Genomic DNA, 93,431 nt, shown 5'->3' on the forward strand with positions numbered 1-93,431 from the left:
GAACCCTGAACAGCCAGAGCGTCGCTTCGCTCCGATCACGATGGCGCGAAACGGGTGGTCACGATGGCGCGAAACAGGTGGTCACGATGGCGCGTAACGAGCGGTCACGATGGGCGGGATGCGCACTCGCGTGTCTTCGACGACGCGATCCGACCCTGGATGGCGAAGCATCCCGGGGGCACCATTGTGGAGCTCGCCGCGGGGCTCGAGACGGAGTTCCAGCGGTGTGACGACGGCAAGGTGCGCTGGGTCTGCGTGGACGTGCCGGAGGCCATCGCGGTGCGCGAGCGGTTTCTGAAGGCGAACGAGCGTTGCAAGCACGTGTCGAAAAGCGCGCTCGACTTCTCCTGGATGGATGAAGTCGACGGTTCGCGCGGGGTTTTCGTGACCGCGCAGGGGCTCCTCATGTACTTCCACGAGAGGGACGTGCGGCGGCTGTTTCGAGCGATCGTGGAGCGGTTTCCCGGGGTCGAGCTGATGTTCGACGTCATTCCCCGGTGGTTCTCGAAAAAAACGCTCGCGGGGCTGCGCAAGACGAAGCATTACACGGCGCCGCCGATGCCCTGGGGCGTGAATCGGAGCGAGGTGAAGCGGCTGATCGGGAGCTGGAGCCCGCGGATCACGTCGGTGGAGCAAGTGTCGTTCGGTTATTTCCGTGGCGTGCCCGGCCTGCTGCTGCCGGTGTTCTCGAAGGTGCCGATGCTGCGCGACGTCATCCCGTCGATCGTGCGGGTTCAGACCTCGCGATGGACATCCTGACGAGCGACGCGGACAGGCGCCATGGACGAGGGGTCTCGCGTCGGTCGATTCGAACGAAGACCTACTGGGCGGACAGAAAGCGGGGGCTATAACCGGCGGGAGCTTATTCGAAGAAGCTCGTGTAGATGTCGGCGTTCGCGCCGTTCGTGCCGGCCGCCGTGCGGTTGTCGGTCCAGACCGTGATCGCCCGGGCACCGGCTGCGTTCGTTACGACAAACGGATTGCGAGATTCGGCCGCGCCCGCGGCCGAGGGGGCGCCTGCCATGCCGACATCCATGCGCAGGTCGAGCGGCTGGAAGGTCGCGCCGTTGTCGAAGGAGTGGTTCGCGAAGATGTCGCGTTGACCGCTCCGCGCGTCCTCCCAGGTGACGAATACGAGGCTCGCGCCGCCGAGCGCGAGGCGCGGGCGGGTCGAGGCGCTCGTTCCGGGGACGGTGGCGAGGTCCGCGCGCGCCGAGGTCGGCTGCCAGGTGAGGCCGCCGTTCGTCGAATGGTTCAGCCGAATGTCGGGCAAACCGCTCCGCGTGTCCTCCCACGCGATGACGACGCGCCCGCCGGCGGACACAATCGCCGGCGCGGAGGCGTCGGCGAACGTGGAATCGACGTTCACGACGGCCCCGTCGGGCTGGAACGTCACACCGGCGTCATTGCTGCGGTTCTGGCGGATGACCTTCTTCGCGCCGCGCAGATCGGTCCAGGCGACGTAGACGTTCGGCCCGCCCGCATCGGCGGCGACCGTGATCTGCTCGGCCGGATTGCCGCCCGAGAGCGCGACGTTCGCGCCGAGCGTGCCCGTCTCGGCGTTGTACACCGCGCCGTAGACCTCGGACTTGCCATTGCGCGCGTCGCGCCACGCGAGGAACACCTTGCCATTGTCGTCGGTGGCGATCGCGGGGAGCTCGGCCTTGCCCTGGACACCATTGACGCGGAGGTCCGCTGCGAGCCACGTCGTCCCGCCGTTCGTCGATCGCTGGAGAAAGACGTCCGTCGTGACGCTCGCGCCGGTGCCGCTCAGGCTCTGCCAGACCACGACGAGCGTGTCCTGCGCGCCCGCCTTGGCCACGACGCCACGCACGAAGAATGCGTCGGCCGTGCCCGCGTCCTTATCGACGCGCACGGGGACCGTGTACGTATTGTAAGGCGCAGGGGCCGAGGCAATGTACACGTCGCGGTGCGCGGCGCTCGGGAACTGCGCGAGCGCCACGTAGGCGCGCGTCGGCGAGAGGAACGCCCAGGGCTCGACCTGCGTGAGCGTGCCGCTCGCAACCCCGGCGTCGGTCGCGAGCCACGTGGAGCCGCCATTCGTCGAGACGTTCGCGCGGATGTCGGCATTGCCCGCGCGCCGATCGAGGTAGGCCGCGATCACGACGTCGCCGCGCGACGCGACGGAGAGCTGCGTGCTCGGCGCTTGTCCGACGGCCGAGTTCGCGCCGAGATCGAGGCGCGTGTCCGTCGCCTTCGCCACGGGGCAAGCCTCGTCCGCGCCGCCCGAGCAATCGTTGTCGAGGCCGTCGCAGAGCTCGGTGCCGGGGCCGATCGCCCCGACGCAGGCGAGCACGCCGCCCTGGCAAGCCTGGGTGCCGAGCGCGCATTCGCCCACGTCGGAGGTGCCGCACGAAGCCCCGACGCCCGGGAGCGCGCCGTCGTCGACGAGCCCGTTGCAATCGTTGTCGGCGCCGTCGCACGTCTCCGCGCCCGAGGGCGTGCAGGCGTACTCGCAGCCGTTCGCCTCGATACCGTCGAGATTGTAATGTCCGGGCAAACAAGGGCCGAACGCGCAGACGCCCGCTGTGCAGGTGCCGACGGAGTTCGGGTAGAGCGCGCTGCAGTTCGTGCCGCAGGTGCCGCAGTTCGCCGGGTCCGTCTGGACGTCGAACCCCTCGTCGACGGTCGCGTCGCAGTCGTTGTCCGCGTAATCGCAGAGCTCGACGCCGCCGTTCGTCTCGGTGCACGCGTACTCGCAGCCGTCGCCGAGCGTGCCATTGACGTCGTGGTACCCGACGAGGCACTCGGCGAGCTGGCACGTCCCCGCCAGGCACGAGGGCGAGGCGTTCGCGTACGCGCAGACCGCATTGCAAGCGCCGCAGTTGAAGGGATCCCCTTGCAGATCGGTGAGCTCGTCGATCGCGCCGTTGCAGTCGTTGTCGATCGTGTCGCAGATCTCGTCGCCGTTGTTCGAGACTGTGCACTTGTATTCGCAGCCGTTCGCAACCTGGTTGTCGAGGTCGACGAAGCCCGACGCGCACGTGTCGACCACGCAAAAGCCGACCTCGCACGTGGAGAACGCGTTCGGCAGGTTGCAGACGACGCCACAAGCGCCGCAGTTCTGCGGGTCGGTGAGGACGTCGGCATTGCAGCCTCCCGAGCCGCCCGAGCCGACGAGGATGAGCCCTCCCTCACCGCCGTCGCCGCCCATGCCGCCCGTGCCGCCCGTGCCGCTGCCCGAGCCGCTGCCCGAGGGCGTGGCGTTGCAATCCCAGCAAAAGGCGTCGGTCTTGCAACCGCTCGTAAACACGAGCGACGAGAGCGAGAGGCCTACGATGGATGCGCCGAAGACGACAGACCTTTTCACGCACTCCTCCGAGAGCCGCGTCGCCGCGCCACGAACGCGCTCGCCGCAAGAAGAAGAGTCATGGCCGCGCCGCCCGCGCGCCCGCCGAAATGCGAGGGAGACGCCGCGCAAAGCGCGCCGCCGCCGCCCGTCGCGAGCCCCCACGCGTTGGATTGTCCCGACGCGCCCGTGCCGGTCCCGGTCGCGCCGGCGCCGCCGTTTCCACCAGCGCCACCATTGCCGCCCACACCGCCGTCGCCGCCCGCGCCGCCCGATCCCATGGGGTTGTCAGGGACGCACACGCCCTGCGTACAGGAGTACCCGGGCTGGCACGTAACGTTGTCGCACGTCGCCGGGACGCAATAGCCCTCCTTGCAGACCTGGCCGCCGGGGCACGGGAACTCGCCGAACTTGCATTGTTCGGCGCAGGTGCCCTCGACGCACTTGGAATCGCCGGGGCACGCGGCGAGGTTGTCGGCCACGCCGTCACAATCGTTGTCGAGCCCGTCGCAGATCTCGGAGCCCGGGCCCACGGCGCCGACGCACACGAGCGAGCCGCCGACGCAGAACTCCGTGCCCGCCTCGCAGCTCCCCACGTCCGTGCCGCAGCTCGCGCCGCCGCCGGGGTTGCCGTCGTCGATCGCGCCGTTGCAATCGTCGTCGATCCCGTTGCACGTCTCCGGCGTTCCCGCCGTGCCCCCGACACACTCGATCGAGCCGGCCACACACGCGAGCGTGCCCGGGAGGCAGGCGCCGATGTTCGAGCCACAAGGCCCGCCCGAGTCCTTGGTTTCGTCGTCGTCGACGCCGTTGCAATCGTCGTCGAGTGTGTTGCAGACCTCGAGCGAGGGCCCCTTGCCGCCGAGGCAAACGATCACGCCGCCAATGCACTGCGAGGTGCCATAGGTACACTCACCGACGTCGGTGCCGCACGCGACACCCGCGCCCGCGGCGCCGTCGTCGACGACGCCGTTGCAATCGTCGTCGAGCTTGTTGCACTGCTCGGGCGAGGGCCCGACGGCCCCGACGCACACGAGCGCTCCGTTCTGGCAGGTGACGGTGCCGAACGCGCATGCCCCGACGTCGGTGGCGCCGCATTCGCCGCCCGCGTCGACGGGCGCGTTGTCGACGATGCCGTCGCAGTTGTTGTCCTTGTTGTCGCAGATCTCGGCGGAGGGCGTGCACGGCGCGAGCAGGCCCGTCACCTTGAGGAACATGTCCTCGAAATCGTTGTCGCCGCCGCGGTAAAGATCTTCGAACCCAAAGTAATACGCGAGCGGGTTCGCCTTGGACTGATAGAGCAGATAGTGAACGTAGTTGCCGTCGCCGTTGCGGGCCTGCTCGGTGTAATAGATGTGCCCGACGTTGCCGATGGAGCCGCAGTTGTTCCCGACCGGCGCGTTCTCCGGGGTGATCAGGAAGAAGCCGATGAACCCGCCGAGGTACCGGCCTGCCGTGAACTCCGTCTGAAAGTTGACGGTGCGGCTCGACCCGGGCTCGTCGGCGCAAGGCGTGATCGCGTAGAGCTTCGTCGGGTCGGAGGCGTTGTACCAGCCAAACGTGTTCTCGTACCCGGCGCCCTCGATGAAGTCCTGCACGGTGACGTTGCCGAAGTTGCCGTTCGTCTTGGGAATGGAGAAGAGCTCGGGGCTCGTGACGGCGTTGAAGATCGCGTTCAGCGGGTTGTTCGCCGCCGTGGCCGCGAGCCCCTCGCCGATGTTGAGGCCCACTTGGATGCAGCCCTCCGCGTTGCCGCTGCCGGGGCAGTTCGCGACCTGCACGGGGACCACGAGCCCATCGGTCTGCTCCACGACGGCGCGCGCGTCCCCGGGCGACAAGCATAGACCAAGAGCCACGAGCGCGGGCCATGCCGCCCGCGGAGGACCTGATCGAAGGATCTCCATGATGGCACGTTAAGCGATCGCCGGGTTCTGCCACAAGGGGCTTCAGGGCGCGCGGCGGCGAAGGTCGGCGCGTCGGTCCTGGAAGCGCCGCGGCAAAAGCGGGTTCGTCGCGATCGCCTTGTCGAGCCATTCCACCGCCAACCGAATGTCGTCCGCCCGGACGGCTTCCTTCCCGGCGCGGGCACGCTCAGCAAGGAGGACGCCCTTGGCGGCCAGGGCGAGGGCCCATTTCGGGTTGTGCTGGAGGGCCTCCTCGGCGACGGCGAGGCCCTCCGCGAGGAGTTTTTCGCGCGCCGCGTCACGCGTGGGCTGCTGCTCGGCCCGCAGCGCGAGCAGCTCGGCGAGCGCGGCGTGGAGCGGAGCGTGGCGGGTATTGATGCGCAATCCCTCCCGAAGCACACGCTCGGCCTCGTCGAGCAGGGCCACCGGCGCCTCGCCGCGAAGCGCCGCGCGTCGGGCCATGGTCATCGTGAGCAGGCCGAGCTCGAGGCGAATGAGGGGCTCCCGCGCGTCGAGCTGGGCGGCACGGCGCAGCTCGGCGTGCGCCACGTCGAGGGCGTTTTGCGAATCGGCGTTCGTGCGGAGGAGGTAGAGCGCGCGGACGTGCTTCGCGGCGCCCATGCCGAAATGGGTGTCGGCCTCGTCCTTGTTGAGGTCGAGCGAGGCCTGGAAGCTCGCCTCGACCCGATCGAGCGTCGCCGTGGGATCGGCGCCGGTGGCCTCCTCGTATTGCGCGGCGACGAGCTCGGCCCAGCCGCGGTTGTTCAGCATGGGGAGCCATTTCGGGTTGATCTCCGCGCCGCGCGCGCAAGCCTCGACGGCGCGCTGCACGGAGGGGCGCGGGTCCTGTCCGATCGAGAGCTCGTAGCCCGCGCGAATCGCGAGGACGAGCGCCATGTTCGAAAACGCCGAGTTGTAGGTGCGGTCCTCCTTCCCCGCCCGCTCGTACCGTGCGACGGATTCGTCGAGCGTCCTGCGAGGATCGAGCCCGTGGTCGGCCTCGTATTCCGCCCGGCTCTGGAGGGCGATGCCCGCGTCGTTCCAGGCCCACGCGAAGCTCGGCTGAATGCGGTTCGCTTCGTCGAAGCTCTTCATAGCGCGCTCGAGCGAGGGGACGGGATCGAGCCCGATTCTGCGCTCGTACTTCGCGATGTAGACGTGTGCGATCCCAACGCCGTCCATCGAAATCGCGTCGCCCGGCGCGATCTCGATGGCCGCGCGCCCGCTCTCGACCGCCTTTTCGAGCGTCGGGCGAGGGTCTCCCCCGCTGCGGAGCTGGTGATCGCCGAGGTGGTAATAGGCGCGGCCCTGCTTGCTGTACGTATTGGCGCTCCGCGGGTTCACCGCGAGCGCGTCGTTGCACGCGGCGAGCGCGGATTCGAACGCGACGCGGCCGTCGCGCCCCTCCCATTTGTCGAGCCCGAGGACCTGGATCCAGGATTCGGCCAGCGCTTCGTGGACGACCGCGTCGCTGCGCGCCATGGCCGCCGCCGCGCGATACGCCTCAATCGCCCTCATGAAAAGGCGACGCCCCTCCTCCTGACGCCCGCTCTCGCTCGCCGTGATTCCCGCCTCGAATCGCGCGTCCCCTTCGAGCTTCTTCGCCTCGTAGAGCCAGGGAGACTCTTCCGCCGCCAAAAGCGCCTTCGCCGCGGCGTCGTCGTAGCGTTTTTCGTAAAGCGCGACGAGCCCCTCGATGTACGCCCGCGACTCGACCGCGGTCCCGCCGCTCGCTTGGAGGTGTTGCAGCGCCGGGTCGCGGAAGCTCGCCTCGGCCTTCCGTATCGCAGCCTCGCGCGCCGCCCCGTCCTCGAGGCGACGCGCGCCGTCAAGCTCCTCCTGATACCGCCCGCCCAGCGCGAGCCCGAGCGCGTAATGCACCTCGGGCTTCGTGTACCCGGCCGCGAACGCCCGCGCGAGCTGCGTCCTCGCCGTCTCGTACTCGTGCAGCGCCAGGTGCCCGCGGCCAAGCGCATAATGACCGGGGCCCTCGCCGGCACGCCCAGCCGCCGCCATCCTGCGCTCGATTTCGGCGAGGCGGGCCCGCACGACGCGGCGCTCGCGCTCGATGTCGTGCGCGGGAAAACCGTATGCGCTCCGAAGAAAGAGCTCGACGTATTTCACGTCCTCGCCGAGCTCGCGCGCGAGCCTCGCCTGCTCGGAGGCGTGCCGCGCGGCGTTCACCCACATGCCCCCGAGGACGAGCGCGACGCAGAGGCCGATGCTCGCGACGAGGACCACGGCCCGGTTTTTCCGCGTCTTCGCCCACAGGACATAAGCGAGCGAGGCGCGCTTCGCCAGGATCGGCTCTCCGTCGAGGAAGCGCTGCAAATCCTCCCCGAACGCCCGCGCCGATTCGTACCGGCGCGAAGGATCTCGCTGCAGGCACTTCATCACGATGGTCTCGAGCTCGGTGGGCACGCCCCGCCGAATGCTCCCGAGCCCCGGCGCGTCCTCGAGGATCACCTGCGTCAGGATCGACATCGCGTTTGAACCGGCGAACGGCGGCCGGCCCGCGATGAGCTCGTAAAGCGTGGCGCCCAGGCTGTAGACGTCGGTGCGCCGGTCGAGAAGCGCCGTATTCCCCTCCGCCTGCTCGGGGGACATGTACGACGGCGTGCCCGCGATGGCGTTCTGGAGCGTCTCGCCGCTGCTCGCGACCTCGCGGGCCAGCCCGAAATCGACGACGTAGGGCTTGAGCGAGCCGTCCTCGGCCGTCATGACCATGATGTTGCCGGGCTTGACGTCGCGGTGGACGAGGCCGAGCCGATGCGCCTCGTGCAGCGCCGCGGCGGCCTCGCGGACGACCTTCACCTTTTGCTCGAGCGTCATCTTCTGGTGCGCGCGATCGAGGGGCACGCCGTCGATGAGCTCCATCGCGATGTAGGGCTGGCCGTCGGCCTCGCCGACCTCGTACACGCGACAAACGTTGTCGTGCTGCACGCGCGCCTGCGCCCGCGCCTCGGCGAGGAATCGCCGCGTGCCGTCGGGGTCGTCGCTCTTCAGGAGCTTCAGCGCGACCGCGCGGCCGAGGCGCGGATCCCAGCCGCGGAACACGCTCCCCATCGCGCCTTCGCCGATGAGGCGTAGCTCCTCGTATCGCTCCCGCAGCGCGTCAGGCGGGATGCGGCCCTCGCCGGTCCCCCCGGCGCCGAGGCGGGTGTGGCTCTTCGCCACACCCGCGTCGAGCGTCTCCGCCATATCGTCGCTGCGCGCCAAGGTCATCGGTCGCGAGGGTTCATCATGGCAGCTCGCAAGGCCGCCAGAAATGTTGGAGCAGCATTGCGCGCGCGAACACCCGTCCATCGCCGGGCGTTCGCCGCGAGAATGGAATCACTACCGATAGACGGTGAGCACGTTGTCGAACCCACCACAGGACGTCCACCCCGCCGAGGCGTACGGAGCGTCGAACGCGACGCAGTTGTCCGCGCAGGAGCCGTCCCCGCCAAAGGGATTGTTGTATTGTTTCTCCCCGGACGAACCGATGCGGCCCGGGACGGGCGAGGTCAAGGCGCCTTCGCCGTTGCAATAAAAGAACTCCGGCGGGCTCTTGAAGATGTTGCCGAAGAAGGCGCCCTCCTGCGTCGGATACGTCGGGCTCGTGTCCGGTCCGATGCTGGGGAACGCGGCCGCGTTCCCCACCAGGAAGATGGAAATGTGCTCGCCGGTCGTGTTGAGGTGCGCCCCGAGGCACGCGGTCATCCGCTCCTGGCAATCCTCTTGGCAAGCGCCGGTCTCCCATTCCGGGGCGACGCCGAGCAGGCCGCTGAACGTGTGATCCGTGAGCGTCTCGTCGTGCTTCGTGATCGTGTGCCCCGCCGGGAGCGCGCATTTCACGATGTACTCGACGGTCTTGCGACCCTCCGCCGACGCCATCAAGCCGTTGCCGCTGTTCAGGCCGTTGCCGCTGTTCAGGCCGTTACCGCTGTTCAGGCCGTTGCCGCTGTTCAGCCCATTGCCGCTGTTCAGGCCATTCACGGCCTCGAAGCCGTTCGTGCTCTCGATCTCCTGCTCCGCCGCTGCGACGTCCCCCTCGTCCCAGCCATCGCCCTCGCGCCCACCGCATCCTGCCAACGACACGAGGATCGCTGCGCACCCTGCGATATGACCAAGCTTCATGCGTATCTCCTGCGTGAGCGAGAAAAGATCGCCACCTTGATTCAGGATACCGAAACCCCGCAACACGGTCAATCGCTCATTCGCGCGTTCCGCGTTAAAACAGGACGGTGAAACGAATCCAGTCTCAGCGGTCCGTTTCGGTATGGAAAAGGACTGGAGCCGAGGTGCGGCCTCCGCCCCCAGGCATCACGCGAGGCGTGTTGTCTCTACGTCGCGCAGCTAACCGCTCGGCAGAATGACTTTGACCGTGGTGCCTTCGCCCTTTTTCGTATCGACGACGACACGGCCGCCGTGCTGATCGACGATTTTGCGCACAATGGCGAGGCCGAGCCCCGTGCCCGCGGCCTTCGTCGTGAAAAACGGGTCGAAGATCTCGGCGAGGATATGGGGATCGACGCCCGGCCCCGTGTCGCCGATGGAGAGCCACGCCTCGCGCTCGTCCGCACCCACCCGCGCCCGAAGGACGCCGCCCTGGGGCATGACGTCGAGCGCATTGACCACGAGGTTCAAGACGACCTGCTTGAGCTTCTCCACGTCGCCGAGCGCCACGACGCCCGCCGCGAGCTCACGCACGAGTTCGAGCCCATGCGCGGCGATGGCCTCGGCTTCGAGGTCGAGCACCTCGTCGACGACACGCCCGAGATCCAAGGGCTCGCGTTGCGGCGCCCGCGGTCGCGCGAGCTCCAGGAAGTCCGTGAGCAGCCGTTCGAGGCGCTTGATCTCGCTCTCCACGATGCGCACGCGCGCCCGCATCGGATCCCGCGCAGCCGGCGCTTCGAGCCGCTCGATGCCACGCGCGAGCAAGTGCAGCTCGAGCACGGCCGCGTTCAGCGGGTTTCGGATCTCGTGCGCGAGGCCGAGCGCGAGCGGCGCCATCGCGTTCAAGGCCTCCGCGTCGGCCGCGCGCCGTTCGAGGGCGCGGCGCTCGGTGACGTCGATCCCGATGCCGTAGACGAGCTCGATGCGCTTGCCCGAGCCACGCACGGGGCTCAGGTGCCAGCGGACGCGGCGGATCGCGCCCATGGCGTCCCGCACGCCGACCTCGATCTCGTTCGCCGCGCCGCCGTCGCGGACCGCGACGAACGCCTGGCAGACCTTCTTTCGGCTGTCGTCGTCGAGGATGTTGTCGGGCAGGGCGCCGCGGAGCGCGGCCTCGGTGGAGACGCCGGTCATGGCAGCGAGGCGCGGGTTCCAGAGCGTGACGTCGCCGAAGGCGTCGAGGCCGACGATGAGGACGTCCGCCGCGTCGACGATGGCGCGGTAGCGGCGCTCGAACTCCTCGCGCTCGCGCTTCAAGGCGATCTTTTCGAGGGCCTGGGCGACGGTGGAGATGAGCTCGGCGGGGCGGAAGTTCTTCAGGATGAACGCGAAGGCGCCGGCGCGGAGGGCAGCGATGGCCGTGTTGACCGTGGCGTTGCCCGTGACGAGGACGATCTCGCCGTGGGGGCAGGCCTCGCGCAGGGGGCCGATGAGGTCGACGCCGCTGCCGTCGGGCAACTTGACGTCGACGACCGCGACCTCGAAGCCGTCCTTCTGAGCCCGCTCGAGCGCCTCGGCGCCGGTCTCGGCGAGCGCGACCTCCACGTCGAGCTCGGGATCGCCCGAGAGGACGTCCCGGAGGTTCTTCGCGAGGCTCTGGTTGTCGTCGACGATCAGGATCCGTGCCGGCAATTTCGTCTCCTCCGCTGTCGTATCCGTATCATTGTGGTAGAAGCCGCGCCGCCATGCGGTTCGTCGACGAGTGTAAGGTCAAGGTGGTAGCAGGCAGCGGCGGCAACGGGTCCGTTGCCTTCCGCCGGGAAAAGTACGTGCCCTTCGGGGGCCCCTCGGGGGGCGACGGGGGCCGCGGCGGAGACGTCGTGCTCGTCGGCGACGAAGGGATGAGCACGCTGCTCGACTTCGTCTACGCGCGGACGATCGAGGCGGACCGAGGCGAGCACGGTCAAGGTTCGGACTGCCATGGGCGCGGGGGCGAAGACCGCGTGGAGCGCGTGCCGCTCGGTACGCAGATCTACGACGGCGAGACGGGCGAGCTCCTCGCGGACGTGACGGCGCACGAGCAGCGTGTGGTCGTGGCGCGCGGGGGCAAGGGGGGTCGAGGCAACATCCACTTCAAGAGCGCGGAGGAGCGGGCGCCGCGGCGGGCCGAGAAGGGAGACCCGGGCGAGGAGCGGGAGCTTCGGCTGGAGCTCAAGGTGCTCGCCGACGTGGGGCTCGTGGGCTTCCCGAACGCAGGCAAGAGCACGTTCGTCGCGGCGGTGTCGAAGGCGCGGCCGAAGATCGCGGACTACCCGTTCACGACGCTGACGCCGTCGCTCGGGGTCGTGGAGATCGGCGGCGGGAGGCGGGCGGGCGGCACGCATTTCGTGGTCGCCGACATCCCGGGCCTCGTGCCGGGCGCGAGCGAAGGCGTGGGCCTCGGGACACGATTCTTGAGGCACCTCGAACGCACGGGGGCGCTCTTGCACCTCGTGACGATCGATCCGGGCGAGGGTCGGGATCCGTTGAAGGATTATCGGGCGATCCGGAAAGAGATCACCAAATACAGCGAGGCGCTCGCGGGGCGGCCGGAGATCGTAGCGCTTTCGAAGGCGGACCTGCCCGAGGTGAAAGAGGCGTACCCGGCGATTCGAAAGCGCTTCAAGCGGGCGAAGATCGAGCTGCACCTCGTGAGCGCCGCGACGGGCGAGGGCGTGCCGGAGCTGATCGCCGCCTTGTGGCAGATGGTGACCGAGGGGCGTCGGTCCTGAACGAGCGGCGCGGTTGTCGCGCCACGACATTCCGCTGCTCGCTCAGCCGCCCACGACGCGCTTCCCCCGCACGTACGTCTCCCGCACGGGCGTCGTGTCGCTGCTGAACACGATCCGCGCGAGCACGTCGTTCGGCTCCTGTACGTAGGCCGCGAGCTCGATCACGCAGAAGTCCGCGTCCTTGCCCGCCTCCAGGCTGCCGGTCTCGCGCGCGATGCCGAGCGCCTCCGCGCCGCCGAGCGTGCCGAGCCGGAAGAGGTCCTCGGGGGTGATCGGATCGCCGAGGCACATCGCATTGTCGTACGTGGAGGACATCATGCGGCGCACGTCGAAGGTGCGGCCCGCGGCGACGTCGGTGCCGAGCGCGACGGGGATCGCACGGGCGCGGGCGTCGGCGAGCCGCATGCGGCCGCTGCCGAGGAAGAAGTTCGAATCGGCGCAATGCGCGATGCGCGCGCCGCGATCGCGGATCCGATCCCATTCGTCCGGCGACAAGTGAATGGCGTGCGCGAGGAGCGTGCGCTCGCCGAGCAGACCCGTGCGGTCGTAGATGTCGAGGTAATCCTTGGCGAACGGGTGCACGGCGAGCGCCGCGCGGCACTCGTCGGGGTTCTCCGAGACGTGCGTCTGGACGAACAGGCCGTGATCCTGGGCGAGCCGTCCCGCGCCTTCGAGCAAGGCGCGCGAGCAGGTGGGCGCAAAGCGCGGGGTGATCACGAAGGAGAGGCGGCCGCGATCATGGCCATGGTAGGCGCGGACGAGCTCGGCACACGCGGCGAGCGCGTGGTCCGCATCGACGCGGAGGGGGTCGGGGCAATGCTGATCCATGAGGGTCAGGCCCGCGAAGGCGCGATGGCCGCTCCGCGCGAGGGCCTCGAAGAGGACGCGCGTGGCCGTGGGGTTCGAGCTCGAATAAAGGACGGCGGTGGTGGTGCCGGCGGCCGCGAGCCGCTGCGTGAGCTCGGCGGCGACGGCCGAAGCGTGGCGCTCGTCGAGGAAGCGCGCTTCCTCGGGGAAGACGGTGCGTTCGAGCCACGGCAAGAGCGGGCCCGTGGCGCTGCCGATGACGCGGGTCTGCGGGTAATGCAGGTGCGCGTCGACGAACCCAGGCACGAGGAGCCACGGACGAACGTCGCGCACGAGGACGCTGTTCGGCGGGCCGGTCCAGGGCTCGACGGCCTCGATGCGGCCGTCTTCGCCGAGCACGAGGATGCCGTCGTCGAGGTAGCGGAGGCCCTCGCCGCCCGAAGACGCGGTCATGATCCTGCCGCGAAATGCTCGCTTCATGCTCGGGCCCCTCTCGCGCCGCGCGGGATGGAATCTTCAACGAATCGCAAGCTGGCTCCTCTGCGTCCATCCCATGAGCACACCCTCGGCGCCGGTTTGCAAGACGAGGACCCACTCGCCCTGCTCCCGGACGACGAAGACCGAATCCCCGACGTTGACCTCCCCCGTGGGATCGGCTTCTTCGGAGGCCGAGAGGCGCAAGGTCGCCTTGCGACGCACGATCGCAGGACGCATGCGCCCGCGAGGCGCGCCCTCGTCGGGTTCGGCCGTGTCCGCACTCGAGCCCGACGCGCGAGGGGTGTCGCGCAAGGGGTCGAAGCGCGGGCTGAGGAGGGGTTCGCTGCCATGATCGTCGTCCTCGTCGTCCTCGGCGAGCCCGGCCCCGATCGGGTGCGGCTCCCCGGGGCCTCGCAAGGGCGAGCGAAACGTGCCCGAAGGCCCGAACGGCGCGACGCCCGCGGCGCGGAGGAGCGCAGGCGCCGCGGAGACGGTGACGAAGCAAGCGGTCGCGACGAGGAGGAGCGTGGTGAGCGTGTCGATCCAGCGCCCCGGGCGCGGCGCGGGGCCTTGTTCCTCGGGAGCACGGCCTTCGGGGGAAGGAGGCGGGGGCGCAGAGGAGGTCGTCACGAGGTCGAGGATAAAGCAGCGCGGGCGGCGCGACAGGCCCCGCGGCTCACTTGAGCTCCCGCGGCAGGGGCGCGACGGCGGGATCCGCGTTGAAGCTCTTGGCTTCGAGGGTGGTCCCGACGCCTGCGCAGCAGCGGAAGCCCTGCTGGTAGAACGTGTGGTTCTCGTCGTGCGAGCGCGTGGAGGGCCGGCACCGCGTGCGCACCGGGCCCCAGTAGCCGCCCTTCAGGATGGAGGCGTGGGCCTCCCAGGCCCGGACGTTCTTGGTCCACTCGTCGACGTTGCCCGTCATGTCGTAGAGGCCGAACGGGCTCTTGCACCGCGGGCGCGAGCCCGAAGGGACGCCCTGCCAGAGGCGGTCGAGCTCGTTCATGGCGGCGAGGCCGTCGCGGGGCTGCATGGCACGCTCGTTGTAGGGGCGCCACTTGTTGTCGATGACGCACGCCTCGGTGTCGCGCACGTAGCCGTACGGGTAGGGCTGCGCCTCTTCGCCTTCACAGGCGAACGTCCATTCGTTCTCGTCGCAGAGGCGCTTGCCCTGCTCGGCGCAGAGCTCGGTCGCCTCGTGGAAGTTCACCATGATGACCGGATAGTCCCCCTTCCGGTTCGGGTACTCGAAGCGATCCATGCAGAAATGCATGGGCTTCGTGGGCAGCTCCTTCGAGAGCGTGAGCCACTGGTCCCGGTCGAACTCGGCGCAGCGCTCGGGGTAGTCGCGGTTGATCCACTTCGTGCAGGTCTTCTTCTGCAGCTCCTCGACCGATTTGCCGTCGTAGGCGGCCGTCGCCGAGGGGTCGACCTTCATCGTGCCCTTCACCTCGACCATGCCGCCCGGGCAAGCGCCGCGGTTCGCTTCGAGCATGTCCGTGGTCTCGGTCGGCTCGGTGGAGGGCGCGACGATCTGCCAGTGCTTGCCCCCGACAAGGCGCCACTCGTGCGTGGGCTTGCGCGGGACGATGCCGCGGATCGCGCCAAGCGCGAGCGAGAGCGGCAGGTCCTGCTTGGCGACGAACTTGACGACGCCCACGGCGGAAGCGACGACGCACGCGAGCACGCTCGCGCCCACGAGGGCATGAACCGTGCGTGATCCGCGCGGGGTCGGCTCCGGAGGAGGGGTGGCAAGCTGCGGGGACGAGGTGGCTGCGGGCATGACGGTTCGACGCGCCTCGCTAGGGGGATGGTGCAATCTCGGAGGCGAGCTTCACGAGCTTGGCGACATCGTCCGGACGTTCGGCCGAGAGGTCTTTCGTCTCGCGCGGGTCGGCTCCGAGATCGAAGAGGAAGTTTCGGTTCTGCTTCTTGCGCTCAATCACCATGAGCTTGAGGGGCCAATCGATCAAGGCGACCCGCTTCGAGGCATACGCGAGCACGGGAGGACGACGCGGCGTGTTCGCTTCGAGGCGCGCGTGAGGCAGGAGCGAGATGCCCGAAACGCCGTCCAGCGGGGCATTGCCCAGGGCGAGCACCGTGGGAGCGACGTCGAGCGTGCTGACCGCGCCTTCGGCAAATCGACCAGGACGTCCTCCGGGCAAGGCGACGACGAGAGGCACGCGGATCATCTCTTCGTAGAGCTCGGAGCCGTGCCCCTTCTCGCCGTGCTCGTCGAAGCCCTCGCCGTGGGAGCCGTGGACGACCCACGCGACGCGCGAGGCGCGGCTCCACTTCGAGACGAACGCCGCGATCTGCCCGATCTGCTTGTCGACGAAGGCGATCTCGCCGTCGTAGAGGCCCGGCTGGCCCCGGCCGAAGCGCAGGCCCGCGTGCTCGAGGTACCGCTCGTGCGCGTCGAAGAGGTGGATCCAGAGGAAGATCGGCGCGTCCTTCTTGCCGAGGTCTTCGAGGACGGAGAGGGCCGCGCGCGTGGCGAGCGCGCCGGTGACGCTGCGCTCGGGGTGCTCCTCGCGATAGACGGGCTCGAAGCGATCGAAGCCCTGCGCGAAGCCACGATCCTCGCTGAGCCACGTAAACGAGACGACCGCGGCCGTCGCGTACCCGGCCCGCTTCATGCGCTCGGCGACCGTGTCGATTTCATCGGCCAGCGTGGGCCACTCGCGGCGGTTGTGTGGGGTCTGCGAGAGAGGTTTGCCCGAGACGAGCGGCGCGAGCGCGCGCTGGGTGTCGCTGCCCGTGGCGTACGCATGATCGAAGACGACGCCCTTCGCGGCGAGCTCTTCGAGGTGCGGCGTGGTCTTCTGGTCGTAGCCGTACACGCTCGTATGATCGGCGCGCACGGTGTCGAGCGTGATGAGCAGGATGTCCGGGCGTGAAGGATCGAGCGCCTTGCCCGCAGGCGCAGGCGCAGGCGCGGGCGCGGCAGGCGCGGGCGAACCCGAGGACGGGGGCGGCGCAGCGCCCGGGGCAGCGGGGGCCTTCGGCGGCGGCTCGGCGCGCGGCGTGTCGGCGCCGCTGCAGTCCTGATCGATGCCGTCGCCGGGCACGTCCTCGGCGCCGGGGTGACGGCGAGGATCTCCTTCGTCGCAATCGCCGCCGCCGAAATGCGCGCCCATGCCGTCGCCGTCGCGATCGGTCCAGCGCTCGAGGGCCGAGAGCATCGTCGCCGCGAGGCCGCCGCCCGCCTGCACCGCGCGCCCGAGCGGCGGAGACGATTCGAGGCGCGCCGAGGCCGCGATCATGACGACCGCTGCGAACGGGACGCCGAACGCGGAGGCGAGCTTGAGGAGTTTGTCGCTCAGCTCGATCGAGGCGACGAGCGCGGTCGCGAGGACAGCGATCGCGAGGTCGACGAGCGCCGCGCTCACGGACGCCGCGCCCGCGCCGCCCGACGCGCGGTACAGCCAAGCCGCGACGACGAGCAGCGGCAGGACCGAGACGACGGCGCCGCCCGCCGCGACGTAGAGCGGGCGAACGCCGCGCGCGACGAGCCCCTGGCCGGCCTCGACCATGCGACGCGCGACGAGGGCGCAGGCGACCACGACGAACGCGCCGAGCATGCCGAACGTGGCGCCGCCGAGGCCACGATGGTGCGTGAGGGCCTTCAGCAGCCCCGCGAGGACCGCGAGCGCCGGGAGCGCGAGGCCGATCCAGAGCGCGATCCCGAGCGCCGCCGTGGGCCCGGCGCCCGCGCCGATCACGCCCCGCAGGCCACGCCCCGCAGCACGCAGAAGCACGATGGAGAGCGTGACGACGGGCAGGAGCGCTGCCGTTCCCACGAGCAAGCCGTCGAGGAGCGTCCCGCCCGCGCCGCTCGTCCGGAGCGCGGTGGGCACGGCCGAAAACGCCGCGACCGCGAGCGCGAGCACGCACGCCTCCCCGAGGCGCATCGTCCAGCCGGTTTTCGTCATGCGAGGCGGAGGTGGGTGCGGGTGGGGCCCATGACGCCGAGGGCGTAGCACCAGGCCACGGAGCCGAAAAGACGAAACCGGCGCGGCACGGGAAGGCCGAGATCCAGCGGGCGGCCGGAAAAACTCAAGGCCCCGCGGGGCACGAAAGACCACACACCGCGGCGACCTGCCCGACGCAGTTGTCGTCCCAGGTCGCGCAGCAGCAATACGGATCGTTCGCGCAGATCGCCCGGATGCACTGGATCTCGACCGCGCTCTCGTTGCAGCTCGTCGGGGTCAGCGCTTCGCCGGGCTGGCAGATGCTGTGGTTGCAGCCGGAGTTCTTGCAGCACGCGCCGGCGTTGCAGATGCCCGCGCAGCACTCCGAGGCCTTCGAGCAGGGGCTGCCCTCCTGCCTGCACTGCCCGCACTGGCCGTTGATGCAGACGCCGCTGCAGCAGGAGTAGCTCTCGTAGCAGCCCTCGCCGTCGTTCGCGCACTGGCACGTGCCCTGGCAGTGCAGGGTGCAGCACTCGTCGTCGAAGCCGCAGTTCTGGCCGGTCTCGGTGCACGACGAGGGCTCCACGCAGCGCTCGAGGCCGGGCTTGCAGAAGAGGTCGCCGCAGCACGGATCGGGCCCCGTCGGGGAGCAAGGCGCCGAGAGCGGGAGGCAGCCCGCGTCGCCGCAGATGCCGAGCGCCTCGTCGCAGCCGGCGGCGTTGCAGCACTCGCCGTCCGCGAGGCAAGGCGCGTCGTTCTGCGTGCAGGCGGGCTGGGTGCACGTGCCCTGGGTGCAGAGGCCCGAGCAGCAGTCGACGTCGGCCATGCAGCTAAACCCATCGGGGAAGCAGGTATCCTCGCTGCACACGCCCGAGGCGAGGCACACGCCGCTGCAGCACTCGAAGCTCTCGGCGCAGGGCTCTCCGGATACGACACACGGAGTGCCGCCGCAGGTCGGCGGATCGCCTTCGCACTTGCCAGTGCAGCAGTCGACGTCGGACGCGCAGGACGAGCCCGTGGTCTGGCAACAGCTCTGCCGGCTGCAGACGGCGAGGCCGCCCGAGAAGCCGCAGCACTGCTCGTTCGTCGTGCAGCTCTGCCGGGGGTCGCGGCAGATCGGGGGCATGTCGAGGCAACGGCGCGCGGACTTGCAGTCCACGAGGCATTTGGAGAGCCCATCGAGGAAGCTCTCCTTGCCCTCGGCCGTCGCCACCGCGAGCTGCGAGCTCACGTGGCCCTGGCACTTGGCGAAGCCCGCCTCGCCGTAACAACGCTCGAGCAGATCACAGAGCACCACGGGCGCGGAGGCGTACCCGTCGAGGTCGAGGACGCCGAGGCAGCTCGCGGCGCCGAACGAGAAGAGCGCGGCGAGGAGCACGCCGAGCACGCGGCGAGGCCGGATCATGGCGCTTCGAGAGGACGAAGGTTCGCGGCGAGGCGATCCGGCATGCACGTGCGGGTCCCCCTAAGGTTTGTCGCTGAAGCACGCGTCGAGCGATGGCTTGCAGCTCTTTTCGAGGCACGAGTGACACGTGTCCTGCGGATCGGCCGTGAGCAGCTCGATGTTCTGGCAAAACCCGGTGCAGTCGTCGGTGCACAGGGAGCACGCGCAGTCGCGCAGCTCCTTGAGGCGCCCCCGGCCGAGCGCGCACTCGTACGTCATGCCGTCGCCCTGCGCGGTGGCGAGCTCGAAGCACGTGCGGCACGTCTGGCAGGTGTCCGAGCTCGAGCACGCGAGCACCGAGTTGTTCCACGGGCAGCACTCGCACCCGGGCCTCTCGCCCTGGCAGCCGGGGATCGCGGCGTAGCACTCGGCCGCGTGCTCGCAGATCGTGCCGCACTGCTTCTTCTCGAACGTGTCGAGGAACGCCGTGCGCTCTCCCTCCGAAGCCGCCGAGATGCGCGCCTGCGCGTGCGTCGCACACGACGCGACCTGCTCGAAGCCGGGGCACGTGCAGAGCGAGGCCGCGGCGTCCTGGTAGCCCTCCAGATCGAGGACGGTCGCGCACCCGCCGATGAGGCCGAACACGACGAGGAGCGCGCCGATCCTCGCGCCGAGGGGCCGCTTCACAACGCGCCCCCCACGACGAGGCCGCCGCCGTTCGGCCCGGCCCAAGGGGCCACCCACATCGGGCGCGGGACGACGACGCCCGTCGCGGGGCGCGGCGACGGAGCCGCCGGGGGCGCCGTGATGAGGAGCGTGATGCCGACGGCCGCTGCGACGATGCCGCCAAGGCCGATCCACTGCCCTGCCTCGGCGAACGTCTGCGCCGAGGAAATCGCGGCGAGACCGTCGGGCGTGCAGAACTTGTTCACACAGGCCGACCTGTCGCTCGCGGCGCCGCGCTTGGCGAGCGCCACGCCTTCGAGTGCGCCGGCGGCGATGAGCGCCGCGGCGCCGAAGCCGCCGACGACGAGCCCCGCGACGCGCTGCTTGCTCGACCCCGGCGGCGGAGGCGGCGGCGCCTCGACGACCTTCACCTTGCGCGGGTTCGCCTTATCGAGCGCCTCGATGTCGAGCGTGAGCTCGGTGCGAGCGCCTTCTTGCGTGATGCGCACGCGCTCTTCCTTGAGCTTCATGCCGTCGTCACGCAGGACGAGGAGGTCGTGCTCGGCCGGATCCGCGGGCAGCTCCACGCCGAAGACCGCGGGCGCGAGCTTCACCTGGTCCCACAGGATGTCCACGCCCGGGACCTCGTTCTGCACGTTGATGACGACCTTCGGCAGCTTCGGGAAGAGCGCGTCGCGGCGGCTCCTGGCGAAGTCGGCGCGTTTGTCCCCGTCGCGCAGCGCCTTCTCCATGGCCTCGCCCCACGTCGACCACGCGGTCGCGGTGCGGCCGAACTTCTCGTAACAATCGGCGAGGTTGAGCAGCGTGCCGAGCGTCGGATCGAGCTTGTAGCTCGCGTCGAACTTGGGGCACGCCTCCGCGAAGTTCTTCTCGCTCATGAGCTTCTTCGCGGCCTGGAACAAGGCGTCGGCGGCGGCCGGATCGTTCGCCCGCGCGACGGACGAACCGAGCACGAGCACGAGGCCGAGGGCGGCGGCCGAACCCACGCGCAACGCGGCACCGCGCACTCGTGACGCGCGTGGCGTTGTCCGACCAGGCAGTGGGCCCTGCATGCGAGAGTGTTCCATCCGAGAAGACCGCCCCCGAGGGAGCAGGATCGTTCGCACTTCAGCGTACCCTATACCCCAGCTCCCCGGGGAAGCCGAAGAAACGGTAGGCGCGCCTCAGTGCCGCCCCGAGAGCGGATCGAACGGCTTGTTGTTGCGCGGACCCACGGTCCCCTTGAACGGGTAGGTCGTCGTCGCGGTCGGGTGGGGAAACGGCGGTCTCGTGGTCGCCGTGGGCGCAGCGTCTCCCACCCCCGCGTCCGCGATTTGCGGGTGTGCCGATGTGGACGAGGGCGGCGGCGTCGGGTTCATCACAGTGTGCTGCGCGTCGTTGAGCGGCACCACCGTGACCAGCAGCGGCGGCGCGGTCGACTTCACGTCGGGCGAGGCGGGCCGCATGCTCGGGTCCTCCGCGCTCATCAGCGGAGCACGCAGGAACCAGAGCACCGCGCCTCCGAGCGACGCGCCCACGAGGAGCGCGACGGCCGCGGCGCGCAGAACCCTGGTTTTGCGAGACGGCGCGGTGCCAAGCTTCATGCCCGTGAGCGTGAGCGGCCCGGCGGAGCTCTTGCGCTGCGTCTCCTGCGGCGTGAGCATGGGCGGCGCAGGATCGGTGGGCGGAGGCTCGCCGAGCAGGCTGAGCTGCGAGGCGCTGAGCGTCGAGGCCGCCGCCGTGGACGCGGGCGGGGTGAGGAGCTTCGAGTCGATGATGAAGCGCCCGGTGATCCGATCCGGTCCGCTGCCCGGGCCGGGGAACGTCTCGATCACGCCGAGCGACTTCGCGAGCGCGGTGACCGCCTCGCCGGCCGAGGCGTAGCGCTTCTTCACGTCGCGCGCGCAGCACACGGCGAACCAGTCGTCGTAGTCGTGGCCGAAGGGCGCGCCGTGTTCGCTCGGCACGGGCATGGGCTCGTACGCGATCTGCGCGATCAAGTGCGTGATCGTCTCGGCCGTCCAGATGTCGCGGGCCGTGAGGAGGCGGTGCGCGATGAGCCCGAGGGCCCAGACATCCGTTTGACCACAAATTTTGGACGACTCGCCTTTCGCCTGCTCGGGCGACATGAAGAGCGGCGTGCCGAAGATCTGGCCCGTCGTGGTCGCGGCCGCGCGGACGAGCTCGCGCGAGGCCTCGCCCGTGAGTTTGGCGATGCCGAAGTCGAGGATCTTGATGCAGGGCGTGCCGTCCTCGCGCGTCGTGAGAAACAGGTTCTCGGGCTTGAGATCGCGGTGGACGATGCCGAGAGCGTGGGCTTTGTCGAGCGCGCGGGCCGCCTGGCGCAGGTAGAGGACCACGTCGGTCGGCGGGATCGGTCCCACGCGCTCGATGCGCTGATCGAGGTCCTCGCCGCGCAGGTACTCCATCACGAGGAAGGGCGCGCCGTTCAGGTTCGCCGCGATGTCCGCGTCGGTCACGCGGACGACGTGATCGCTGTTGATCCGCGCCGGCGTGCGCGCCTCGCGACGGAAGCGCTCGAGCGCCACGGCGTCCGAGATCACGGCCGAGTGCAGGATCTTGAGGGCGAGCTGTTCGTCCGTGTGGACGTGCTCGACGAGGAACACCGAGCCCATGCCGCCGCGCCCGAGCTGGCGCACGACGCGGTACCGATCGGCGATGACGGTGCCGGGCTTGATGTTCTCGGCGGGGTTACTCACTTGGCCCTTGGTTCCTCCGCTCCCTGCCTCCCCTGAAATTACACGGATCGAAGGGCCACCGCTACCGCGCGGTGCGTGCCCCGCGGAGGAGCCTCCGTCCCGGGCTTAGGACACCCAAAAAAGTAGCGATCACTTGCACTTGGACGTCGCTTCGAGGGCCGCCCGCGCGAGCTCCCGCACGTTGCGCGGGACCTTCGGATCGAGGAGCGGCGCGAGCCTCGCGCGGAGATCCTGCGGTTTTATGTCCCCGAGCGCCGCGATCGCCGCCGCGCCGAGGGTGCGCTCCCTTTCGCTCATGGCGACCGGCGTGCCCCGCGCGAGCTTCGTCCACGCGTCCACTTGGGAACGATCACACATCGCCGCGAGCGCCAGCATCGCCCGCGCGCGCACGTCGACAAACTCCTCGTCGTTCGCGGCGAGCTCGCGGATCGGGCCGAGGTAAGCCGTCGCCTGGTGCGCGCCGAGGCCGTCGAGCGCGCGGCCGCGGACCTCCGGCGAGGCGTCGCCGAGCGCTGCGGCGAGCGCTGCGTCCCCGGCCTTCGTGCTCGGCATCTCGCCGAGGCCGCGCGCCGCGTTCGTCCGGACGAACGTGAACGGATCCTGCGCGAGCCGCTTGCCGAGCGTGGCCACGAGCGCCGCGGGCGGGGCCTCGTCCGATCGTCCACGCGCGCCGAGCGAAAGGACCACGGCGTCGCGCACGCGCACCTCCGGATCCTCGGACGCTTCGAGGAGCAAGGGCAAGATCTGCGGCGCGCGGTACGCGACCTCGGCGGCGCGCGTCCGCACGTGCCGATCGGGATCCTTGCGCAGCGCCGCCACGAGGAACGCCTCGGCGCCCTTGTCCCCGGCGTGCGCGAGATCGGCCGCGGGCCCGAGCAGGAGGTAGCGTGTGCGGAACGACGCGCCTTCCGTCGCCAGCGAGGCAAACGCTTCTCGCGCGCCCGGCACGAGGCCGATGCGCGCCCCGAGCGCGCGGAGCAGATCGATCCGCGCGACCTCGCTGCGCCCCGCGAACCGCTCCTTTTCGAGCTCCACGCCGAGCGCCGCGAGCGCCCGCTCACTCTTGGCCGCGTGCGCGAGCGAGCCGCGAAATTCGCGGCGGAGCGCATCGTCCGGGGTGGCGAGCGCATCCACGAGCAGGGGGATCGCCTCGGCCGGCGCGATGAGCGAGAGCTCGGACGCGGCCTCGATCCGGACCTTGCCTTCGCCCTTCGCCACGAGCTCCGCGAGCGATGCGGCCGACGCGCGCCCGCAGCGGCGCAGGCGATCCCGCGCGTGCACGAGCGCCGGCTCCTCGGGGGCGTGCTTCGGGCGCTTCTTTTCGAGCTCGGCTTGCATCACGCGTGTCCAGAACGGCGCCTGGTCGGCGCACGGGGCCGCGTCGATCACGCCCTCGGCGAGCTGCTTGCCGGCGTCGTCGAGCTTGTCGTAGCCCTGGATCGTCGCCTTCACCGCGACGCTGCCGCCCCGCGCGAGCAGCGCCGCCGCGCCCTTCGACCTTTCACTCCCGCCCGCGAGCGCGCCCACGAGCGCCTCGGGCGAACTCTCGTCGAACGCCGTGCGGGCCGTGATCTCGGCGATCGTCACGCGCGCGTCCGCCGCGCTCTCCGGCGCGTATGCCGCGTCGAGCACGATCGACAAGCACGTGGCCGCGATCGGCGCGGGGAGCTTCACCTCGTACCGCGCGCCTGCCTTCTTGAACGCGTCCTCCGGGAAGCTCACCTCGTAGAGTTTTTCCGGCGTGGCGAGATAGATCCTCTTCGGCGCGGCGCCGCCGGGCACCTCGGCCTTCGGCGGGCGCACGACGATGTCGAGCGACGTGATCGGCACCTCGCTCGCCGACGAGAACGTCACGAACTCGCCGCGCCCTGGCCCTGTTTTCGCCTCGGACCACGTCGTCTCTGGATCCCCGTCCGTCAGCGTCGCGAACGATTTTCCCACCGCGCTCGACGCCGTGCGCGCCACGAGGAGCGGCACGAGCGGCCGGGGTTTGTCCCCGGGCGCGGGGGTCGCCACGAGCTTCGTCGCCTCCGCGCGCTCCTTGCCGGAGAGGTTCTGCACGCTCGCGCCGCGCTTCAGCGTCATCGTCTGCGGATCGACCTCGCGCGCCGAGACGAGCGCGGGCCGGCCGCACACCGTGACGTCGTCGCGTTGCTCGCCCACCACGATCCGGACGCCTTTCTCCAGCGGCTCTTCGACGAGCACGGACACACGCTCCTCGCCGTGTTCGCCCTTCGCGAGGCCCGTGAAGCCGGTCCACAGCGTGATCGGCGCGTCACCTTTGCCCGCGAGCGGCGCGGCGAGCAGCGCCACGAAGCTCGCGCCGCCGGCGCCTCCGCCGGCGACGACACGCACGATCTGCCGCCCGCCCGCGAGCGTCCTCGTTTCGAGCTTCGCGCCCTTCGCGACGAGATCGAGGGCCCCGCCAGGAAGCTCGATCGTCGCGCCCGACGCCGCGTCGCAGTCGGTCTCCTTCGCGCAGACGCGCGCGACGATGCCCACCTTCGACGCGCGCACGGCGAGTGCTTGCTGCCCGGCCACAGCGGGGGCAACGATCGAATCCTTGGAGGTGCCCGGTTCGGGCGCGGCTTCGGACGTCGCGAGGACGAGCGTGCCTGTGGCGAGCGTGACGAGGGCGGGGAGCGCTGTGCGGAGCCGCATGCCCGCATCCTTGCCGCGGTGGGGCCAGCGCTGCAACGGCCGTGGTTATTTCGGGACTTCGCTCGATGGGATCCAGAAGCCGCCGTCGTCGGGCGGGACGATCCCGAGGTGCTTCGGCAGGACGTTCGTCCAGCCTGCGACGGTCTCGAGCACGTAGATCTCGGTATCCGCCTCGATCACGCCGATCGTCTTCGCCTTGTCGTCGCGCTTGGCGCGGATCGGGATCTCCTTGGAGGCGCGCACGAGGGGCGGGGGCTTGTCGAACGTGAGCTGCGCGCCGGCGATCTGCGTCGTGGGCGGGATGTACTGGTCCTGCATCTCGCCCTTCTTCAGCGGGTCGAGATCACGCAGGCGCGCCCACGCGTCGATGGTGAGATCGCTGCGCGACATCACGTGCACAAAGCCGAGCTTCATCTCCGTGCTCCAGAAGAGCTGCCCCGCGCCCTCCATCATGTCGAGCGAGAGGACGACGTCGCCGTTCGGCTTGTCGAAGAGCTCGATCTTCTGCTTCTTGGTCATGTACCCGCGGCCATTGCCGGGGACCTCGAACGGCGACACCGTGCCCTTCGCGAGGACGAACGCGTCGCAAGGCGCCGTCGCCCGCACGCTCTGGTTCAACGTGCCGCCGATCGGGATCTCCACGGTGAGCGAGTTGAGGCTGGCCTTGACGAGCTTCACCTTCTGCGCGCTCGCGATCCAGACGTGCCCGCCGTAGACCGAGATATCGCGCGTCGTAAAGAGCGAGATGTCCGCAGGCGCGACGTACCCTTCGAGCCGCATCGCGCCGCTGCCTGCGGAGGTCGCGAGCCGCGCTCGACCGGCCGCGGGGTCGAACGGGATCTCGCTCAGCGTCATCGGGATGTACGCGCCGGTCAGCGTGGCGATGAGGTTGCCGCCGCTCGACGCGTCGAAGAGCTTGGTGTTCTTGGAGGGAGGGTAGGTGCCTTTGATCGAGCAGGTGGGCGCTGTGACCGTGGGCTCCGCTGCTGCCGCAGCCTCGTCCGCGTGGGCCGCGGGCGCGCCGCCAGCTCCGGCGAGCAGCCAGAGACCGACGAGAGCCCCACCCCATGCTAAGAATCCACGTTTCATGTCCGTCTCCCCAGTGCGAGTTTCAGCCGAGTCGGATGCAGGGAAATGACACGAAGGACGCAACCGAGCGAAGGATGATGCAACCCGTCGAGCTTTCGTTTGCTTCCCCACGGAAGCTGCCCAAAGCCAAGGATCTCCGCGGAAATGTGGCGGTCCTGGACATCGCCTTCGCCTCGGAGGCGGGGGGCAAGAGCTTCGAGACGGTGACGTTGCCGTTCATCGAGGCGCTCGGATCGCGGCTTCGCGCCTGGGTCGATCACCACGATAGCCTGCACCACGCGCGGTACGTCGAGGACGCGCGATTCGTGCTTTCCACGAAGGCCGAGCACGGCGCCTGCCCGGAGATGATCACGCCCGAGGTCGTGGCGCGCGCCGGTCGCATCGACACGCTCGTCTGCCACGTGGATTTCGACGGCCTGGCGAGCGGGGCCAAGTGGCTGCGCGGCGGCGAGGAGCCGTATCCGGGCTGCGACGCGGACGCGCGGGCGATCGACACGCGGATCGGCACGCCAGGCCCGATCGCGCAGCGCATCGATCGGGCGCTCCGCGCGCGGCCGCGGGATCACGCGCTCTTCGGGCTCATCGTGCGGCACCTCGCAACGGGTCTCACCGACGCGTCGCTCTGGCAGCCGATCGACGCCGCCGGCGCAGAGCTCGCGCCGCTCGAAGCCGAATCGCGCAGGCTCGCGAAGTCGTTCGAGCGTGTCGAGCCCGGGATTGTGATCGTCGACGCGACGTCGCGGCGAGGCCCGTACGACAAGACGTTGCTGCTCCTCGTCGGGCAGGAGCGGGCGAGCGTGTCGGCCGTGATCGACGGGGACAACGTGACGTTCGCGGCCGCGTTCGACAGCGGGATCAACTTCCTGGAGAAGTTCGGGATCTCCGGCGGCATGCCGACCGTCGTGTCGATCCACCGATCGAAGCTCGGCTCGGCGCTCGAAGCGCTCGGCGTGAAGCCGGCGGAAGCGTCGCGCTTCGCCTAGATCGCCAGCAAGGCCGCGCCGATCACGCCTGCACTGTCGCCGAGCTCGTTCTTCAGGATCGGCGTGCGGAGCTCGTCATTGAACACGAGCGCGGCCACGCGATCGCGGCCCTCGTCGTAGAGAACGTTCAGGTTCGAAAGACCGCCGCCGAGCACGATCGCGCTCGGATCGACGATGTCGATCACGTTCGCGAGGCCGCGGGCAAACGCTTCGAGAAACCCCTCGATCACAGCCGCGGCGTGAGGATCTTCGGCGCGACGCGCGGCGATCTCGGAGGCCGAAAGGGAGCGGCCCGCGCGGCGCATGTAGTCCGCCTCGACGGCGGGCCCGCTCGCGAAGAGCTCGAGGCAGCCGCGATGCCCGCAGTAGCAGACAGGCCCGCGGTCAGGGAACACGGCGTGGTGGCCCCACTCGCCGGCGATGCCGTGTTCGCCCGGCCAAACCTGCCCGCGGAGGACGAGGGCGCCGCCCACGCCGGTCCCGAGGATCACGCCGAAGACGACGCCGCCCACGTGCGCAGAGGCCGCGCCGAGCCGCGCCTCGGCGAGCGCGAAACAGTTCGCGTCGTTGTCGAAGACGATCGATCGATCCAGGAAGCGCTCGAGATCCGCGCGAAAAGGGCGGCCGTTGAGGCAGGTCGTGTTCGAGTTCTTCACGAGGCCCGCGCCCGTCACACCGCCCGGCATGCCCACGCCGAGCGGGATCGTCTTCACGTCGACGTTCGCTTCCGCAGCGACGTCGTGCACGAGCGCCGCGACGGCTTCGAGGATGCCCTCGTAGCCACGCTCGCGCGGCGTCGGGACACGTCGGCGAAGGTCCACGGCCGGCCCGTCTTTCTCCGCCTCCCGGAGCACGACGGCCTCGATCTTCGTGCCGCCCAGATCCACCCCGATCGCGATCGGCTGGCGCATGCCGGGGGTGTACCCGCAGGGCCGCGCCGCGTCCATGATGCGCCCGAGAAGACCGGTTCCATGCGAGCATCCCGCCGCCCGTGACGAACGCGCACAGCCCCTTCGCCTCCCCTGCCCTTTCGCGACCCCACGCCTGGGCCCTCGCGCTCACCGCGACCCTGACGATGGCCGTCAGCTACGTCGATCGCCAGGCACTCGCCGCGCTCGCGCCGACCGTCTCGAAGGTCTTCGACCTCTCGGACGCGCAGTACGGCTGGCTCGTCTCGGCCTTCTCGGTCGCCTACCTCGCGGGCGCTCCGTTCGCAGGCTGGCTCGTCGATCACCTCGGCGCGCGTCGGGGCCTGCTTGGCGCCGTCGTCGCGTGGTCGCTCGTCGCCGCCGCGCACGCGCTCGTGCCGAGCTTCACGGGCCTGCTCGTGCTCCGCATCGCGCTCGGCCTCACCGAATCCCCTTCGTTCCCCGGCGCGGCGCAGACCATCCAGCGCGTGCTCCCGCCGGCCGATCGCGCCCGCGGCTTCGGGTTCCTGTTCACGGGCAGCTCCCTCGGCGCCATCGTCGCGCCGCAACTCGCGCCGTTCCTGGAGAAGAACTGGGGCCTTCGGATCGCGTTCCTCGGCACGGCGATCGTGGGGCTCGCGTGGGTGCCGCTCTGGCTCCTGCTCGCGTGGCGGAGCCCGGCGCGCGAGGTGCTCGACGCGGCGCCCACGGCCTCGGGAAAACGCCCGAGCGCGCGGTTGGTCGTGACGCACCCCGCGGTGCTGCGCGCTACGCTCGCGATCCTGGCATCGGCGCCCGCGATCGGGTTCCTGCTCAATTGGGGCTCCAAATATCTCGTGGCGTCGCACCACATCGCGCAGGCGAACGTGGGTCCGTACCTCGTGATCCCGCTCGTCCTCTTCGACGCCGGCTCGATCCTCTTCGGCCACTTCGCCAGCGTGCGCGCCCGATCCCGCGCGGACGGCGCGCCCGATCGTGTCCTCTTCGCCGTCGCGACGCTCTTCGCGCTCATCACGGCAGCGACGCCGTTCGGCCGCACCCCGGTCGAGTCGATGGTGCTCGGCGGCCTCGGCCTCGCCGGCGGCGGCGGGATCTTCGCGCTGCTCACGGCGGACATGCTCGCGCGTGTCTCGCCCTCGGTCGCCTCGGCGGCAAGCGGCGTCGCGGCGGCCGCGCAGTCGATCGCGTACATCGTCACGGCCCCGATCGTGGGCAAGCTGATCGACACGTCGGGCAGCTACACGCTGCCCTTTCTCGTGGTGGGTGTGTGGATCCTGCCGGGGTGCATCGCGTGGCTCGCGTGGTCGCCGCCCGCGGTGGAGGGCTCGGATCGGCCCTAGGAGCCTCAGAGACGGAGCGAGTAGAACTCGACGACCCGCTGCACGTCGACCGGGAACAACGCCGACGTGGAATCCGGCATCGCCGCGACCTTGGCGCTGAACGTGCCCTTGTCGACGTTCAACCACGACGCATGCAGGATCGTCTCGTCCGCGATCGCGGCGAGCACGTGCGGGTTTTTCCAGACCTTGGGCACGAGCGAAATCGTCTGCCCCTGGCTGACCCGGAACGAGGCGACGTCGACGCGTTGCCCGTTGACGTGCACGAAGCCATGGCAGACGAGCTGCCGCGCGGCGGGAATCGTGCGCGCGAAACCCGCGCGGAACACGACGTTGTCGAGGCGTCGCTCGAGCAACTCGATGAGTTTCTCGCCGGGCGCGGCCTTGCTTCGCCCGGCTTCGACCATGAGGCGCCGGAGCTGGACCTCGCTGACGCCGTAGCCAAACCGGAGCTTTTGCTTCTCGATCAGGCGGACCTTGTACTCGGAGAGCTTGTGCCGCGCCTGCCCGTGCTGGCCGGGCGGGTACGGACGTCGCTCGATCTTCTTGCGCGAAAATCCCGGCAGATCGCAGCCCAGGGCGCGCATCACGCGAACGCGGGGACCTGTGTAACGACTCATGGGGACGGAACCTACTGCGACGCCTTGAAAGCGACAATGAAAATCGTTTTCATTTAACGAACGCACCAACAGAGTGCGTCATGTCACACACCTTCCGACGACGCCTGGTTCAGAGGGGCAACGCGAGGTTCCGCCGGATCCGCGCGTGCGGGTCTTCGAGGTTCGGCACGAACACCTGCCCCGTGATCGCTTCGAACGCCTCGATGTACCGGCGCGCCGCCTCGACCCGCACATCGTCCGGGATCGTAGGAATCGGCCCGTCGCCCGTGAACCCCGTGCCCGCGAGCCAGCGGCGCACGTACTCCTTGTCGAACGACTCGGGCTCTTCGCCCCGCGCGCGGCGTTCGTCGTACGTCCGGGCAAACCAGAAGCGCGACGAGTCCGGCGTGTGGATCTCGTCGATGACCACGATCCGCCCGTCCTTCGTCTTGCCGAGCTCGTACTTCGTGTCGACGAGGATGAGCCCGCGCTCCTCGCAGCGCTTTTGCCCGAACGCGAAGAGCGCCATCACCATCTCGGCCGCTTCATCGAAGTCCCGCGCGCTGATCACGCCCTCGGCGAGGATCTCCTCCCGCGACGCGGAGACATCGTGCCCGCCCTTCGGCGCCTTCGTGCTCGGCGTCAGGATCGGCGCGGGCAAGCGGTCGTTCTTGCGCAAACCGTCCGGCAGGTGATGGCCGCAAAAGACACGCTCGCCGCGGGCGTAATGGGTCCAGATGCTCGTGGAGGTCACGCCTGTGACGTACGCGCGCACGACCATCTCGACGGGCAAGGGCGTGCACTCGACGGCCTCGACCACGTTCGGATCCGGCACCGAGATCACGTGGTTCGGCGCGATGTGCTTCGTCGCCTCGAACCAGTGCGCCGCGAGCAGGTTCAAGACCTGCCCCTTCAGCGGCAACGTGCCGAGCACACGATCGAAGGCGCTGATCCGATCGGTCGCCACGAGGAACCGCCGTCCATCGCCCGTGGTGTAATTGTCCCGGACTTTCCCTTCGTATTTCGCGCCGAGCGCCCCGAAATCCGTATGGTCGAGGGTCGTCCGGAGCGCTTCGCGGAGGGTGTCTGCGGAAACCATGGCGCCCGGACCTTAGCGCAAGATTTGCGCGGCGCAGCAAGCCGGTTCTTTTCAGCTCGGCGGGGTGCTAAAGGCCCGCGCATGAGCACTCGGAAGAAGATCGCACTCATCGGGGCCGGCAACATCGGCGGCGAGCTCGCGGCGCTCTGCGCCCGCAAGGAGCTCGGCGACATCGTCCTCTTCGACATCCCGGCGAAGGCCGACTTCGCCAAGGGCAAGGCCCTCGATCTCGAACAAAACTCGAGCGTCATCGGCTACGACGCGAAGATCACCGGCACGAGCGACTGGAAAGACTGCGCCGGCGCCGACGTCGTGATCATCACCGCGGGCATCCCGCGCAAGCCCGGCCAGAGCCGCGACGACCTCGTCGCGACGAACCTGCCCATCATCCGCAGCGTCGCGGCGGGCGTGAAGGAGCACTGTCCGGATGCGTTCGTGATCGTCATCTCGAACCCGCTCGACGCGATGGTCTACGAGCTCAAGCGCGCCACGGGCCTGCCCCGCGAGCGCGTCGTCGGCATGGCCGGCGTGCTCGACAGCGCGCGCTTCCAGCTCTTCCTCGCGCGGGAAGCCAACGTCAGCATCAAGGACGTCCGCGCCATGGTGCTCGGCGGCCACGGCGACGACATGGTCCCCGTGCTCAGCGCGACCACGATCAACGGCGTCGCGGTGACCGAGCTCGTCGCGCGCGAGAAGCTCGACGCGATCATCGCCCGCACCCGCACGGGCGGCGGCGAGATCGTGAAGCTCATGGGCACGAGCGCCTACTACGCCCCGGCTTCGGCCGCGGTCGCGATGGCCGAGGCGTTCCTCCTCGACCAGAAGCGCCTCCTGCCGAGCGCCGTCTACCTCGACGGCGAGTACGGCTACAAGGACCTCTTCATGGGCGTGCCCGTCATCATCGGCGGCCGCGGCGTCGAGAAGATCCTCGAGATCAAGCTGACGGACGACGAGAAGGCGATGCTCGCGAAGAGCGCGAAGAGCGTGCAGGGCATCACCGACGTCGTGAAGGCCACGCCGGCGACGTGAAGACGCAACAGCGGGACATCCTCGTCCCGCTCCTCGATTTGCGCGCGCTCCATCGCGCGATCCGCGAAGAGATCGATCAGGCCATCGCCCGCGTCGTCGAGGCGCAGGCGTTCGTCCTCGGAGAAGAGGTCCGCCTCTTCGAGGAGGCGATCGCCGCGCGCCTCGGCGCCGCACACGCGATCGGCGTGGCCTCGGGCAGCGACGCGCTCCTGCTCTCGCTCCTCGCTTCGGGCGTGGGCCCGGGCGACGAGGTCGTGACCACGCCGTTCACGTTCTTCGCGACCGCGGGCGCCATCGCGCGGCTCGGCGCGCGGCCCGTCTTCGTCGACATCGAGCCTGGATCGTGGAACCTCGATCCCGACCGCGTGCTCGCGGCGCTCGGCCCGCGCACGCGCGCAATCGTACCCGTACACCTCTACGGCCGCGTCGCGCGCATGGAAGCTTGGCTCGACGAGGCGCGCGCGCGTGGCGTCGCCGTCGTCGAGGACGCCGCGCAGGCGATCGACGCGCGGCGGGGCGGGCGCGCGGCCGGCACGATCGGCACGTTCGGCTGCCTCTCGTTTTTCCCGAGCAAAAACCTCGGGGCGTTCGGCGACGGCGGTCTCATCCTGACGAACGACCCCGACAAAGCCACGCGGGTGCGCCGGCTCCGCACGCACGGCGGCGAAAAGATGTACCGGCACGACGAGGTCGGCATGAACAGCCGCCTCGACGCGATCCAGGCCGCGGTTTTACGCGCCAAGCTCCCCTCCCTCGACGGCTGGACCGAGGCGCGGCGCGCGATCGCCGATCGATATCGCGCCCTCTTCGCCGAGGCGGGCCTCTCCGATGTCGTCCGCCCCGCCGAGGACGATCCCGAGGGACGCCACGTCTATCACCAATTCACGATTCGCGCCGCCCGGCGCGACGATCTCCGCGTGTTCCTCGAATCCGCCGGCGTCGGCACCGCCGTCTACTACCCGGTCCCGCTGCATTTGCAGCCTTGCTTCGGGCACCTCGGCCACCAAGCGGGGGATTTCCCGGAGGCCGAGCGCGCCTGCCGCGAGGTGCTCTCGCTCCCCATTTCGCCGACGTTGACGGCGGAGCAGCAGCACATCGTTGTCGATCGCATTCGCGCATTCTATTCCTGATCACTCTCCACAACGAAACGGCTGGGGGCATGTTCGAAGACGTCGACGTCGCGATCGTGGGGGCGGGTCCCGTGGGCACGCTGATGGCCAACCTGCTCGGCGGGCGCGGGCTCCGCGTGGTCGTGCTCGAACGCGAGAGCACGCCGCACGGCACCCCACGCGCCTTCTCCTGCGACGACGAGGCGATGCGCGTCTATCAGCAGGCCGGGCTCGACCACGAGCTCGCCGCGAACACCTATGCCTGCCCGGAGGCCGCGTTCACCGACGCGAACGGGCGTGCCTTCGCGACGCTCGTCTTCCGCGGGCTCGATTTCGGCAATGGGTTTCCCGCGCTGAACTTCTTTCATCAGCCCACGCTGGAGGCCATCCTGCGGCGCGGGCTCGAACGATTCGAAGGCGTGTCGTTGCGGCTCGGGCACGAAGTCCTCGCAATGGACGAGGATGCCGCGTGGGCGCGATTGACGGTGCGGGATCCGCATGGAGAGACGCGTGACTTGCGCGCGCGTTACGTGCTCGGGTGCGACGGCCGCAAGAGCACGCTCCGCAAGCTCGCGGGCATCGCCTACGAGGGTCGCCGGTACGAGGAGCCGTGGATCGCCATTTCCGGCGTGATGGACGAGATCCCGGAGACGATGCCGCTCGCGCGTTTCGTCTGTGATCCGGCGCGGCCCGGCTTCGTGGCGCGCGGGACGGAGAACCAGTGCCGCATGGAATTCATGCTGCAGCCGGACGAGACGCGCGAATCCATCGAGAGGCCGGAATCGATCGCGCGGCTGATCGCGCCGTACGTGGATCCCGACAAATTCCGCATTCAGCGAGCGAGCGTGTACACGTTCGAGGCGAAGACGGCCGCACAATGGCGCAAGGGCCGGTTTTTCCTGCTGGGCGACGCGGCGCACACGATGCCGCCGTTCATGGGACAAGGGCTCGTGTCGGGGCTCCGGGACGCGGCGAACCTCGCGTGGAAGCTCGCGCTTTGCATCACGGGGCGCGCGAGCGAGCGGCTGCTCGATACGTATGAACAGGAGCGCCGGCCGCACCTGCTCGCGATGACGGAGATCAGCATCCGGCTCGGGTATGTCTTTCTCGTGCGCGACGCGCGCGCGGCGGCGGTGCGCGACGTGGTCTTCCGCGGCCTCGACCGGGTGGGCCGTATCCGCAAATTCATTCGGAACATGGAGTTCAAGCCGAAGCCGACGTGCGATAAGGGAATGATGCGAGGCGGACGGCGTCGGCGCGGACGCTTCGACGGGGCGCCGGGCGTGGCCCCGCGGTACCCGGAAGGCACATATTTCCCGCAGCCTTTCGTGCGTGACGCATGGGGCGCGCGCGTACGGCTCGACGATGCGCTCGGGACAGGATTCGCCGTGCTCGGCTTCGGGATCGACCCACGCGAGGGGGTCCGGGACGAACCGTTCTGGAATGGCCTCGACACGCGGTGTTTCCAGGTGCTTCCGGCGGGGAGCGAGCCGCGGGAAGGCGCGCTCGTCGACGAGGACGGCGCGCTCGAACGGTGGTTTGTCCAGTATGGCGCGGCGCTCGTGATCGTGCGGCCGGATCGTTATGTATTCGGAGGATATTCCCGCGCAGAAACGACGCTGGCAGAGGGCGCGTTACGCCGAGCCCTCGGCTGACGCACTCGACGATCCCCAGCGGAATACCTGAATGGCACCGGTCGAGGACCCTCGACAAAAGGAAACCCCCTCCTCCGCTCCGGAAGAGGGGGCTTCCCTACGTCACGTAAAAACGCTTCAGCCCATGTGCGCGATGATCGCGTCACCGAACTCGGAGCACTTCACCTCTTTCGCGCCCTCCATGAGGCGCGCGAAGTCGTAGGTCACGGTCTTCGCGCCGATCGCGCCGTCCATGCCCTTGTTGATGAGGTCCGCGGCCTCGACCCAGCCCATGTGCCGCAGCATCATCTCGCCCGACAGGATGACCGAGCCGGGGTTCACCTTGTCGAGGTTCGCGTACTTCGGCGCCGTGCCGTGCGTGGCCTCGAAGACCGCGTGGCCCGTCACGTAGTTGATGTTGCCGCCCGGCGCGATGCCGATGCCGCCGATCTGCGCCGCCAGCGCGTCCGAGAGGTAATCGCCGTTGAGGTTCAACGTCGCGATCACGTCGAAATCACGCGGCCGCGTCAGCACCTGCTGGAGCGTGATGTCCGCGATCGAATCCTTGACGCGGAGCATCTTCTTCCACTTGCCGCCGCCGTGCGTGTCCCAGAGCTTGAGCGCCTCCTCGACCTCGGCGCGGAACTCCGCCTGCATGTCCGGCGGCGCCATGTCGTAGCCGGGCTCGATCTCCTTGGCGTTCTGCTCGACCGTGAGCTCCGGGTTCTTTTCCTTGTTCCCGAGGATCCACGTCTCGCGCTCCGTCACCACCTTGTCCCGGAAATCGTGCTGCGCGAGCGAATAACCCCACGCCTTGAACGCGCCTTCCGTGAACTTCATGATGTTGCCCTTGTGCACGAACGTGACGCTCTTCCGGTTGAACCGGAGGGCGTAGTCGATCGCGCCGCGCACCAGGCGCTCCGTGCCCTCGCGGCTCACCGGCTTGACGCCGATGCCGCTCGTGCCCGGGAAGCGGATGTTCTTCACTCCCATCTCGTTCTGGAGGAAGTCGATCACCTTCTTCGCCTGCGGGCTCTCCGCCTCCCACTCGATGCCGGCGTAGATGTCCTCCGTGTTCTCACGGAAGATCACCATGTCGACCGCGCCCGGATCCTTCACCGGCGAGGGAACGCCCTTGTACCAGCGCACCGGGCGCAGGCAGACGTAGAGGTCGAGCATCTGCCGCAGCGCCACGTTGAGCGAACGGATGCCCTTGCCGATCGGGGTCGTCAGCGGGCCCTTGATGCCCACGAGGAACTGGCGATACGCCTCCACCGTGCCCTGGGGCAGCCACTCGCCGAACGTGTTGAACGCCTTCTCGCCCGCGTACACCTCGTACCAGGCGATCTTCTTCTTGCCGCCGTACGCCTTCTCCACGGCCGCATCGAGCACGCGCTGGCTCGCCCGCCAGATGTCGGGCCCGGTGCCATCGCCTTCGATGAACGGGATGATGGGTTGGTCCGGCACCTGGAGCTGGCCGGACGAGGACATCGTGATCGCTTCGCCCGCAGTGGGCTTCGGGAACTCGCGCATGGCGGCGCAATAAACCAGGGCGACGGCTGCCGCAACGGGGACGGACGATCTCGGGTGATTCGCTCGCGGACCCCCGGCCGCAATTGTGCTACGTCGTGCCCGGCATGCGCTCTCGTCAAAGGCTCGTCGCTCTGGGTCTCGTCCTCGCCGCCGCGCTCGCCCAGCAGCCGGCCGAAGCCATCGTGGTCGAGCGGATCGTCGCCGTCGTGGGCGACGAACCCATCCTGCTCTCGGAGCTCCGCGCCCGCGCCAAGCCCTTCCTCCTGCAGGTCCAGCAACGCGTACGCCCCGGCGCCGAGCAGGCCGCCGCGGAGTCGCAGGTATTCAAGGACATGCTCGAGACGATGATCGATCAACGCCTCGAAGCGCAGGCCGCCGAGCGCGCAGGCATCACGGTCACGCCCGACGAGGTCGAAAACGCCTTCCGCAACATCGCGAACGCCCAGGGAATCTCGACGGCCGAGCTCTTCCGCGAGGCGAAGGCGCGCTCGGGCCTGACGGAGCAGGAATACCGCGACGAGATCCGGCGGCAGATCCTCGAAGGCAAGATGCTGCAGCTCCGCGTGAAGGGGCGCGTGCGCATCACCGAGGACGACGTGAAGGCGACGTACGAGCGCACGTTGCGCGACGAGCGCAAGCGCCGGGACTACCGCCCCTCGTGGATCGTGCTGCAGATCATGCCGGGATCGAGCCCCGAGGCGATCGCCGAGCGAAAGAAGCTCGCGGCCGAGATCGTGACCCGCGCGCGGGCAGGGGAAGACTTCGCGGCGCTCGCGCGCGCCTACTCGGACGAGGCGAACACGCGCGATGCGGGCGGCGACCTCGGGATCCGCGCCCCGATCGGCTCGCCCCAGACCCAGCAGGGCCAGCGCCCGGCGCTCTCGCCCGAGTTCGAGAACGCGGTGATGCCGCTCGAACCGGGGCAGGTCAGCGACGTGGTCGAGATGGAGAAGGGCCTCGTGATCATGAAGCTCGTCTCGCGCCAGCCCTCCCGGTACACGACGTACGAGGCGGCCAAGGGCGAGATGGTGCAGCGCCTTCAGACGGAGATCCTCGAGAAGGCGAAGCGCAAGTGGCTCGACGAGCTGAAGAAGCGCACGCACCTCGACGTGCGCTTGTGATCGACGCCCTCCCCCCCAACCCCTCTCCCTCGCGGGAGAGGGGAGGAGAGGCTCACTTCTTCGGTTGATCGGCGGGAGCCGCCGGCGCCGGGGGCGCCGCGCCATCGGGCGCCTTCGCCGGATCGGCCTTCTCGTCCTTCGCGTCCTTCGCGCGCTCGGCCTCCTTGCGCTCCATCTCCTCTTCCTGACCGAGCAGCTCGAGCAGCTTCTTCTCGTCGTCGTCGCCGCCCTTGCCGAGCTTCGAGGCGTCGAACGTGAGCATCGGCATCGCGCCGCCGCCGTTCATCACCGGCAGACGGCCGTTCCAGCGCTCGAGCGCGCGGTACTGAAGCACCGACGGCGTCATCGAGTACTTGAGGATCAGGTTCGACCTCGCCTCGGCCTTCGCCGTGATGAGCTTCGCGTCCGCCTCGCCCTGCGCGCGCGCCCGCGCCGCCTTCGCCTGCCCTTCGGCCTGCGTGACGGCCTGCTCCGCCTCCGCGCGCACCTGACGCACCCGGTTCTCCGCCTGGATCGCCTGCTGCGTCGCCTCCATCGCCCGGTTGATCGCGTTCGCTACGTTCTCCGGCAGACGAAGCGCGCCGTTGATCGTGAGCTGATCGATCACGAACCCGTCCTTGCCGAGCTGCTCCTGCATGCGCTGCGCGACGTTCTCCACGAGCTTGCCCTTGCCCGACCCGTAGATCTCCTGCACCGGCATCTGCGAGGCCTGCATGTTGAAGCTCTCGCGCATCGCGTTGCGCACGTAGCCGTTCGCGAGATCCATCAGGTCCGACTTGCGGAACCGACCGTAGAGCTTCGGCGCGAGCGTGGGCTCGATGTGGAACGAGAGCCCGACGTCGGCGTTGATGTTCACGCCCTCCTGCGAGGAGAACGTGATCGAGCTGTCCCGCGCGTTGCTCTCGTGCGGATCCTTCGTCCAGACGATGTTCTGCACGCTCGTCGGGAACAGGATGATCTGCTCGGTCAGCGGATTGAAGAAGACCCAGCCCTGCACCGTGGGGCTCTTGTCGACGCCACGCTCGTCCCCCGCGAGCTTGACCTTGATGCCGACGTGCCCCGCGTCGACACGCAGAACACACGACGAGAGGGCGATCGCCAGGATCGCGAGCCCGACGGCCACGAGGGCGATGCGTTTGATGAGGTTTGCAGGAGGCGGGGTCGAGAAGGGGCGGACGGTTGCCATGGCACTCTCGCGCCTAGCATATCGAAAAGGAGAAGGCTCAGACCCTCGTGGCGCCGAGCCGCCGGCGCGCCGCCACGGCGATCGCGGCGAGCGCCATGCCAAAGCCGACGACGAGCGGGCCGCGTCCGTCGCCGCTGGTCTTCTTGCCAGCGCCCGGGACCGGAGCGGCCGAGCCGTCGCCGCAGAAGGCGTCGACGTTCGTGCCGATGCGCGCCTGATGCATGTTGTCGACGGTCTCTTGCAAGGCCGCGGGCTCGAGGACGAGGTCATTGCCAAGCGCCGCGCGCGGCAGGTTCGCTTCGAGCCGCGTGAGCCACACGTCCTTCGGATGCAGGCCGTTCATCGCGACCGCGAGGTCGTCGAGCGGGCCACATGCGAGCGAGCGCGCGTCGATCTCGCCCGCTCCGACCTCGCCGCAGGAAGGATCGTCGAGCGGCACGCCCGCGGGGCACGGGTTCGAGACCATGACGCCGCTCTTGCTGACGTTCGCGAAGGACGCCGAACACGCGCCGTCCGTCGTCTCGGCGTTCGCGAGGCCCTGCTGCACGTACGCCCCCGCGATCGAGTCGGCGAAGGACCCGTTGCCGGCGGTCGTGTACGTGCGGAACCCCTGGAAGCTGAAGAGACCAGGGAGCTGCGAGAACAGGCCGCCCTGGAACGCGAACGCCGTGAGCCACGACGCGCCGCCGTTCTGTTCGAGCACCTTCGTGCGGAGCTCGCCGTAGTTCGACGCCTGCGTCTTGAAGTCCCACGAGAGCAGATCGACCGGCGCCACGACGTTGTTGAAGTTCTTCGCCTCCCAGCGGCCCTCGGTGATCATGAAGAGCGTGATCGCGACGTTCGCGCCGCTCCCGATCGCGACCATGCGCAAGGGCAGCGTGGGGCTCGCGCCGAGCTGCACGACGCGCACGGGCTTCATCGCCTTCACGTCCTTGCCCGGCAGGAGCTTGATCGCGATGAAGTCGAACTTCTCCGCGACGTAGGCGTCGATCACCGGCTGCGTCGAGGGATCGATCGCGTACCCTGCGCTGTCGAGCCATCCATTCAGCGCGCCGGGCGTGTCCGTGCTGAGCGTGACGGTCTGATACGGACCCGCGGTGCCGCGGTGGACGACCGTGACGCTCGGTCCGCCGCCGCCGTTGCTGCCATCCTCCGAGGCCGAGAACGCACGACCCGCGAGCGCATCGCCACAGCCGAAGCTGCCACCGCTGTTGCCGCAGTCGACACTCGCCTGAAAGATCTGCGTGGTCGTCGCGGCGTCGAGCGTGTCGAACCAGGCGTCGGTGGAGACCTCGATCACCGCGCCCGGCTTGACCGGCAAGACCCACGCGAAGCTCTCCGGATCGCCGTCGTACTGGATCTGATCCCAGAGCACCGTCTGCTTCGGCGAGATCGAGAGCGCCATGCGATGCGCCGAAACGACGGTGCTCTGGCTCGGCGGAACGAAACATCCCCCGCACGCCGCGGCCTCGTCGGTCGCAGTCAAAGAAGCGAGAAACGTGGCGGCGAGGACGGGGACGACAAAGCCGAGTCGCATGGGGAAGGTCTCCTCTCGGGCGAGAGCCTTAAGGAAGATAAGCCAAGGAGCGGGCGGAATCAGCAAAAGCGATGCCGACGCGAAGGCGCGTATTCACGGCGAAATGCTGCGCCAGAGTGGGCCATGCAGGGCGAAGGCGCCGCGGGGTCCGCTTCAGCGGGGAAGCGAGGCCACGTCGATGCGGCAGGAGACGGGGAGCGCGAGGCCGACCTGCTCCAGGGAGATGGGCGTCTGCGTGATGGCGTTCGGCGGCTCGCACGCGACGAGGTGGAGCGGCGCGGTCTGGGATTCGGCCACGCGGGCGAAGGCGCGCGCGCGCTCGACCCAGCGCTTGACGAGCTCGGCCCGGTGCGACTCGGGGTCGCGGAGCTTGACCTCGGGCGAGCCAAAGGCGACCTCGAGCTCGGGGGCGCCCTCGCCTCCGGAAGGCACGAGCGCGTCTTCTTTGCGTGAGGCCTCGACGAGCCCCGCGACGAGCTTCGCGCGCGCCCAGTAGCCCGCCTCCGCGGCGAGCGGGACCTCGACCGCGCCGTCCACGGTCACGACGAAGCTCGCCGGCGGCGGCTTGTCGTCCTTCACCTTCGTGTACGCCGGAGCCGCCGTGGTGTTCGCGCCGAGCATGGCGATCGTGGCCGCGCCGCCCGTGGACGCGCCGAAGCGCTCTTTGATGGCGAGCGTGGCCTTCTCCAGAAGGTCGAGCCCGGCCTTCGGATCCGCGAGCTCGACGCGCAGGACGAAAGGAACACACGCGAGGTCCGGGCGCACGACGAGCGCGCCGCGCGTGTCGCCGTGGCTCGGGATCGAGGGCCCGCTCGGCGCGGAGAACGCGGACGACGCGCCGCCGTACGACGAGCTCGCGAGGAGCGAGGGCGTGCTCGGCTCGGGGACGGCCGCGCCGCACGCGGTGGCGAGGAGACCGAGCAGAAGCGGGACAAGACGGACTTTCTCCATGGGGCGGCGAGTCTACCCGCAATCACGCCGGGATCGCTGGCGCGTCCGTCTGCCCCGTGCTCTAACCTCTCCCCTTCGAGAACCGCCGTGCCCTCCGACCGAACGCTTTTTCAAAAGCTCTTCTCCTCTCGGCCCGTGATCCTCGCGCCGATGGAGGACGTCTCCGACGCCGTCTTCCGCAAGCTCTGCCGCGAGCTCGACGCCGAGCTTTGCGTGACGGAGTTCGTGAACGTCGAGGGCCTCCTGCGCGGCTGCCGCAACGCGCGCCGGAAGATCACGCTCGCCCCCGACGATCAGCCGACCGCCATCCAGATCTACGGCTCGGATCCCGACCGCCTCGCCGAGGCCTCCGAGATCGCCGCGGCCGCGGGCCCCTCGTTCGTCGACATCAACTGCGGCTGCTGGGTGCCGAAGATCGCGGGCCGCGGCGCGGGCGCAGGCTGGCTCCGGAATCCGACCGCGATGGTCGAGATGGCCGCGATGGTCGTGCGCCGCGTGTCCATGCCGGTGACGGTGAAGACGCGGATCGGCTGGGGCCCCGAGTCGGAGATGCCGATCGTGGAGCTCGCGAAGCGGCTCGAAGGCGCGGGCGTCTCGGCGTTGACCATCCATTGCCGGACGGCGCAGATGGGCCACTCGGGGGCGGCGGACTGGACCTGGGCGGCGCGCGCGAAGAGCGTGGTCGGCATCCCGGTGATCGTGAACGGCGACATCAAGAGCGCGGAGGACGCGCAGCGCGCGCTCGCGGAGACGGGCTGCGACGGCGTGATGGTGGGCCGTCGGGCGATCGAGCACCCGTGGATCTTCCGCGAGGCGAAGGCGCTGCTCGAAGAGGGCCGGTTGATCGAGCCGCCGACGCCGGAGGAGCGAATCGCGCTCTGCAAGAAGCACCTCGTGATGAACACGGAGGAGCGCGGCGAGCCGCAAGGCGTGCGCGTGACCCGGCGGCACCTCGCGGGGTACCTGCACGGGCTGCCGGGCGCGGCCGCGCTCCGGCGCGCGCTGAATGCGTGTGACTCGCTGGAGGGGTGCCTCGCGATTCTGGACGAGGCGCTCTCGCGACGGGCGGCCTGACCGACCCGACGGGGTGGTGATGGCGCGCGTTCGGGTGGGATGAGTTACGAATAGGCGCGCCTCCAAGGCGCCTGTGCGCGTCTCCAAGACGCCTGCGCAAGTCTCCAAGACGCCTGCGCGCGTCTCCAAGTCGCCTGCGCGCGCCTCCAAGACGCGTCTGCGCTTCTCCAAGACGCCTGCGCACGTCTCCAAGACGCCTGCGCGCGTCTTCAAGTCGCCTGCGCGCGTCTTCAAGTCGCGTCTGCGCGTCCCCGGAGTCGGTTGAGGGCGTATCGAAGTCGCGTCCGCGCGTCTCCAAGTCGCCTACACGCGTCCTCCGGGTCGACGGAAGGCGCCTCCAAGGCACGCGCGCGCGTCTCCAAGTCGCGCGCACGCGTCTCCGACGTGCATCCTCTGGGGTGATCCGCCCAAGCACCATTTCCCCTCCTCGGGCTCGCCCCGACCTCGCATGACCGTGCCCCCCGATGGCAAGGAAGCCCGCAGCGTGGCGTACTCGGCCTCCGGCAAGCTCGCAGGGGGGGCCATGCGTTCTGCTTCTGGTATCCGACCGGGACTTTCCAAGAACCGCGAAGGCTCGACAAAGGACGGCCGGCGTATCCTCGTCGCTGACGACGACGCGACCCGCAGGCGCCTCATCGGCGCGCTCCTCGTCGAGAAATACGCGCCCGCGGTCGCCCTCGAAGCCGCCTGCGTGCCTACCGCGCTCGAAGCCCTCCTCGTGCGGCACCCCGATCTCGTCGTCGCCGACCTCGGTTTGTCTGGGCATTCCCAGGGCGGCTTTCGCCTGATCCTCGACGCGGCTTCGCTCGGCGTGCCGGCGGTGGTCACGAGCGGGCCCATTTCACGTGCCCTCGAAGAGCGGCTCGCCCAGCTCGGCGTGGGGTGGGTGCCCAAGGGTTCGTCGGAGCAAACGCTCCTGGCCGCGATCGACCGCGCCCTCGAAAAGCCGCGCGGGACCGAGCGCGGAGGTGAGCCCCGGAAGGTGCCCTCGGGGCCCAGGATGCATACAGCGTGAGCGGCGCGTCCGTGGCGAGCCGCGAGCGCTGAAAGCGGGATGTCGCGAGACAAACACCAGGCAGCCGGGCCCCCTTCGGAGACCGGCGAGCGAGGAGAGTTCGACGCCGCCCTGGCCGCCGAAGGCCTCGACGACGAGCTTTTGCGCCAGCTCGGCCACCTGCTCGAAATGGAGCTCGTGGATCCGCCGCGGCGCACACGCAAAGAGCCGCTGCGGCGTCGCGCCGAGGCGCATATCGTGGTGGCGCGCCTGTCCTTCGAGGCGCGGCTCTCGGATCGCGCCGAGGTGGAGGCGCACGCGGCGCTCGCGCTCGCGCCGGACGACGAGGCGGCCCTGGGGCTGCTCGCGGCGATTCACCACGCGCGCGGCGAGCTCGGCGCGGCCATCACGCTGCACAGCGAAATGGCGGCCCGCGCCGGCGGCGAGCCCTCGGCGCTGGCCACGCTCGGGCGGCTCTTCGAGGCGAGCATGCGCGAAGAATCGCCGTCGGCCCGCGCGCCGCACGTCGCGCCCGAGGCGGGGCCCTTCACGGGTTTGTCCGAACTCGAGCACGCGTTTCGCGTGGCCTTCGCGGGCAATTTGCAGGGGGCGCTGCGCATCGTGGATCGGGTGGCGGCGCGGGCGCGCACCGAGGCGCGGGGCGTGTACAAGCTCGCGATGCTGGAGCGCGCTTTTTTGCTGGAGCAAGCGCAGGACGTGCGGGGCGCGATCACCACGCTGGAGCGCCTCGCCGACGAGCCGGGGCTCGCGAGCGACGTGGAGCGATTGCTCTGCCTCTCGCTCCTCTATGAACGAGAGGGAACCCCCGAGCGGATCCGCCGCGCGCTCCGGGCCGTGCGATATGCCTACCTCGTCACGCGGCGCCCGACCTTGCTCCGGCGTATCGCGCGGCTCGTGGGCAAGCTCGGCCATACTCGCCTCGCCGAGCTGTTCGAGGCGCGTTACCTGGAAGTCTTTCGCCGCCGCATGCACGTGCTCTCGCTCCGGGAGGCCGCGCGCGCGCTGCCGACCGTGTACGTGCCGCCGGAGGGTTTGTCCGTCTTGCCGTTCGGGCATCGGGCCGTGCAACACCTCTTCGATCGGATCCGGGATCGCAAGCGCCCCGAGCACCGCAGGCGCGCCGCCGCGCTCGCGCTCTGGAGCGGCGATGCGGCGCGCGCAGAGGCGATGTACGCGGAGCTCGATAAAGAGGGACAAACCACCCCGGTGGATTTGCTTTATCTCGCCGATGCGCTCGAGGCGCTCGGGGAGCACGCGCGCGCGCGTTTGGCGCGGCGGCGCGGGGTCGCGGGGCTCGATCGGCCGGACGCCGCGGCGCTCGCGCGGCTGCTCGGGCACGACGATGCGAACGCAGAGGACGCGCGGGAGGCTTTGGGATCCCCGGAGCGGCTCGCGGAGGCGGCGTCCGTGCTGCGGGCGCGACGCAAGACGCACCCGGAGGATCGCGCGGCCGTGCTCTCGCTCGCGCGCCTGGCCGAGGCGCGAGACGAGGTCGACGTGAAAGCACGATATGAATCCCACGCGCGCGCCCTCGCGGACGCCGCGCGCACGCCGCGCCCGTACGTGCTCGCCGCCGCCGCATGGCGACGCGGCGGCGAGGTGCGCGGCGTGATTCACGAGCTCTGGGCCGATAGCCGCCGCACGAAGCGGGGCCGCGGCGGCCTCGACGAAAAGGACGTCCTCGGCTCGGTCGCGCCGGACCTCCGCGCCCGCGCGGTCTCCATCTTCCAGGCCGTGCGCGCCTTCGTCCGATCTCGATATCCCCACCGCGTCGATCCCGAGCTCGATGATCGCCGCTTTCTCCTCCGTTTCACGAAAGACGACGAGCCCTCGTCCGGCGACAGCGCCGGCCTGCCCATCGCCGTCGCTTTCGCGAGCGTGATGCTCGGGCTCTCCACGCCGAGCGACGTCGCCTTCTCCGGCGCCGTCATCTGCGACGCGCACGACGTCCTGTCGCTCGCCCGCATCGGCGACGTCGACGCGAAAATCGAGGGCGCCTACGAGCGTCGCCTCTCGCGCATCGTGCTCCCCGCGCAGAATCGGGACGACGTGACGCACGCCGAGCGAGTGCCGCGCAAGATCGCCGAGCACATGGTCGTCTTCGCGCGGACGCTCGACGAGGTCCTCGAAGCGATGTTCCCCGAGCTGGTTTGAAGGGTTTCGCCCCGCGGCGCGCAGCGACGCGAAGGGCGCGCTCGCGTCGACAAAACAAAAATGGGCGTCGGCCGCCGTCACGCGAACGGTGACGGCGGCCTAGACCCAACGGCGCGTGGAGGGCGCGCCGGGAGACCGGCCGGCGGGCGGCCCGTCTCCCGCTTCAATCGTTTCCGATCAGAAGCCGCACGCGCGGCACATCGCCTCGTACTGCTGACGAGCGATCTCGCGCTGACGCACGATCTCGGCCGTGAAGGGGGTCCACCCCGTCCACGGCGTGGCTGTCGTGTGGCTCAGGCCGCTGCGCTGCGCGAAGAACGGGTCGATGCTCGTCGGCAGGCCGCCGAGGTGCTGCGCGCCCGTCCACGCCGGGACCGACTGCATGGCGTAGTTGTACGGATACACGCCGTACGGCGAGTGTCCGAGGCCCGCCGTGTAATCCACGCGCGGATCGATGCCCTGCACGGGCACGCCGAACGGGGCGGCGGGGCCGAACTGGGTATGCGAAAGACCGGTCATGTCGCGGTTGATGTCGCGGTTCAGGCCGATCCGCTGCGTGCGCGCCAGCACCTCGATCGTCTGGGCGAGGTAATCGTTGAGGACGCGGAGGTTGTTGATCTCGAAGGTCTTGGGATCCATGTTCGTACCCCCCTGAATCAGGGCTCGTGCACTATCTCCGCCCCGGGGCCCTATGCCCCGGCGCGGCACTACCTTTCCAGCGCGGAGCGCCAGAAATCCTTGCCGGGTGCGGGAATCGCGCGTGCGCCGCACCCGAAAAACTCATTTCACGTCGATCGGGATCTCGGTCGCGTCGTTCCCCTGGCCGTCCGTGGGAATCGCGATCGTGAGGACGCCGTCGCGCAGCGTCGCCTCGATCCCCTCGCGCCGCGCCCGCGGCGGCAGCGCAATCGTCCGGAGGATCGGCCCCTTGCGCCGCTCTTCCAGCCGCATCATTCCCGCGAGCGATCGCGAAGCCCCGCGCTCGCCGCGAATCGTGAGCGCGTCGCCCGTCACCGACACGGCGAGCTGCTCGCGCGGGCATCCGGGGACGTCCACCATCACGCGCACCTCGCGCTCGAGCTCGACGACGTCGACCGGCGGCGGAAGCGGGGTCTCTCCCCCCTTGCCGCGCGGGTCCACCGCGACGCGCGCCTTCTGCTCGAGGAGCGCCTTGAATTGCCGGTAATGGCTCTCGGCATGGGAGGCGGGATCCACCTCCGGCGGAAGCTCGTAACGACCCGGCTTGATGGCACGTCCGGTGAGCGATTGGTACACGCTCGCGACCTCGGCGATCGCTTGCTCCACGTTCAACATCGAAGTCCCCTCCAGGAAAATGCCGCGATGGCCGTCCGGGGCGATTGAAAGCCCGCTGAGACGCGCCGAAGTGCGCAGAAACGCGCCACCTCGCGCATTTCCTGTTCGCCGCAACCGCGACGAGAAAGGACACTACGCGGCTCGTCGCCGCCTGTCTGTCGGTCGCGACAGTGTTATCGATTCAGGAGCTTCCGGATCGCCGGACGTAGAATGCCAGAGTCCCGACGGCATTTCCCGGATGAACCCGCAATGCCTCGGGAATTCCTTGGTTTTTCGGCTAGGGGATCGCGGCGAGGTTCGCCCACGTCGGAGCGCGCGAATATGCCCAGCCAAAACAGTGATATGCCCGGACGATACACGCATACGCCCGCGCCAAACGCGCGTATGCCCGGACGCGACGCGGGCGTGATCAGAGCGCCGAGTTTTTCCAGGGATCGAGATCGGCGAGCGCGCGCTCGGCCATCGCCTCGTACCGCGCGCGCTTCGTGAGCCTCGACTTCGTGCCTTCGAGCGGCGGCAGGTGCGCCCACGTGATGTTCGAAGGCTGATACGAGGGCTGTTCGCGGCCGAGGTGCGTGACGATGCCGCCGAGCGCCGTCGTCTTCGGCGGTGGCGCGAGAGGTTTGCCCGCGAGCCGCTGCGCGAGGAGCACCGCGCAGACAAACCCCGCCGCCGCGCTCTCCACGTAGCCCTCGACGCCCGCGACCTGCCCCGCGAGGAAGACGCCCGGCATCCGCAGCATCTCCATCCCAGGGCCGAGCACGCGCGGCGCGTCGACGAACGTGTTGCGATGCACCGAGCCGAAGCGCAGAAACTCCGCCTCTTCGAGGCCCGGGACCATCCGGAAGACGCGGAGCTGCTCGGGGTACTTCATGCGCGTCTGAAAACCCACCATGTTGTACGCCGTCGCGGCGACGTCCTCGGCGCGGAGCTGGATCACGGCGTGCGGCCGCCTCCCCGTGCGCGGATCGACGAGCCCGACAGGCTTCATCGGCCCGTACGCGAGCGTGCGCTCGCCGCGCTCGGCCATGACCTCACAAGGCAAACAGCCCTCGAAGTAACGCACGTCCTCGAACTCGCGCGGCGCGACCTTCTCCGCCGCGACGAGCGCCGCGACGAACGCGCGGTACGTCTCCTCGTCGAAGGGGCAGTTGACGTACGCCTCGTCGCCGCTCTCCTCGGCGTCCTCGGCCATCATCTTGCGGCCGGGCTCCTGGGCACGCTCGGCCGTGCCCTTGCCCCAGCGCGACTGCTTCCACACCTTCGACCAGTTGATCGAGTCGGCGCTCAGGATGGGCGCGATCGCGTCGTAATAGGCGAGGTGCTTCGTGCCGACGGCCTCGGCGATCGAGGAGGCGAGCGCGTCCGCCGTGAGCGGGCCCGTCGCGAGGATGACGGGACGCTCGTCGCGGGGGATCTCGGTGACCTCGCCTGTCTCGACCGTGATGCGCGGGTGCTCGCGCATGGTCGCCGTCATCTCGGCGCCGAAGCGCTCGCGGTCCACGGCGAGCGCGCCGCCCGCGGGCACGGACGTTCGATCGGCGACGCGCATGAGGAGCGAGCCGACGCGGCGGAGCTCCTCCTTGAGCAAGCCGACGGCGTTCGCGAGCGCGGCGCCGCGCAGCGAGTTCGAGCAGACGAGCTCGGCGAAGAAATCGCTCGTCTGCGCGGGCGTGCGGCGCGCGGGCTTCATTTCGAGCAAGCGCACGTGGTGGCCACGTTCGGCGAGCTGGAAGGCGGCTTCACAGCCGGCAAGGCCGGCGCCGACGATGGTGACGTCGTGGGAACGAGCTTCGGTCATGGTGTCGGGGGCGGAGGCGCGCCCGGACGAGCAGGCGCGCCTTGGGGAGGGAGGATCGAGGGGGTGATCAGGCCGAGGCTCGGCCGTTGCTCTTCGACTTCGTCGGCGTCTTCGTAGCGCCCTTTTTCTCGGCCGTCTTGGCCGCGGCCTTGGGCTTCGCCTCGGCCTTGGGCGCGGGTTTCGGCTCGGCCTTGGCCTTCGGTGCGGTGGGTGAGGGCTTCGGTGCGGCCGTCGCGTCGGCGTCCGCCGCTCCACCTTCCCCCTCGTCACCCGCAGCGCCCTCCGGCGCGGCGCCGGCGACGCCCGCCTCGTCCTCCTCGGGCACCTCTTGCTTGAAGCCGCAGTCCTTCGTCGCGCAGACGAGCATCGGCTTCTTGCCGGCCGTGCGCGTCAGGAACTTGGCGCCGCAGGTGGGGCACGGGGTGGCGATGGGCTTCGCCCAGAGCTTGAAGTCGCACTTCTGCTCGGCGTTGAAGTTCGAGCAGCCGTAGAACGTGCGCCCGCCCTTCTTGCGCGGCCGGACCTCGATGAGGTCGCCGCCGCACTGCGGACAGGCGACGCCGAGGGGCACGGGGCGCGCGTTCTTGCAGCCCGGATACCCCGTGCAGGAGAGGAAATCACCGAAACGGCCGGTGCGGATCACCATGGGCTTGCCGCACTTGTCGCAGGTGATGTCCGTCTCGCGCACGGCCTGCGCGCTGTTCGAAAGGTCGCGCGTGGCCTTGCACTTGGGGTACCGGCTGCAGCTCAAGAAGTAGCCGTTCTTGCCCCACTTCTTGATCATCTCCCCTTCGCCGCACTCCTCGCAGGGGATGCCCGTCTTCTCCGACGGCGGCTTCCACGAGGCGAGCTTCTTCGCCGGCTCGAGCTGCTGGCGGAAGCGCTTGTAGAAGCGCTTGAGGAGCTGCTCGCGCTTGATCTTGCCGGCGCCGACCTCGTCGAGCTCCTCCTCCATCTGCGCGGTGAAGTTCGGATCCATGAAGTCGAGGTTCGAGCGCACGAGGCCCTCGACCACGAACTTGCCGAGCTGCGTCGGCTGGAACGCGCCGCCGGGCAGCTTCTCCACGTACGCGCGCTGCTGCACCTTGCTGATGATCTCGGCGTACGTCGACGGGCGGCCGATGCCGCGCTTCTCGAGCTCACGCACGAGCGAGCCTTCGTTGTAGCGTGCCGACGGCTGCGTGAACTTCTGCTCCGTCACGACGCCGGGCGTCGTCGAGAGGCGGATCACGTCGCCCTCGTTCATCTCGGGCAGGAGCGCGTCGCTGTCCTCCTCGACCGGCGCGGCCTTCGCCGCCGCCGTGGGCTCCGGGGCCTCGCCGTCCGCCGCGGCCTCTTCTTCGCCCGCGAAATCACGCTGCCCCTCGGTGACCTCGAGCCAGCCCTTGTCCTTGAGCACGCGCCCCGTCGAGCGGAGCATGTACGACTTGCGCGACGCATCGCCGCGCGTCGGCTCCGCATGAATCTCGACCGTCGTGCGGTCGTAGACGGCGGGCGTCATCTGCGAGGCGACGAAGCGGTTCCAGATGAGCTTGTACAGCTTGTACTGCTCGTCCTTGAGGTGCTTCTTGACCGACTCCGGGTGGATGTTGACGTCCGTCGGCCGGATCGCCTCGTGTGCGTCCTGCGCGTTCTTCTTGGACTTGTAGACGTTCGGTTTGTCGGGAACGAACGACTTGCCGTACCGCTTCTCGATCGCCTGGCGCACCTCGGTGACGGCGTCGTCGCTGACGCGCGTCGAGTCGGTACGGATGTAGGTGATGAGGCCGACCGGGCCGCCGTCCTGCTTGAGGTCGACGCCCTCATAGAGCCCCTGCGCGACCTGCATCGTGCGCTTCGTGCCGAAGTGCAGGCTGTTCGTCGCGTCCTGCTGGAGCTTCGAGGTCGTGTACGGCGCGGGCGGATTGCGCTTCTGCTCGCGGCGCGTGACCTTCGCGACCTTGCAGTTCGCGCTCTCCAGATCGGCGCGCACGAAGGCCGCCGTCTCGCCGTTCTTGACCTCGAACTTCTCGCCCTCGGCCGCCGCGAGCTTCGCCACGAAGGGCGCGCCGCTCGGCGCGGAGAGGCCGGCGGAGACGTTCCAGTACTCCTCGGGGACGAACGCATCGATCTCGCGCTCACGGTCGACGATCAGCCGCAGCGCAACGGATTGAACGCGGCCGGCGGACAGACCGAAGGCGAGCTTCGACCAGACGAGCGCCGAGACGTCGTAGCCCACGATGCGATCGAGCACGCGGCGAGCGCGCTGGGCGTCGTAGAGGTTGATGTCGAGCGGGCGCGGGTGCTGGACGCCGTGGTCGACGCCCTTCTTCGTGATCTCGTGGAACTCCACGCGCTCGACCCGGAGCTTGTCGTCCTGGATCTCCTCGAGGATGTGCCAAGCGATCGCCTCGCCCTCGCGATCAGGGTCGGTCGCCAGGAGCACCGCGTCCACCTTCTTGGCCGCGTCCTTCAGCTCCTGGAGGACTTTCTCCTTCCCGACGATGACCTCGTACTTCTCGGTGAAGTCGTTCGCGACGTCGACGGCGTTCTGGTTCTTGGGCAAATCCTTCAAATGCCCCTTGGAGGCGACGACGTCGTACCCCGAGCCGAGGTACTTCTTGATCGTCTTCGCCTTGGCCGGCGACTCCACGATGACGAGCGTCTTGGCCATCACCACCTTCTGATCGAGCAAATTGCGTGAGGACGAAGGGAAAACCCAGGGGGCCCGCTCGGCTCAACAACGAGCAGGTGGGCCCATCTAGCGCTTGCCCCGCCGGTAGGAGCCGGCGGGGCCCTCTACTACTACGGCCTGTAGTGTCAACGTCAAGAGCGCCCCAGCGACCGCAGGAAGAGGCGCTCCGACCGTATCGCAGATCACGTCAAGGTGCGTAGGGGTGTCCCCCAAAACACCAAGAACGGCCTTTTCGAGAGGATCGAAGCTCCCTTCGAAGGGGAGCGGGAGGTCCCGCGCAGGGAGCCGCGGCTCCGTCTCCGTGCGCCGTTTGCGAGGAGAAGGGCCGTGACCCACGGCGCCGAGGACGTCCGCCATGCAAGTGACGGCGCGGGCCCCCATGGCTAGCTCCTCCGCGCAGCCCGCGCCAGCCTCGGACCACGGAGGATGCGGGACGACGCCGAGCGGGCGACCGAGCTTGCGCGCCGCCGCAGCCGCCGAGCGAGCGCCGCTCTTGAGGCCCGCCTCGACGACGACGGTCGCGAGCGTGAGCGCCGCGAGGACGTGGTTTCGCGCGAGAAAATGCTGAGGGCGCGGGGGGATCGTGTCAGGCAAGCGCGAGAGCAGCGCGCCGCCCGCGGCGAGGACACGATCGAAGAGAGGCACGTGTTCGCGCGGGTACGGGCAGTCGAGCCCGGCGCCCGTGACGACGACGGTGCGCCCGCCGGCCTCGAGCGCAGCCTCGTGCGCAGCCGCGTCGATGCCGAACGCGCCGCCGGACCAAACGGCGAAACCCGCGGAGACGAGGTCGCGAGCGAGGACGCGCGTGAAGGCGCGCGCCTCGGCGCTGGCCGCGCGACGGCCGACGACGGCGACGCCGGGCAAGGTGGGAAGGGCGCCGCGCAAGTACAAGGTCGGCGGGGCGCGCTCGGGGGTGGCGAGGGCGCGGAGGACGGCGGGATAAGCGGGCGCGTCGGGCGCGAGGACGATGGAGGGAGGCACGCGTGTCCATCGACGGCGCGCGGCGCGAGTTGCGCGAAATCGTCTCGCTTCAACGTTCGCGGGTGACGGGGCGGAACTGCTGGACGAGCACCATGCCGGAGCCTTTGCGCACGGTGACCGAGAGGTTGCCGATGAAGGGTTCGAAGAAGGAGAAGCAGTCGTCCTTGCCGCCGATGACGGCGGTCGGCCCGGTGCGCGCGTCCTCTGCAACGATACGCACGGGCGCGGGTTCGCCCGTGGTGAGGAACGCGTCGACCTCGACGACGCCGAGGCCGCCCTGCGCGACGACGGTGACGCAAGCGCCGACCGGATACGAGACGGGCACCCACGCGCGCTGTCCCTCCGCGAGCGTCACGCCGAACCGCGCGCCCTCCGCGGACATGCCCGCCGTCTCACCGCGCACCGAGCCATCAAACGCGAGCCCGAGGACACGCGAAGGCTTGACGTCGGGGAGGAGCGGGAGCGCAGGCGCGGCGTAATGTTCGAGGAAGAGGCGCGCGGCCTCGGGATCGGGCACGTGCGCGGGCGCGGCGTCCGCGGCGACGGCAGGCGCGGAGGCGGAGGCGGAGGCGGCCACGGTCGCAGAGGAGCGGCCACGGCGCGGGGGGAGCGGGTCGATGACGAGAGGCTGGGAGTCGGCGCGGGAGCCGCACGCGGGGAGGAGCGTGGCGGCACAGACGGAGACGATCACGAGGCGCATGTGCAAGTCCCGCTTGACATCGTACGCGATCTGCGCGGGGAGGCGGCGCGGCGCAAGCGCGAAGCTACTTCTCTGCGGCTCCACCCTCGACATCCTCCGCCTCGGTCAACCCGGCTCGCCTCCGCGCCGTTGGTCTCACCCGGTCCGCGAGCTCCCCCTTGCCTGCGAGTTCGAAGAGCCCCGTCAGGGAGTCCGCGATCCCCTGATACACCCCGTTCCATGTCGCCGTCGCCGCGTTCCGCCGCTGGAGCGTCACCTGCGCTTCCCGCTCCTCCCGCCGCACGTCGCCGAGCGCCGTACGAAGCGCGTCGACGCGCGCCTTGAGGCTGTCGGCGAGCGCCTTCGGGTCCACCGAGACGCCCTCCTGCTTCGGCGCCTCGACGAGAGGGCGGTTGCGCAAGAGGCGCTCGGTCGTGCAGGCGGCCTCGATGAGGTGCTCCGCGTCGCTCGGCGTCTCGCCCGAGAGCCCGTACGCGCTGAGGATGGGCGCGCCGTACACGCCGGAGAGCGTGCTGCGGATGCCGATCATGCGCGCGCGGAGCTCGTCCTTCGCGGAGTCCCGCGCGGCCCGCGGCTCGCCGTCGTCGGCGAGCTCGGTCGCATGCGCCTGGTTCGCGGCCGAGAGCTCGTCCACGGAGCGCTGCGCGAGCGCGCCGAGCGCCTGCAGGAAGACGGTCACCTGGAAGTCGGGCGGCGAACCGTCAGGGAACAACGCCCTCTCGATCGCCGCGGCAGTCTCGTTCCCGTGCACCGAGATAGCCGAGGTCAAGGTGCGGGTGATCGCGACCCGATCGGAGACGAGCTTGGAGACGTCAGCCATAGGAAGGCCCCTTTCGTTTGGGACGGGAGCGTACACAGGCTCACGGTTTTTAGGGGCGGTTTTGTTTTGAAAGGCGCGGTGGGAAGGGTCCTGGAGGGGTGGCGAAGGGGAAGGGGTGAGGTGCAAGCGCTTGGGACAGGTCGTCTTGGCCAAGGAGACGGCGCAAACGGTCTCGGGCGGACGTGCACAGTTGCAGGGGCGGCCTGGACGTGCTCGGGGAGCGCGTTCCGCGATGATGCTTGGCCCACCGAGACTCCCGGGCCTATGTTCCCCGCGTGGCGGCGAGCTGGGCAGCGCTGTTGAAGAGCCTGCAAGAACGGCAGGAGGGCGGAAAAGCGCTCACAGCGGCCGTTGTCTGGAAGGAGTTCAAACGGCAGGCAGCGCGCTCGAACCGAGAGGACGTGAAACGGCTGGCGGACGTCGGCGAGGGGATGACGCCGGAGGATCGGGCGCATTTTGCAGTCGTGGTGATGCCACTGCTCCACAGGCTCGACTGGCCGCCTGCGTGGGATGCCGCGCGTCCCGACTTGATCCTGGCGCTGGAAGCACTGCTTCAAGAAACGACTTCAACAAAACCCGACACTTTCGCTGCGCATCTCTCGGAGAGCTCTCCGCCTAAACGCGAAGCCGGTATCGCGATTTTCGGTATGGCTTGGGGTTCGCTCGAAGTAGCGCTCGACATGCTACGGCGGCCTTGTCCTCCCGGCGAGCTACAGAGCGTGGCGAAGCTCTGCCAACTTGGCACAGTTCCCGCTACTCTCGCCTTCGAGATCTCGAAGGTGGGCAAACCGCCATCGTCTGAGCCCAAGTTCGATGCGCGCAGCCGATACGTCGAGGCGTTTGAACGCTATGCACGCGCAGCGCGGGCCATGAATGATGCCGTCGGCACCGTTCTTTTTCAGGGCCTCGATCTCGGCGGGGTCAGGGATTCCTGATGCACCTCCTCCGCCTCGACATCGAGCGCATCCGCGCCGTCGAGAAGCTCTCGCTGGATTTCTCCACACCTCTCGGTGGACCGCGACGGCGGGTGGTTTTTCTCGGAGCGAACGGCGCCGGTAAGACGACCATCCTCGCATCGATCACCTACGCGTTCGATGCCCTGTCCGAGGGAGGCGGCGTAAAATTCGGCGCGCGTAAGTTCGGCGCAGGAGACGTTCGCGACACGCTCGTCGGCTCGTCTGCGCTGCGGAGCGCCTCGGCGTCCCCGCGATTCGGCGTCATCGATCTCGAACTTTCGCTGTCGGATGACGAACGAGCCACGGCAAAACAGGCCGTCCCAGAGGCTCCGCCGCGCGGCTCGCTTTACTTCAACGTGGGCCGCGAGCATGCAACCTTCGATGATCTGTTGGCGGAACTCTCCGAGAAGAAGGGGCTTACCGATCCGTTTTTCGATGTTGCTCGCACCGCAACCCTGAACGCCCGCCCGCCCTGCGTTCTCTTGCCCGCCGATCGAGGCATCCTCGAACCTGCCGACCGCACGCGCATCGGCGATCTGTTCTTTTTCGATCCACGCCAGCAGTGCCTCTCTCCGCATCGCCGACGCTTCGCAACCCTCGCTGCGCGCCTCGCCTTCGCCGCACTCGATCCCAAGCGATACGATCCCCACGGCACGATCGCGCGGATGCGGAAGGTCCTCAACAAGTACTTCCCGGAACTCCCGCGTCCCGAGGATCCGACGAACCCCGCGTCCCCCTACAAGACCCAACGCGGCTCGCTCGTTCAGCTCGAATCGCTGAGCGACGGCGAACGCGCCCTGCTGCTGCTCCTCGGCGAGATCGCGCTCCGTCCGCCCCACGGAGGCATCGTCCTGATCGACGAGCCCGAGCAACACCTCCACCCGCGGTGGCAGCGCACGCTCCTCGAAGCGCTTGCCTCGCTCGTGCCGACGGCGCAGCTCGTCCTCGCCACGCAGTCTCCCTACCTCGCGGCCTGCGCCCCCGACGACGTCATCGAGATCGGAGACTGGAAGCGCGATGGGCAGTGAGACGCGAACCCCCGGCACCGCCGCGGGCATCGACAACATCCTCCGCAACGCCTTCCACGTTCCTCCCACGCCGAGCCTCGGGATTCACGAAGCAGCGCTCCGCATCCGCGAGAGCATCGCGCACCACAACATCGCCTGCGTCCGCCTGGAGATCTCCGACGCACCGGTGCGACGAGGAACCCTCTTCAACGCAGCCAACGTGCGCGTTCCGTTCCCCGAAGGAGACGCCTACGAACGCTGCTACGTCGCGCTCGTCGACCCGGAGCCGATGGCTCGTTGGGGCCACCCCGCGCACTGGGCGTTCGTGCCGGCCGACGGAGAGGGCGAGGTCGTCTTCACGGAGACGAACCTGCCCGAGCACGGCAAAAGCGCGGTCTTGTTCCTGCCCGCGCCGGAGGAGCCGTGAGGGTACGGGCCATCCTCTGGTGCGGCTACGTCAAGCCCGCCCGCGTCCAGTTCGGAAGGCATGCATCTCATGGCGAGCACCCGGACTACGACTTCGCCGCGTCGGTGCACGACCTGGAGCTCGCCATCGTCGCCGCCCACACCCTCGGAATCGCAGCACGAGACGTCCACGCGTTCGTGTGTCGCGACGATCTTCTGCCCCCTGGATTCGGCGGCGGCATCCACCCGCCGACGCGTGACGCGCTGTCGCAGTTGACCACGAGCCTCGCGCGCGCCTCCAGGCCGGAGGATCCGCTCCTGTTCCTCGCATCGAACCACGGCGAGCGCGAAGGGCTCTTCGTGACAGCTCCCGTCGACGAGTTTGCCGAGCCGGCGAGCGAGGGCCCGTCCTACCTGACCCCCGAGGACCTCGCCGGCTGCCTCGACGCTCTCTCGGGCCCTCAACTCTTGGTCATCGCGACCTGCTTTGCAGGGATCTTCCTCCCGCTCGGCGAACGACCGAACCGCGCGGTGCTGACGGCCTGCTCGGCAGAGGAGCGGTACTACGTCGAAGACGAGGAGACGCCCCACTCGCCCTTTCCGCACATGCTCCTGGGGAAGTGGCGCGGGGCGGTCCTGCCGGGCCGCCCGCCCCTCCCATGCCAGCCCCTCGCGGATGCGTTTGCTGGTGCGGAAGTCGAGCTGGTAGGGAAGGGTCGAACGCGACCTCACGCCCGCGGATCCGTCGCTGGCTTCTAATCCAGCCCCCCATCCGCAGCGACCGCCCTCCCCTCCTGCTCCACCGCTCCGGCGTTGAACGTCATGAACGACCGGATCGACCACCACACCAGGTTGAACCAGGCCGGCGCGGGCAGCTTCCTCGTCACGCCGATCTCGACCAGGCCGAGCGAGAAAAACAGCACCGGCATCAACGTCCCGAGATCCGCGCGGTGATCGAGCGCGCTCCGTACGTCGCCGTTGATCTCCGCGAACGCGTGCGCCACGGCCTTCGCCACGCGCGTCGGGCCCGGCAGCGCCTCGTGGCCGAGGTCGGTCAGCTTGCGGCCCTGCTCGTCGCGCTCGTCGGCCACGAGCCGCTCCAGCATCACGCGCACCGCCTCGGCGTCGAGCGTCCCGTCCTCGCGCTCCACGATCACCGAGCCCGTCCACGGCCGCACCTCCACGCGCTCGCAGCTCGGATCCATCATCGCGAGCTTCTCCGCGACCCGCAGGCACGCATCGCGCTGGCCCACGATCGCGCGGGATCGCAGCCGCACGCGGCGCGGAAGGCTATGCACGAGCTCACTCCACTGCTCGCTGGGTATCACGTCTCGTCTCCCCTTCCCTCTCGCTCGACGACGCTCAGTGCGCCGACGATCCGGCCTGCGCGGCTGCCGCGCTCGGCACGTGTTTGCCGTTGCCCGTCGTCGCGCCGGCGCGACGGCGGCGCGGCACCTCCCGCAGGTGACGCGCGCGCTCCTCCACCTCGGCCCACAGGTCCTCCGCGTGCTCGCGTTGCCGCTCCACGACGGCGCGGCCGAGCCGCGCGAGGTGCAGGCCGAGCGCCCCGATCTCCACGACCGCGGGCTTGAGCCGACGCGCGGTCCCCATCACGACGACCGCGCTGCCGAAGCCGAGAATGAACGATGGCGTATGAAATTTCATCGACGAGCCTCCTCCTCGAACATTACGGGCGACGACGCCCAGTCCACCGGCGCGTGCCGATCGTCCCCTCGCACCAGGGTCGATCCCGCCGGCATGCCGCGTCGATCCACCACGATCGGAGCCTCCGGCTCGAACAGCGATTTCCCTTCCCGCGCGAGCGTCGGGAGCAGACCGAGCAGCACCGCGATCGAGAGCTCGATCGGGCCGAGCGGCGTCGTGCCGAGCACGCGGCGTAGACCCGGCAGGCCGAGCGCCGCCGCCTGCAGACCGAGGCTCGCGACGAGCGCGCGGTGGAGCTCCGGGTTCGGCTGCGACCCGCTCGATCGGCACGAGCGTGCGTGAAGGAGCTGCGCCACGACGAGCGACGCGAACGACATCGTGCGGGCCCGCGGCAAGCTCGCGCCAGGCCCGAGCGCTCCGATGCCGTACGCGGCGAGCGAGATCGCCGCCATCTTCGAGGCCTCGCGCGCGAGCTTTTTTCCGCGCGCCGGCCCGAAGAGCGGCACCTGCGGATCTCGCGGGGGCCTGCGCATCACGTCTGCGTCCGCAGGCTCGATCGCCAGCGCGAGCGCAGGCGCGACGTCCGTCAGCATGTTGATCCAGAGGAGCTGCAGCGGACCGAGCGGCTCGGCGCCGACGACCGAGCCGGCGAGCATGACCATCACCTCGCTCGCGTTCGTCGCGACGAGGTACTCGATCGCGCGCCGCACGTTGTCGTAGAGCCTTCGCCCCTCGCTCACCGCGTCCGCGAGGCTGCCGAGATCGTCGTGCGCGAGCACCACGTCCGCGACCGCGCGCGCGATGTCCGTCCCGCGCTCGCCCATCGCCACGCCGACGTCCGCGGCCTTGAGGGCCGGCCCGTCGTTCACCCCATCGCCCGTCATCGCCACGATCGCGCCGCCGTCCTGCAGCTCGCGCACGACGTCGAGCTTCGCCTCGGGCGTCACGCGGCTGTAGACGTCGGGCGCGCCGATCCCCAGCTCGGCGCCGATCGCCTGCGCGGTCCGCGCTTGATCGCCCGTCAGCATCATCGTCCGCACGCCCGCGCCTGCGAGCACCGCGAGCGCCTCGCGCACGCCACGCCGCGGCGGATCCCGCATCCCCACGAGGCCCGCGAGCACGAGCGGCGCTTCGTGCGTTGGCTTCGAAGCACCGTCTTTCCGCCACGCGAGCGCGAGCACGCGCAGCCCCCGCGACGCCATCGCTTCGTTCATCGCGAGCAGGCGCGCGCGCTCGGACGGCTCCACGATCGCGCGCTCGATCACCGGCTCCGGCGCGCCCTTCACGAGCTCGATCCGACCGAGCTCCGGGTGCTCGTGCACCGTGACCATGAACGGTCGGTCCGCGCTGCGACGCTCCTCGCGCACCCGCTTCGCCGCGCCTCTCCGCCGCCGCACCGGGTAGCCGATCGCCATCGCGAACTCGACGAGCGCGCGCTCCGTGCCGCTGCCGCTCGTGATCGCGTCGCGCTCGTCGAGCTCCACGTCCGCGTTCAGCGCCGCGATACGCCCGATCTCCCGCAGCGACGAGACCGGCACGCGCCGGCCATCTTCACCGACGAGCCCGAGCGACGGAGGCGCCCCGTTCTCGCTCACCGGCGCGCCGTATTCGACCCGCACGAGCCCCTCGCCCGGCAGGAACACCTCCGCGACGCGCATGCGGTTCTCGGTCAACGTCCCGGTCTTGTCCGCGCACACCACGCTCACCGCGCCGAGCGTCTCGGCCGCCGCGAGCCTGCGGATCACGATGCCCTTGCGGTTCAGCCGCTGGCTCGCGAGCGCGAGCGCCGTCGTCCCGACCGCGGGGAACCCCTCGGGGATCGCCGCCACGCCGAGCGCCACGGCCGAGCGCGCGAGCGCCGCGAGCGGCTGACCTCGCAAGAGCCCGAGCGCCGTCACCGCGATCGAGCTCCCGAACGCGAGCGTCGCCACCCTGCGCCCGAGCTGATCGAGCTGCTGCTCGAGCGGCGCTGCGCGATCGGCCGTGTGCGACAGCGCGCGCTGGATCGCGCCGAGCTCCGTCGCGCTGCCCGTCGCCACGACGATCGCGCGCGCGCTGCCCGTCGCCACGACCGTGCCCGCGTAGAGCATGTCGTCGCGATCCGCGACCGGCGCGTCCTCGACCACCGCGGCCGTCTCCTTCTCCGCCGGCTCGCTCTCGCCCGTCAGCGTGCTCTCGTCGACCGTCAGATCCGTGGCCTCCACGATCCGCGCGTCCGCCGCGATCGCATCCCCGGCGCGCACGCAGAGCACGTCGCCCGGAACGACCTCGCTCGCCGCGACCGTCGTCTCCACGCCGTCGCGCAGCACGCGCGCCCACTCCACGCGGAACTTGCTCCACGCGTCGAGCAGCTCCTCCGCGCGCGACTCCGTGAAATATCCGACGACCACGTTCGAGCCCACGACGAGCAGGATCGCGCCAGCTTCCAGCAGATCGCCGAGCAGCACCGACAGGCCCGCGGCGCCCGCGAGCAGCGCCGTCGGCACCGTGAAGATCTGGCCCGTGAGGATCTCCAGCGCCGTGCGCGGCGCGACGCCGGCGAGCACGTTCGGGCCGACCTCGCGCAGGATCCGGTGCGCCTCGATCGCCGTGAGGCCACGCTGCAGATCCACCGAGAACGCCTGCGTGAGCTCGTCGATCGAGCGCGCGTGCCACGGCGTCGTCGGCGTCGTGTCGTCCTCGTCGTCGTCGCTGCCGTTCGCCCCGTACGCACGGATCACGTCGCGCACCGAGGCGGCCGCGCTCTCGGCGATCCGCGACAGCGAGGGCGGCGGCGGCCCCTGCGAGTCCTCGTGTTCGGCCAGGATCGACAGCACCTCGGCGCGCGTCGTCGGCGCGTTCGGCGCGAGCACGCAGAGCACCGTCCCCGTATGCTCGTTGGCTCGCGCCTCGACGACGCCCGGAAGCTCGCCCAGGGCGCGCTCGATCCGCCTCGCGCGCACGGGCTCTCCGAAGAGCCCGGCCACCTCGACCCTGAGGCGCTGCGCGCTGTGCACCACGCGCCCAGAAGGCTTGCCAACATGTCCCAATGGCGCGCGCCCTCGGGCGAGGGCGCGCCACTTCATGATCGCCGAACGCACTCGGGGGCGCGCACGCAAAGAGCGATCCACGGCGCGCTCGAGCGGCCGCGACCGCACGGCAGGCGAGCTCTTCGGAGCTTTTTGCGGCTAGTTCGGCGTGAACGAGATCCAGGCGCCGTCGAGCCACGTGTCGTCTTGCGAGAACGCGCCGACGTAGCTCGCCTTCGTATCGAAGAAGCCGTCGCTCGGCGGCGTCGCGGCGCCCGTCGTGAGCGTCGCCTTCGGCCGGAAATCAGGCGCTTGCCGATCGTAGGGCGCGACGAGCATGGGGTCCGTCTCGGCGTTGCCGGCGTCCAGGAACCACTTGACCTCGTCGAAGCCCATGTCGTCGTCCTTCTCGGAGCCCGTGCCGTCCGGCGTCTCCACATACGCGATGTTTTGCACGAGATTTCCGTGGAAGATGGACGCTTCGAGTTTCACGGACGTGGGCGCGTCGCGCACATCGACGCCCGCCTCGAAGCCCGTGGCGACGATGTTGTGCAGGTTCGCCCTCGTCGCGCGGCGCAGGAGCATCGCGTATTGCTGCTTGTCGACGTCCACGTTCTTGCCGATGAGCGTCGCGTTGTAGATCGTGGGCTCGGAGAGCGGCGCGTTCGTCGTGCCCATCGCGTCGTTGTCGCCCTCGAAGCCGTTCGTGTCGTCCACGGCGGCCGGATCCTGCTGGACCACGACGAACTGGAGGTTTCCAGTATACCCGAGATCCCAGTCGATCCCGTCGTCCTGGTTGTACGTGCAGACCAGGTGCTTCGCGTTCACCGTGCCACCGAAGAACTCGAAGCAATCGTCGAGCGTGTAGCGGACCTGGACGTAATCGACGGTCGTCCCGCTTCCGACGCCGGCGAACGTGAGCCCGTTGATCTCGTTGTCCGTCGAAAGGAGAATTCCGCCGAACTCGATCCGCACGTACTTCAGCACGCCGCTGTTGTCGGCCGGGTCGGTCCCGCCGTACTCGGTCTCCGCGGTCGCCTCGATTCCCTCGACGTTCGCTTTTCCGCCGGGCACGTTGATCGGCGCTTTTCCGAGCAGGATGACGCCGCCCCAGTCGCCGGCCGTGCGGTCCCCAGGCTCGGCGCGGCTCGTGAAAACAATGGGCTCGTCTTTCGTGCCCTCGGCGTGGATACGAGCGCCCGGGTCGATGACGAGCGTGCCGAGCGTGGACTTGTCGCCCTTGATCGTGGTACCCGGCTCGATCGTGAGCGTCGCGCCCGCGCGCACGTGCACGATTCCCTTCAACAGCCAGTCCTGGTCGGCCGTGAGCGTCAGATCCGACGTGATGCTCGCCGGGATCTCGTTGTTCTTCGCGGGGGGCGTCGGATTTTCTCCATTTTCGTCCCCGCCGCAGCCCATCAGACTGGCCGCAACGAGCGCGCTCGTCGCAAGCAATACCTTCGATCGCATGGTGGGTATTTCCTCCGCCCGCGCATTCTGGTCATGCCGCGTGACGCCATTGCAGGGCGCGCGTAACGATTTCGCGACAACCCGTCAATTCTGGATGGTGGCGCTCAAGGTGAACGTCGCGCCGGGCTGGTATTGCTGCACCACGTTCGTCAAATCGGCGACCGTGGAATTCGGGATCGAGGCCTCGCTCGGTCCCTGCGTGAACACGACCGGCGCGAGCAGGAGGTTCTCGGCCGCGAGCTTCAGGTCCACGTGCTTGCCGATGCGCTGCGCGACAGTCACGTCGAGCAGGTGGCGCGGCTGCTCGTAGACGTCCGGCAGCCCGAGCGAGCCCACCTGCGCGATGCGCCGGCCATAGACGTTGTAAAGCACGCGCAGCCGCGTGCCACGCTTCTCGCTGGCGTAATCGAGGCCCGCATTCACCACGTACGGCGATTGCCCCGCGAGCGGGCGAACGTTGTTCGTCTGCACGCTCGTCCCTGCCTCGTCGAGGGAGACCCGCGAGTACACAAGCGTGAGGTTCGCGAGCACGCCGAGGTCGGCGAGGACAGGGGTGATGAAGCCGATGTTCTTTCGCAACTCGAGCTCAATGCCCGCATTTTGCGCCCCCTTTGCGTTCTGGTACGACACGATACCGCGGTTCGAGGGCTTGATGATCTGCTCGATCGGCTTCGTGAAATCCTTGTAGAACACGCTGATGGCCGCGACCTCGGCGAGCGTCGGGAAAAACTCGAAGCGGAGGTCCGCGTTCACGATCGTGGTGCGGTCGAGGTCGGGGTTGCCCTGGATCTCGCGGGCGCCGAAGTAATCGGTGAACGAGAACGGCGCGAGCTCGCGGAGCTGGGGACGCGCGACCGTACGCGTCACGGAGGCGCGCAGGTTCGAGCGCTCGTTCGTCTTGAAGACGAGCCCGAGCGAGGGGAGCAAATCCGTCGTGGAGAGCTCGACCTGCTTCGGCAGGAGCGTCGACGGATCGACCGTATCGAGCTTTTGAGACGATGCCTCGACCCGCGCTCCGAGCACGACGCGCATCCAAGGACGGATCGAGGTGTCCGTCATGAAGTACCCCGAAAACACGCGCTGCGTGGCGTCGTACGTGTCGGTCGGCCTCGTGTACTCTGCCAGGGAGAGGACGCGCCCGATGTTTTCGTTCGTGAAGAGCTGATCCGCTGGGAGCGAGAATGCGGCCGCGTCCTCCGGCGTCTCCGCGATCGGAATGTACCGCAGGCGGCGCGCCTCGAAGGCGCGGTCGCGTCCCTGCACGAGCGCACCCACCTTCACCCGCGTCGGCGCGTCGCCCCTCACGATGGGCTGCGTGTAATGCACGGCGCCGCCGATCGCTGTCTCCGCCTGGTTCGCATAAAAATGCAAGCCGGAGAGCGTCGTGCTTTGCCACGCCCTCCGCCCCGCGTCGTCGAGATACACGTTCTCGCGCGTACCCGGCTCGTCGCTCGTCGCGAGCGACGTCGTCAGGTTCCATTCGAGCGTCGCGTCGTTCGCCTTGCGGAGCTTGTGCTCGCCGGCGAGCTGGCCGAACGTGAGCGAGCGGCTCACGAAACGGAGGCGCGTATCGAAGAACGTGCGCCCGGGGCCACCTTCCTCGCTGAGCCCCGAGATCTCGCGTGCCTCGTTCTCGGAAGAACGGCTGTGCAGACCGATAAGCGAGACCTTGTGGTCCCTCGCGTACCTGTACGTGAGGCCCGCGAATCCGCCCCACGAGACGACGTCGAGGCCTGTATCCACGCGGTAATCGTTCTGCGGCTTCAGATCGTCCGACACGTTGGTATCGATCGTCAGCGTCCGGAGGATCTCGCCCTGCCGGATCTGGAACCGCCGCCCGTACGTCAGCGCCGCCATGTACCCGAGCTCGTGATCCGAGCCGAGCCTGTGCGTATTGCCGATCGTGAGGTTGCCGCTCATGTTCGGCAGTGCGGTCGTGCGCGAGGTCGTCATCGGGCGGTTGAGCACGCGGCCGAGCTCATTGGCCTCACGCGAAGACATGAGCGAGCCGTCCGGCTTCTCCTCGCCCTTGCCGACCTTGGAATCGGTCGGGAAGCCCGGCGGCAGCGCCCGCGTCCCGTCGTCGATGCCGAGGAAATCCGTCCCGCCGCCTGCATAGGTGAGCCGGTTCCGGAACGTCGTCTCCGAGTTGGCCCCGAGGTAAAACGTACCGCTGATCGTGAACTTCTCGGGCAGCTCGCGCGTCGACACGCGCACCGAACCGCCCGTGAAATCGCCCGGCATGTCGGGCGTGAACGTCTTCACGATCGTCAGATCGCTGAGGACCGACGTGGGGAACAGATCAAACGGCACAGCCTGCCGGTCCGGCTCGGGGCTCGGCAGCGGCACGCCATTCAAGAGCGCATTCGTGTACCTGTCGCCGAGGCCGCGCACGTACACGTACCGCTGCCCGACGACGGACGCGCCGACCACACGCCGCGCCGCGTCCGCCGCATTGCGATCCGGCGTCCGCGCGATCTCCTGCGCGCTCACCGCGTCACCCGTGTGCGCCGCGTTCTTTCGAAGCAACGTCTGCGCCGCCGCCGAAGCCCGATCCGGGTCCGCCTCGATCTCGACGACGATCTCCTGCTTGCTCTCCTCGGTCGACAGCGCGACGTCGACCTTTTCGACCGCGCCGGCCGTCACGCGCATGTTCTGCACGCGTTGCGCCTTGTAGAGCTGATAAAAGACGCGCAGCTCGTAGGTGCCCGGCGCGAGCTCCAGCCGATATCGACCGTCGAAATCCGCGATCGCCTTCTTGTTCGTCCCGACGACCGAGACCTGCGCGTCGATCACGGGCTCCTTCGTCTTCCCGTCCGTGACGACGCCCCAGATGACGCCCTTTCCGGCGGGCGCGGGGCGGGACGGGTCCTCCTCGCCGAGGAGCGCCTCGTCCGCGCCCTCCTGGGCCAGCGCGAGCGCCGGGAGGAAAAGCGTGAGCGCCGAGGCGAGTGTCGCAATGGTTTTTCGCATGGGGGAATCAGCCGCCGAGCTTCTCGGTCAAGATTGCAATGCCCTTGGCCCCACCCCTCTTCGCGATATCCATCACCTCGACGGTAATCCCGTACGGAGCGTCGTCCGCCGCGTCGAAGTAGAGGAGCTTGTCGGCCCGCGCCGCGAAGATCCGCGTGAGGCGATCCCGCAGCTCGGCGCGCGAGACCTCGGTCTGGTTGATGCGGATCGCGCCCTTCGCGTCCACCGTGAGCACCACGGGTTTGTCCGCGTCCGGGGGCGGCGGCTCGTTCTTCGCGTCGTCGTCCTTCTTCGGCAGGTTCAGCCATAGCTGTTTGTTGAGCAGCGGCGTCACCACCATGAAGATGATGAGCAGCACGAGGACCACGTCGACGAGCGGCGTGACGTTCATCGTGGGGGCGACGGCGCCGCCCTTTTTCCCGCCCGAGGAGACGTTCATCCCCATGGCTAGCTCTCCTCCCCCGCGCCGCCCTTGCCTTTTTGGCTCACGCTGAGCGCGACGCCCGTGTATCCGGCGCGCTGGCAGGCGGCAAACGCGTCACGCATCTTCGCGTATTGCACCGTCGCATCCCCCTTGAGGACGACGCGCCGATCCGGCTCGCTCCCGTGCATCGATTTCAATCGCGCCTCGAGCGCCGGCACGTCCGCGAGGACCTCCTTTTCGAGGAAGAGGTTGCCCCGCGCGGTGAGCGTCACGGTGATCGGATCGAGCTTCGATTTGTTCTCGTCGGGCTGAATCACGCTCGGCAGCTCCACGCGCTCGCCGTGCTCGAGCTCGGGCGCGATGACCATGAAGATGATGAGCAGCACGAGGACCACGTCGACGAGCGGCGTGATGTTGATGTCCGGCTCAGGCAGCTTCTTCGAGGATCCGCTCTTCACTTGCGCGCCCATGCTGGTTCTCCATGTCGTCGAGCAATTCACCCGCGCTTCGCTCGAGCGCCGTCTCGACCGCCGCGATCTTGCCCGTGAGGTAATTGAAGAAGAGCACCGACGGAATGGCCACCGTGAGGCCGAGCGCCGTCTCGATGAGCGCCTCCGAGATACCCGCGCTCACCGCGCCGAGGCCGCCCGAGCCCGTCGTCGCAATGCTCTGGAACGCCGTGATGATACCGACGACCGTACCGAGCAGCCCGACGAAGGGCGCGACCGATCCAACCGAAGCGAGCACCGAGAGCCCGCGCCGCAAATCCGCCGAGAGCGCCTCGCGCCTGCGCTCGACCTCGCGCCGCGCGAGCTCGACCGGCGTCAGGTTGCCGGCGCCCTCGCTCTCCGCACGGAGGAATCGACGCATTGCCGAGGAGACGAGGCGCGCGAGCGCCGAGAGACGATATCGATCCGAGACGCGGAGGAGCTCCTCCGTGTCCCAGGCGTCGAGCAGCGGCTGCGCTTCCTTCACGAAAGCACGGGTCTCGGCGTTCATGCGCGCGAGCGCGATCACCCGCTCGACGACGACCGCGATGGTCGCGATCGACATGAGCACGAGCACGAAGGCGATGAGCTTCGAGACGAGGCCCATGCTCGCCCAGATGTGCGCGAGATCGAATTGCATGGTTTGGCTCCTTGGTCGAACGGGATTGCCCGACGAACTACGTCTTAATTTTGAAATTGAACCTTGCGTTCTGGTACGTGGCCACGGGGCGGCCTTCGACCATGGCTGGCTTGAAGCGCCACGTCTTCACGGTCGCCACGACATGCGCCGCAAGCTGCGCATCCCCTCGCACGACGGTCACGTTCGAGACGTCGCCCGACTCTGTCACGACAAACCGCACGATGACCGTGCCCTCGATCCCCTGGCTCTTCAAGTCCTCGGGATAAGGAGGCTGCGGCTTCGAGATCGGCGAGGGGGGCGTGCCATCCTCGCCGAGGACGATGGGCCCCGCCGCTTTGGGCGGGGGCGGCGGAGGAGGCGGCGGAGGCGGCGGAGGCGGCGGCGCAGCAGCCGTCGCGGTCCCCGTTCCTCCGGGCGTCCCGCCCGAGCCTTCGCCCGAGCCCTCCCCATACTCGCCATCACTCGCCTTTGCCTTGCTCGGATCTGCCTCCTTGGGCATTTCCGTCGGCACTTCCACGGGCACAGCGATCGGCTTGTGCTTCGGCCCGGGCGGCTCAGGCGCTTTGGGCGCCGCGTCCACGGGCGGCGGCGGAGGCGGCGGTTTCGGCGGCTCCACCGTGGGCGTGAGCTCGACGGCGACGACCTCCTCCTCTTCTTCCACGGCGGGCGCGCTCGATTTCATCGTCGCCCCGACGACACCGACCGCCGTGCAAATGGCAATCGCCGTCGCGTATCCGATCAGAAGCCGCTTGCCGCGCCCGGGATCCGTCTCCCCGACGCTCCACGCCTCGAAGCCCATTGCCGTCTTTCCTCGGCCCCCACCTTGACGATCGTTCGTGACAACCTCGTGAACGTCGCGAAACGATCACGTGCGCGTCGCATGACGCAATTTTCAATCGGGGTGCGAGTCGGGCAGATCGGGCGATCCGCCGAATCGATACCCGATCCCTCGCACCGTCTGCACATAATCGCCGGCAGGCCCCAGCTTGTCGCGGAGCCTCTTTACGTGCGTATCCACCGTGCGGGTCGTGATGTCGACGTCCATGCCCCACACCCCTTCGAGCAGCGCGCCGCGCGTCTGGACACGCTCGCGATTCTCGTACAGAGCGAGCAGGAGCTTGAACTCGAGCAAGGTGAGCTCGATCTCGGCGCCGTCGACCCATACCCGGTGCGCCTCGTCGTCGATGCGCAGCCGGCCGAACTGGAGGACACGGCGCTCGGTCGTCCGCGCCTTCACCCGCCGCAGGATCGCCTGCACCCGCAGCATGAGCTCGCGGACGCTGAAAGGCTTCACCACGTAATCGACGGCGCCGAGCTCGAAGCCGACGACACGGTCGACCTCGTCCCCGCGCGCCGATACGATGACGACCGGGGTCTCGCGGGTCTCCTCGCTCTGCTGCAAGCTCCGGCAGACCTCGGTGCCCATGAGGTCCGGGAGCATCATATCGAGCAGGATGACGTCGGGCCGCCGCTCGCGCGCGAGCCGGATCCCCTCCTCGCCGCGCGACGCGAGCAGCACCTCGTGCCCCGCCTGCCGGAAGTTGTAATCGAGCACCTTGAGGATCGCGGGCTCGTCCTCGACGACCAGGATGCGTGCCATCGCACCCGGGTGTATCCTGTTCCTGTTACGACCCGATGAAGCTCGTGTTGCAGGTTGGCGGGGAAATGCGGCGTGCGTGACGGATTCGTGAATTCGACGTGTCGAAACGGCGAGGGCGCGTCCCGCGTGACGAATTCGTGAATTCGAGGTGTCGAGAGCTTTTCAGCGGGGAGCTTTGGCGCGCAGGGCGGCGCGCAAGGTCGCGAGCTCACCGCGGAGCGGGGCGATGAAATCGGCGCTGATCGTGCGCTTCTGCCCCTTCATCGCGCGCGCGGTGTGCCACTTGCTGAGCGCGAGCCGCGACGCGGCGCGGATGAACGCGCGCCCCTCGGCGCCGCGCCACGAGAACGTGCACTGGATGCGGCCGACCGGCGAGCACACGAGCTCGAGTTCCTCGTTCGTCAGGTTGCCGATCAGCACCTCGTCGCGGAGGAACTGGCGGATCGTGCGGCCCTTGCGGACGACGAGGGCGATGATGATGCAGAAAAACATCGCCACGAAGAGCAGCCAGAAGAGCAGCATGATGACGAACGCGTCGGGGATGACCGTGGGCACGAAGTTCCAGAGCGCGTGCAGGAAGACGCCCACGAAAAACCCGCCGATCGGCGCGAGCCAGCGCACCCACGTCTTGCTCGACTCGCGCGCGATGCCGAACCCGATGCCGGTCATCGACGTGTAGAGCGGGTGCCCCCACGGCGCGAGGACGCCGCGCAGGAAGAAGGTCGTGCCGAGCTGATCGGCCATGTCCGCGCGGGCGTAATAACTGACGTTCTCGACCGCGGCGAACCCGAGCGCGCAAAACGTCGCGTAGATGATGCCGTCGACGACCCCGTCGAACTCGCGCCGGAGGAAGTAAAAAAAGCCCAGGATGACGAGGCCTTTGAAGAACTCTTCCGAGAGCGGCGCGCTCATCACGGACGACACGAAATTGCCGACCGCAGGCCCGAAGAGGCCGGCGAACACGATGTGCACGCCCGTGTTGATCATGCCGGCGAAGCCCGTCGCGACGACCGCCCCCCACAGGAACGCCATCGCGAGGCACCACCACGGCTCGGGATCGTACCGATCGAGCACCATGGGCACGAAGAGGTAAAAGCCGAGCGGCAAGAACGCGAAGAGCGAGCCTGTCAGGACGGCCGAGAGCATGCGCCCCGGCGCCTTCGACAGGAAGATCTCCGCCATCGTGAAGAGGATGTTCAGCACGACGCCGGCGAGCATGCCGACGATCCAGAGCGCGAGCCCCACCCCGCGGCGACGCTTGTCCGGATCGAGCTCCACGGGCGCGCGTGGCGCGGACCCGCCGTGGCCCGGTGGTGTGTACGGCGCCGGGCCGGGATATCGTGGTTGCTGCTGCGGGGGGTAGGGAGCGTGGCCGTAGGGCCCGGGCGGCGATCCGTAGGGGTTGTTCATGGCAGAACGCCCGACGCAAGGCGCCGGGCGTTCGATCATCCTACCGTCTGTGCCACCACGAGCGCGAGGTCAGTCGGCGACCTTCTGCTGGATGACCACGTGCGGCGAGGGCGAGGTCGGCGCGTTTTGTTGCTCCGCGCTCACGATGAGCTCGAAGCTCGTGAGCGGCACGGTCGCCGTCGGCAGCGAGCCCGTCCGCTTGTCGTTGTTGTACGCGAGCGACCCGATGCGCTGCCACTGGCTGCTCGAGTCCTTGCGGGCCCACACGACATACGCCGTGGCGCCCGGCATGAGCCGATCCGGGGGAGCGAGGTGCTCCGCCTCGATGCTCACGGTGGTCAGAACCGTGCTGCTGTTGACCTCGGCCACGATCTTCGCGTCGGCGTCGGGCGCGCGCGGCGTGCCCTTGGCCATGTACTCGAGCGGGCCACCACACGCCGCGACAAGCAGCGCAACGGCGACCGAAAGCATCCCGCGACCCATCCAGCTATGCGCGTTCATCGCACCTCCAAGCAACATTCGATCTACCAGATTTTCCGTCCGGTTGCATCGTTTCCGTCGAATCCGGCTCAGGGCTTGACGACGCGCGTGCCGGGCGGCGGCGTGAAGTCGAACTCGCCCTTGCCGACAGGTTGGTTGACGACAGGGGCGCTGAAGTCGAAGCGGTTCTTGTTGCCCTGCGCGTCGAGGATCAGCACGCGGCGCACCTGGTTCGTCTGCGCGTCGACGTAAAGGAGGACCTTTTGGTAGGCGGGCGTCGCGTCTTTCGGCGTGCCTTCGAGCACGTATCCGCCCTCGAACTTCATCTGCGCGGCGTCGAGCAGCTTGAGGTTGAAATCCTTCACGAGCTGACCGGTGCCCATGAGGAACGCGAGCGCCGCCGGGTATTGCGAGTTTTTGACCGGCGTCTCGAACATCTGCTCGTTTTCTTTCTCGTAGACGCGGATCACCTTGCCGTCGGACACGACGCGGTTGCCGTTCGGCGCGTCGTACGACCAGCTCATCTTGCCGGGCTTCTCGAAGATGACCGTGCCCTTCGACTCCTTCTTCACGTTCTGGACCTTGATCGTATAGGTCTGCGCGAACGTGGCCTTGAAGGTCTTCGTGGAGTCGTAGAACGCCTGGACGCGGCGGCCGATCTCCTCGGCTGAGGGGCCCTTCGCAGGCGCCGCAGCAGGCGCGGCAGGCGCGGCGGCCTGGGTATGGCCGTCGGTCGAGCAGAGCAGGAGAGCAGGGACCACGGCGCACGCCGCGAGGAGGGAGGGGATCGAGAGGAACCTTACCTTACGCATCATTTTCTTCCTGTTCCGCGTAGTTGGCCGGACCGAGGGTGCCGCGGGGTTGGACGCAGGGCGCCCGCAGGCGATGCAAGATCACGGGACATTCGCGCGACGCCGCGCCGGGCGGGCGGGCGCAGAGGCGGCGAGCGCCGTCTGAAAACCAACGACATTGCAGTGCGTGAGCGCGATGGCGAGGGCATCGGCGGCGTCCGACCGAGGCGGCGTGCCGAGCCGGAGGATGGCCGTGACGACCATGGCCACCTGGCGCTTGTCCGCCGCGCCCTTGCCCGCGACGGTGCGCTTCACGAGCGCAGGCGGGTATTCGGACGTCTGGAGCGAAGCGCGGGCGAGCCGGAGCAGGACGACGCCCCGCGCATGGCCGAGCTTGGCCGCGCTCTGCGCGTCCTTGGAGAAGAAGATGCTCTCGACCGCGGCGTGCGAGGGCGCGTACTGCGTGATGACCTCGCCGAGGCGGTCGTCGATGTCGACGAGGCGGTCGGCGAAGGTCCCGTCGAGGTCGACGTCGATGACGCCGTGGGCGACGTGCTCGACCCGCGTGCCGACGCGCTCGAGCACGCCCCACCCGAGGTGACGGCTGCCAGGATCGATGCCGAGGACACGCACGCGGGGCGTTCTAGCAGACCCCGTGGCCGCGGCGGGGGAAGATCTTGTGGGGGTTCAGGAGGTTCTTCGGATCGAAGACGGCCTTCAAGCGGCGCTGAAGCTCGATGAGCTCCGGGCCCTGTTCGAGCGGGAGGTATTCGGCCTTGGAGGTGCCGACGCCATGTTCCCCCGTGAGCGTGCCGCGCATGCCGACGACCGCACGAAAGAGGCGATCGAGGCCGCGTTCGACGCGCGGGCCGGCGTCGGGATCGTCCCACAGGAAGTTCACGTGCAGGTTGCCGTCGCCCGCGTGGCCGTAGGAGAGCATGCGGATCGAGGTCTCCTCGCTGATGCGATCGATCTCGCGGAGGAGGTCGGGCAAACGCGTGCGCGGGACGACGACGTCCTCGGAGATCTTGTAACGGGCCATGGCACGTGTGGCCGGCGAGAGGGCGCGGCGCGCTTCCCAAAGGCGCTCGCGTTGCGCGGCGTCCTGCGCGACGAGGACATCGAGCGCGCCCTCGGCGACACACGCCTCGCCGATGCGCTCCATGGCGGCCTCGCACGAGGCGGGATCACCGTCGACCTCGATCAGGAGGAGCGCGCCGGCGCGTGCATCGACGGGGACCCCGCGGGCGCGGACGGCGGAGAGCGCGCCGGCATCGAGAAGCTCGAGGCAACGCGGGACGAGGCCGGCCGCGATGATCGCGGAGACGGCGCGGCCGGAGGCGAGCGCGGTGTCGAAGAGGCCGAGGAGCGTGGCGACGCTCGGGGGCTTCGGAATGAGCTGGAGCGTGGCCTCCGTGAAGACCGCGAGCGTGCCCTCGCTGCCGACGAGCAAGCTCGTGACGTCGTAGCCCGTGACGCCCTTGACCGTACGCCGGCCGGTGCGGAGGCGGGTTCCATCGACGAGCAGCGCTTCGAGGCCAAGCACGTACTCGCGCGTGACGCCGTACTTGAAGGCGCGCGGGCCGCCCGCGTTCTCGGCGAGGTTGCCACCGAGGGCGCACATCTTGAGCGAGTTCGGATCGGGCGGATAAAAGAGCCCCTCGGCTTCGACCGCGGCGTGAAAGTCGCCGAGGATGACGCCCGGCTCGACGACGGCGACGAGTTCTTCGCGATCGATCTCCTTGATGCCGCGCATGCCGAGCGTGGTGACGACGATGCCCCCGCCGACGGGGACCGCGCCGCCGGATTTGCCGCTGCCCGCGCCGCGCGGGACGATCGGGACCTCGGCCTCGCTCGCCGCCGCGAGCGCCCGCAGGATGTCGTCCGGCGTCTCGGCGACGACGACCGCATCAGGGATCACCGGCTCCTGATCGGACTCGTCCCCCGCGTACGCCTCGCAGCCTGCGGGCGAGGTGATGACCTTCGAGGGCCCGAGGGCGCGATCGAGCAAGCGCCGCGCCTTGTCGACGGCGGCGGCGGAGGGGCGGGGGAAAGGCGCGCGACGAAGCACGCATGATTTCTAGTACGGATCGCGCGGAGCGGCGATGGTCCCCTTTGCACGTCCTCTGCGGGCTGGTATCGAGGGTCCGTGCACCGCGTCGTGGTTGTCTTCCTGGGCGCGCTGGGCCTCGCCGGCGTTGGGTGTGGGGACGAAGGGCCCGCGAGCTCGACGGGCACCACGAACGAGCCGCACGCCTGTGCCGCGGACGCTCCGCCGTCGCGGACGGCGTCCTGCGTCGTCGCGTTCGAGCCCGGCGACGACGCGGGGTTCGGGGCGGATCGGTTCCCCGAGGTCATCTACGGCGAGCCGCTCGGCAACGGCACGACGTCGGGCGGGCTCGACGTGCTCTCGCTCGGCCGAGGCGGCTCGATCGTGCTCGGCTTCGGCGGCAACGCGATCGTCGACGGAGAAGGCCCGGACTTCGTGGTGTTCGAGAATCCGTTTTTCGTGTCGGACGATCCGAACAACGTGTACGCCGAGCTCGCCGAGGTCTCCGTCAGCGCCGACGGCGAGACCTGGCACGTGTTCCCTTGCGCCGAGGACACGAAGCCGCCCGCAGGGTGCGCCGGGTATGCTCCGGTCTTCGCGAACGGTGATCTCGGCGTGTCCTCCCTCGATCCCAGCGTGTCCGGCGGCGACGTGTTCGATCTCGCCGAGCTCGGCGTCGAGGAGGCACGGTTCGTCCGCATCCGTGATCTCCAGGGCATCGGAGCTGCGCCGAGTGCTGGCTTTGATCTCGACGCGATCGCCGTTCTGCACCCCAAGGTGCCTTGACGTCGAGGCGCATGGACGAGTCGCTAGGTCTCTTGCTCGACGCGGGGCAAGCGCTCGGGAACGTGACGGATCTCGGGGCGCGGCTCGCCGCCGTGGCCTCGCGCGCGGCCCATTGGATCCGAGGGTTTTGCCTCGTTCACTTGCTCGAAGGGGGCGGCGCGCGGCTCGCCGCGGTGGATCACGAGGACCCGTTGAAGGCCGAGCTCCTCCGGCAGCCGTGCATGCAAAGGAGCCCGGCGCTCGACTCGACGAAGAGCCCGCTCGCGCACGTGATGCGCAGCGGCGTGGCGCAGGTCCTGCCCGAGACCTCGGACGCGATGCTCGCCGCGACGATGAGCGACGACGAGGCGCTCGCGGTCCTGCGCGCGGTCGAGATCACCGCGGGGATGCTCGTGCCGATCGTCTGGCAGGGACGCGCGCTCGGGGCGCTCACGCTGGCGGTGAGCTGCAAGGAGCGGCGGATCGTAGGCACGGACCTGAAGGTGGCCGAGGAGCTCGCGCGGAGGATCGCGCTCGCGGTCGTGGAGGATCGCGCGACGCGGGACGAGCATGAAGCGGCCCGCGTCGCGCGCGCGGCCATGGACCGCACGAAGCGGCTGCATTCGATCACGCGGCGGCTCTCGTTCGCGCTCACCGCCGCGCAGGTGGCCGAGGTGGTCGTGGAGCACGCGCGGAGCGAGATGGGCGCGCATGCCGGCTTGATGTGCCTGCTCGACGAAGAGCGCGGGGCGCTCGTGATCGAGCGGGCTTCGGGCTACGCGAGCAGCATCGTCGAGCCGTTCAAGGTGATCCCGCTCGAGACCCGCCTGCCGCTCACGGATGCGGTGCGCTCTCGCCAGCCGATCTTCCTCGCGACGGTCGAGGAGTACCTCACGCGTTACCCGCACCTCGACCGCGTCCAGCGTGACCAGAAGAGCCTCGCGTTCGCGGCGCTCCCGCTCATCGTGCAGGATCGGGTGCTCGGGGTCATGGGCCTCTCGCTCGTGGGGACGCGGCGGCTCGACGAGGCGGAGCAGCGCTTCCTGGAGTCGGCCGCCGAGCACTGCGCGCAGGCCCTCGAACGCGCCCGCCTCTACGACCTCGAGCGCCGCGCGCGGGAAGAAAACGACAGGCTCTACCGGGCCTCGCAGGCGGCCGTCCGGGCGCGCGAGGACCTCCTCGCGATCGTGTCGCACGATCTCCGAAATCCGCTCGTCGCCATCAAACTGGCCGCCACGCAGATCGGGCGGGAGGCGGGCGAGGACGCGCGGATCAAGAACAAGACCGCGCTCATCCTGCGCTCGGCGGACCGCATGGATCGCATGATCCGCGACCTGCTCGACGCTTCGCGGATCGAGACGGGCGGGCTCGCGCTCTCGGTCGGGCGCGAGGACGTGCGCGCGGTCGTGCGCGAGGCGATCGATCACTTCAAGCCGCTCGCGGCGCCGAAGGGGATCCAGATCGACGAGGCGCTGCCCGACGAGGCGCTCTTCGCGCGGATCGATCGCGAGCGTGTGCTCCAGGTGCTCTGGAACCTCGTGGGGAACGCCATCAAGTTCACGCCCGAGGGAGGCCTCGTGACCCTGCGCCTCGCGCGGGAGGGCTCGTGCGCGCGCATCGACGTCGCCGACAGCGGGCCCGGGATCCGGAGCGAGCACCTGCCGCACGTCTTCGATCGGTACTTCCACGCCGCGACGAGCAAGACCTCTGGCACCGGGCTCGGCCTCTTCATCGCCGACGGCCTCGTCCGCGCGCACGGCGGCACGATCCGCGTCGAGAGCGAGCCCGGCGTGGGCGCGCGCTTCTGGTTCACGTTGCCGCTCGGAGACGCGGCTTAGAGCAGATCCAAGAACGCCCGCAGCGCCTCACGCTCGCGTGCTTCGAGCCCCGCCGCGCCCTCGGGCGCGCCATCGTGGAAGAACACACCTTCCGCAGACCAACGCGCCCGCGTCAGCAGATCCGCGAGGTCCTTCGCCGCGCCGCTCGTCAGGTACGGGCGCTTCTTGGCGAGCCTGCGCAGCGACGGCACGCGCGCGCCGCGCTCGTGCACGTACGGCACGACGCCCGTCTTCTGGTATTCGTTCGAGGCCCAAACGATCGGCCCCGCGGGCGAGAAAACCAGGCTCTCCCAGCGCTCGAAGGGCAGCCGGCTGCCCTTCTCGTCGGCCGAGAGCCGCGCCTCGTGGCACCCCTCGCAGCGCGCCTCGAAGAGCTTCGCGCCCTCGCGTTCGAGCGCTGAAAACACGCTTCGCCCTGCGGTGCTCGGGTTCTGCCGGTGCGAGAAGCCCATGAGGAAGGTCATGAGCGCGCGGCGGAGCGCGAGCGGGGGGGCTGGCTCCGCCTCCGATCGGCCGAGCGCGGCGAGCACCGGGTGGGTCCGAGCGTCGAGCGAAAACCAGGGCGAATGCCCGCTCCCCGCGCCGGCCACGCGGAACTCGGCATGCGCGACCGAGGACAGGTCCGGATCGAGCGCGCGTGAGAAATGCGGGCGGTTGTTGAACAGGCCGAGGAGCGGCTTCGTCACGACACGCACCTCGCCGCGGCCCGTGTGGTGGATGCGCCCGTCGACGTACCCCTCGAAGTGGCACGTCTCGCAGGTGAAGCGGCTGTGCGCGCCCTCCGTGCCGTTCTCCGGGGCCATCAGGTTCGTGAAGAAAAGCGCCTCGCCAAGGCGCGCCTCCACGCTCGGCGGCGCAGGCCCGTCCCGATCCACAACGGACACGATCCGCTCGTGGGGTTCGTCCGAACGCACCATCACGAACGCATCGAGCAGAGGATTCGCCCCGACGAACCCGCCGCCGGGCAGCCTCACGAGGTCGCGCATGCCCGGCACCAGGGGGCTCGTTTTTGCCGGCATCGCAAGTGATGCTCCGCTCGCCTCGAACACGAGCCGCGCCGACACCTCGCCGCCGTACCCCGTGACGAGCGCCGCGAGCGTGCCGTCCTTCTCCTTCGCGAGGTGCAGCGCCTTCGGCGTCACCACACCGAGCTCGCCCACGTTCACCGCGGAGAGCAGCCGCGCCGCGCCACGCTCCACGCGGTACAGAAAGACGAACGAGTCGACGTAGCCGAAGAACCCGCCGCGCCGATCGAGCGGCCGATCCTCGACGCCGCCCGCGAGCACGAAGAGCCCCTCGCCGTCGGGCACCGCGGAAAAACTCCAGATCGGCCCGTCGTGCACGATCCGCGCTTCGCCTGCGGACAGCGCGCGCCCCGCCTCGTCCACCGGCCTCACCACGAGCGCATGCGCGTGCAGCGCATCGACCACGACGAACGAGCCCACGCGCTCCACGTGGATCGGCCCGCCTCCGATGCTCGCGTCTTCCCGGCGCGCAGCGATCTCCCCGTCCGGCCCTTCTTCCCCTTCGGGCCAGAGCGTCACGAGGCGCCCCTCGTGCTCCTCGACCGCATACACCACCCCCTCGGGCCCGGCGGCGACGTCACGCAGCGCTCGCATCCCATCGAGCCCGAAACGGCCGCTCGGCGCGAGGTACGGCGCGGCTTCCTGGATCCGAAACCGCGTGATGCCGTCGCCGCGCTCGCCCACGACGAGCATGCTGCGGCCCTCGGGCGTCACCACGAGCCCGCTCGGCGATGCGGGCGCGGGCAGACGCGCGAGCTCACGCATCGACGCGTCGAGCACCACGATCACGTCCCGCCCGCGGAGCAGCGCGACGAACCGTTCCCCCCCCGGTAGCGCGGCAATCGCGTACGGATCGGCGCCGAACGCGGCGTCGCTCGGCGGCAGAGCCGCGAAATCGGTCGCGGCCCTGCGCTCCGCCTCGAACGCACGCAGCTCGGGCAGCGGGTCGGGCTCGGCAGCGCTCGTGGCCTCTGCGGGCGGCTCCTCTCGCTTGCACCCCGCGCCGAGCGCGAGGCCGAGGAGCAAGAGCCCGAGAAACGCGACGCGGCGAGATCCGCCTCCCTCGCGATTCATCGCCGCGCTTCGATCACCAGCCGCCGCTCTCTCCCGTGGAGGCCGGCTTCGCCGCAGGCGCGGCGCTCGCGGCGGGCGCGGCGCTCGCCGCGGACTTCGCGGACGGGTCCGCCGAGGGTTTGGCGCTTTCCTCGCAACCGGCGAGGGCGAGCGCAGCAAAGGCGACGAGCACGAGCGACATGGCTTTCATGGTCTTCCGGCCTCCTCGGACCGGAGCGAAGCACGGCGAGCGCGCGGCGCGAAGGGCGAAAACGCCGGGCGGGGCGAGGCTCCCCGTCGAGCCCGGCCGCTGCCAATCGTCAGGGACCGTGCCCGTGACCGTGCTCGTCCTCGTCGTCCTCGACGCCGAGATCCCAGGCGCGTGTGATCGAAATCTGCGCCATTCCCGGATAATGGAACGCAGCGGCTTCCGTCAGCCGCAAAACCCGCGCCCGCACGCTGCCTTCGAACCTCCACGCAGGCGTGATCGCCCACGTGGCCCCCAGGCCCACGAGCAGATCCGTGCGCGCATTGAACCCTTCGAGCGCATACACGCCATTCCAGATCTCCGCGCTCTCATGGGCGAGATCCACCGTCGCATACGGCGTGACCTTCCCTCCGAGCAGCGGCACGCCGACGCGCGCGCCGCCGAAGATGCGCGTCGGCGCCCGGAACCCCTGGTCATTCTCGTACACGCTGAAGAGCCCCAACGCCGACGCCGAGATCTCCACCGAATCCAGCGCATACGTGAGCCCCACGCCCACGATCGGGACGAACGTCCCCGTCCCGAGCTGGGTATGCTCGTGCCATTTCCCCGCCGCGCCGAGCCGATACGGATCCGGCTCCGTTCGCCCCAAAGGAAACGAAAGGCCGAGCCGCGCCGCCGACGAGAGCTTGCCGACGCTGCCTGAGAAACGCGCAAGGAGCCACGGATCTCCGGGCCCCACGATCGTCCGATCGTGGTGGTGAATGTCGTCGGGGACGAGCTTCGGCGTGCCGTCGATCTCCGAATACGTGGGCGTCGTATTCACGACGCGCAGCAGCAAACGCGCCTCGGCCGCGAGCCACGGCGTGATCTGGTACGACACGTCCGCCGTCACGTCCGTCATCCACAACGCCACGTGGTGGTGGTACGGCACGGGCGGCGGCGTCTCGGCGCACGCGGGCCCGAGATCGGGACACTCCGCGAGATGCCCCGCCGAGCCGGCGAGCCCGGACGCACCCAGGCGCACTTCGAGCCGCCCGGGCTCGAACGCGCGCACTTCGGACCCGCCGACCGGCAGGTTCGGGTTGCTTCAGGCGCCTCAGGCTTCGGCGTAGCTCACGACGGGCCACGCCACGGCGAGCGTGACCACGGCGAGCGCAAGGAACCTCATCGGCGGACCTCCACGGACGGCCCACACCCTACCCGAGCCCCTCCGCTCGAGGAAGCGCCGCGTAAAAGGTGTTGCGTGCGTCACGGGTGCAGGACTGCCGGACAGGGATCGGGTGGGACGGAGCACTCGGATTGCGGACCATCCCGACAAGGAAAACGGAAGCGGCAATGGTACGACAGGAGAGGCCATGTCGGTCCCAACCTTTCGAATCGTTCTCTTCGTGAACATCTCCTTTCCGCACCCCCACCAGGGCGGCGAGGTGGGCCCTCACGCGCCGCTCGGCCGACGCGCCATGCCGCGCGTCGACGTCCGCCTCTCCGTCGAGGGCTTCTTGCCGTGGCTCTCGAGCAGGCTCATGACCTCGTCGTCCTCGATGGCGCGGAAATCCTCGTAATACTGGCCCACCGCATAAAGGTTCGGATCCTCGATCAGGCAAACCACGAGATCCGCCTCGCCGCGCAACATGTCGGCCCGCTCCGGCGAGGCCACCGGCGCCGCCAGCACGACCGTCGTCGCGCCCGCGGCCCGCGCCGCCCGGAGCGCCGCCATCGCCGTCGCGCCCGTCGCGATGCCGTCGTCCACCACGATGACCGGCCGCCCGGCGAGCGAGGGCCCGTGCCCGCCGAAAAGCGCCTCTCGCCGCCGCGCTTCTTCCGATTGAAGCATTCGCTCGGCTTCGAGGTACTCCGCGTCCACGCCGAGCACCCGGAGCGCGCGCGGCTCCACCCAGACCGAGCCGTCGGAGGCGACCGCGCCAATCGCGAGCTCGGGCTGGTGCGGCGCGCGGAGCTTGCGCGCCACGATCACGCCGAGCTCGCCCCCGAGCGCCTCGGCCACGGGCGCCGCGACGACCACGCCGCCGCGCGGAATGCCGAGCACCACCGCGCCGTCGAGCCCACCGATGCCCCGCATGTGCTGCCCGAGCAGCTCGCCCGCCTCTTCCCGGTCCTTCCACATCATGACGCCCCTCCCCGCCCTCGAACACATCGTCCTCGGAGGCCCCCCCTGTCAGTGGGCGGGATACGTTTCGCCCTTTTCCAACCGTCACCTGGCCCCTATGCTGCGCCGCGATGAGCCACCCCGCATCGGACCCCATTGCTGCGTTCCGCGAGGCGTTCGCCCGCGCGGAAGAACGCGAGGATCACGACCCCACGGCCATGACCCTCGCCACCATCGACGAGAACGGCCGCCCCTCGGCGCGCATGGTGCTCCTCAAGGGCGTGGACGAGCGCGGCTTTTCTTTTTATACGAACCTGGAGAGCCGCAAAGGCCGAGCGCTCGCGAAAAACCCCTACGCCGCGCTCTGCATTCACTGGCCGAAGGCCGCCGAGCAGATCCGGGTCGAGGGCCGCGTCGAGCTCGTCTCGACCGAGGAAGCGGACGCCTACTTCGCCTCGCGCGTGCGCGGCAGCCAGATCGGCGCCTGGGCCTCCGATCAAAGCCGCCCACTCCCCTCCCGCGAGGAGCTCGAAGCGCGCGTCACCGAGCTGACCACGCGCTTCGAGGGGGGCCCCGTCCCGCGGCCGCCGCACTGGAGCGGGTATCGCGTGGTCCCCGACCGGATCGAATTCTGGTTTGGCAAGGACAGCCGCCTGCACGACCGCTTCGCCTACGTCCGCGAAGGCGAGGGGTGGCGCTGCGAGCGGCTCCAGCCCTGAGGCCTCATTTCACCTTCCCGGTCGCGACGCCGATCCCCACCTCCAGCACCTCGTCGCGCCCCTCGCGCACGCCCTTCACCGTCCTCGCCGCGGGGATCTGTGGCTGCACGCCCACGCCGTGGAAACGTGTGCCGTCATAACGCTCGACCCGCATTCCGGTCCAGGTGATCACGAGCCCGCCGGGCACGGCGAGCGTGTTGACGATGCCCTTCGTGCCCGCCGTCGACGAACCGACGATCTTGCCGAGTTTGTCATGCTCGACCATGCTGAGCCACGTCTCGGCCTGGCCCACGGCGCGCTCGTCCGTCAGGAAAACGATCCGGCCGCCGAAGCGCGGCGCCTTTGGCTCGGCGTACCACCGCGTCTCCTCGAACGTGAACCCTTGGCTGTTTGGCCGGACGACCCGCGGGATCTTCCAGAGCGGGCTCGCGATCGGCTTCGACGCGAGGTGACCGAGCGCCTCGAAATCGAGCTTGGGCTCCCCGCGCAGATCGAAGATCACGCCCCGCGCCTTCGCCAGCGTGGGCAGGGCCGCGTCGAATTGCGTCGGCGTCACCCGTTCGAGATCCACGTACGAGACCCCCGGCGCGACCTCGGCGACAGGCTCCGGCCTCTTCTCCTGCAGCAATCGATCCTCCGCGCCGAGCGAGCGCGCGAGGCGCGCGGTCACAGGCTCGCCCGTCTCGTGCTTCAGGCGCACCGTCGCGACCTCGTCCTTTTTCCCTGCGCGTAGCGACGCCGTCGCGACGCGCCTCCTCCACGCCGGCGTCGCGCCCGACGTCCGCGGCTCGAACACCGCCATCCACGCGTCGACCGGCTTGTTGTCGATCGCGAGCACGACATCCCCCGGACGAACCTCGGCGCCCGCGCTCGGGTGCACATGCGTCACGACGAGCTGGCCCTCGACCCAGGTGAAGTTCAGTGGCAAAAACCCGCACGTCGACGCTTCGGGAATCGGCGGCCCCGCGGGCTGCTTCAGCATCCGCACCACACGTCCCTGCCCGTCGTGGAGCTGCGTGATCATACGCTCCATCGCCGCCACCATGCCCTGCTCGTCGAGGGCCGTGGCCGCATCGGACAAGCTCTTCCGCAGCACGGCGGGCCAGTCCGTCTCCACGACGTCGAAGTAGGGATAAAAATGGGAAAGGACGCCCCACGCCATGACGACGTCGGCGAGGCGAGTCTCCCGGTCCATCAGCGCATACACGAGCGTCGGGGGAATGCCGCCCGGCGGCGGCTCGGCCGGCGCGGCGCTTCCATGCGGCAACGTCCCGCGCTCGTCGGCATAAAGCGTGCGCGGCAATTTGCACGAGACCCCCCCGCCAAGCTCGACCTCGTCGACCTCACGCGGGAGCGCGAGCCTCGGGAAAGGCGAATCCGCGTCGCTCATGCGAGAGCTTTTGTAGACCGGCGCTCCCATCCGCAGATCGACCCCGTCGTGCCGCCACGCGACGATCTTCAGCTTCGCGCCGTCCTTCGGGGGCAGGATCGCCTCGGGCAGGTCTTGCCGCAGGCCCGACGGGAAGACACGGAGCGTCGGCGCCACGGGGGCGAAGATGTCCCCGAGGATCTGCGCGAGCTCCTCGGCGGACGTGGCCCCTTCGACGCGTTTTGCGCCGTCCACGGCGATCGCGTTCCAATCGGCCCGCGCGGCCTCGTCGCTCGGGTGGAAAAAACGCACGGCCTTGTAGAGCTGCGTGAATGCGACGACGTTCTCGAGCGCGCGACCCTCGAGCGGGCGGGAAGGATCGACCCGCGGCGCCGCCCTGGGCAGAGCGACCGGGGAGAAAGGCAGCGGGGCTGGCATGGGCTCCGGCGGCGGGACGTTGCCACAGGCGAGGAGCACCCAAGGGAGCATGAGGCGAGCAGCCTGGGACGCGCGCAAAAGAGCCCTCCGAGCCACGAGATCGAGCGTCCGGATCTTGCCCAAGCGCGCCTCGTTCGCCAAGAAGAAGTGTCAGAAACCAGGGGCAGCCGCCGTTGTCCGGAAAGGCAGGAGCCCACCATGAAGATCGAGCGGATCGAGCTCTATTACGTCAAGATCCCGCTCTCCGGCGACCGGCCGGGGTTCTTCGACGATCGGGTCGTCTTCGAGCCGAACTGGATCCCCGGCTACCACCAGATCGACCTGCGCTTGTACCTCTTGCGCCTCGTGACCGACGCGGGGATCGACGGCGTCGCGGCGATCCCCGCGATGGGCCGCGAGCGCGAGTCGCTCGGCGCCTTGCTCGGCGCCTACCTGCTCGGATTGAACCCGCTCGACATGCGGCTCGTGAACCAGCGCATCGAGGAGTTCTCGATCCTCGGCATGCGCAATGGATGGATCGACGCGGCGTTCTGGGATCTCGTCGGCAAGATTCGTCGTGAACCCTTGTGGAAGGTCCTCGGCGGCGAGGGCGGCTTCGCCGTCCCGTACGCCTCGCTCGGCTCGAACCACGACCACGACCCGCGCCTCGTGGCCGAGCTCGTCACGGAGCGCCGCAACGAGGGGTTTGCCGGCGTCAAGATCCGCGTGAAGAGCGACGAGCTCGCGCGGATGGTCGACGTCGTCGCGGCCGCGCGCGAGGCGGCGGGGGATTCGATGGAGCTCATGGTCGACGCCAATCTCGGCTGGCCCACGGAGCTCGTCGAAAAGAGCCCGCGCTGGGACGAGGATTTCGCCGCGCGCTTCGCCGAGGCGATCACGCCGTATCGACCGTCGTGGCTCGAAGAGCCGCTCCACCGGGCCGATCACGAGGGGCTCGCGCGGCTCCGCGCGTGCTCGAAGATCCCGATCGCGGGCGGCGAGGTCACGCCCTCGTGGCGCGAATTCCGGTCGATGCTCGACGCCGGGAGCCTCGACATCTACCAGCCCGACGCGGTGCTCGCGGGCGGCACGTATGCGGGCGGCGTGAGCGTCGTCCGCTGGCTCGTGCGCGAGATCCGGCGGCGCAACGCCACGCGCGGGCCGGAGACCCGCCCGCTCCGATACACGCCGCATACGTGGACGAACGGCCTCGGCTTCGCGGTGAACCTCCACCTCTTTGGCCTGCTCCCGCAGGCGGAGCGAGGCCTCCTCGAGTTGCCGCACGACCTCCACTGGAAAATGCCGCAATGGGCGCGGTTCCTTCGCAATGGCTTCGCGCGGGATGCCGAGGGCCGCATCCGGATCCCGGACGAGCCGGGGCTCGGCGTCGAGATCGACTGGGAGGTGATCGCGCGCTTCGGCAAGCGGATCGACGTGGTCACGAAAGCGAGCCTTGCGGCCTGGACCGTGCTCGATCACGGCTGGCGCGAGGCGGTGTATCTGCGCAACAAGAAACGCGAGGTCGAGGACCGCAGCGCGCTCGCCGAGTTCGAGCTTCCCGAGCCGCCCTTCTGAGGTAGCATCGCGCGCGGAGGTCTTCATGAGACGTTTGCTCTTGGCTTCGATTCCCGCGCTTTCCCTCACCGTGCTCGCCGCCTGCGACAGCGGCGAGACCTCGAATACGTCGGCAAACACCGGCGGCGGAGGCGCGGGCGCCACCGGCGGCATGGGCAGCACCGGCGGCAGCGGTGGCATGGGCAGCACCGGCGGGCCCGGCGGCAGCGGCGGCATCGGTGGTTCCGGTGGCGACGGCGGAATCGGCGGTTCTGGCGGCATCGGCGGCTCCGGCGGCATCGGTGGCTCCGGCGGCAACGGTGGAATGGGCGGCTCCGGCGGCAACGGTGGAATGGGCGGCTCCGGCGGGATGGGCGGCTCCGGTGGCTCCGGCGGCGACGGCGGCAGCGGCGGTGGAATGCCCCCCGTGAAGCCGCCTGTGAGCCCCTACATCGTCGTCGATCAATTCGGCTACTTGCCGGCTGGGCAGAAAGTTGCGGTCGTCCGGGATCCTCAGAATGGATTCGACGCCGCGGAGTCGTTCTCGCCCGGGGGCACGTACGCGCTCGTGAACGCGCAGACGGGCGCTCAGGTCCTCACGGGCGCCCCGGCGGCGTGGAAGAATGGAATGGTCGACGCCTCCTCGGGCGATCGGGCCTGGCATTTCGATTTCTCGTCCGTGCAGACCACGGGCACCTATTACGTGCACGACACGGGCAACGACCGGCGCTCCCACGAGTTCCGGATCGCGACGAACGTCTACCGGGACGTGCTGAAGGCCGCGGTGCGCACGTTCTTCTACCAGCGCGCCGGGGTCGCGAAGTCGGCAGCACACGCGGGCGCGGGCTGGGCCGACGGCGCGAGCCACGTGGGCCCGGGGCAGGACAAGAACGCCCGGCGTTACAATGCGCCGAACGACGCGTCGACGGAGCGGGACCTCTCCGGCGGCTGGTACGACGCGGGCGATTACAACAAGTACACGAACTGGCACGCGCGGTACGTGACGAGCCTGCTCATGGCCTACGACGAGTCGAAGGCCGCGTTCTTCGACGATTACGGCATCCCCGAGTCGGGCAACGGCGTCCCCGACGTCGTGGACGAGGCGAAGTTCGGCATGGACTGGCTCATCAAGATGCAAAACGCGAACGGATCCGTGCTGAGCATCGTGGGCCTCGCGCACGCGAGCCCGCCCTCCGCGGCGACGGAGCCGAGCCGGTACGGCCTCGCGAGCACCTCGGCCACGCTGAGCGCAGCCGCGGCCTTCGCGTATGGCTCGATCGTCTTCCGCTCGCTCGGCGGCGCGTTCACGGCCTACGCCGACGACCTCGTCGCGCGGGCCGAGAATGCCTGGACCTGGGCGAACGCGAACCCGAGCGTGACGTTCTCCAACAACGACGGCTCGAACGGCTCGCAGGGCCTCGGCGCGGGCCAGCAGGAGACGGACGATTACGGACGGCTGAGCAAGAAGATCGAGGCCGCCGCGTACCTCTTCCACGCGACCGGCAAGGCGACCTACCGCCAGTTCTTCGATTCGAACTACGCGCAGATCCACCTGCTCCAGTGGAACTTCGCCTACCCGTTCGAGGCCGAGCAGCAGGACGCGCTGCTTTATTACACGAAGGTGCAGGGCGCCACGCAGGCCGTCGTGACCGCCATCCGGAACGCCTACAACGGCGCGATGAACGGAGCTGAAAACTTCGCGGCGATCAACGGCGAGGCCGACCCGTACCGCGCGTACCTGAAGGACTACGTGTGGGGCAGCAACGGGACGAAGTCGCACCAGGGCAACATGTACCAGGACATCCTCGTCTACGGGCTCGACCCCGCGAAGAACACGGCCGCGGAGCGGGCGGCGGCGCGCTACATCCATTACATCCACGGCACGAACCCGCTCGGGCTCGTGTACCTCTCGAACATGGGCGCCGTCGGCGCAGAACATAGCGCGAACGAGTTCTACCATTCGTGGTTCACGCATGGAAACGCGCAATGGGATCGCGTGGGCGTGTCGACGTACGGGCCGGCCCCGGGCTTCGTCGTGGGCGGCCCGAACCCGAGCTACGACTGGGATGGATGCTGCCCGAACAACTGCGGCAGCGCCCAGAACAACGCCGTCTGCTCGTCGGAGTCGGTCACGCCGCCGAAGGGGCAACCGGCGCAGAAGTCGTACAAGGACTTCAACACGAGCTGGCCGCTGAACTCGTGGTCCGTCACCGAGAACTCGAACGGCTACCAGGTGGCGTACATCCGGCTGCTCTCGAAGTTCGTGAAGTGATTTCCCCAAACGTCCCTTGACGTTTCCCGCCCCCCGCGCGACGACGATCGCCGCACATGCGATCCGTCACCGAATACCTCTGGTACGAGACCAAGCAAAGGCGCGAGCTCGTCAACATCACCGATCGCGTCGAGACGATCGTCTCCGGCAGCCGCATCGCCGAGGGCATGGTCCTCGTCAGCGCGATGCACATCACGGCCGGCGTCTTCGTGAACGATCACGAGCCCGGGCTCTGGGAGGATATCTGGTCGTGGCTGCAAACGCTCGCCCCGGCCGGCCCCGATTACAAGCACCACCGGACCGGCGAGGACAACGGCGACGCGCACCTCAAGTCGATCCTCGTCCACCACCAGGTGATCGTCCCCATCACGAAAGGAAAACTCGACCTCGGCCCCTGGCAGCAGATCTTTTACGCCGAGTTCGACGGCCAGCGGCGCAAACGCCTGGTGGTCAAGGCCATGGGGGAATGACGTGACCGAGGGGACGAGGCGCCTCTTCATTGCCGTCGACCCAGGCGAGGCCTGCCACGCGCGCATCACCAGCGCCGTCGGCCTGGCGCGCGCGCACGCCCCGCGGGCGCGCTGGGTGCGGCCGGAGGGCATCCACGTGACGCTCGTTTTCCTCGGCGCGGTGGCCGAATCCCTCGTCCCCGCGGTCGTGGCGAAGATGGAAGACGTCGCGGGCCGGCACGCGCCGCTCACGCTGCGATTCGAGGGCGCCGGTTGTTTCGGCGGGCGAAAGCCGCGGGTTTTGTGGATCTCCGTCGCGGGGGACGTGCCGGCGCTCGGGCTCGTGCAAAAGGAGCTCTCGGAGGCGCTCACGGAGGTCGGGTACGTCCCCGAGGAGCGCCTCTTTTCGCCGCACCTCACCCTGGCGCGCGCCGGCTTCGGCGGCACGGACGCGGGGCTCTGGGCGGCGGCGCGCTCGCTCGCGGCCGAGTCGTTCGGCGAGGTGGAGGTGCGGGAGCTCGTGCTGTACGAGAGCGTGCTTTCGGCGGCCGGCGCGCATTACGAGGCCGTCGCGCGATTGCCCCTCGGCGGGGCGCCTGCCCCGCTCCATTGACCTCGTCCTCCACGAGGACAGGTTGCAGGGAGAGAGGGCCAGCGCTGCTGGTGGCACGCCGTCATGACGGATCGGAAAAACGAGCCGCCGTCGTCGAAATCGAAAAGGTTCCTTTGGGACGTCCTGTCCCGCTACGGTGTCGCCGTCGCCGTGACGGCGGGAACCGTGGCGCTCTGCCTGAGCTTGCAGGCCGTCATCGACACGCCTGCGCTCCTGCTCCTGCTCGTCCTCGCGGTGGCCGTCGCGGCGCACGGCGGCTTTGGCCCCGGGCTCGCCGCGACGGGAATGGCAGCCCTCGCCGGTATGCTCCTCCTCCGGCCGCTCGAAGGCCTCGCCGTCGCTTTGTTCGTCGCGGTCGGCCTCGTGCTCAGCACCCTCGGCGAATGCATCCACCGTTCCCTCGCGGCGACCCGCCGCGGGAACGCCGTCCTCGAGCGTCGGATCCAGGAACGCACGGCCGAGCTCGAATCCCTGTTCTTGCACGCGCCGGTGGGCTTCGCCTTTTTTGATCGGGAAGGTCGGTTTCTCCGCGTCAACGACTGGCTCGCCGCGATCAATGGCCTGCCCGTCGAGGCCCACCTCGGCCGCCCCCCGCACGAGGTCCTGCCCCACATCACCGTCACCACGGCGCTGCACGATGTCTTTCAGACGGGCGAGCCGATCGCGCACCTGGAAATCAGCGGCGAGACCCCGGCCCGGCCAGGCGAAACCAGGCATTGGCTGGACGCGATTTTCCCGGTGCATGGGCCCGAGGGGACGGTCACCTCGGTCGGCGCCGTCATCCTGGACGTCACCGAAATGAAGCGGGCCACCGAGCAGGCGCGGGCGCGGGCGCGCCAGCAGGCGGCCGTGGCCGCGCTCGGGCACATGGCGCTCGTGGAAAAGGACGTCCAGCGCATCATGAATCGTGCCGTCGAGCTCGTCGCCGAGACGCTCGAAATCGAGCTGTGCAAGGTCCTGGAATTGATACCCGGGGGGCAGCGGCTCTTGCTCCGCGCCGGCGTGGGGTGGGCGACGGGCCTGGTCGGGCACGCCACGGTCGGGGCCGACGATCAGTCCCAGGCAGGATATACGCTGCGATCGAACGTGCCCGTGATCGTGGAGGACCTCCGGACCGAGCCGCGCTTCCACGGACCTCCGCTCTTGCACGACCACGGCGTCGTCAGCGGGATGAGCGTGACGATCGCCGGCGAGCAAGATCAACCCTATGGCGTGCTCGGCGCGCACACGCGGCGAAAGCGGTTGTTCACCCGCGACGACATCACCTTCCTCGAATCCATCGCGATCCTCCTGGCAGCCTCGCTGCGGCAAAGGCAGGTCGAGCGGGCCTTGCGCGAGGGCGAGGAGCGGTATCGCCTGCTCGTCGAGGGCGTGCGTGATTACGCGATTTACATGCTCGACCCCGAAGGCCGCGTGCAGAGCTGGAATGCCGGCGCGGAGCGGCTCAAGGGATACACGGCCGCGGAGGTCATCGGCCGGCATTTCTCCCAGTTCTACCCCGCCGAGGACGTCGCCCAGGGCAAACCGGAGCGCTCGCTCATCCTGGCAGCGAGGCACGGGCGTTTCGAGGAGGAGGGGTTTCACGTTCGCAAAGACGGCACGCGCTTCTGGGCGAACGTCGTGCTGACGGCCCTGCGGGACGAGACCGGCGCGCTCCGCGGATTCTCCAACATGACGCGCGACGTGACCGAACGAAAACAGGCCATCGAGGCGGCGCGGAACGCCGCGGCGCGCCTGCGCGCCATCGTGGACACGGCTGTCGACGGGATCATCACCATCGACGACCACGGCACGATCGAGACCACGAATCCCGCAGCCGAACGAATGCTCGGGTATGGCACGAACGAGCTCGTCGGCCGGAACGTCAAGACGATCATGCCCGAGCCGTACCGGAGCGGGCACGACACGTACCTCGCGAATTACCTGCGCACGGGCGTACGAAAGATCATCGGCATCGGGCGCAAGGTGCGCGGGCGACGCAAGGACGGCTCGGAGTTCCCCCTGGATCTGGCCGTCAGCGAGTTCTTCGTGGGCGAGCGGCGATTCTTCGCGGGGATCATCCGCGACATCACGGAGCGGGCGGCGGCGGAGGCGGAGCGCGAATCGCTGCTCGGGAGCGAGCGGGCCGCGCGGAGCGAGGCCGAGCGGGCCAACCGGATGAAGGACGAATTTCTGGCCACGATGTCGCACGAGCTCCGGACGCCGCTGACCCCCATCCTCGGCTGGATCGAGCTGCTCCGCACCTCGCAGCAGGCGCCGCAGAACCTGGAAAAGGGTTTGTCGGTCATCGAGCGCAACGCGCGCCTGCAATTGCAGCTCATCTCGGACCTGCTCGACGTGAGCCGGATCGTCTCCGGAAAGCTGCGCCTCCACGTGCAGCGCGTCGATTTGCCGAAGGTGATCGACGCGGCCATCGAGTCCGTCCGTCACGCCGCGGAGGTGAAGGGCATCGCGATTCGAGCCGCGTACGAGCCGGCGGACACGACCGTGATGGGCGACCCGGATCGCCTGCAGCAGGTCGTGTGGAACCTCGTCGCGAACGCGATCAAATTCACGCCCAAGAAGGGCCGCGTGGACATCCGGCTCTCCCGAACGAACGCCCACCTCCGGCTCGCGGTCACGGATACGGGACAGGGGATCGCGCCGGAGTTTCTGCCGCTCCTCTTTGATCGTTTCCGGCAAGCCGACTCGTCCACGTCACGCCGTCATGGCGGGCTCGGCCTCGGGCTCTCCATCGTAAAACACCTGGTCGAGCTTCACGGCGGGTGCGTGCACGCGGAGAGCGCGGGGCTCGGAAAAGGCGCGACGTTCGTGGTCGACCTGCCGACGATGCCCGCGGTCGCCCCCGGTCCCGAGCACGACACGCGGCCTCTGCTCTGGCCGAACCTCGCGCGCGCGCCCGTCGCCGATACGCCGAGCCTCGAAGGCATTCGTGTCCTCGTCGTGGACGACGAGCCGGACGCGCGGGAGCTCGTCGAGCGGTTGCTGGAAGATCGCCGGGCGAAGGTCATCACGGCGGCCTCGGCATTCGAGGCCCTCGATCTGCTGAACAACCCGGAGAACGAGCCGGACGTGATGGTGAGCGACCTCGGAATGCCCGGGATGGATGGATTCGCGCTCATTCGAGAGGTGCGCGCGCGTGGCGCCGCGGGGCTCGGCGACCTGCCCGCCGTCGCCGTGACGGCCTTCGCGCGCCCCGAGGACAAGGCCCGATCGCTCGAAGCCGGCTACGACGCGCACGTGACGAAGCCGATCGATCCGCTCGGGTTCGTCGCGACGGTGGCGCAAGTGACGCGGCGCAAACGGGCGGTGTCGTAAAGCCGAGCGCCGTTCTTTCTACGGTGCGGATCTATTCGTCGACGACGCGGATCGGGATCCAGTCGAATTCGGTGACGCCGGCATCGCGGTAGATGCGCCAGACCTTGGGGGTGACGAGGAAAAAGGGATACGGGAAGAGGGCGTTGCTCACGTCGCCCTCGAAGCCCACCTCGCCGAACCATTCCCAGGTGACGTTGACGTCGCGGATATCGGTGACATCGGAGGCACGGTAAGCGAGGCGGAGAGGGACCTCTTCGAACGTCTCGAAGCTGCTCCGCGCGCATGGGCAGGGTAGGTAGGGCCCGACGCCGGTCGATCGAGGCGACATGGGAGGCAAGGTGTGCGTCGCACAGAGCTGACGCCACGGGAGCTGGAAGTGGCCCCGCTTCTCGAACGCCGCGAAGACGCCCCGGAACGAGAGTCCGGTCGCGCCGCTCTCCGCGAGCGCGCCGGCCAGCTTCTCGTCGACGAGCATGTCGTCATAACAAGTCGCTGCCGCGCGCCGGCCTTCCAGGACATGAAGCTCCTTGCCATCGACGACCAGCGCGGACGTCTGCCGCGCCCCTGCGCCGCAGCGTTGGCACGCCTCGGACATCTCGTAGGTCGTGCCGACCCGCGGCCCCGCGAAGATGCTGCCCGGAAGGGCCCAATAACGCACGACGAGCAGGCGCGCCGCTTCGAGTTCCTCGTCGGTGAAGCGGTCGCGACGTCGCAAGGTCCAATCCTTGTCGTACTCCTTGAGCAAACCCAGGAGGAGCGGCAGGCGTTCGTCCCTTTCGTCGAGAGTGACGAGCGTGCAGTTCGCGACTTCGTCGAGGACTGCAACGTCGGGACCGCAGCCCGCAGGGCCGAGGATCGTCTGCGGTCCCCCCGGGAAGCGCTTGTTGATGAGGAGGATTCGTACCTCTGTCCACATGTCTAGAGTCTCGATGACTTCTTACTTCCCGAAGTAGGGCTTGATGGCTTCGAGCCAGTGCGGATAGTCCTTATAGACGTCTTCGTATAACTTCCAAACGGTCTTGCGGTTGATGACCGGCGGCCGAACCTGGTTTAGCAAGCGCGTGATCTCCTTGTGCTTTGCCTCCGTCAAGATCACGGCGGGCAGCTTGTCGAGGTTCTTCGCGAAACGCAGCTTGTCCGCCATGGCCACCTCCAGGATGTGGTGTGCCTGATAGGAGCCGCCGAGGTTCTCCGTAAACTTGCGCATCACCTCGTACGCACCGATCGCTCCGTTTTGCTCCAGCCCGACCGCGATGTCCACGCCGTACTGCTTCGCCAACAGCTCCGCCGTCTCCTTGGACAGCTCCTCGGCCCCCTGGAGGATGAGCGGCGCCTTCTTCGCGCAAGCCTCCTCCAGCTTCTTGGCGAACGTCTCCGCCTGGCCGATGAGCACACCGGAGGCGATCTGCGTGATCGCCGCCGCGGCTTGCACGATGGCGTTATCGACGCCGTCCTCGTTATCGCCGCCGATGATGCCGAATCGCTTGCCGTCCTTCCGCGAGAGGTCGTGATTGAATTCGCCGTTCAGCATCGCCGAGGCGATCGTCAACTCGCGGACCATCCGCTCGATCGGCGTCAGGGCCTTGTTTTTGCCGGCCCCATCCCCCTTGCCCGTGCATCCGTCCTTCGTCTGCGCGCACGGGACCGCGCTCACGAGCGGTCGCCCTTGCCGATGTTGAAGCTCCGGCAGCGCCCCGCCCCGATCCACGAGCGTGCATTGCTCATCGACGCACTTCGGCGGGTGCACCTCGTCCCGCTTCGGCAAGGTGGAGGTCGATGGCAAAAGCGGCTCGTTCGACAGCACGCCCTCGGGCGGAGGCGGCGACGGCCGCGGGCTCGTAGGCGGACGCTCCGGCATCTTCTTCGCGCCGGATGGAATGGCGTTGGCTTGCTCGTCTTTTTGCACCGGCGGAGGCTTCGAGCCCTCGGACGCCTTGGCTGGCGCCGCTGCCTTTTTCTCTTCGGCCGGCACCTTCGCTGGTTCCGGCCGCGGCGGCGGCGGCGGGCACTTCAGCTTGTTGTACGGGATCGGCAAGAGCCGGACGCTCTCGGGCCCCACATAAGGATCGTAGATGTAAACGGCATGCCCCTCGGCCTTCTGCGTGAACTCCACCTGGCTTTTGGTGGTCCACACCGTCGCCGCCCCCAGGTCATAGGCCCACTGGTTCACGCCGGGCGGGACATTTGGTGGCTTGACGCAGACGCGGAACGTGAGCGCACGCGCGACGCTCGGCGCGCACAAGACGAGAAGGATCGGCAGCAAGCACCAGGCGAAGACGCGACGAAGCATCGGCAGACCCTTCAATGAGCACGGGCACGCGCCAGCCACGCCCGCGGCGGTGAGCGGGACTGCGTTCTTCCCGTCGAGCCTTTTGCCATGGGCCCCGAAAGGAACGCAACCATTCGGCCCCAGGCACCCGCCCTCGCCAGATTTCGCCCTGGAGGCCGGCAAATCACGGCATGAAAGCAGGTTTCCGCCTTCGGACGCGCGCAAATCCCGCGACGGTCTCCCGGTGCGTCCTTCGGACATGCTCGAACGATGCACAGGAGTGGTGTGCGTCACGTTTGGAAATGTCCGAACGATGCACAGGAGCCCCGGCGCGTCGTTCGGGCGTGCGCGAGGGGCGCCGGGCGCGTCGGGCGCGACGATTTTCCGATTCCGAATGGCGTCGCGCTCGTCCGGTGCGGAGTTCGGAGGGGCGAGAGGTGCGGGTTGGGGGCTCCTGTGCGTCGTTCGCGCATGCACGAAGACGGGATCCGGTTCTCGGGGCAGAATTTGCCAGCGACGAAAGCGAGGTTTCGGCGATCAGCCCTCGTTCCCCGCGCCCCCGCTCTCGCCTCCGCCCTTCTTGGCGCTGCGCTCGCGGCGCAAGAAGAACGACTCGACGAGCTTGCGTTGCCCCGGGAATGCGGCGCGGAGCATCCCGTATGCCTTTTCGAGCGCCACGCGGACGGCGAGCCGTGCCTGGATCTCGGCGTCGCCGGCTTTGTTTTGCGCCA

Annotated in this window: 75 protein-coding genes; 23 read left to right on the forward strand and 52 right to left on the reverse strand. The window is 69.2% G+C overall.

Going from position 1 to position 93,431, the window contains the following annotated elements; translation table 11 throughout:
- The first annotated feature begins 63 nt into the window (after positions 1-63).
- Positions 64-759, forward strand: coding sequence for a class I SAM-dependent methyltransferase (locus QHF89_RS32870; protein ID WP_136971587.1), 696 nt, complete (start codon positions 64-66; stop codon positions 757-759).
- 103 nt (positions 760-862) lie between these two features.
- Here the strand turns inward: QHF89_RS32870 and QHF89_RS32875 are convergent, their stop codons facing one another.
- The 5 genes from QHF89_RS32875 to QHF89_RS32895 form a co-directional block, all read right to left on the reverse strand.
- Positions 863-3,331: a MopE-related protein gene (locus tag QHF89_RS32875; protein ID WP_136971586.1), complete on the reverse strand. Its 2,469-nt coding sequence runs from the start codon at positions 3,329-3,331 to the stop codon at positions 863-865.
- Complete coding sequence (locus QHF89_RS32880; protein ID WP_136971585.1) at positions 3,328-5,214, reverse strand: DUF4114 domain-containing protein; 1,887 nt, start codon at positions 5,212-5,214, stop codon at positions 3,328-3,330. Before QHF89_RS32880 ends, QHF89_RS32875 begins: the two co-directional genes overlap by 4 nt.
- A 42-nt stretch (positions 5,215-5,256) precedes the next feature.
- A complete protein-coding gene (locus QHF89_RS32885) occupies positions 5,257-8,439 on the reverse strand; it encodes a protein kinase domain-containing protein (protein WP_284721221.1) in 3,183 nt (1,060 codons plus the stop codon).
- A 111-nt stretch (positions 8,440-8,550) separates the two neighbouring features.
- Entirely contained in the window at positions 8,551-9,333 is a 783-nt protein-coding gene (locus QHF89_RS32890) for a hypothetical protein (protein WP_136971583.1), read from the reverse strand.
- Positions 9,334-9,552: 219 nt separating this feature from the next.
- Entirely contained in the window at positions 9,553-11,004 is a 1,452-nt protein-coding gene (locus QHF89_RS32895; RefSeq protein WP_136971582.1) for a hybrid sensor histidine kinase/response regulator, read from the reverse strand.
- A gap of 53 nt (positions 11,005-11,057) precedes the next feature.
- On the opposite strand from QHF89_RS32895, the gene obgE reads away from it, so the two are divergent.
- A complete protein-coding gene (obgE, locus tag QHF89_RS32900) occupies positions 11,058-12,083 on the forward strand; it encodes a GTPase ObgE (RefSeq protein WP_136971581.1) in 1,026 nt (341 codons plus the stop codon).
- Between the two features lie 42 nt (positions 12,084-12,125).
- Here the strand turns inward: obgE and QHF89_RS32905 are convergent, their stop codons facing one another.
- From QHF89_RS32905 to QHF89_RS32950, 10 genes are all read right to left on the reverse strand, one after another.
- On the reverse strand, positions 12,126-13,370 hold the full coding sequence (locus QHF89_RS32905) for a guanine deaminase (RefSeq protein ID WP_136971580.1): 1,245 nt from the start codon (positions 13,368-13,370) through the stop codon (positions 12,126-12,128).
- A gap of 36 nt (positions 13,371-13,406) precedes the next feature.
- Complete coding sequence (locus tag QHF89_RS32910) at positions 13,407-13,997, reverse strand: hypothetical protein (RefSeq protein WP_136932613.1); 591 nt, start codon at positions 13,995-13,997, stop codon at positions 13,407-13,409.
- Positions 13,998-14,043: 46 nt separating this feature from the next.
- Positions 14,044-15,147: a formylglycine-generating enzyme family protein gene (locus tag QHF89_RS32915; RefSeq protein WP_136971579.1), complete on the reverse strand. Its 1,104-nt coding sequence runs from the start codon at positions 15,145-15,147 to the stop codon at positions 14,044-14,046.
- A gap of 19 nt (positions 15,148-15,166) precedes the next feature.
- Positions 15,167-17,299 (reverse strand): sulfatase-like hydrolase/transferase, encoded by a 2,133-nt coding sequence (locus QHF89_RS32920; protein ID WP_136971578.1) that lies wholly within the window; start codon positions 17,297-17,299, stop codon positions 15,167-15,169.
- Between the two features lie 124 nt (positions 17,300-17,423).
- On the reverse strand, positions 17,424-18,683 hold the full coding sequence (locus QHF89_RS32925; protein ID WP_136932616.1) for a hypothetical protein: 1,260 nt from the start codon (positions 18,681-18,683) through the stop codon (positions 17,424-17,426).
- A gap of 60 nt (positions 18,684-18,743) precedes the next feature.
- Complete coding sequence (locus QHF89_RS32930) at positions 18,744-19,349, reverse strand: hypothetical protein (RefSeq protein WP_136971577.1); 606 nt, start codon at positions 19,347-19,349, stop codon at positions 18,744-18,746.
- Positions 19,346-20,335: a hypothetical protein gene (locus QHF89_RS32935; protein ID WP_136971576.1), complete on the reverse strand. Its 990-nt coding sequence runs from the start codon at positions 20,333-20,335 to the stop codon at positions 19,346-19,348. The genes QHF89_RS32930 and QHF89_RS32935 overlap by 4 nt, the downstream gene beginning before the upstream one ends.
- 177 nt (positions 20,336-20,512) lie before the next feature.
- Entirely contained in the window at positions 20,513-22,048 is a 1,536-nt protein-coding gene (locus tag QHF89_RS32940; RefSeq protein ID WP_136971575.1) for a serine/threonine protein kinase, read from the reverse strand.
- Positions 22,049-22,177: 129 nt separating this feature from the next.
- Positions 22,178-24,709: a HEAT repeat domain-containing protein gene (locus QHF89_RS32945; RefSeq protein ID WP_136971574.1), complete on the reverse strand. Its 2,532-nt coding sequence runs from the start codon at positions 24,707-24,709 to the stop codon at positions 22,178-22,180.
- Positions 24,710-24,754: 45 nt separating this feature from the next.
- Complete coding sequence (locus QHF89_RS32950) at positions 24,755-25,798, reverse strand: hypothetical protein (RefSeq protein WP_136971573.1); 1,044 nt, start codon at positions 25,796-25,798, stop codon at positions 24,755-24,757.
- Positions 25,799-25,872: 74 nt separating this feature from the next.
- Between QHF89_RS32950 and QHF89_RS32955 the strand changes: the two genes are divergently transcribed.
- The gene (locus QHF89_RS32955; protein WP_232379820.1) at positions 25,873-26,781 is read left to right on the forward strand and encodes a hypothetical protein; all 909 of its coding nucleotides are present in this window, start codon (positions 25,873-25,875) and stop codon (positions 26,779-26,781) included.
- On the opposite strand, the gene QHF89_RS32960 is transcribed toward QHF89_RS32955, so the two are convergent.
- On the reverse strand, positions 26,778-27,692 hold the full coding sequence (locus QHF89_RS32960; RefSeq protein ID WP_136971572.1) for an ROK family protein: 915 nt from the start codon (positions 27,690-27,692) through the stop codon (positions 26,778-26,780). The genes QHF89_RS32955 and QHF89_RS32960 overlap by 4 nt on opposite strands.
- Before the next feature lie 80 nt (positions 27,693-27,772).
- On the opposite strand from QHF89_RS32960, the gene QHF89_RS32965 reads away from it, so the two are divergent.
- Positions 27,773-29,029 carry an MFS transporter gene (locus QHF89_RS32965; protein WP_136971571.1) on the forward strand — a complete coding sequence of 419 codons (1,257 nt, stop codon included), beginning with the start codon at positions 27,773-27,775 and terminating at the stop codon, positions 29,027-29,029.
- 5 nt (positions 29,030-29,034) lie between these two features.
- On the opposite strand, the gene rpsD is transcribed toward QHF89_RS32965, so the two are convergent.
- Both rpsD and QHF89_RS32975 read right to left on the reverse strand, forming a co-directional pair.
- On the reverse strand, positions 29,035-29,646 hold the full coding sequence (rpsD, locus tag QHF89_RS32970; protein WP_136971570.1) for a 30S ribosomal protein S4: 612 nt from the start codon (positions 29,644-29,646) through the stop codon (positions 29,035-29,037).
- Between the two features lie 109 nt (positions 29,647-29,755).
- Positions 29,756-30,724 (reverse strand): phosphoribosylaminoimidazolesuccinocarboxamide synthase, encoded by a 969-nt coding sequence (locus tag QHF89_RS32975; RefSeq protein ID WP_136971569.1) that lies wholly within the window; start codon positions 30,722-30,724, stop codon positions 29,756-29,758.
- Between the two features lie 81 nt (positions 30,725-30,805).
- Here QHF89_RS32975 and mdh point away from each other — a divergent pair, with 81 nt between their 5' ends.
- From mdh to mhpA, 3 genes are read left to right on the forward strand one after another with little or no spacing between them, the layout of a single operon-like run.
- Positions 30,806-31,753 carry a malate dehydrogenase gene (gene mdh, locus QHF89_RS32980; RefSeq protein ID WP_136971568.1) on the forward strand — a complete coding sequence of 316 codons (948 nt, stop codon included), beginning with the start codon at positions 30,806-30,808 and terminating at the stop codon, positions 31,751-31,753.
- Complete coding sequence (locus QHF89_RS32985) at positions 31,750-32,883, forward strand: DegT/DnrJ/EryC1/StrS family aminotransferase (RefSeq protein WP_284721222.1); 1,134 nt, start codon at positions 31,750-31,752, stop codon at positions 32,881-32,883. The genes mdh and QHF89_RS32985 overlap by 4 nt, the downstream gene beginning before the upstream one ends.
- Positions 32,884-32,912: 29 nt before the next feature.
- Positions 32,913-34,517, forward strand: a complete 1,605-nt coding sequence (gene mhpA, locus QHF89_RS32990; RefSeq protein ID WP_136971567.1) for a bifunctional 3-(3-hydroxy-phenyl)propionate/3-hydroxycinnamic acid hydroxylase MhpA — start codon at positions 32,913-32,915, stop codon at positions 34,515-34,517.
- A 117-nt stretch (positions 34,518-34,634) separates the two neighbouring features.
- Here the strand turns inward: mhpA and icd are convergent, their stop codons facing one another.
- The gene (gene icd, locus QHF89_RS32995) at positions 34,635-36,029 is read right to left on the reverse strand and encodes an NADP-dependent isocitrate dehydrogenase (protein WP_136971566.1); all 1,395 of its coding nucleotides are present in this window, start codon (positions 36,027-36,029) and stop codon (positions 34,635-34,637) included.
- A 104-nt stretch (positions 36,030-36,133) separates the two neighbouring features.
- On the opposite strand from icd, the gene QHF89_RS33000 reads away from it, so the two are divergent.
- A complete protein-coding gene (locus QHF89_RS33000) occupies positions 36,134-37,150 on the forward strand; it encodes a peptidylprolyl isomerase (RefSeq protein ID WP_136971565.1) in 1,017 nt (338 codons plus the stop codon).
- Between the two features lie 52 nt (positions 37,151-37,202).
- Here QHF89_RS33000 and QHF89_RS33005 read toward each other — a convergent pair whose 3' ends face one another.
- The 3 genes from QHF89_RS33005 to QHF89_RS33015 all read right to left on the reverse strand — a co-directional run bounded on the left by QHF89_RS33005 (position 37,203) and on the right by QHF89_RS33015 (position 40,824).
- Positions 37,203-38,336: a prohibitin family protein gene (locus QHF89_RS33005; RefSeq protein ID WP_136971564.1), complete on the reverse strand. Its 1,134-nt coding sequence runs from the start codon at positions 38,334-38,336 to the stop codon at positions 37,203-37,205.
- A 37-nt stretch (positions 38,337-38,373) separates the two neighbouring features.
- A complete protein-coding gene (locus QHF89_RS33010; protein WP_136971563.1) occupies positions 38,374-39,873 on the reverse strand; it encodes a DUF2330 domain-containing protein in 1,500 nt (499 codons plus the stop codon).
- Between the two features lie 153 nt (positions 39,874-40,026).
- Positions 40,027-40,824 (reverse strand): hypothetical protein, encoded by a 798-nt coding sequence (locus QHF89_RS33015; RefSeq protein WP_284721223.1) that lies wholly within the window; start codon positions 40,822-40,824, stop codon positions 40,027-40,029.
- A gap of 87 nt (positions 40,825-40,911) precedes the next feature.
- Between QHF89_RS33015 and dusB the strand changes: the two genes are divergently transcribed.
- The 3 genes from dusB to QHF89_RS33030 all read left to right on the forward strand — a co-directional run bounded on the left by dusB (position 40,912) and on the right by QHF89_RS33030 (position 45,067).
- The gene (dusB, locus tag QHF89_RS33020) at positions 40,912-41,898 is read left to right on the forward strand and encodes a tRNA dihydrouridine synthase DusB (RefSeq protein WP_232379822.1); all 987 of its coding nucleotides are present in this window, start codon (positions 40,912-40,914) and stop codon (positions 41,896-41,898) included.
- 523 nt (positions 41,899-42,421) lie between these two features.
- The gene (locus tag QHF89_RS33025; RefSeq protein WP_284721224.1) at positions 42,422-42,913 is read left to right on the forward strand and encodes a response regulator; all 492 of its coding nucleotides are present in this window, start codon (positions 42,422-42,424) and stop codon (positions 42,911-42,913) included.
- Positions 42,914-42,952: 39 nt separating this feature from the next.
- The gene (locus QHF89_RS33030) at positions 42,953-45,067 is read left to right on the forward strand and encodes a S16 family serine protease (RefSeq protein WP_136971561.1); all 2,115 of its coding nucleotides are present in this window, start codon (positions 42,953-42,955) and stop codon (positions 45,065-45,067) included.
- A 177-nt stretch (positions 45,068-45,244) separates the two neighbouring features.
- Here the strand turns inward: QHF89_RS33030 and QHF89_RS33035 are convergent, their stop codons facing one another.
- From QHF89_RS33035 to QHF89_RS33065, 7 genes are all read right to left on the reverse strand, one after another.
- Positions 45,245-45,706: a hypothetical protein gene (locus QHF89_RS33035; protein ID WP_136971560.1), complete on the reverse strand. Its 462-nt coding sequence runs from the start codon at positions 45,704-45,706 to the stop codon at positions 45,245-45,247.
- A gap of 141 nt (positions 45,707-45,847) precedes the next feature.
- Positions 45,848-46,381 (reverse strand): Hsp20/alpha crystallin family protein, encoded by a 534-nt coding sequence (locus QHF89_RS33040; RefSeq protein ID WP_136971559.1) that lies wholly within the window; start codon positions 46,379-46,381, stop codon positions 45,848-45,850.
- A 409-nt stretch (positions 46,382-46,790) separates the two neighbouring features.
- Complete coding sequence (gene trmFO / locus QHF89_RS33045; protein WP_136971558.1) at positions 46,791-48,182, reverse strand: methylenetetrahydrofolate--tRNA-(uracil(54)-C(5))-methyltransferase (FADH(2)-oxidizing) TrmFO; 1,392 nt, start codon at positions 48,180-48,182, stop codon at positions 46,791-46,793.
- A 67-nt stretch (positions 48,183-48,249) separates the two neighbouring features.
- A complete protein-coding gene (gene topA, locus QHF89_RS33050) occupies positions 48,250-50,835 on the reverse strand; it encodes a type I DNA topoisomerase (RefSeq protein WP_136971557.1) in 2,586 nt (861 codons plus the stop codon).
- 87 nt (positions 50,836-50,922) lie between these two features.
- Positions 50,923-51,837 carry a DNA-processing protein DprA gene (locus QHF89_RS33055; protein WP_136971556.1) on the reverse strand — a complete coding sequence of 305 codons (915 nt, stop codon included), beginning with the start codon at positions 51,835-51,837 and terminating at the stop codon, positions 50,923-50,925.
- 49 nt (positions 51,838-51,886) lie between these two features.
- A complete protein-coding gene (locus QHF89_RS33060; protein WP_136971555.1) occupies positions 51,887-52,621 on the reverse strand; it encodes a hypothetical protein in 735 nt (244 codons plus the stop codon).
- Complete coding sequence (locus QHF89_RS33065) at positions 52,602-53,357, reverse strand: hypothetical protein (protein ID WP_136971554.1); 756 nt, start codon at positions 53,355-53,357, stop codon at positions 52,602-52,604. The genes QHF89_RS33060 and QHF89_RS33065 overlap by 20 nt, the downstream gene beginning before the upstream one ends.
- A 275-nt stretch (positions 53,358-53,632) precedes the next feature.
- On the opposite strand from QHF89_RS33065, the gene QHF89_RS33070 reads away from it, so the two are divergent.
- Genes QHF89_RS33070 through QHF89_RS33085 form a run of 4 tightly spaced genes read left to right on the forward strand, consistent with a single transcriptional unit; the run spans position 53,633 to position 56,484 of the window.
- Entirely contained in the window at positions 53,633-54,292 is a 660-nt protein-coding gene (locus QHF89_RS33070) for a hypothetical protein (protein WP_136971553.1), read from the forward strand.
- Entirely contained in the window at positions 54,292-55,341 is a 1,050-nt protein-coding gene (locus QHF89_RS33075) for an AAA family ATPase (RefSeq protein WP_136971552.1), read from the forward strand. Before QHF89_RS33070 ends, QHF89_RS33075 begins: the two co-directional genes overlap by 1 nt.
- On the forward strand, positions 55,331-55,747 hold the full coding sequence (locus tag QHF89_RS33080) for a hypothetical protein (RefSeq protein WP_136971551.1): 417 nt from the start codon (positions 55,331-55,333) through the stop codon (positions 55,745-55,747). The genes QHF89_RS33075 and QHF89_RS33080 overlap by 11 nt, the downstream gene beginning before the upstream one ends.
- On the forward strand, positions 55,744-56,484 hold the full coding sequence (locus QHF89_RS33085) for a hypothetical protein (protein ID WP_136971550.1): 741 nt from the start codon (positions 55,744-55,746) through the stop codon (positions 56,482-56,484). The genes QHF89_RS33080 and QHF89_RS33085 overlap by 4 nt, the downstream gene beginning before the upstream one ends.
- On the opposite strand, the gene QHF89_RS33090 is transcribed toward QHF89_RS33085, so the two are convergent.
- From QHF89_RS33090 to QHF89_RS33160, 15 genes are all read right to left on the reverse strand, one after another.
- Positions 56,481-57,053 carry an HMA2 domain-containing protein gene (locus QHF89_RS33090; protein WP_136932647.1) on the reverse strand — a complete coding sequence of 191 codons (573 nt, stop codon included), beginning with the start codon at positions 57,051-57,053 and terminating at the stop codon, positions 56,481-56,483. The genes QHF89_RS33085 and QHF89_RS33090 overlap by 4 nt on opposite strands.
- A 34-nt stretch (positions 57,054-57,087) precedes the next feature.
- Positions 57,088-57,390, reverse strand: a complete 303-nt coding sequence (locus QHF89_RS33095) for a hypothetical protein (RefSeq protein ID WP_284721225.1) — start codon at positions 57,388-57,390, stop codon at positions 57,088-57,090.
- On the reverse strand, positions 57,387-60,389 hold the full coding sequence (locus tag QHF89_RS33100) for a cation-translocating P-type ATPase (RefSeq protein ID WP_284721226.1): 3,003 nt from the start codon (positions 60,387-60,389) through the stop codon (positions 57,387-57,389). Before QHF89_RS33100 ends, QHF89_RS33095 begins: the two co-directional genes overlap by 4 nt.
- A gap of 168 nt (positions 60,390-60,557) precedes the next feature.
- Positions 60,558-61,868 carry a T9SS C-terminal target domain-containing protein gene (locus QHF89_RS33105; protein WP_136971547.1) on the reverse strand — a complete coding sequence of 437 codons (1,311 nt, stop codon included), beginning with the start codon at positions 61,866-61,868 and terminating at the stop codon, positions 60,558-60,560.
- A gap of 84 nt (positions 61,869-61,952) precedes the next feature.
- On the reverse strand, positions 61,953-64,841 hold the full coding sequence (locus QHF89_RS33110) for a TonB-dependent receptor domain-containing protein (protein WP_136971546.1): 2,889 nt from the start codon (positions 64,839-64,841) through the stop codon (positions 61,953-61,955).
- 7 nt (positions 64,842-64,848) lie between these two features.
- Complete coding sequence (locus tag QHF89_RS33115) at positions 64,849-65,286, reverse strand: ExbD/TolR family protein (protein WP_136971545.1); 438 nt, start codon at positions 65,284-65,286, stop codon at positions 64,849-64,851.
- A 2-nt stretch (positions 65,287-65,288) separates the two neighbouring features.
- The gene (locus QHF89_RS33120; RefSeq protein ID WP_136932652.1) at positions 65,289-65,735 is read right to left on the reverse strand and encodes an ExbD/TolR family protein; all 447 of its coding nucleotides are present in this window, start codon (positions 65,733-65,735) and stop codon (positions 65,289-65,291) included.
- Entirely contained in the window at positions 65,692-66,393 is a 702-nt protein-coding gene (locus QHF89_RS33125; protein WP_136971544.1) for a MotA/TolQ/ExbB proton channel family protein, read from the reverse strand. Before QHF89_RS33125 ends, QHF89_RS33120 begins: the two co-directional genes overlap by 44 nt.
- Positions 66,394-66,430: 37 nt before the next feature.
- Entirely contained in the window at positions 66,431-67,192 is a 762-nt protein-coding gene (locus tag QHF89_RS33130) for an energy transducer TonB (RefSeq protein ID WP_136932654.1), read from the reverse strand.
- 93 nt (positions 67,193-67,285) lie between these two features.
- The gene (locus QHF89_RS33135) at positions 67,286-67,993 is read right to left on the reverse strand and encodes a response regulator (protein ID WP_136932655.1); all 708 of its coding nucleotides are present in this window, start codon (positions 67,991-67,993) and stop codon (positions 67,286-67,288) included.
- 162 nt (positions 67,994-68,155) lie between these two features.
- Entirely contained in the window at positions 68,156-69,403 is a 1,248-nt protein-coding gene (locus QHF89_RS33140; protein ID WP_284721227.1) for a PrsW family glutamic-type intramembrane protease, read from the reverse strand.
- A 69-nt stretch (positions 69,404-69,472) separates the two neighbouring features.
- Positions 69,473-69,904: a hypothetical protein gene (locus QHF89_RS33145; protein WP_284721228.1), complete on the reverse strand. Its 432-nt coding sequence runs from the start codon at positions 69,902-69,904 to the stop codon at positions 69,473-69,475.
- A gap of 68 nt (positions 69,905-69,972) precedes the next feature.
- Positions 69,973-70,698, reverse strand: a complete 726-nt coding sequence (lolA, locus tag QHF89_RS33150; protein WP_232379825.1) for an outer membrane lipoprotein periplasmic chaperone LolA — start codon at positions 70,696-70,698, stop codon at positions 69,973-69,975.
- A 78-nt stretch (positions 70,699-70,776) separates the two neighbouring features.
- Entirely contained in the window at positions 70,777-71,307 is a 531-nt protein-coding gene (gene ruvC / locus QHF89_RS33155) for a crossover junction endodeoxyribonuclease RuvC (protein ID WP_136932658.1), read from the reverse strand.
- A 10-nt stretch (positions 71,308-71,317) separates the two neighbouring features.
- Positions 71,318-72,745 carry an FAD-binding oxidoreductase gene (locus QHF89_RS33160; RefSeq protein ID WP_136971542.1) on the reverse strand — a complete coding sequence of 476 codons (1,428 nt, stop codon included), beginning with the start codon at positions 72,743-72,745 and terminating at the stop codon, positions 71,318-71,320.
- 78 nt (positions 72,746-72,823) lie between these two features.
- On the opposite strand from QHF89_RS33160, the gene QHF89_RS33165 reads away from it, so the two are divergent.
- The gene (locus QHF89_RS33165) at positions 72,824-73,510 is read left to right on the forward strand and encodes a cell surface protein (RefSeq protein ID WP_232379826.1); all 687 of its coding nucleotides are present in this window, start codon (positions 72,824-72,826) and stop codon (positions 73,508-73,510) included.
- A gap of 11 nt (positions 73,511-73,521) precedes the next feature.
- Complete coding sequence (locus QHF89_RS33170; RefSeq protein WP_136971541.1) at positions 73,522-75,327, forward strand: sensor histidine kinase; 1,806 nt, start codon at positions 73,522-73,524, stop codon at positions 75,325-75,327.
- On the opposite strand, the gene QHF89_RS33175 is transcribed toward QHF89_RS33170, so the two are convergent.
- From QHF89_RS33175 to QHF89_RS33190, 4 genes are all read right to left on the reverse strand, one after another.
- Positions 75,324-77,426: an NHL repeat-containing protein gene (locus tag QHF89_RS33175; RefSeq protein ID WP_136971540.1), complete on the reverse strand. Its 2,103-nt coding sequence runs from the start codon at positions 77,424-77,426 to the stop codon at positions 75,324-75,326. The two genes, QHF89_RS33170 and QHF89_RS33175, sit on opposite strands and share 4 nt — an antisense overlap.
- 13 nt (positions 77,427-77,439) lie before the next feature.
- The gene (locus QHF89_RS33180; RefSeq protein WP_170229491.1) at positions 77,440-77,616 is read right to left on the reverse strand and encodes a hypothetical protein; all 177 of its coding nucleotides are present in this window, start codon (positions 77,614-77,616) and stop codon (positions 77,440-77,442) included.
- Positions 77,617-77,725: 109 nt separating this feature from the next.
- Positions 77,726-78,667 carry a hypothetical protein gene (locus QHF89_RS33185; RefSeq protein ID WP_136971539.1) on the reverse strand — a complete coding sequence of 314 codons (942 nt, stop codon included), beginning with the start codon at positions 78,665-78,667 and terminating at the stop codon, positions 77,726-77,728.
- A 381-nt stretch (positions 78,668-79,048) separates the two neighbouring features.
- Positions 79,049-79,741, reverse strand: a complete 693-nt coding sequence (locus QHF89_RS33190; protein WP_284721229.1) for a phosphoribosyltransferase — start codon at positions 79,739-79,741, stop codon at positions 79,049-79,051.
- Between the two features lie 110 nt (positions 79,742-79,851).
- Between QHF89_RS33190 and pdxH the strand changes: the two genes are divergently transcribed.
- Positions 79,852-80,439, forward strand: coding sequence for a pyridoxamine 5'-phosphate oxidase (gene pdxH / locus QHF89_RS33195; RefSeq protein WP_136971538.1), 588 nt, complete (start codon positions 79,852-79,854; stop codon positions 80,437-80,439).
- A 4-nt stretch (positions 80,440-80,443) separates the two neighbouring features.
- On the opposite strand, the gene QHF89_RS33200 is transcribed toward pdxH, so the two are convergent.
- Positions 80,444-82,297, reverse strand: a complete 1,854-nt coding sequence (locus QHF89_RS33200; RefSeq protein ID WP_136971537.1) for a S41 family peptidase — start codon at positions 82,295-82,297, stop codon at positions 80,444-80,446.
- Between the two features lie 147 nt (positions 82,298-82,444).
- Between QHF89_RS33200 and QHF89_RS33205 the strand changes: the two genes are divergently transcribed.
- The 5 genes from QHF89_RS33205 to QHF89_RS33225 all read left to right on the forward strand — a co-directional run bounded on the left by QHF89_RS33205 (position 82,445) and on the right by QHF89_RS33225 (position 90,431).
- On the forward strand, positions 82,445-83,800 hold the full coding sequence (locus QHF89_RS33205) for a mandelate racemase/muconate lactonizing enzyme family protein (RefSeq protein WP_284721230.1): 1,356 nt from the start codon (positions 82,445-82,447) through the stop codon (positions 83,798-83,800).
- A 25-nt stretch (positions 83,801-83,825) separates the two neighbouring features.
- Positions 83,826-86,051, forward strand: coding sequence for a glycoside hydrolase family 9 protein (locus tag QHF89_RS33210; protein ID WP_284721231.1), 2,226 nt, complete (start codon positions 83,826-83,828; stop codon positions 86,049-86,051).
- Between the two features lie 56 nt (positions 86,052-86,107).
- Positions 86,108-86,521, forward strand: a complete 414-nt coding sequence (locus QHF89_RS33215) for a secondary thiamine-phosphate synthase enzyme YjbQ (RefSeq protein ID WP_136971536.1) — start codon at positions 86,108-86,110, stop codon at positions 86,519-86,521.
- Position 86,522: 1 nt separating this feature from the next.
- Positions 86,523-87,113, forward strand: coding sequence for an RNA 2',3'-cyclic phosphodiesterase (thpR, locus tag QHF89_RS33220; protein ID WP_136971535.1), 591 nt, complete (start codon positions 86,523-86,525; stop codon positions 87,111-87,113).
- A gap of 63 nt (positions 87,114-87,176) precedes the next feature.
- Positions 87,177-90,431 (forward strand): PAS domain S-box protein, encoded by a 3,255-nt coding sequence (locus tag QHF89_RS33225; RefSeq protein ID WP_136971534.1) that lies wholly within the window; start codon positions 87,177-87,179, stop codon positions 90,429-90,431.
- Between the two features lie 31 nt (positions 90,432-90,462).
- Here the strand turns inward: QHF89_RS33225 and QHF89_RS33230 are convergent, their stop codons facing one another.
- The 3 genes from QHF89_RS33230 to QHF89_RS33240 form a co-directional block, all read right to left on the reverse strand.
- The gene (locus QHF89_RS33230) at positions 90,463-91,347 is read right to left on the reverse strand and encodes a hypothetical protein (protein WP_136971533.1); all 885 of its coding nucleotides are present in this window, start codon (positions 91,345-91,347) and stop codon (positions 90,463-90,465) included.
- Positions 91,348-91,368: 21 nt separating this feature from the next.
- Positions 91,369-92,721 carry a hypothetical protein gene (locus QHF89_RS33235; RefSeq protein WP_136971532.1) on the reverse strand — a complete coding sequence of 451 codons (1,353 nt, stop codon included), beginning with the start codon at positions 92,719-92,721 and terminating at the stop codon, positions 91,369-91,371.
- A gap of 516 nt (positions 92,722-93,237) precedes the next feature.
- Positions 93,238-93,431: hypothetical protein (locus QHF89_RS33240; RefSeq protein ID WP_284721232.1), on the reverse strand; the 194-nt coding region annotated here is incomplete at its 5' end.

This window comes from Polyangium sorediatum (genome assembly GCF_029946465.1).
In the GTDB taxonomy this organism is placed as follows: Bacteria; Myxococcota_A; Polyangia; order Polyangiales; family Polyangiaceae; genus Polyangium; species Polyangium fumosum.

Excerpts from the sequence above, each read along its gene's own strand:
- QHF89_RS32870 (WP_136971587.1), top strand. The coding sequence starts at position 64 with ATGGCGCGAAACAGGTGGTCACGATGGCGCGTAACGAGCGGTCACGAT.
- QHF89_RS32880 (WP_136971585.1), bottom strand. The coding sequence starts at position 5,214 with ATGGAGATCCTTCGATCAGGTCCTCCGCGGGCGGCATGGCCCGCGCTC.
- QHF89_RS32885 (WP_284721221.1), bottom strand. The coding sequence starts at position 8,439 with ATGACCTTGGCGCGCAGCGACGATATGGCGGAGACGCTCGACGCGGGT.
- QHF89_RS32890 (WP_136971583.1), bottom strand. The coding sequence starts at position 9,333 with ATGAAGCTTGGTCATATCGCAGGGTGCGCAGCGATCCTCGTGTCGTTG.
- obgE (WP_136971581.1), top strand. The coding sequence starts at position 11,058 with ATGCGGTTCGTCGACGAGTGTAAGGTCAAGGTGGTAGCAGGCAGCGGC.
- QHF89_RS32905 (WP_136971580.1), bottom strand. The coding sequence starts at position 13,370 with ATGAAGCGAGCATTTCGCGGCAGGATCATGACCGCGTCTTCGGGCGGC.
- QHF89_RS32915 (WP_136971579.1), bottom strand. The coding sequence starts at position 15,147 with ATGCCCGCAGCCACCTCGTCCCCGCAGCTTGCCACCCCTCCTCCGGAG.
- QHF89_RS32920 (WP_136971578.1), bottom strand. The coding sequence starts at position 17,299 with ATGACGAAAACCGGCTGGACGATGCGCCTCGGGGAGGCGTGCGTGCTC.
- QHF89_RS32925 (WP_136932616.1), bottom strand. The coding sequence starts at position 18,683 with ATGATCCGGCCTCGCCGCGTGCTCGGCGTGCTCCTCGCCGCGCTCTTC.
- QHF89_RS32945 (WP_136971574.1), bottom strand. The coding sequence starts at position 24,709 with ATGCGGCTCCGCACAGCGCTCCCCGCCCTCGTCACGCTCGCCACAGGC.
- QHF89_RS32950 (WP_136971573.1), bottom strand. The coding sequence starts at position 25,798 with ATGAAACGTGGATTCTTAGCATGGGGTGGGGCTCTCGTCGGTCTCTGG.
- QHF89_RS32955 (WP_232379820.1), top strand. The coding sequence starts at position 25,873 with ATGATGCAACCCGTCGAGCTTTCGTTTGCTTCCCCACGGAAGCTGCCC.
- QHF89_RS32960 (WP_136971572.1), bottom strand. The coding sequence starts at position 27,692 with ATGCGCCAGCCGATCGCGATCGGGGTGGATCTGGGCGGCACGAAGATC.
- rpsD (WP_136971570.1), bottom strand. The coding sequence starts at position 29,646 with ATGAGTCGTTACACAGGTCCCCGCGTTCGCGTGATGCGCGCCCTGGGC.
- QHF89_RS32975 (WP_136971569.1), bottom strand. The coding sequence starts at position 30,724 with ATGGTTTCCGCAGACACCCTCCGCGAAGCGCTCCGGACGACCCTCGAC.
- mdh (WP_136971568.1), top strand. The coding sequence starts at position 30,806 with ATGAGCACTCGGAAGAAGATCGCACTCATCGGGGCCGGCAACATCGGC.
- mhpA (WP_136971567.1), top strand. The coding sequence starts at position 32,913 with ATGTTCGAAGACGTCGACGTCGCGATCGTGGGGGCGGGTCCCGTGGGC.
- icd (WP_136971566.1), bottom strand. The coding sequence starts at position 36,029 with ATGCGCGAGTTCCCGAAGCCCACTGCGGGCGAAGCGATCACGATGTCC.
- QHF89_RS33000 (WP_136971565.1), top strand. The coding sequence starts at position 36,134 with ATGCGCTCTCGTCAAAGGCTCGTCGCTCTGGGTCTCGTCCTCGCCGCC.
- QHF89_RS33005 (WP_136971564.1), bottom strand. The coding sequence starts at position 38,336 with ATGGCAACCGTCCGCCCCTTCTCGACCCCGCCTCCTGCAAACCTCATC.
- QHF89_RS33010 (WP_136971563.1), bottom strand. The coding sequence starts at position 39,873 with ATGCGACTCGGCTTTGTCGTCCCCGTCCTCGCCGCCACGTTTCTCGCT.
- QHF89_RS33015 (WP_284721223.1), bottom strand. The coding sequence starts at position 40,824 with ATGGAGAAAGTCCGTCTTGTCCCGCTTCTGCTCGGTCTCCTCGCCACC.
- QHF89_RS33025 (WP_284721224.1), top strand. The coding sequence starts at position 42,422 with ATGCGTTCTGCTTCTGGTATCCGACCGGGACTTTCCAAGAACCGCGAA.
- QHF89_RS33030 (WP_136971561.1), top strand. The coding sequence starts at position 42,953 with ATGTCGCGAGACAAACACCAGGCAGCCGGGCCCCCTTCGGAGACCGGC.
- QHF89_RS33035 (WP_136971560.1), bottom strand. The coding sequence starts at position 45,706 with ATGGATCCCAAGACCTTCGAGATCAACAACCTCCGCGTCCTCAACGAT.
- QHF89_RS33040 (WP_136971559.1), bottom strand. The coding sequence starts at position 46,381 with ATGTTGAACGTGGAGCAAGCGATCGCCGAGGTCGCGAGCGTGTACCAA.
- trmFO (WP_136971558.1), bottom strand. The coding sequence starts at position 48,182 with ATGACCGAAGCTCGTTCCCACGACGTCACCATCGTCGGCGCCGGCCTT.
- topA (WP_136971557.1), bottom strand. The coding sequence starts at position 50,835 with ATGGCCAAGACGCTCGTCATCGTGGAGTCGCCGGCCAAGGCGAAGACG.
- QHF89_RS33065 (WP_136971554.1), bottom strand. The coding sequence starts at position 53,357 with ATGGCTGACGTCTCCAAGCTCGTCTCCGATCGGGTCGCGATCACCCGC.
- QHF89_RS33075 (WP_136971552.1), top strand. The coding sequence starts at position 54,292 with ATGCACCTCCTCCGCCTCGACATCGAGCGCATCCGCGCCGTCGAGAAG.
- QHF89_RS33080 (WP_136971551.1), top strand. The coding sequence starts at position 55,331 with ATGGGCAGTGAGACGCGAACCCCCGGCACCGCCGCGGGCATCGACAAC.
- QHF89_RS33095 (WP_284721225.1), bottom strand. The coding sequence starts at position 57,390 with ATGAAATTTCATACGCCATCGTTCATTCTCGGCTTCGGCAGCGCGGTC.
- QHF89_RS33105 (WP_136971547.1), bottom strand. The coding sequence starts at position 61,868 with ATGCGATCGAAGGTATTGCTTGCGACGAGCGCGCTCGTTGCGGCCAGT.
- QHF89_RS33110 (WP_136971546.1), bottom strand. The coding sequence starts at position 64,841 with ATGCGAAAAACCATTGCGACACTCGCCTCGGCGCTCACGCTTTTCCTC.
- QHF89_RS33115 (WP_136971545.1), bottom strand. The coding sequence starts at position 65,286 with ATGGGGATGAACGTCTCCTCGGGCGGGAAAAAGGGCGGCGCCGTCGCC.
- QHF89_RS33120 (WP_136932652.1), bottom strand. The coding sequence starts at position 65,735 with ATGGGCGCGCAAGTGAAGAGCGGATCCTCGAAGAAGCTGCCTGAGCCG.
- QHF89_RS33125 (WP_136971544.1), bottom strand. The coding sequence starts at position 66,393 with ATGCAATTCGATCTCGCGCACATCTGGGCGAGCATGGGCCTCGTCTCG.
- QHF89_RS33130 (WP_136932654.1), bottom strand. The coding sequence starts at position 67,192 with ATGGGCTTCGAGGCGTGGAGCGTCGGGGAGACGGATCCCGGGCGCGGC.
- QHF89_RS33135 (WP_136932655.1), bottom strand. The coding sequence starts at position 67,993 with ATGGCACGCATCCTGGTCGTCGAGGACGAGCCCGCGATCCTCAAGGTG.
- QHF89_RS33140 (WP_284721227.1), bottom strand. The coding sequence starts at position 69,403 with ATGAACAACCCCTACGGATCGCCGCCCGGGCCCTACGGCCACGCTCCC.
- QHF89_RS33145 (WP_284721228.1), bottom strand. The coding sequence starts at position 69,904 with ATGAACGCGCATAGCTGGATGGGTCGCGGGATGCTTTCGGTCGCCGTT.
- lolA (WP_232379825.1), bottom strand. The coding sequence starts at position 70,698 with ATGATGCGTAAGGTAAGGTTCCTCTCGATCCCCTCCCTCCTCGCGGCG.
- QHF89_RS33170 (WP_136971541.1), top strand. The coding sequence starts at position 73,522 with ATGGACGAGTCGCTAGGTCTCTTGCTCGACGCGGGGCAAGCGCTCGGG.
- QHF89_RS33175 (WP_136971540.1), bottom strand. The coding sequence starts at position 77,426 with ATGAATCGCGAGGGAGGCGGATCTCGCCGCGTCGCGTTTCTCGGGCTC.
- QHF89_RS33180 (WP_170229491.1), bottom strand. The coding sequence starts at position 77,616 with ATGAAAGCCATGTCGCTCGTGCTCGTCGCCTTTGCTGCGCTCGCCCTC.
- QHF89_RS33190 (WP_284721229.1), bottom strand. The coding sequence starts at position 79,741 with ATGATGTGGAAGGACCGGGAAGAGGCGGGCGAGCTGCTCGGGCAGCAC.
- pdxH (WP_136971538.1), top strand. The coding sequence starts at position 79,852 with ATGAGCCACCCCGCATCGGACCCCATTGCTGCGTTCCGCGAGGCGTTC.
- QHF89_RS33200 (WP_136971537.1), bottom strand. The coding sequence starts at position 82,297 with ATGCTCCCTTGGGTGCTCCTCGCCTGTGGCAACGTCCCGCCGCCGGAG.
- QHF89_RS33205 (WP_284721230.1), top strand. The coding sequence starts at position 82,445 with ATGAAGATCGAGCGGATCGAGCTCTATTACGTCAAGATCCCGCTCTCC.
- QHF89_RS33210 (WP_284721231.1), top strand. The coding sequence starts at position 83,826 with ATGAGACGTTTGCTCTTGGCTTCGATTCCCGCGCTTTCCCTCACCGTG.
- QHF89_RS33215 (WP_136971536.1), top strand. The coding sequence starts at position 86,108 with ATGCGATCCGTCACCGAATACCTCTGGTACGAGACCAAGCAAAGGCGC.
- QHF89_RS33225 (WP_136971534.1), top strand. The coding sequence starts at position 87,177 with ATGACGGATCGGAAAAACGAGCCGCCGTCGTCGAAATCGAAAAGGTTC.
- QHF89_RS33230 (WP_136971533.1), bottom strand. The coding sequence starts at position 91,347 with ATGTGGACAGAGGTACGAATCCTCCTCATCAACAAGCGCTTCCCGGGG.
- QHF89_RS33235 (WP_136971532.1), bottom strand. The coding sequence starts at position 92,721 with ATGCTTCGTCGCGTCTTCGCCTGGTGCTTGCTGCCGATCCTTCTCGTC.